The sequence below is a fragment of the Lichenibacterium dinghuense genome (genome assembly GCF_021730615.1).
Classification (GTDB): Bacteria; Pseudomonadota; Alphaproteobacteria; order Rhizobiales; family Beijerinckiaceae; genus Lichenihabitans; species Lichenihabitans dinghuensis.
In genome coordinates this window covers 112125-224951 of sequence record NZ_JAJLMN010000001.1, presented here as the reverse complement: position 1 = coordinate 224951, position 112827 = coordinate 112125, and the positions used below count along the sequence as shown (strand labels likewise).

The window sequence follows — 112827 nt, the reverse complement described above, 5'->3', positions numbered from 1 at the left end:
TTCATCGGCGCACGAGCTCCAGGGCCTGGCTCGTGTAGAAGCCGGAGGCGATCCGCTCGCTCCAACCCGCCTCCCAGTTCGACAGCGCCGGGGCGGCGGCGAGGCGGCGGCGCAGGCCGGCCTCGGCCACCGGCACCAGCGAGGGCGAGCGCTCCCCGCGCGGGAACAGCCGGCCGACAGCGTGCATGGCGGCGAGCAGCGTCGTGCGCGGCGCGAAGGTGAAGAGCAGCGTCTCGTCCGCCACCGCGCTCAGCCGCTCCGCCATGCGGACGATGTCGGCGAGGTCGTAGTGGATCAGCGAATCCATGGCGACGACGTGGTCGAAGCGGCCGTGCCGCCCCGCCAGCATGTCGCCGGCCTCGAAGCGGACCGAGCCGGCGAGGCCGGCCGGGACCCGCTCGCGGGCGAAGCCGATCAGCGTCGGCGAGATGTCGACCGCCACGACCTCGGCGCCGCGCCGCGCCGCCTCGATGGCCAGCGCGCCGGTGCCGCAGCCGGCGTCGAAGACGCGGCGGCCGTGGAGGTCGGCGGGCAGGCGCGACAGAAGGGTCGCGCGCATGCGGTCGCGTCCGGCCCGCACGGTGGCGCGGATGCCGGACACCGGCGCGTCTGAGGTCAGGCGCCGCCAGGTCTCGGCCGCGGTGCGGTCGAAATAGGTCTCGATCTGCGAGCGGCGCGCCTCGTAGCTGCGGGTTTCCAAGGTCATGGACATCAGTCGAACCCCAGGAAGTCGAAGATGTCGCGGTCGCGCATGGCGCGGCCCTCGCAGGGGACGGTGCCGGCCCACAGCGTCGCGGCGAGGCGCAGGTACTCGTCCTTGACGGCGTCGAGCTCGGGCGAGGGCGGCATCTCGAACAGCGTCGACTTCTTCAGCCGCGAGCGGCGGATGGCGTCGAGGTCGGGGAAGTGGGCGAGGCGGGTGAGGCCCGTCGCCGCGTTGAAGCGGTCGATCTCGTCCGTGCCGGCCGAGCGGTTGGCGATGACGCCGGCGAGGCGAACGTCGTAGTTCTTCGCCTTGGCGCCGATCGCCGCGACGATGCGGTTCATGGCGAAGATGGAGTCGAAGTCGTTGGCCGTGACCACGACGGCGCGCTCGGCGTGCTGGAGCGGCGCCGCGAAGCCGCCGCACACGACGTCGCCGAGCACGTCGAAGATCACGACGTCGGTGTCCTCCAGGAGGTGGTGCTCCTTGAGGAGCTTCACGGTCTGGCCGACCACGTAGCCCCCGCAGCCCGTGCCGGCCGGTGGACCGCCGGCCTCGACGCACATGACGCCGTTGTAGCCCTCGACCACGAAATCCTCGGGGCGCAGCTCCTCGGCGTGGAACTCCACCGATTCCAGCACGTCGATGACGGTGGGGATCAGGCTCTTGGTGAGCGTGAAGGTGGAGTCGTGCTTCGGGTCGCAGCCGATCTGCAGCACCCGCTTGCCGAGCTTGGAGAAGGCCACCGACAGGTTGGACGAGGTGGTGGACTTGCCGATGCCGCCCTTGCCGTAGACGGCGAAGACCTTGGCGCCCTCGATCTTGCCGTCCATGCGGACCTGCACGCTGCCGGCGCCGTCCGGCGGGGCGCGGCGCACCGCCGGGGCCTTCACGCCGGCGCGGGCCGTGATGTCGACCCGCGAGGCGGCGGCGGAGGCCAGCGCCGTCCTGTCGTGAACGGTCATGCGGCGACTCCCTGGGGTTGGCGCGAGGGCGCGATGCCTTCCAGCCGGTCCTCGAGCTCGTCGCCCGCGGCGCGCAGCGCGTCGAGCTCGGCCTCGGTCGGCGTCCAATAGCTGCGCTCCTGCGCCTCGATCAGCCGGTTGGCGACGCGGGCGGAGGCGACGGGGTTGAGCGAGGCCAGGCGCTCGCGCATGGCGTCGTCGAGCACGAAGGTTTCCGCGAGGCGGCGGTACACCCACGGGTCGACCTGGCCGGTGGTGGCCGACCAGCCCATGGTGTTGGTCACTTGGCTCTCGATCTGGCGCACGCCCTCCGAGCCGTGCTCCAGCATGGCCTCGTACCACTTCGGGTTCAGCGACCGCGACCGCGTCTCCAGCGCGACCTGCTCGGCGAGCGAGCGGACCTTGGCGGCCCCGCGCGTCGCGTCGGCGATGTAGACCGGGACGGGCGCGCCGCCCCGCGCCGAGGCGGCCGCGCGCGACACGCCGCCGAGCGAGTCGAAGTAGTGGTCGATCGTGGTGACGCCGAGCTCGACCGATTCGAGGTTCTGATAGGCGAGGTCGACGTCGGCCAGCGCGTGCTGGAGCAGCGCCGCCTGCTGGGTCGACCGGCCCTTGCGGTCGTAGGCGAAGCTCTTGCGCGCCGCGAAGGCGGCCCCGAGCTCGCCCTCGCCGACCCAGGCGCCCGAGTCGACCAGGAGGTTGACGTTGGAGCCGTAGGTGCCGTCGGCGTTGGAGAAGACGCGCAGCGCCGCCGTCTCCATGTCGCAGCCCACCTCGGCCTTGTAGCGGAGTGCGTGCTTGCGGACGAAGTTGCCATCCTCCGGCTCGTCGGCCGTGGCGGCCAGCCAGGCGGCCTCGGCGAGCAGCGTGGTCTGGAGCGGCAGCAGGTCGCGGAAGATGCCGGACAGCGTCATCAGCACGTCGATGCGCGGGCGCTGGAGCTCGCCGAGCGGGCGGAGCGCGGCGCCGCACAGGCGCCCGAAGCTGTCGAAGCGCGGCACGGCGCCGAGCAGCGCCAGCGCCTGGGCGATCGGGCCGCCCTCGCTCTTCAGGTTGTCGGTGCCCCACAGCACCAGCGCCACGGTTTCGGGCACGCGCCGGCTTTCGGCGAGGTAGCGCGCCAGCACCTGCTCGGCCTGACGCCGGCCCTGGTCGACCGCGAAGGCCGAGGGGATGCGGAACGGGTCGAAGCCGTGGAGGTTGCGCCCCGTCGGCAGCACGGCGGGGTTGCGCACGAGGTCGCCGCCCGGCGCGGGCCGGATGAAGCGGCCGCCGAGCGCGCGCATCAGCGCCGGCAGCTCGTGGTCGACCCGCAGCAGCCGGTCGACGCGGGCGAGCTCGCGGATCGGGGCCGGGGCGTCGGCGGCGGGCAGGTCGTCCGCGCGCGCGATGGCTTCGATGGTGGCGCGGTCCGGCGCGTCGCCGCCCGCCATCTCGGCCATCACGGCGAGCGTGTCGGCGCGCTCGGCGGCCGAGGGCGGCTCGCCGACGGCGTGGAGCCCGTGCGGGATCAGCGTCAGCTCCAGCTCCTCGACGGCGCGGCGCAGAGCCTCCACCTCGTCGACCGCAGCGCCGGTCCACGCCGGCGCCTCGGGTGCGAGGTCGAGCGCGGCCGCGGCGGCCTGGATGGCGGGGGCGAGATCGTCGCGCTCCCCCGCCGCCGCGGCGTCGAGGCCGCGCCAGCGCTCGATCATGCTCTTCAGGTCGACGAGCCCGCGGTAGAGCCCGGCCTGGGTGACGGGCGGGGTGAGATAGCTCACCAGCGTCGCCGCCGAGCGCCGCTTGGCGATGGCCCCCTCGGACGGGTTGTTGGAGGCGTAGAGGTAGAGGTTCGGCAGGTCGCCGATCAGCCGCTCGGGCCAACAGGCGTCGGAGAGCCCGACCTGCTTGCCGGGCATGAACTCCAGCGCGCCGTGGGTGCCGAAATGCAGCACGGCATGGGCCGCGAAATCCTCGCGGATGTAGCGGTAGAAGGCCGAGAAGGCGTGGGTGGGGGCGAAGCCGCGCTCGAACAGGAGCCGCATCGGGTCGCCCTCGTAGCCGAAGGCGGGCTGCAGCCCGACGAAGACGTTGCCGAGCTGCGCGCCGAGCACGAAGATGCCGCGCCCGTCCACCTGGGCGCGGCCCGGCGCCGGGCCCCACTGGGCCTCGATCTCGGCGAGGTGGGGCTCGCGGCGGACGTGGTCCTCGGCGGTGATGCGGGCCGCGACGTTCCCTGGCTGGCCGAAGCGGGCGGCGTCGCCCTCCAGCACGCGGACCCGCAGCGCCTCGACGCTGTCCGGCACGTCGACCGCGTAGCCCTCCGCCCGCATGGCGCGCAGCGTGTTGAGCAGCGAGCGCCACACGGACAGGAAGGCCGCCGTGCCGGCCGCGCCGGCGTTGGGCGGGAAGTTGAACAGCACGATCGCGACGCGCCGCTCCGCGACGGTCGAGCGGCGGAGCGCCACCTGCTTGGCCACGCGCCGCGCCAGGGCGGCGCAGCGCTCGGGGTCGGCCCGCATCGGGCTCGCGACGCCGGGCGCGGAGGCCCGGCCGCGGCCGCCGAAGACGGTGGGCGCGGTCGAGCCGTCGATCTCGGGGATGGCCACCATCATGGTGGCCTCGACCGGCGACAGGCCGGTGTCGGAGGCGCGCCAGTCCTCGACGGTCTGGAACTCGACCGCCTGGGCCTGGATGCAAGGCACGTCGATTTCGGCCAGCATCGCCTCGGCCGCGGCGGCGTCGTTGTAGGCCGGGCCGCCGACGAGCGAGAAGCCCGTGAGGCAGACGAGGGCGTCCACCGTCGCCCGGCCGTCGGCCATGAAGAAGGCCCGCACCGCGGCGCGGCTGTCGAGCCCGCTGGCGAAGGCCGGCACGACCGCGAGGCCGTGCGCTTCGAGGGCCGCGATGACGCCGTCGTAGTGGCCGGTGTCGCCGCTGAGCACGTAGGAGCGCATGACGAGAAGGCCGACCCGTCCGCCGGCTCCCGTCGCCGGAAGGGCGTCGAGGCGGGTGGCGATGCGGCCCGGCAGGGCCGGGTGGTAGAGGCCGGTGTCGGGGTACTCGACCGGCGCGGGCGCGCCCAGCCGGCCGGCGAGATGCGCGCGCGGGCCGGCGGCGTAGCGGCCGACGAGCAGCCGCACCATGCCGGCGAAGTTCTCCTCCGAGCCGGCGAGCCAGAACTGCATGGCGAGGAAGTAGGCGCGCACGTCCTGCGCGGTGCCGGGCACGAAGCGCAGGATCTTCGGCAGGCGGCGCAGCATCGCCATCTGCTTGGCGCCCGCGTCCGCGTTTCCCGGCCCGCCGCCCTTGCCGGACTTGCCGCGCAGGCGCTTCAGGAACGACAGCATCCCCGAGCTGTTCGTGCCGTCCATCGAGAACCGGCCGACGCGGGTGAGGCGCACGACCTCCCCGGCCGACATGAAGCACACCATGGCGTCGCAGTGGGGGCGCCGCGCCTGGAGGGCCGGCAGCACGGCCTGGATGTGCGGCTCCAGGAACATCATGTTGACGACCACGACGTCGCCCGCCTCGATGTCGGCGAGGCAACGGTCGAGCGAGGCGGGATCGCGGTCCCAGTCGGTGGCGGCGTGGAAGGCGAGGCTGAGGCCGGGGACCTCGGGCCGGAGGCGGCTCTCCGCGGCGGCGACCGCGCCCGCGACGTTGCCGTTCAGCGACAGGATGACGACGCGGACGGGGACCATCTCAGCGGCCTCCGAAATGCGCTTTGGCGTCATACAGCGTCTCCAGCGTGATCTCGGCGAGGCCGCCGAGTTCGGCGAAGGCTTCGGTGTTGCGGCGCGCCTTGCCGCGCACGAAGAAGGGGATCTTCTTCAGCTCGCGCTCGGCGTCGGGGGTCCAGAGGATCTGAGCGGGTTCGCCCTTCTCCCCAACGGGGAGAAGGTGGCCCGACGAAGTCGGGACGAATGAGGGGTTTGAAGCACGCGCGGCGCTTTCCCCCTCATCCTTCCGCTGCGCGGACACCCGGGTCCCATCCCGGCTCGCCGGGATGGGTGCCCGATTCCCCCCAGTGGGGAGGAGGACGGACCCGGCCGCGTGCGAGGCGCCCAGGTGCGAGGCCCCCGCGCCGTCGTGGAACTCGCGGTCCTCGCGGAACATGCCGAGGAGGTGCTCCTCCAGCCCCATCATCAGCGGGTGGACCCAGGTGTCCCAGAGCACGTTGGCGCCCTCGAACCCCATCTGCGGCGAGTGGCGGGCCGGGAAGTCCTGCACGTGGACGGGCGACGAGATCACCGCACAGGCGACGCGCAGGCGCTTCGCCACGTGGCGCTCCATCTGGGTGCCGAGCACCAGCTCCGGCGCCGCCGCCACGATCGCGGCCTCGACCTCAAGCGAGTCGTCGGTGATCAGCGCGTCGAGGCCGAACTCGGCCGCGGCGGCGCGCACCTCGCGGGCCTGCTCGCGCGAATAGGTGCCGAGGCCCACGACCGCGAAGCCGAACTCGTCGCGCGCCACGCGGGCCGCCGCCACCGCGTGGGTGGCGTCGCCGAACACGAAGACGCGCTTGCCGGTGAGGTAGTTGGAGTCGACCGAGCGCGAGTACCACGGCAGCCGCGACCCCGCGGCGAGGGCCGGCGCGGGGTCGACCCCGGCGAGGGCCGCGACCTCGGCGATGAATCGCTCCGTGGCCTTGACGCCGATCGGCACGGTCTCGACTATCGGCTGACCGAAGGTCTTCTTCAGCCAGCGCGCCGCCGTGCCGGCGATCTCGGGGTAGAGCACGACGTTGAAGTCGGCATCGCCGAGCCGCGCCACGTCGGCCGGCGAGGCGCCGAGCGGCGCCACCACGTTCACCGCGACACCCATGCTCTTGAGGAGACGGCGCACCTCCACCACGTCGTCGCGGTGGCGGAAGCCGAGCGCCGTGGGGCCGAGGACGTTGCAGCTCGGGCGGGCGTCGGCGCGCGGCGCGCCGCTCTTCCCCGCCAGCGCGCGGACGAGCGCGTAGAAGGTTTCCGCCGCGCCCCAGTTCTCCTTGCGCTGGTAGGAGTGGAGCTCCAGCGGGATGACCGGCACCGGCAGGTCGAGCGCGCGGGCGAGGCCGCCGGGGTCGTCCTGGATCAGCTCGGCCGTGCAGGACGAGCCGACCAGCAGGGCCTGCGGCGAGAACCGCGCGTAGGCGTCGGCGAGCGTCGTCTGGAACAGCTCGGCCGTGTCGCCGCCGAGGTCGCGGGCCTGGAACGTCGTGTAGGTGACCGGCGGGCGCGCGTCCCGCCGCTCGATCATGGTGAAGAGCAGGTCGGCGTAGGTGTCGCCCTGCGGGGCGTGCAGCACGAAGTGGACGCCCGACATGGCGGTCGCGACCCGCATCGCGCCGACGTGGGGCGGGCCTTCGTAGGTCCAGACGGAGAGCTGCATGGCGCTACACCCTCAGCGCCGCGCGCCGGCGCAGCGGCCGGGCGAAGAGTTCGGCGAGGTCGCCGGCCTGCTCGAAGCCCTGGATGGGCGTGAACAGCAGCTCGATCGACCACTTGGTAGCGAAGCCCTCCGCTTCGAGCGGGTTGGCGAGGCCGAGGCCGCAGACGACGAGGTCCGGCGCGGCATCGCGGCAGCGGTCGAGCTGCCGGTCGACGTCCTGGCCCTCGCTGAGGGGCGTGCCGGCCGGCAGCAGGGCGAGGTCGGCGGCGAGGTGCTGGCGGTGGAGGAAGGGCGTGCCGACCTCGACGGGCCGCATGCCGAGCTCGCGCGACAGGGTGCGGGCGAGCGGGACTTCGAGCTGCGAATCGGGGAAGAAGAAGATCGAGCGACCTTCGAGCCGCTCGCGATGGGGTGCCAGCGCCCGCGCGGCCCGCTCGCGCGGCGCGGCCGTGACGGCGTCGACGACGTCCTGCGGGACGCCGAACCGCGCCGCCGCGGCGGACAGCCACAGCGTCGTGCCCTCGGCGCCGAGCGGCATGGGGGCGTGGAGGCGGGTTGCGCCGCGCTCCTCCAGCCGGCGCGCCGTCTCGGCGAGGAAGGGCTGGGCCAGCAGCATCGCGGTGTTGGGCCTGACGGCCGGCAGCGCGCCGGCCCGGCGCGGCGGCAGGAAGTCGACGCGATCGATGCCCATGGCCGCGAACAGCCGGCGGAACTGGTCCTCGACCACGTCGGCCAGCGTGCCGACGACGAGCAGGCTCGGTGCGGCGTCCATCCCGGCCGCCGGCATCTCGGGAACCAGGGAGGCGAGGCATGCGTCCTCGCCCTCGGTGAAGGTGGTCTCGATGCCGGAGCCGGAATAGTTCAGCACGCGCAGGTCGGGCCCGAAGGCGCGGTTCAGCCGCAGCGCGGCGCGCGACAGGTCGAGCTTGATGACCTCGGACGGGCAGGAGCCGACGAGGAACAGGAGCTTGATGTCGGGCCGGCGCTCCAGGAGCCGCGCGACCACGCGGTCGAGTTCCTCGTTGGCGTCGGCGAGGCCGGCGAGGTCGCGCTCCTCCAGGATCGCGGTGGCGAAGCGCGGCTCGGCGAAGATCATCACCCCGGCGGCCGACTGCATCAGGTGCGCGCATGTGCGCGAGCCGACGACGAGGAAGAAGGCGTCCTGGATCTTGCGGTGCAGCCACACGATGCCGGTGAGGCCGCAGAAGACCTCGCGCTGCCCGCGCTCGCGCAGCACCGGCGCGTCGACGCAGCCGAGCGCGGCCGGGGGGACGGGCGCGTTCATCAGGCGAGGCCCCCGGCGGGCGCGATGCGGGCCGCGGCTTCCACCGGAGTTTCGGGCGGGAGCGATCCGGCCTGGGCGACGTGCGGCCGCGGGGACTCGCGCCGCGCCGCGCGCAGCTTCAGCAGGAACTGCGCGGCGTTGACCGCGTAGGCGGCGTAGCCCAGGAGCGCGACCGTGAACTGGGCGGCGGGGCTGCCGAGGTGGAGCAGCAACATCGCGACCGAAGCGGTGTGGAGTGCGATCACCACCATGCTGACCGCGTCCTCCCAGAAGAAGGCCGGGGCGAACAGGTAGCGGCCGAACACCGCCTTCTCCCAGATCGAGCCGGTGACCATGATGGCGTAGAGCGCCGCGGTCTTGGCGATGACGGAGGCGGTCGCGGCCCACAGCCCCTGGCCCGTGGCGAGGTATCGGCCCACCAGGGCGAGGCTCACCAGCAGCACGCCGAACTGAAGCGGGGCCAGAACGCCCTGCACCAGCGTCCACGGCGTGGCATCCCGGCGGCGGCGCTCGTCCGCGGTGTAGAGGGGCTTCGCCGTGCCGCCGCGCCGCATCCCGCTCCCCTCCCACTCCGCCCGGCTTCGCTGGCCGGAGATTGAGCGTGGGCTCAGCACCTGTCAAGCTGGCTTGACACTTCGGCGGCCGCGGCGCGCGGGCATCCGCTTGACATGAGAGGCCGGCATCGGATCTCTTCGCAGGACGCCGAAGCCCAAAAGTTCCGGCAGATCTCCACGTCGCGGCAGTTTATTCCTCGCTGGTTTCTCCCTTCAGGCTCGATGCCGCGGCCGAGGCCGTGGCGGTCAACCCCGTCCCGAACGAAGGTCCGCTCATGGAGCAGCAGGGCTACAGGAGGCGTCTCGTCTCCCAGGATCGTCCGTTCGCGGGTCGGGAGCACGAGCTGCCCGCCGTGGATCACGCCGACTGGCGGCGCGACCTGCGCCGGACCATCCTGAGCCGGGTGGTGCCGCGCCTGTCCGAGAGCGTCCGGGATGTCGGCGGTGCCGCGACGGCGGACGATGTGGCGCCGCCGCAGGTAGCCGCCTTCTCCGACATGGTGCTGGCCGTGGCCGTGCCGGGCCTCCTCGCGCACGTCGACGCCCTGCGGGCCGGGGGCCTGACGGTCGATGCCGTGGTGCTGAACCTCCTGTCGCCCGCGGCGCGCCGGCTCGGCGACCTGTGGCTCGACGACAAGCTGAGCTTTCTCGACGTCACGGCCGGCCTCGGCCGCCTGCAGGGCGTGATGCGGGCGCTCGGCCCCGACTTCGGCGCCCGCGCGCCCGACAGGTCGGGGGCCAGGCGGATTCTGCTGGCCCCCGTGCCGGGCGAGCAGCACGTCTTCGGCCTGTCCGTGGTGGCCGCCTTCTTCCGCCGCGCCGGCTGGAGCGTCACCTTCGAGCCGCGCATCGCCTTCGACGACCTCCTCACCCTGGTCCGGTGCGAGCGCTTCACCGCGGTCGGCCTGTCGGTCGCCGGCGACAGGTTCCTGGCCGCGCTGCCCGCCCAGGTCGAGGCGCTGCGCCGCGCCTCGCTCGCGCGGGACGTGGCGCTGCTGGCCGGCGGCCCGGCCTTCCTGCTCGATCCCGACCTGCACCGGCGCACGGGCTTCGACGCCGTCGCGCGCGACGCCGCCGATGCCGTGCAGAAGGCGGAGGCGCTTTCGGGGCAGACTGACGCGGATGGGGCAGCGGTCCGGCCGGTTTGACCAAAACGAGGGCTTCGCATTCGCGGCGAGGCCACTTATCTTAATTCGAGGCTCAAGCAGCCCATCGGAGCGGGTGTCGCCTGACCTCCGCGTGAAGGCGAAACTCTTGATCGGCACCTCCGCCCCTCGACATGCGAGCGACGGGTTCCAATCGTCCGACGCCCTGTTGGACGAGCTCGGGACCGAAACTTTCTCGCAGCTCGTCACCGCGAGCAGCGACGTCGCGCTCGTGCTGGACGCGGGCGGGGTGGTGCGCGACGTGTCGGTGGGAGACCCCGACCTCGGAGCCCGCATCGGCCGGAGCTGGGTGGGCCGGCCGCTGATCGACACCGTGACGGTCGAGAGCCGGGGCAAGGCGTCGGCGCTCCTGGCTACCGCGGCCGGCGACGGCCTCGCGTGGCACGAGATCAACCACGGCTTCGAAGGAGGCGATGACCTGCCCGTGCGCTACGTGGCCGTGCGCCTGCCCAAGGACGGCCAGCTCGTCGTGCTCGGGCGCGACCTGCGCGGGCTCGCCCGGCTGCAGCAGCAGCTCGTCGACATCAACCTCACGGTCGAGCGCGACTACGCGCTCTACCGCAGCGCCGAAACCCAGTTCCGGCTGATGTTCCAGACCTCCACCGAGGCCATGCTGATCGCCGACGCCGGGAGCCGCCGGATCGCGGAGGTCAACCCGGCCGGCGAGGACATGCTCCACCGCGTGGCGCGCCGCATCGTGGGCTCGACCCTGGACGAGCTGTTCCACGACGAGAACGCCAACGCCGTGGCGGACTGCGCCGCGGCGGCGCGCGCCCTGGGCCAGTCGTCCTGCGCGAACCTCCGGCTGCGGCTGACCTCGGCCGAGGTGTCGATGGCGGCTTGGCTGCTGCGCGGCGGCGGCCCCTCGCAGCTTCTGCTGCGCCTCTCCCCCGGCGGGGCGGCCCAGGACGGCACCTCCGCGCTCGGCGACGCCTGGGGGGCGCTCAGCCACCTGCCGGAAGCCATGGTGACCGCCACCGGCGACCTCGACATCATCGAGGCAAACGAGGCCTTCCTCGACCTCGTCGACGTCGCCACCGCCAACCAGATCCGCTCCGAGTCGCTGGCGCGCTTCGTCGGGCGCCACGGCGTCGACATGAACGTGCTGACGTCGCGGCTTCAGGACCACGGCGCCATCCGCCGCTACGCGACGGTGCTGCGCGGCCAGTACGGGGCCGTGCGCGACGTCGAGCTCACCGCGGCCGTCTCGGACCGCGACGAGAAGCGCGTCTACGCCTTTCTGTTCCGGCCCGTGGTGGCGGAACGCCCCGTGCTGGGCGACGCACGCCGGCCGCTGCGGCCCGTGAGCGAGATGACGGACCTCGTCGGCCGGGTGCCGCTGCGCGACATCGTGCGCGAGGCCACCGACATCATCGAGGAGCTGTGCATCGAGGCCGCCCTCGCCGTGACGCAGGACAACCGCGCTTCCGCGGCCGAGATGCTGGGGCTGAGCCGCCAGAGCCTGTATTCCAAGCTCCGCCGCTACGGCCTCGGGGACCTGCCGTCGGACACCACGAACGGCACGTGAGGCGTGACCGGCTGCGCCGGGCCCCCTCGCTCGCGATCCGCTTCGCACTGCACCAACACGCTATCGTGATCCGGCGCCGAGGCCTCATCCGGATTGTCGGGGCTCCGACCGGCGCACCCCGGAGTGTCAAGGCAAGTTGACAACATTCCGGGGCTGCACCAGCATGCCGCCATGCGAGACCACTCCGTCCTGGCCCCCGCCGCCGTCGACCGTCCGACCCCGGCGGCAGTGCTGGAACTGCTGAAGCCGATCACTTGGTTTCCGCCGATGTGGGCCTTCGGCTGCGGCCTCGTCTCGGGCGGCCTCACCCTGCCGTCGCAGATCGGGCTGATGTTGGGCGGCGTGGTGCTGGCGGGCCCGCTGCTCTGCGGCGCCAGCCAGGCCGTCAACGACTGGTTCGACCGGCACGTCGACGCCGTCAACGAGCCGAACCGCCCCATCCCCTCGGGCCGCGTGCCCGGCCACTGGGGTCTCGCCATCGCGGTGGTCGCCTCGGCGCTGTCGCTGGCGGTCGCCGCCGCCTTCGGCCGCTGGGTGCTCGTGCCGGCGGCCCTCGGCACGGCCCTGTCCTGGGCCTACAGCGCCCCGCCGCTGCGGCTCAAGGCCAATGGGTGGCTCGGCAACGCCGCCGTGGCTCTGTCCTACGAGGGGCTGGCCTGGTTGGCGGGCGCCGCCGTCGTGGCCGGCACGGCCCCGGACGGCCGGGTGCTCGCGCTGGCGCTGCTCTACAGCCTCGGCGCCCACGGCATCATGACGCTGAACGACTTCAAGTCCGTCGAGGGCGACCGCCGCATGGGTGTGCGGTCGCTGCCCGTGCAGCTCGGCGTCCGGAACGCCGCGCGCGTCGCCTGCGCCGCCATGGCGCTGCCGCAGGTCGCGGTCGCGCTGCTGTTGCTCGAATGGGGCCGCGCGCCCTACGCCCTGGCGATCGCGGCCCTCACCGCCGCGCAGCTCGCCCTGATGCCGCGCTTCCTGCGTGACCCGCGCGGCGAGGCTCCCCGCTACAACGCGTCCGGCACCGGCTTGTCCGTGCTCGGCATGCTGGTCGCCGCCTTCGCGGTGCGCGGCCTGGTGATCGGATGAGCGCCGCCCGCCACCTCGGCTGGTTCGGCGTCGCCCGGCTCGGGCTGGTGCAGGCCTCGCTCGGCGCGGTCGTGGTGATGACCACCACGACGCTGAACCGCGTCATGGTGGTCGAGCTCGCCCTGCCGGCCGTGGTGCCCGGCGCGCTCGTGGCCGCGCACTACGCCGTGCAGGCGCTGCGGCCCCGCTGGGGGCACGGCTCCGACGGCACCGGCCGCCGCACGCCCTGGATCCTCGGCGGCATGGCGGCGCTGTCGGCCGGCGGTGCGGGGGCCGCGGCCGGCGTGGCGCTGATCCCGGCCGCGCCCGCGCTCGGTCTCCTCGCCGCGGCGCTGGGCTATCTTCTGGTCGGGCTCGGCGTCGGCAGCGCCGGCACCGCGCTGCTGACCCTGGCGGCCACGCGGGTCGCGCCGGAGCGCCGCGCCGCTGCGGCCGCGGTGATCTGGATCATGATGATCGCCGGCTTCGCGGTCACGGCCGGCACGGCCGGCGCCTTCCTCGAACCCTTCTCGATGGTGCGCCTCGTGCGGGTCGTGGGGACCGTCTGCGCGCTCGTGCTGCCGCTGAGCGCCCTGGCGCTGCTCGGCCTCGAAGGCCGGGGCGTCCCGATGCCGCGCGGGCCCGCGCCGGCGCGCGTCGCCTTCCGGCCCGCGCTGCGGCAGGTCTGGGCCGAGGCGCCCGTGCGGCGCTTCACGCTCTTCGTCTTCGCGTCCATGCTGGCCTACGGCTCGCAGGACCTCGTGCTCGACCCCTTCGCGGGCCGGGTGCTCGGCCTGACGCCGGGCGAAACCACGAAGCTGTCCGGCCTCCAGCACGGGGGCGCCCTCGCCGGCATGCTGGCCGTGGCGGCGCTCGGCGCGCTCTGGGGCCGGCGTCGCCCCGGGTTCCTGCGCGGCTGCGCGGTGGCGGGCTGCGCGATCTCGGCCGCCGTTCTGTGCGGGCTCGCGGCGGCCGGCGCGATCCCCGGCTTCCCGTTGCGCCCCGCCCTGGGACTGCTCGGCTTCGGCAACGGCACCTTCGCGGTGGCGGCCGTGGGGTCCATGATGACCCTCGCGGGCCGCGGCGCGCCCGATCGCGCCGGCCTGCGCATGGGCGTGTGGGGCGCCGCGCAGGCGCTGGCCTTCGGCGCGGGTGCCGTGCTCGGGCCCGGCCTCGTCGAGGGCGGCACGGCGCTGACAGGCGCGCCGGCGCCCGCCTACGCGGCCGTGTTCCTCGTCCAGGCCCTCCTGTTCCTCCTGTCCGCGCGCCTCGTCGCGTCGGCGGCGCCGGCCGGCGCCGGCGCTGACGCGGGCGAAGCGGCGCTCGTCCCGGTGTCGGCATGACAGCACAGAGCGAGATCTTCGACTGCGTGGTGGTGGGCGGCGGCCCTTCGGGCGCCACCGCGGCCGACGACCTCGCGCGGGCCGGCCGCACTGTCGCGCTGCTTGACCGCGCGGGCCGCATCAAGCCCTGCGGGGGCGCCATCCCGCCCCGCTGCATCGCCGATTTCGCGATCCCGCCCGACCTCCTGGTCGCGCGCATCCGCTCGGCCCGCATGGTGTCGCCCAAGCGCCGCGACGTCGACATGCCGATCGACGGCGGCTTCGTCGGCATGGTCGACCGCGAGCACTTTGACGAGTGGCTGCGCGAGCGCGCCGCGCGCTCCGGCGCCAGCCGCCTCGCCGGCACCTTCGAGGACCTCGCCCGCGACCCCGACGGGACCGCCGTGATCCGCTACCGGCCGAAGGGCGCACCCTCCGGCACGGTCGCGGAAGTCCGCGCCCGCTCGGTCATCGGCGCCGACGGGGCCCGCTCGGCCCTGGCCAAGGCGGAGGTGAAGGGCGGCGACAGCGTCAAATGCGTCTTCGCCTACCACGAGATCGTGCGCTCGCCGGCGCCCGCGGCGGACGACAGCTTCGACCCCGCGCGCTGCGACGTGCACTATCGCGGCGTGGTGTCGCCGGACTTCTACGGCTGGATCTTCCCGCACGGCGACACGACCAGCGTCGGCACCGGCAGCGCCCGCAAGGGCTTCGCGTTGCGCGACGCCGTGGGGCGCCTGCGCGCCGACGTGGGCCTCGGCGGGGCCGAGACGCTGCGGCGCGAGGGCGCCCCCATCCCGATGAAGCCGCTCAAGCGCTGGGACAACGGGCGCGACCTCGTGCTGGCGGGGGACGCCGCGGGCGTGGTGGCGCCGGCCTCGGGCGAGGGCATCTACTACGCCATGCTGGGCGGCCGCCTCGCCGCCGACGCCGTGGCCGAGTTCCTGGAGACCGGCCGCTCCAAGGCCCTGGCGGGCGCCCGCCGCAGGTTCATGAAGGAGCACGGCCAGGTCTTCTTCATCCTCGGCCTCATGCAGGCCGTCTGGTACCGCAGCGACGGCATGCGCGAGCGCTTCGTCAAGCTGTGCCGCGACCCGGACGTGCAGCGCCTGACCTGGGACAGCTACATGAACAAGCGCATCAAGCGCTCCGACCCGATGGCCCACCTGCGCGTGTTCTTCAAGGACATGGCCCACCTGCTCAGGCTCGCGACGCCCTGAGTCGGATCCGGGACCGTCGGACGAGGCTGTCGGGGGCGAGGGACCGTCCACGCCTCGTTCTCCCTCGCTGGGCCCGGGCCTGAAGCTCGATACCGGCCTCCGGCGTGCGGCATCGCTAGTCCGACCCGGACGCGCCGCGCGCTGGCCGCCGGCGCCCGGACCGACCCATGGCCGGCACCTCCTGGGCACGGTCCGGCGCGCCCGTCGGTGATCGTCGAGGCCGCCTTTCGCCTGCGTCGATCCGTCCAAGGTCTCGTCCGGCGAAGCTCAAGACGACAGGCCGGATCTATCGTCGCTGCGATGCAGAACGATCGCCGACACCAACATGGATCAATGTATAGCGCGCGCTGTCGTTTGATTTCAGGGGAACCCGTTCAGTCCCGCGATTGTCTTGACTGCAGCATGGCGCCGATCGGGTGCTGTTGCATTTGCCTGACATCGAGGGAACGATCATGAGCAAGGCATCGATCTTCACGGCCGTCGCGGCGGCCTGTTTCTTCACCGCGGGCGCCGCCATGGCGCAGAGCGCCGGCGGCGGAGCCGGGGGCGCGGGTGGCGGCAGCGGGGGCATGGGCACCGCCACGGGCACCGGCCAGGGCGGCGCGATGACCGGCAGCGGCACCGGCTCTGGCGCGATGATGCAGCAGAACGGCGGAGCCGCCGGCACCGGCACGGGCAACAGCGGCTCCGGCATGAGCGGTGGCAACGCCGGCTCGGGCATGAACGGCGGCGCCGGCATGAACGGCACCGGAACGGGCACCGGCACCGGCAAGTAGCGCGCGGGCTGGCGGGCGACCGGCGCGAGACGGACGCGCCTGTCGCCGCCGGCGCCCGACCTCGTCGCCCCGGCGGGGCGTCGCCCGTCGCCGGCGATCCGCTGTCGCGTGGAGCGCGGCGGGCCTGTAGGATGTCCTCCGACGGGCCGCGAGGCCCGGCCGAGGGCGCCGACCAGGGCCCGCCGCGAGACCCACCCCATGTTCGAAGCCCGGTTCCAGTCCTTCGACGAGAGCGCCGACCCGAGCCAGGGCCCGGCGCGGCTCGCCGCCCTGCGGGCCGAGCTGAAGCGCCGCGGCCTCGACGGCTTCGTGGTGCCGCGCGCCGACGAACACCAGAACGAATACGTGCCGCCCGCCGCCGAGCGCCTCGCCTGGCTCACCGGCTTCACCGGCTCGGCCGGCATCGCCGCCGTGCTGATGGACGAGGCCGCGGTCTTCGTCGACGGGCGCTACACCGTGCAGGTGCGCGGGCAGGTCGACACGGGCGCCTTCGCGCCCGAGCCCTGGCTCGACCACCCGCCCGAGGCCTGGCTCGGCGAGCGGCTGCAAGTGGGGCAGTCGATCGGCTTCGATCCGTGGCTCCACACGCCGGCGCAGGTCGAGCGCCTGAGGCGCGCCGTGGAGGGCGCCGGCGCGACCCTCGTGCCGGTGGACGGCAACCCGGTCGACGCCGTCTGGCCAGACCGTCCCGCCATGCCGCGGGGCGCCGTGACGCTCCACCCGGAGCACCTCGCGGGCCGGGACCGCGCCGCCAAGGTCGCGGCCGTGGCGGGCGAGCTCGGCGAGGGCGAGACGCTGCTGGTCAGCGATCCACACGCAGTCGCCTGGCTGTTCAACATGCGCGGCGCCGACGTGAACCACACGCCGCTGCCGATGAGCTACGCGCTGGTGCCGAAGGCGGGGCGGCCGATCCTCTGGCTCGACGGCGCCAAGCTGTCCAACAGCGTGCGCGACGCGCTGGAGGAGGTCGCAGAAGTCGCGGACCCGACCGGCCTCGTCGCCGCCCTGGAACTGCTCGGGCGGGAAGGGCGGAGCCTGCGTTTCGACGCCGCCACCGTGCCGCACCGCCTCGTCGAGGCGCTGAAGGCGGCGGGGGGGCGGGCGGAGGTCGGCGCCGACCCGATCGCGCTGATGAAGGCGACGAAGAGCGAGGCCGAGCGCCAGGGCTCGCGCGACGCGCACCGCCGCGACGCCGCCGCCTTCGCGCGCTTCCTGCACTGGTTCGAGCGGGAGGCGCCGAAGGGCGGCCTCACCGAGATCTCCTGCGCCGAGGCGCTGGAAAGCTTCCGCCGCGACACCGGCGCGCTGAAGGACGTGTCCTTCCCCTCCATCGCGGGCTTCGGCCCGCACGCCGCCATCCCGCACTACCGGGTCACGCGGTCGTCGAACCTCGCCGTCGGGCCCGGCGTGTTCCTGATCGACAGCGGCGGGCAGTACGAGGACGGCACCACCGACATCACCCGCACGCTCTGCGTGGGCGAGCCCGAGCCCGCCTTCGTGGACGGCTTCACCCGCGTGCTCAAGGGTCACATCGCCATCGCGCGGGCGGTCTTCCCGCCCGGCACCACGGGCGCGCAGCTCGACCCCTTCGCCCGCGCCGCGCTCTGGCGCGCGGGCCTCGACTTCGACCACGGCACCGGGCACGGCGTGGGCTCGTACCTGTCGGTCCACGAGGGGCCGCAGCGCATCGCCAAGACGGGCACGACCCCGCTGGCCGAGGGCATGATCCTGTCGAACGAGCCGGGGCTCTACCGCGCGGGCCAGTGGGGCATCCGCATCGAGAACCTCATCCTGGTCGAGCGCCGCCCGATCCCCGGCGGCGAGCGCCCCATGCTGGGCTTCGAAACCCTGACCTTCGCGCCGATCCAGCGGAACCTGATCGCGCTCGACCTGCTCGACCGCGACGAGGAGGCCTGGATCGACGACTATCACGCGCGGGTGCGGGACGTGGTGGGACCGGCGGTCGACCCCGAGGTCCATGCCTGGCTCGACGCGGCGACGCGGCCGTTGCGGGAAGGGTGAGCCGCGGCGCCCGTGTCCCCTTCTCCCCTCGCGGGAGAAGGTGGCCCGGCGGAGCCGGGTCGGATGAGGGGGCGCAGCGCCGCGCTCGACGATGATTTCTCTGAGCGGATGGCGCCGCGCCAGACCCCCTCATCCGTCAGGCTTCGCCTGACACCTTCTCCCGCCAGGGGAGAAGGCGCCAACCTTGACGTTTCGGGATGTGTGCAATCGTAGTGTTGGAGTGGGAGGACCCGCTCGGGTCCGGCTGCCTCAATACCCCAGCGCGATCCCGTCCTTGCGGTGGTCCGAGCCACCGAACAGCGCGCCGCGGGCCTCGTCGATCATCACGGATTGGCAGCCGCCGATCGGCGTCGTCTGCACCGCGATGACGTGGCCGCGGGCGCGCAGGTTCTCGACGACCTCGGGGCGCAGCGTCGGCTCCACCTGCAGCACGCCCTCGGTCGCGAAGGTGCGCGGCGTGTCGCTGGCGTCCTGCGGGTCGAGGCCGCGGCCGTAGACGTTGCTGAGGAAGTCGACGTGGCCGGTCGCCTGGTACTGGCCGCCCATCACGCCGAAGGGCATCACCGCGCGGCCGTTTCGGCACACCAGGCCGGGGATGATCGTGTGCAGCGGCCGCTTGCCCGGCGCGATCGAGTTGGCGTGGCCGGGCGAGAAGCGGAACGACAGGCCGCGGTTGTGCAGCAGCACCCCGCTCGCCGGCACGTAGATGCCGCTGCCGAAGCTGTTGAAGATCGAGTTGATGAAGGACACGCAGTTGCGGTCGCGGTCCACCACGGACAGGCACACCGTGTCGCGGTGCGGCACCTCGTCGGAGAAGACCGGCGCCGCCGCGCGCTCGCGGTCGATGCGCGGGGCCATGCTGTCGACCCAGGCGTCGGACAGCAGCGCCTCGACCGGCACCGCCACTTGGCGCGGGTCGGCGAGGTAGGTGTCGCGGGCGAGGTAGGCCGCCTTGGTGATCTCGGCGAGGAGGTGGATGCGGTCCGCCTCGGCCTGGGACGCGAGGTCGAGCCGCTCCGCCAGGCGCAGCATCATCAGCGCGATCAGCCCCTGGCCGTTCGGGGGGCACTCGAAGACGTCGTGGCCGCGGAAGCTGGTCGAGATCGGCTCGACGAACTCCGCACGCTGCGCGTCGAAGTCCTCCGCCGCGTGAAGCCCGCCGAGGCTCCTGAGCTTGGCGACGATCCCCTCCGCGACCGCGCCCTCGTAGAAGCCGGCGCGGCCCTCCCGCGCGATGCCGCGCAGCGTCTCGGCCAGCGCCGGCATGCGGAACAGGTCGCCCTCGACCGGCACGCGCCCGCCCGCGAGATAGTGGTCGCGGGCGTCGGGGTCGGCTTCGAGCCGGGCCGTGTTGTTGGCCCAGTCGAAGGCGACGCGCGGCGTCACCCGGAAACCCTCGTCCGCGATGGCGATGGCGGGGCGCAGCAGCTCCTCCAGCGGCTTCGTGCCGTGGTCGGCGTTGAGCCTGACCCAGGCGTCGACGCAGCCCGGCACCGTCACGGCGTGGGGCGAAGTCGGCGCGGGTGCGGTCAGGCCGCGCTCGGCGAAAAACTCGGCCGTCGCGGCGGCCGGCGCGCGGCCCGAGCCGTTCAGCGCCACGGGCAGGCCGCCGCGCGGCGCGTAGAGCGCGAAGCAGTCGCCGCCGAGCCCCGTCATGGCGGGCTCGACCACGCACTGGACCGCCACGGCCGCGATGGCGGCGTCCATGGCGTTGCCGCCGGCCTTGAGGGTCTCGACCGCCGTGAGGGTCGCGAGCGGGTGCGAGGTCGCCGCCATGCCGTTGGAGCCGACGGCGAGGGAGCGGTCGATCGGGTTGAAGGCGCGCATCGGCGAGGGCTTTCCGGGGCGGACAGGGACCGCCGAGGACTGTAGCCGCGGCGGCCGGCCTGTCCAGGCGAGATTGCATGCACATCGGTGCGGGCTCGACGGTGGGCGACGGCGCTCGGCCGCTGTATCCTGCGCTCGCCGGTGGATCGCGCCCGCGGGTCGCCGCCGAATCAGGAGCCGTCCATGAGCCTCGACTCCGTGCGGGCCTTCTTCGCCGCGGCGGCGCCGGACATCCCCGTGCTGGTCACGGAGGCCAGCAGCGCCACGGTGGACCTCGCCGCGGCCGCGCACGGCGTCGAGCCCGCCCGCATCGCGAAGACACTGTCGCTGCGGACCGGCGAGGGCGTCGTCCTGCTCGTCGCGCGCGGCGACGCCCGCCTCGACAACCGCAAGGCCAAGGCCGCCTTCGGCGGCAAGGTCAGCATGGTGCCGGCCGACGAGGTCGAGGCCGTCACGGGCCATCCGGTCGGCGGCGTCTGCCCCTTCGGCCTGGCCAACCCGCTGCCGGTCTTCTGCGACGCGTCGCTGCGTGCCTTCGACGAGGTGGTGCCGGCCGCGGGCGCCGCCAACGCGGCCGTCCGCATCGCGCCGCAGCGCATGGCCGAACTCGTCGGCGCGCGCTGGGTCGACGTGTGCCGCCCGCCCTCCGACGCCTCCGGGGAGACCGTTCCATGACCAGCCTCGCCGACCGCCGCGCGGCCTTCCGCGCCCTTCACCGCGGAGGCTGCTTCGTCCTCCCCAACCCGTGGGACGGCCGCAGCGCGGCCGCGATGGCGAAGGCGGGCTTCCCGGCCCTCGCGTCCACCAGCGCCGGCGCCGCCTGGGCGCTCGGCGTCGAGGACGGTGCGATGAGCGTGGACCAGGTGCTGGCCCACCTCCGCTTCCTGTGCGGCGTCATCGAACTCCCCGTGAACGCGGATTTCGAGGCGGGCTTCGCCGACACGCCGGAGGGCGTCGGCGCCAACGTGGCCCGCTGCGTCGAGACGGGCGTCGCCGGCCTGTCGATCGAGGACCGCGACGGGCAGACCCTCTTCCCGCTGGAGGCCGCCGTGGCGCGGCTCCGGGCCGCCCGCGCCGTCATCGACGCGTCCGGCACCGGCGTTGTGCTGGTCGGCCGCTGCGAGGCCTACCTGATGGCCTCGCTCGACATGGGCGAGGTCCTGCGCCGCCTCCGGGCCTACGCCGAGGCCGGCGCCGACTGCCTCTACGCGCCGGGGCTCCGCACCCTCGACGCGGTGGCCGAGGTGGTCCGCTCCGTCGACAGACTCGTCAACGCCAACCTGACCGCGACGGGCCTGTCGGTCGCCGACATGGCGGGCGTCGGCGTGCGGCGCGTCAGCGTCGGGGCCGCGCTGGCGCAGGCCACCTACGGCGCGCTCGACGGCTACGTGGCGCGGCTCGCCTCGGACGGCCGCCTGCCCTGAGGTCGCGGAACCGCGGGCGACAGGCCGCTTCACGCTGTCGTGAGACGGGTGTGCCGTCGAGGGACGGGACGAGGCTTGGGGTTCATCTCGCGGGCCCGACCTGTTATCTCGGGCGCCGACCCGTCCGCCGCGCCGAGGCCGCGATGATCAGACTGTCCAACGGCCACGTGCTCGACCACGTCGTGTCGAGCGGCTCGCTCGCCTTCGACGGCGGCGGCTGGCCGTGGCAGCGCGCCATGGTTCGCTCCGGCCTGATCCGCCCCGACCTGTTCACCGTCGTGCTCAAGACGCTGACCCGCCAGCCGCGCGAGGGCAACCTCAAGCTCTACAAGCCCTGGACCTGCGTGCGCCTCGTGCCCGGCGGCTCGGTCAACAAGGTGGGCCTCACCAATCCCGGCTTCGACTGGTGGCTCCAGACCGTCGGGACGAGGCTCGACTACGAGCGCGTGAAGACGGCCGTGTCGATCTTCGGCGACGACGACGAGCTCCGCGAGATGGCCGACCGGCTGAACCGCTTCCCGCTGGCGGCGCTGGAGGTCAACCCGTCCTGCCCCAACACCGGCCACGCGCTCGGCAACGCCGGGCAGGTGGTGGCGGGCGTCGAGGCCGTGAAGCGCGTGTCGCGCCACCCCGTCATCGTCAAGGTGTCGACCAGCCAGGACTACGTCGCCATCGCGCGCGGCCTTAAGGGCCTCGCCGAGGCGGTGGCGCTGAACTCCGTCCCCTGGGAACAGGTGTACCCGGACGGGCGCAGCCCCCTGTGGCGGCTGGAGGAGCGCGTCGGCGGGGGCGGGGGCGGCGTGTCCGGCCGGCCCGCGCAGGCGCTGAACTGGCGCGCCGTGCGCGAGATCGCCGACGACGGCGCGCTGCCCGTCATCGCGCCCTCCGTGATGGGCTACGACGACCTCGCCCGCGTGCGCGCGCTCGGCGCCCGCGCGGTCGGCTACGGCGCCATCCACTTCCGCGCACCCTGGCTGCCCACCCGCATCGTCAAGCGCGACCTCGCCGAGCGCGCGGCCGCCCCCAGCACCGAAAGACAGGCCGCTTGAGCACAGAACCCCGCACGATCCGGCTCCGCGCGCCCGACAACTGGCACGCCCACTTCCGCGACGGCCCGATGCTCGACTTTCTCGTGCCGGTGTTCCTCGACAGCGGCTGGCGCCGCCGCATCGTGGCCATGCCCAACATCACGCCTCCCGTGCTGACCGGCGAGCGGGCGGTCTGGTACCGCGACGCGCTGCTCGCCCGCGCGCGCGCGCATGACCCGGCGACGACCTTCGAGCCGGTGATGACGATCCAGATCACGGAATCCACCACGGGCGACACCGTGAGCGAGGCCCGCGCGCTCGGCGTCGGCCTCGGCAAGGTCTACCCCTTCATGGTGACCACGCATTCCGGCAACGGCGTGCAGGACTACGACCGGATCTATCCGGCGCTGGAGGCCGCCGAAGAGGTGGGGCTCGTCGTCCAGTTCCACGGCGAGCACCCGAGCGACGACATCGAGGGGCTCAACAAGGAGGCGGGCTTCACGGCCATCCTCGACCGCATTCGCGCGCGCTTCCCGAAGCTGAGGCTGACGATGGAGCACATCACAAGCCGCGCCGCGGTGGACTGGGTGAAGGCGCAGGACGAGAACGTCGGCGCCTCCATCACGGTGCACCACCTGTTCACCACGGTCGACGACGTGCTCGGCTATTCGAAGGCCAGCGGCGGGCTGATGCGCGTCCACTGCGGCTGCAAGCCCCAGCCGAAGTGGCGCGACGACCGCGCGGCGCTGAACGAGATCGCCCTGTCCGGGCACCCGCGCTTCTTCTACGGCGGCGACGACGCCGCCCATCTGCGACGGCGCAAGGAGAATGAAGGCTCGGCCTGCGGCGTGTGGAACACCATGGCGGCGCTGCCGCTGCTGGTCGACCTGTTCGACCGCGAGAACAAGCTCGACCGGCTCGACCCGTTCCTGTCGGAGTTCGGGGCGCGCTTCTACGGCTACGACGTCAGCGCCGAGAGCCTGACCCTGGTCGAGGAGCCCTGGCGCGTCCCGGCCGAGGTCGAGGCGCCCGGCATGGGCGACACGGTGGTGCCGATGTGCGCCGGCGAGACGCTGAAGTGGCGGGTGCAGGCGTGACGCCCGCGGACCACGCGGCGCGGCGGACCTTCCGCGCGCTGCTCGAGGCGCGCTGGGACGCCGGGCTCTTCGTCTCGGTCGGGCTCGACCCCGACTGGGAGCGGCTGCCCGAGCACCTGCGCGCCGCGGCCGGCCCCGCACCGGACGACGCCGCGAAGGCCGCCGCGGTGGGGCGGTTCTGCGCGGCGATCGTCGACGCCACGGCCGACCTCGCCTGCGCGTTCAAGCCCAACGCGGCCTTCTTCGAGCGCTTCGGCGCGCCGGGCGTGGCGGCGCTGGGCTCGCTCATGCGCCACGTCCGGGCCGCCGCGCCCGCCGTGCCGGTGATCTACGACGCCAAGCGCGGCGACATCGGCTCGACCAACGCCGGCTACGTCGAGGACAGCTTCGACCGGCTCGGCGCCGACGCCATCACGGTCCACCCCTACCTCGGCGCGGAATCGCTCGCCCCGTTCTTGGCGCGGGCCGACCGCGGCACGATCGTCCTGGTGCGCACCTCGAACCCCGGCGGCGGCGAGTTCCAGGATCTCCGGGTCGGCGGCGAGCCGCTCTACCGCGCCGTGGCGCGGCGCGTCGCCGAGAACTGGAACGGGAACGACAACTGCGCCGTCGTCGTCGGCGCCACCTACCCGGCCGAACTCGCGGCCGTGCGGGCGGTCGTCGGCGACATGCCGATCCTGATCCCCGGCGTCGGCGCCCAGGGCGGCGACGTGCGCCTCACCGTCGTGGCGGGCCGCGACGCGCGGGGGCGCGGCATGGTCATCAACTCGTCGCGCGGGATCATCTACGCGTCCGGCGGCGAAGACTTCGCCGCGGCGGCCCGCGCCGAGACGCTCCGCCTCACCCGCGAGATCCAGAGCCACAACCGATGACCGACGCCGACCCGCTCGATCTCCTGCGCGACGCCGGCGCCTTCTACGAGGCGCCGCGCGACCCGGACGGCCGCCGCGCCGGGCCGCTCGTCGGCTACGCCGGCAAGGACGCGGCCGGCCGGCAGTACGTCGGCGACGTCTACGTCAACTTCGCCCGCGCCGAGCGTCGGCCGGCGCTGCTGCAGGTTTTCGCGCGCCGTCTGCTCGCCCTCGCGGCCGAACGGGGCGTCGACGTCGCGAACGCCTCGGGCTTCATCGGCGCGCCCGAGGGCGGCAAGGCCTTCGCCTACCAGCTCGCGCTGGAGGCGGGCCGCGGCTACATCTACCCCGAGAAGAAGGTCACGGCGGCGGCCTCTGCCACGGCGCGGGAAAGCTCCGAGCTGGCCTTCTCGCGCCACGAGCCGGAGGCGGGCGAGCGCTGGTTCATCGTCGAGGACGTGTGCAACAACTTCTCGACCACGGCCAAGCTCGTCGCGCAGATCGAGGGCTACGGGGCGACGGTCGCGGGCATCCTGTGCTTCCTCAACCGGTCCGAGACGGTGGGCGAGGTCTACGAGCCGCGGCCCGGCCGGAGCCTCCCCGTCGTGGCCGTGGTGCGCAAGCCCTTCGGGCAGTTCGCGCAGGACGACCCCGCGGTGGCGGGAGACGTCGCGGCGCTGAACGTCGTGTGGAGCCCGAAGAAGGACTGGCCGCGGCTGGCCACCGCCATGGCGGCGGCCCGGGCCTGAGGGCTGTGCCTCCGCTCAGGCGTGCGCGACGATCAGCGCCACCGCGCCCACGGCGATCGACAGCAGCGTCAGCAGCATGCCGCCGCCCCGGCAGGCGAACATCGGCACGGTGTTGGGCCGGGCGAAGAGGCCCACGGGGTGCAGCAGGCGGCCGATCAGCAGCGCCCACAGCAGCGCCAGCACCAGGCCGTGGCTGCCGCCGCCACCCTCGTAGAGGCCGATGACGATCAGGGCGAGCGGCACGTATTCGCCGAAGTTGCCGTGCGCGCGCACGCGCTTCTGCAGCTCCGGGTCGCCGCCGTCGCCCTCCAGCGTGTGCTTGGTGGTGCGCCCCGCCATGACCCAGCCGGCCAGGACCACGTAGACCAGCGCCAGAACGGCGGCGAAGATGGATGTCGTGACGGGAAACAGCACGCGATTCGTCTTTCGTTTCAGAGGCTCAGCCGCGGGGGCTGCGGCTCCGCTCCAATGCGCGAGCGCGCCGGAAGGTGCACCGCCGCCGGCGTCGGTTGACGCCCCGCAAACCCTTTCCATCCGGCGATGGTGTCCTTTTCCGCGCCAGCGTGGCACAGGGGCGGGCAGTGCCGCCGCGGGACCACGCCATGTCGCTCAAGGGACGATCCATCCTCGACGCCGGGATCTTCACGCCCGACGTCTTCGCCGAACTGGCGGAGCGCACGACGAGGCTCCTCGATGCCCGGCCCGAGCCGATCTTCCGCGACGAGGCCGTGGTGATGCTGTTCTATCAGCCCTCCACCCGCACCCGCATGTCCTTCCAGCTCGCCGCCGTCCGCCTCGGCGCCCAGGTGATCTACACGGAGGACGCCGGCAAGTTCTCCTCCGCGGCTAAGGGCGAGATCCTGGAGGACACCACGCGCATCGTCGGCGGCTACCGGCCGAAGGCGCTGGTGCTGCGCCACCAGGACGAGGACGCCCCCTACGTGGTGGCCCGCAACTTCGAGCGGCTCGGGCTCGACGTGCCCCTGTTCAACGCCGGTTCCGGCGCGGGCCAGCACCCGACGCAGGCGGTGCTCGACCTCTATACCATCCAGCGCGAGCTCGGCCGGACCTCGGACGTGGAGATCGCCTTCGTGGGCGACTGCCGCTACTCGCGCACCGTGCGCTCGCTCGTGACGCTGCTGGCCCAGTGTCCGGGCGCGCGGGTCCACTTCGTGTCGGTGCCGGAGCTCCGCGTCGGCTCCGACGTGCGCGACGCGCTCGACCGCGCGGGCGTGCCCTATTCCGAGACCGACGACTGGTCCGACCTCGTGTCCCGCGTCGACGTGCTCTACATGACGCGTCCCCAGAAGGAATGGTTCACCGACGAGGCGATGTTCCAGACCGTGAAGGACCGCTTCGTGCTCGACCGCGCCATCGCCGAGCGCATGCGGCCCGAGGCGCGCATCCTCCATCCGCTGCCGCGCAACGAGGAGATCGCGCTCGACGTCGACCCGCTGCCGCAGGCGGCCTATTTCCGGCAGGCCGACTACGGGCCGCCGCTGCGCACCGCGCTGTTTCAGATGGTGTGCGGCTGACCGCACCGGAAACGAAACGCGGCGCCGCCCGTTCCATTGTCAAAAGCTACACACCACCCGCGAGGGAACCGCCAGGATGCCGCCCAGCCCCGACGCCAAGGTCGCGACCGACCCCAAGAACCTGCCCCGCGTCGTGGTGATCGGCGCCGGCTTCGGCGGCCTGTCGGTCGCCCGCGGCCTGAACCTCGCGCCGGCCTTCGTCACCGTGATCGACAAGACCAACCACAACCTGTTCCAGCCGCTGCTGTACCAAGTGGCGACGGCGGCGCTCGCGCCGTCCGACATCGCCGTGCCGGTGCGCGGCCTGTTCACCGACATGCCGCGCGTCGGCACGCTGATGGGCGAGGTCGAGGGCGTCGACACCGAGAACAAGCTGGTGCGCGTCAAGGGCGTTCCCGAGATCCCCTACGACTACCTCGTGCTGGCGACGGGCTCGGTCTATTCCTGGTTCGGCCACGACGAATGGGCAGAGCACGCCCACGTGCTGAAGACGCTCGACCAGGCGCTGGCGCTGCGCTCGTCGCTGCTGGCCGCCTTCGAATGGGCCGAGAGCCGCACCGATCCGAACGAGATCCGCAAGCTCCTGACCTTCGTCGTGGTGGGCGGCGGGCCGACCGGCGTCGAGATGGCGGGCGCCATCGCCGAACTCGCCCATTCCACTCTCGCGCGCGACTTCCGCCGCATCCAGCCCACCTGGGCCCGCATCGTCCTCTGCGAGGGCGGCCCCGGCCTGCTGGCGGGCTTCCCGCAGCACCTGTCGGACTACGCGCGCCGGCACCTCGAGGACCTCGGCGTCGAGGTCAAGACCGGCTGTCAGGTCGACACGGTCGATCGCGACGGCGTGATCGCGGGCGGCGAGCGCATCCTGTCGGCCAACGTGCTCTGGGCTGCCGGCACGGCCGCCACGCCCGTCGCCGACTGGGTCGGCGGCCAGAAGGGCCGCGGCAACGCCGTGATGATCGACGAGCATTGCGCCGTGATCGGCCAGAAGGACGTCTACGCGGTCGGCGACTGCACCTACATGGAGCACGACGGCCGGCGCCTGCCGGGCGTCGCCCCCGTGGCCAAGCAGCAGGGCGAGCACGTCGCCAAGGTGCTGATGCGCCGCCTGATCGGCGAGCCGCTGCCGCCGCCCTTCAAATATGACGACCAGGGCCAACTGGCCATGGTCGGGCGTTCCGCCGCCATCGCCGACCTCGGCAAGGTGAAGATGACCGGGGTGATCGGCTGGCTCCTGTGGAGCGTCGTCCACCTGTTCTTCCTGATCGGCGCGCGCAACCGGCTCACCGTCTACCTGAACTGGGTCTGGGCCTGGATCACCTACGGCCGGGGGGCCCGCCTCATCACCTCCATCCGTCCGGAAACCCGGCAGGAGTTCGGCTACCTCGACGGCATCGCCGACCACCGGGCCATGCTGAAGGTGGACTGACGCTCCGCGCTTCAGTGGAAGCCGGCCTGCACGGCCGGCGCGCTGCCCGGGATGACGGCCGACAGGGAGGCCGTCCGGGTCGGCTTCGCCGCAGCAGCGACGCTCGGCTGCGCGGCCGGCTTCGGGGCCGCCGCCGCGGCGACGGGCCGCGGCGCGCGCGGGCGGGGCTCGGGCGCCCGCTCCGACGCGGCGATGGCCTTCGGGGCCGGAGCGGTCCTGGCCGGCGTGGGCGCTTTCGGCGCGGCGGGGGCCGCGACGGCGGCTTCGTGTTTCTCCGCCCTGGCGACCCGCGGCGGAGCGACCGGCTCGGCCCGCTGCGCCGCCTCGCGCCGCGGCGCCGCGGGGATCGGCGCGGACGCGCGGGGCGCGGGATAGCTCGCGGGCGGCGGGGCGGTCGGCGCCGCCGCGACGGCGACCGGCTTCGCCGGTGCGGCCTTGTGGGCCGCCGCCGCGCGCGGATGTCGGACCTTGGCGGGCGCCCGCGCGGGCGCCTCCTCGGCGGGCTGGGCCGCCATGTGGTCCGTGGACAGGTATCCCTTGAGCCGGCACAGCATGTCGCAGTCGCCGGCCTCCTGGGCCAGCGCCGGGCCGGCGAGCGACAGAGCCAGGGCCGCGATGGCGGAAAGCTGGAAGAGCCTCATGGCGTGTCGGTCCGTCCGTCCTGGTTCGCGATCCGACCGACTTGACCGTCGAACTGGTTAAGACGGCCTCAAGCCGCTCTGCGGCCCGTCGTCTTTCTGTCCCCCCATGGTGCGGACGCGCTCGTCCAGCGTTTCCAGGGCGCGTTCGAGGAGGGCCGTGGCGGCCGCGCTCCGCGTCCGCGCCGCCATGGCGATGGTGGCCGCGATGATCTCGCCCAGAGCGTCGAACTCGGCGCGGCTCGCGAGGGGGCGCTCGGCCCCGGTGCCGTTCGATCGCCCGTCGACCATGGCGCTGCCCTCCCAGGTTGTGAGCGCTATGTAGGTTCGATGGCGCGGAGCGGCAACGGACGTCGTGCCCATCCACCCGCATCCATCGGAGGTCGGTCCGACGCCGGTGTTCACCATCGAGACGTCCGGGCTCGAAACTTGAACGTCGCCGTTGCGTTGTGGATGTGCATCGAACGTTCGGAGCACAACCCATGAAGATCATCGCCACTCTCGCCGCAGCGACCATCCTCGGTCTCGGATTCGCCGGCGCCGCCGAAGCCATGCCCGTGGGCCCGGCCGGCATCGCGCAGGCCCCCGTGATCGACGCCGCCGTCGTGGTCACGAAGACCGTGCGCCGGGGGCCGTTCGGCGGTCGCACCGTCGTCAAGAAGGTCATGCGCGGCGGGCCCATGGGCCGCACCGTCACGACGACGCGCACCGTCCGCTGACCTCGGTCGGGGCGCGCGCCTTTTCGGCGGCCCCGATCGAAATCGTCTTTTCCCCCGTTTGTCTGGGGGCACCGGCAGACGCCGGTGCCCCTTTCGCGCATGCCGAGGGCCGCGACCATGACGACCATCGAAACGCCCCTGCGCCGGGATGCCTTGGCGGGTGAGGGCGACGGCTCGGTGCCGGCCCAGCGCCAGCGCAACGCGCGGCTGATCCTGTCCGCGGTGCTGATCGGGCTCGGCGCCTGGACCATCCACGACTTCCTGCCCGCGCTCGCCTGGGCGGCGGTGCTGTCGATCGCCTTCTGGCCGCTCTACGAGAAGGCGCTGCGGCGCTTTCCGCCCGGCAAGCACAACGTCCTGCTGCCGGGGCTCTTCACGCTCGGGGTCGGCCTGCTGTTCGGCCTGCCGCTGGCCGTCGTGCTGTTCGAGGCCGTGCGCGAGGCGCATTCGGTTCTTGACCTGTACCGGCAGGCGACCACATCCGGCATCCCGGTACCCGAGTTCGTCTCGCACCTGCCCTTCGGCGCCGACGCGGTGACGCATTGGTGGCAGGACAACCTCGCCGGCGGATTGCAGACCCATGGCCTGGCGGAGCGGGTCAACAAGGCCAAGGCCGCCGAGATCGGCCGCACGGTCGGCGGCCAGGTCGTGCACCGCACCGTGCTGTTCTTCTTCGCCCTGATGACGCTGTTCTTCCTGTTCAAGGAGGGCGACGACGTGGTGCGGCAGTGCCTCGACGCGAGCAACAAGGCCTTCGGCGCCAAGGGCGAGCGCGTCGCCCGCCAGATGGTGGCCTCCATCCACGGCACGGTGGACGGCCTCGTGCTGGTCGGCCTCGGCGAGGGCTTCATCATGGGCATCGCCTACGCCTTCGCGGGCGTGCCCCACCCCATCCTGTTCGGCGCGCTCACCGCCGTCGGCGCCATGGTGCCCTTTGCGGTCACGGTGGTGTTCCTGATCGTCGGCGCGGTGCTGGTGGCGAGCGGCTCGGTGGTGGCCGCCATCCTGATCGTGGTTGGGGGCAGCGTGCTGGCCTTCCTGGCCGACCACCTGATCCGCCCCGTGCTGATCGGCGGCACGACGCGCCTGCCGTTCCTGTGGGTGCTGTTCGGCATCCTCGGCGGTGTCGAGACGTGGGGCCTCGTCGGGCTCTTCGTCGGCCCGGCCCTGATGGCCGCCATCGTGCTGCTGTGGCGCGAATACACCGAGGGGCGCCGGCCCTACGGCAAGGGGCCCGAGGCGAGGCCGGAGTCCCGCCCGGCGGCAGCCCCCAGCCTGGCCCGCCAGAACTGACGGTGGCCTATGCGGCGCCCTCGACGATGACGACCTCCCCGATGCCGGCCGGCTTCCGCACCGCGACGGCGGCCTGGTACTCGGGGGAGTGATAATAGGCGAGCGCCGCCTCGTAGGACTCCGCCTCCAGCACCACGTTGCGGGGCCGGCCCTCGCCCTCGACGGCGACGCTGCGGCCGCCGCGGGCGAGCGGCACGATGCCGTATTTCCGCATCGCCTCGCTCGCCATCGCGGCGTACCTGCCGTAGGCGTCCGGGTCCGTCACGGTCATGCGGACGATGATGTAGGCTTTCGGCATGGATGCGGCGTCTCCCCGCCCCGGCGGGTCAGCGGGGCGGGTCGAGCTTAGGCCGTCGCCGCGCGGGGCGGAAGCCGCTCACATCACGACGACGCGCGTGCCGACCCGGACCCGGTCGTAGAGGTCGGTGACGTCCTCGTTGCGTAGCCGGATGCAGCCGGACGACACGTTGGTGCCGATCGTGTCCGGCTCGTTGGTGCCGTGGATGCGGTAGAGCGTCGAGCCGAGATACATCGCGCGCGCGCCGAGGGGATTCGCGATGCCGCCGTCCATGTGGTGCGGCAGGTCCGGCCGGCGGCCGAGCATCTCCGCGGGCGGCGTCCAGTCCGGCCACTCGGCCTTGCGCGTGATCGTGTGGGCCCCCGACCACAGGAAGCCCGGCTTCGCGACGCCGATGCCGTAGCGCAGCGCGTGGCCCGCGCCTTCGACGAGGTAGAGGAACTTGGCGCTCGTGTCGATCACCACGGTGCCGGGGGCCTGCCCGCCCGCGTAGGCGACCTCCTGCCGGCGATAGATGGGGTCGATCTCGGCCCGCGGGGGCTCGACCGAAGCGTAGGCGGCCGGCGCGTAACCCGCGGGAGGGTACGCCGCGGGGGCGGCGCGGCGCCCGTAGCCGTAGGACTGCGGCCCCGCCGCGCCGAACCCGACGCTGTCGTAGCCGCGCGGGGCGCGGGCGCGATAGGCCGGGGCGGCGTAACCGGCGCCGTATCCCGCGGTCTCGGGCGGCCGGGCGTGGGTCGCGAGCGCGCTGCGGCCGTCGGGGCCGTCCACCGGGGCGACGCGCGCCGGGAAGTAGGGCGGAGGGATGCGCGGATGTGCGACGGGGCGGCTCTCGTTGCCGGTGATCATGTATTGCAGCGTGCCGCCGCCGTAGTCGCCCTGCGGGGGCGGGGGCTCGGTGCCCTGCGACCAGGCGATCGGCGTCTGCTCGTCGGGGTTGGGGATGTAGACGTCGACGCCGGTGCCCGGCCCGATGCCGGGGATGCCCACGGCGTGGGGCACGTATTGGCCCGCGCGGGCCGGGCCGGGCGCGGCGGCCGACAGCGCCGTCAGGCCCAGCAAAACCCAGCCGCTCGAAACAGCGAAACGCTTCATCGTGGATCGTCCGGAGTGAAGGGGAGATCTTCCAGATCCAGACAATACACCTCGAATGCCGCGCAGTATTAACTATCCCGGACCATGGTTACGGAGCCGATAAACTGAATCGAAGGCTAAGCGACGTGGTCAACGCCGGGTAAAGCGACGGGGCGGCGCCAGCGCGCCGGCAGGTGGTCGAGCGCGAGGCTGCGCAGCCCCGCGAGGTCGAAGGCGCCCGCGACCGCGCCGTAGACCAGCGCGCCGGTCGAGACCTCGACGAGGAGGGTCAGCAGGCCCGGCGCCATGCCCCGCAGCGGCAGCACGGCGCCCGCCATGGCGAGCGAGCCGAGCAGGGTGACGGCGAGGTCGCGCGGCGCGGGCCAGGAGGCGCCGACCAGCGAGGCGGCGCCGATCAGCGCCAGCAGGCCCGAGCCCAGCGCCGCCGACAGGGCCACCGCGTAGCCGATAGCGCCGGCGCCCGCCGGCATGGCGAAGCTGAGGCCCACGTTGGCCAGCGCCGCCACGCTGGCGGTGGCGATGAGGGGCCGCGTGCGCTTGCGGATCTGGAACACCGGGTGCACCGCGTAGTGGATCAGCGGGTAGCAGAAGAAGCCTGGCAGCAGGTAGGTGAAGAAGTCGGCGAAGGGGCCGCGGAACTCCGGGGGCACCACGAGCTGCTGGAACGACGGCAGCACCAGGTAGGCGCCCACGCAGGTGGGCGCCAGGATCGCCACCACCACGCCCATGTTGCGGCCGATCTGGCGCGCCGAATGGGCGGGCCCGTGCGTCTCGTCGCACCGCACGGCGATCTGGAACAGCAGCACGTCGAGCGTCGAGCCGATCGCCAGCACGACGCGGATGCCGAGGTCGTAGGCGAGCGAGAACTGCCCCGACTCCGCGAAGCCGAAGCGCTGCGCGATCAGCGCCCGGTCGATCAGCGGGATCACCTGGTAGAGCATGTTGGCCATGACGATCGGCAGGGCGTAGCGCAGCGCCTGCGAGGCCAGGCCGCGTTCCGCCGCGCGCGGGCCCAGTCCGCCGTCGGTCAGCGCGTGCCGCGACAGGAGCAGCGAGCCCGTCATCGACAGGCATAGCCCGACCAGGGCCATCACGGCCGAGCCGGACCACCACGCGCCCCCCACCGTGAGCACGAGCGAGAGCAGGTTCTTGCCCATGATGATGCGGGCGTAGAGCCCGTCCATGAAGCGGGCGCGCACCAGGGCGGTGTTGTAGTCGAACAGCCCGTTCGCCACCGCGGCGCCGATCGCCAGCGCCACCAGCGGGCGGGTCAGGGGCACCTCGATCCCGCTCAGCAGGAACAGGATCGTGACGGCGCTCAGCGCCAGGATCAGCACGGCGAAGCTCGTGTCGAGCGTCGCGCGCAGTTCGGGGCGCTCCAGCCGCACCCGCTCGGAATAGAAGCGCGTGGCGGCGAGCCGCAGCCAGTCGAACATCAGCGTCTGGACCACCTGGCCGACCGCCAGCGCGAGCGCCATCCGGCCGTATTCGGCGGGCCCGAGGAAGCGGGCCAGCAGCAGGCCGATGACGAAGTTCATCAGCGTGTTGCTGATGAAGGGCAGGATGATCTTCATGAGGCCGTCACGGACGCGCGGAACGCGCTCCGCCGCGCCCAGCGTGGACCGCGGCGGTCAACAAAGCGTGTCAGGGCGCGGGATGCGGCTCGATCGCGCCGTTCAAGCTCAACCTGTCGACGAGGCCGGGCAGAACATGCGCCAGCAGGCCGGACAGCTGGTCCGGCTGCACGCCGTAGCTCTGCGCCATCTCGCCGAGCCGGCCGTGGCCGATCGCCTGCGCGATCCCGTCCGCCGTGATGGGCTGGTTGGGACCGGCGCCGAGCCAGGACTGCACTTGGTCCCCGTAGCCCGCGCCCTGCAGCTTCGCCACGATGCCCTGCAGGCCGCCGGCCTGCTGCAGCGCCTGCTGGGCCATGGCCTCCGCGCCGCCGTGCTGCTCGACGAAGTCGCCCAGCATGTTGCCGAGATTGCCGAAGATGCCCATGGCCCGCCACCCGCTTCGCCCCGTGCGGAGGTTCTAGGGCCGAAGCGGACGGCGCGCAAACGCGCGTGCGGCGCCTCCGTCATCCCTGCGCCAGCGCGGCCAGCACCTTGTCGCGCGTCAGGGGCAGGTCGCGCAGCCGCACCCCGATCGCGTCCGCGACCGCGTTGGCGATCGCCGCGCCGGTCGGGCCCTGGCCGCATTCGCCGCAGCCCAGGAAGGGTTCCCCGGGCCGGTCCATCAGGTGCACCTCGACGCTGTCCGGCACGGCGTCGAAGCGCAGGATCGGGTAGGTGGCCCAGTCGACCGAGCCGATCCCGGAGGCGTCGAAGGCCACCTCCTCGAACAGCGTCCAGCTCATCGACTGCAGGACGGCGCCCTCGATCTGGTTGCGCAGCCCGTCCGGGTTGACGACCTGCCCGCCGTCGACCGCCGCCACGGCTCGGGCGAGGCGCACGCGGCCGGTGTCCGGGTCGACCTCGCACTCCACCGCCAGCGCGCAATAGGCGGCGAGGTTCTTGTAGCGCGCGAAGGCGAAGCCGCGGCCCGTGCCGGGGGGCTTCGGCCGCGCCGCCCAGCCGGACGCGTCGCGCGCCTTCTCGACCACAGCCACCGCGCGGGGGTCGGCGAGGTGGCGCAGCCGGAAGGCGATCGAGTCCTGGCCCGAGCCGCGCGCCAGCTCGTCCATGAAGCTCTCGATCGAGAACACGTTGGCGTAGGCGCCGAGCGCCCGCATGGCGGACACGCGGAGCGGCATCTCGGGCACGAAATGATGCACCACGCGGGCGTTCGGCAGCGCGTAGATCGGCAGCGCGTTGCGGTCGCCGCCGCCCTCGGGCTGCGGGATCGGCTTCGGCTCGGGCGGTGCGAAGGGCTCCGCGAGGAGTTGGGCGCAGAGCAGCGCGCCGGCGCCGCCGGGCCGCATGTTGTGGGTGTTGCTCCACACCGCGTAGGACCAGTCGGCGATGCGCCCGTCGGCGCCCAGCGCCGCCTCGGCCCGCGTCGCCATGGCGGGGCCGAAGGGCTCCCACGCCGCCTCCTGCTCGCGCATCAGCTGCAGCCTCACGGGGCGGCCCGGCAGGGCGCGGGCGACCAGCGCCGCGTCGCCGGCCGCGTCGTCGGCGCCGTTGTGGCCGTAGCAGCCCGAGCCCTGCGCGTGTACGCAGCGCACGCGCGCCGGATCCATGCGCAGCATCTCCGCGATGGCGGCGCGGTCCGGGAAGACGCCCTGGGTGTGGGTCCACACCGTCAGCCCCTCGCCGTCGAGGCGCGCCACCGCGCAGGACGGGCCGACCGAGCCGTGCGCCTGGTAGGGCCGCGAATATTCGGCCGCGAAGCGGCGCAGCCCATCGCGGGGCGGCGGCGCGCCGCGGTCGAGGATCACCGTGTCGCGCGACGGCAGGGCCTTGATGGCCGCCGCGGCGGGCTGCTCGACGGGGATGGGCGGCGCGTCGGACCAGCGCGCCGCGGCGGCGAGCCGGCGCATCGCCTCGACGGCGCCCCACTCGGTCTCGGCCGCGACGGCCAGGAAGGAGCCGTCCCGCACCACGGCGACGACGCCCGGCGTCTCCCGCACGGCGCCGTCGTCGAGGTCGAGCAGCGTCGCGCCATAGGCCGGAGGGCGCACCACGCGGGCGTGGAGGAGCCCCGGCGGGCGCAGGTCCTGCACGTAGATGGCGCCGCCCGTGACCTTGGCCGGGATGTCGAGCCGCTGCACCGGCCGGTCCACGACCTCGTAGGCGGCTGGCGCCTTTAGGGGCGGATGCGGCGTCGCCTCGACGTGGATCAGCGTCGCCGACACGAGGTCCCCGTAGCCGAGCCGCCGCCCGTCCGGCGTAACGACGGCGCCGCCGGCCGTGCCGAGCCCGTCCGCGGGCAGGCCCCAGCGCGCCGCGGCCTCGCCGACCAGGATGCGGCGCACCTCCGCGGCCGCGGCCCGGATAGCGCTGCCGCTGTCCTGCATGGAGTGGCTGCCGGCCGTGTAGCCCTCGTCCGGCGTGACGCCGGTGTCGGCCGTCCGGATCGACACGCGGTCCAGCGGCAGGTCGAGCTCCTCGGCGGCGAGCTGGGTCAGGGCGGTCGCGATGCCCTGGCCGAGTTCGGCCTTGCCGGTGAACACCAGGGTGCGGCCGTCGGGCTCGACCCTGATCCAGCTGTCGAGAAGCGGCGTCTTCTTGAGGCTGCCGGGCAGGTCGCGCACGCCGGTCGCGCCGCCGTTCTCGCCCTCCGGCTCCGTGGCGCCGGCGGGGCTCAGCGCGAAGCCGAGCACCAGCGCGCCGGTGCCGGCGAGAACGGCACGGCGGGTGAGGCGCGGGCTCATCGCGCGTCCCCGACCCGGACCGGCGCCGCGCCCCGCATCTCGTCGGCGGCGCGGCGCACGGCGCGCAGGATGCGCATGTGGGTGCCGCAGCGGCACAGGTTGGTCTGCAGCGCGGCGCGGATCTCGGCGTCGGAGGCGTCGGGCTGCCGGTCGAGCAGGGCCTGCGCCTTCATCATCATTCCGGGGATGCAGTAGCCGCACTGGGCGGCCTGCTCGGCGATGAAGGCGCGCTGCATCGGCCCCGGCGCCGCGGCGGTGCCGAGCCCCTCCAGCGTCGTCACCCGCTTGCCGTCGAGGGCCCCGACCGGGACGACGCAGGACATCACGGCCCGGCCCTCGACGATCACCGTGCAGGAGCCGCACTGGCCGAGCCCGCAGCCGTATTTGGCGCCGTCGAGCGCGAGGTCGCCGCGCAGCCAATAGAGCAGGGGCGTCGCCGGGTCGGCCGCGACGGCGTGCGGCGTGCCGTTCACCGTGATGGTGGTCATCGGGCGATCCTCACCTCCGCGTCGGGCGGGGCCGGGCCGGCGCCGTCGCTGGCCACCAGAGTGGCGCCCCGCGCCCGCGCGCGCCGCACCGCGGCGTCGAGGTCGGGCCAGGGTTCGGCACGGGCGACGTCGGCCCGCAGGTAGCGGAGTAGGGCGACGAGGTCGGCGTCGTCGAGCGCGCCGTCGAAGCCGGGCATGATCGAGCCCGGCGCGCCGGGCGGCGCCGCGAGGCCGTGCAGCGTGACGGTGACGACGTTGGACGGGTCCGGCGCGCGCAGCGCCGAACTCAGCGCGAGATCCAGGCCGCCGTAGGGCAGGGGCCTACCCGAGGCGTGGCAGGACGCGCAGGCGCCGGCGTAGAGGGCCGCGCCGCGGCCTCCCGCGGCGTCCGACACCGCGACCTGGCCGCCGGCGCTCGCGGGCGGCAGTGGCGCCGCGGCCTGCGGAGCGTCGGCTGGCCGCGACTCGGGGCGACCCATCAGCGACACGAGGTAGACCGCCATGGCGCGCGCCTCCGCGTCGGAAACGGTGCCGAGCTCGGCCGTCACCAGCGCCATCGGCCCGCGCGCCGCGCCGTGCTCGGCCTGCCAGCCGTGGTGGAGGTAGAAGGCGAGGCTGTCGACCGTCCAGGGTAGGGGCGCCGGCGAGGCCGCGTTCAGCGCGTAGGCGTTCCAGCCCTCCGCCATCCCGCCGCCGAGGTGGTGGCCCGCCTTCTCCTCGCCCAGCACGCCGTGCGGCGTGTGGCAGGCGCCGCAGTGGCCGAGCCCCTCGACCAGGTAGGCGCCGCGGTTCCACTCCGGGCTGCGCGCGGGGTCGGGCGCGAAGGCGCCGGCGCGGAAGAACAGGAGGTTCCAGCCCGCCATCACCGGGCGCAGGTTCAGCGGGAAGGGCAGGGCGGGCGGGCGCACCGCCGCGGCCGACGGGCGGCGCGTCATCAGGTAGGCGTAGAGCGCCGCGTCGTCGTCGTCCGTGACCCGCGTGTAGTGGTTGTACGGGAAGGCCGGATAGAGGTTTCGGCCTTCGCGGTCGACGCCGTCCCGCATGGCGCGGCGGAAGGCGGCCTCGCTCCAGCGGCCGATGCCGGCCTCCGGGTCCGGCGTGATGTTGCTGGCGTAGATCGCCCCGAAGGGCGTCTCGACCGGCAGGCCCCCGCCGAACGCCGGGCGGCCCGGCGCGCTGTGGCAGCCGGCGCAGTTGCCGAGCGCCGCCAGCGCGGCGCCGCGCTTCACCGCCGCGGGGTCGAAGCTCGACGCCGCGGGCCGCTCGACCGGCGGGATCGCCGGATGCCAGGCCAGCGCCGCGAAGGCGGCACCGCCGGCCGCCACGGCGACGCCGAAGGCGATGAGGATGCGGGACGCGACCATATCACCCGTTCCCGACCGCGGGCCACCGGTCGGCCGGCAATCGTCGGACTAACGATCGCCGCGCGCCGTGGCGGAAAGCGGGCGAACCGCCCTCCGCATCGTTTCCGCGGGGCGACCCCGCGCCGCGGCGGCCGATCCCGCTCAGCCCTCGCCGGCGGCGGCCCGCTTGTGGGCCAGCAGCGCCATGAGGCGGCGGTCGCGCCACAATTGCCGTTCGGCGAGGCCGGCGCGGGGCAGGCGGGCGGCGCGGTCCGCCTCGACCCCGTCCATCACGGGGCCGGCCCAGTCGACGCGGCGCTGCATCGAGGGGAACATGCGCTCGTACATGCCCCCGTAGCGCTCGGCATAGTCGCGCACGCCGCCCGGCGCGTTGAGGTCGATCGTCTCGAACGGCCCCATGAAGCTCCAGCGTAGGGCCAGCCCGTCGCGGAGGCCGGCGTCGACGTCCTCGGCCGAGGCGATGCCGTCGGCGACGAGACGGAAGCACTCCTCCAGCAGGGCGCCCTGCAGGCGGTTCATGATGAAGCCGTCGACCTCGCGCTTCATCACCAGCGGGCTCTGCCCGCAGCCGCGCATGAAGGCCGCCGCGCGCTCCATCGTTTCGGGCGCGGTCCAGCGCGAGGGCACGACTTCGACGGCCGGCACGAGGTAGGGCGGGTTGATCGGGTGGCACACGAGGCAGCGCGCGCGGCCCGCCACGTGTTCCTGGAAGGCCGAGGGGAGCAGCGCCGAGGTCGAGGAGGCGAGCGTCGCCGCGGCGGGCGCCAGCCGGTCGAGCTCGGAGAACAGCGCGCGCTTGACCTCGACGCGCTCGGGCGCCGACTCCTGCGCGTGCTCGACGCCGTCCAGCGCCTCGGCGAGGTCCGCGTGCGCGGTGAGCCGCGCGCGGACCGCGGCCGGCTCGGCGCCGCCGAGCAGGCCGTGCGCGGCGAGGTCGGGCAGCACGCCCTCCGCGAAGGCGAGGGCCGCGGGCACGGCGGCGGGGTCGCGGTCCCACAGGCGGACCTCGTGGCCCGCGCGCGCGAAGCTGATGGCCCAGGCGCGGCCGACCAGCCCCGCCCCGATGATCGCCGTCCGCATGCCGCGCCCCTCCGCCCGCGCCGGGTCTGCCGCCCGGCCGCGCCCCGAGGAGACGCGGGCCGGTGGGCGCGGTCAACCGCCGTTTACCTCCCGTTGACCATCGGCTGTTTAGGTTCTGTTCTCATCAGGACGGCGAAGGGAGCCAAGGTCATGGGCGATACGGTCGGCATCGCGGGGGAGCGGATCCGCTCCTTCATCGAGCGCGTCGAGCAGATCGAGGAGGAGCTCAAGGCCCTCAACGAGGGCAAGAAGGAGGTCTTCTCCGAGGCTAAGGGCGAGGGCTTCGACGTCAAGGTGCTGAAGGAGATCCTCAAGATCCGCAAGCAGGACAAGGACCAGCGCGACGAGCAGGAATCGCTGCTCGACCTCTACATGCGCGCCATGGAGGAGGGCGAGGAGCCGATGAAGAAGGCGGCCTGAAGCGGCGCCGCCACGGGCGTGGGGCCCTGCCCCGCGCCCCGCGAAGGGCGAGCGGCCTTTCGAAACCGAACTTTCGCGTTTCCCCATGACGGGCGGATCGGCTACCAGCACCGCATGCAGCCGATCCTGTCGATCTCGAATCTGACCAAGTCCTACGCGACCGGCTTCCAGGCCCTGAAGGGGATCGACCTCGACGTGCGCGAGGGCGAGATCTTCGCGTTGCTCGGCCCCAACGGCGCCGGCAAGACGACGCTGATCTCCATCGCCTGCGGCCTCGTGCGCGCCACCTCGGGCCGCGTGATGGTGGGCGGGCACGACATCGCGGGCGCCTATCGCGCCGCACGCGGCATGGTCGGCCTCGTGCCGCAGGAGCTCACCACGGACGCCTTCGAGACCGTGTGGGACACCGTCACTTTCAGCCGCGGGCTGTTCGGCCGGCGGCGCGACCCGGCCCGCATCGAGAAGATCCTGCGCGACCTGTCGCTGTGGGACAAGAAGGACAGTCAGCTCCGCCGCCTGTCCGGCGGCATGAAGCGACGCGTGCTGATCGCCAAGGCGCTGTCGCACGAGCCGCGCCTCCTGTTCCTCGACGAGCCCACGGCGGGCGTCGACGTGGAGCTGCGCCGCGACATGTGGCGGCTCGTCGACGGGCTGCGCCGCGACGGCGTCACCATCGTGCTGACCACGCACTACATCGAGGAGGCCGAGGAGATGGCCGACCGCGTCGGCGTGATCCGTGGCGGCGAGCTGATCCTCGTCGAGGAGAAGGCCCGGCTCATGCAGAAGCTCGGCCGCAAGCGCCTCCTGCTCGACCTCGCGTCCCCGCTCGCCGCCGTGCCGCCCGCCCTCGCGCGCCACCGCCTGAGGACCTCGGAGGACGGCGGCCGGCTCACCTACACCTACGAGCCGGGCAGCGAGCCCGTCGACCTCCGCATCCTGCTCGACGACCTCGCCGGCGCCGGCGTCGCGGTGCGCGACGTCACGACCTCGCAGAACACCCTGGAGGAGATCTTCGTGGACCTCGTGAAAGTTCGCGCATGAACCTGCCGGCCGTCCGGGCGATCTACGGTTTCGAGATGGCGCGCACGCTGCGCACCGTCACGCAGAGCATCGTGTCGCCGGTGCTCTCGACCGCGCTCTACTTCGTCGTCTTCGGCGCCGCGCTGGGCTCGCGCATCCAGTCGGTCGACGGGGTGAGCTACGGCTCCTTCATCGTGCCCGGCCTCGTCATGCTGTCCCTGCTCACGCAGAGCATCGCCAACGCCTCCTTCGGCATCTACTTCCCGCGCTTCACCGGCACGATCTACGAGATCCTGTCGGCGCCGATCTCCGCCTTCGAGATCGTGGCGGGCTACGTGGGCGCGGCCGCGACCAAGTCGATCGTGCTCGGCCTCATCATCATCGCCACCTCGGCGCTGTTCGTGCCGCTGCACGTCGAGCACCCGGTCTGGATGGTCGCGGCGCTGGTGCTGACCTCCGTCACATTCTCGGCCTTCGGCTTCGTCATCGGCATCTGGGCGGATGGCTTCGAGAAGCTGCAGCTCGTGCCGCTGCTGATCGTGACGCCGCTCACCTTCCTCGGCGGCAGCTTCTACTCGATCGACACGCTGCCCTCGCCCTGGCGCGAGGTGGCCTACCTCAATCCCGTGGTGTACCTCGTCAACGGCTTCCGCTGGAGCTTCCTCGGCCACGCCGACGTGCCGCCGGAGGTGAGCTTCGGCATGACGCTGGCGATCCTCGCGGGCTGCGCCGCGCTGATCGCCTGGATCTTCAGGACCGGCTATAGGCTCAAGACGTGAGCTCGGCTTTTCAACCCACACGGCGTGTGGAAGGATGCGGGGAGGCCAGGGAGCGCCGGTGATGTCGACCCACGAACTGCAAGCGCTGCGGCACCCGCACATCGTGGCGTTCCACAAGTTCTTCTCGGAATACCACATCTTCTTCGACCTCGCGGCCGAGCGGTTCCGCGTGTCCATCCGCGTCTACGAGACCGACGACGCGCGCTACTTCTTCGAGCAGAGCCACTACATCCGCACGCCGGTACAGGACGGCGCCAACGTGATGACCCTGGAGAAGCACGACGGCCCGCACGGCGCCCTGTCGCGTGCCGTCGAATCGATCACGACCTATTACGAGGACGCGGTCGGGCGGGGGCATGAACCCTGCGCGGACTGGTTCGTGCGCAACGACGTCTACTGAATGCGTTCACCGCGATCGCGGTCGGACGGGAACTGACTGTCTCGGCAGGGTGTTCAAGCGCCGCCAACCCCGTCGGAGTGAGCCTTTGTCCCGTCCCATCACCACCGCGCTGATCGCCGCCCTGGCCCTCGGCGCCGCCGCCCTCGCGGCCGAGCCCGCCGCCGCCACCCCGATGGCCGGCGCCGCCGCGATCGAGCAGGCCGCCCCCGCCGCGTCGGTCGACGCCGAGCAGGTCTACTATCGCCGCGGGTTCTACCATCGCCGCCCGTTCTTCCGCCGCGGCTTCGGCTACCGCCGCCCGTTCGGCTACCGCCGCTACGGCTACGGCTACCGCCGCGGACTCCCGGGTCACCCGATCCGCCGCATCCTGCGCGCGCTCTGATGCGCTACCCCGCCTGACCCTCGGCGGGCAGGCGGTCCCGCAATCGGAGGAGCGCGATGCGCTCCACCTCGGCGAGGGCGCGGTCGAACTCCGCGTCCTCGCCGTTCCTGAGCCTCTGCTCGAAGGCGGCCAGCACCTCGTCCCGGCTGCGGCCCTTCACGGCCATGATGAAGGGGAAGCCGAAGCGCTCGCGGTAGCGCGCGTTGAGGTCCGTGAAGCGCGCGAGCTCGTCGGCCGTCAGCCGGTCGAGCCCCGCGCCGGCCTGCTCGCTCGTCGAGTCGGCGGTCAGGCCTTTTGCCAGCGCGAGCCGGCCCGCGAGGTCCGGATGCGCGTCGATCAGCGCGCGTCGCGCCGAACGGGGCAGGGCCCGCATGGCGCGCACCATCGCGGCGTGCAGCCCGTCGGCCGCGTCCTCCGCAGGACCGAGACCGGCGCGATGCGCGGCCCGCGCAATCTCCGGCGTGTGCTCGAAGGTGTCGCCGAACACCGCGACGAACAGCACCTCGCCCATGCGGCTCGGGCGGTACCCGCCGGCCGGCGGATGGGTCCGGACCCAGTGGCGGGCGATGTCGATCCGCCGCGCCACCCAGACGCGGTCGTGCGAGGCCACGTAGTCGAGGAAGCGCGCCAGCGCGGCGGCGCGGCCGGGCCGCCCGACGAGGCGGCAGTGCAGCCCCACCGACATCATCTTCGGCGCCGTCAGCCCTTCCGCGTAGAGCGTGTCGAAGCTGTCCTTGAGGTAGGCGAAGAACTGGTCGCCGCTGTTGAACCCCTGCGGGGTCGCGAAGCGCATGTCGTTGGCGTCGAGCGTGTAAGGCACGACCAACTGCGGCCCCCGCGCGCCCTCGATCCAGTAGGGCAGCTCGTCCGCGTAGGAATCCGCGAGATACAGGAAGCCGCCCTCCTCGCATCCGAGGCTCAGCGTGTTGATCGAGGAGCGGCCCTGGTAGAGGCCGAGCGGCCGCTCGCCGGTGAGTTCGGTCTGGATCCGGACGGCGGCGTCGATGTCGGCGCGCTCGGCCTCGGGCGCGTGGTCGCGGTAGTCGATCCACTTCAGGCCGTGGGTGGCGACCTCCCAGCCGGCGCGCTGCATGGAGGCGACGATGCCGGGATAGCGTCCGAGCGCCGAGGCGACCGCGTAGACCGTGACCGGCATGCCGCGCTCGGTGAACAGGCGGTGCAGCCGCCAGTATCCGGCGCGCGAGCCGTATTCGTAGATCGACTCCATGTTGGCGTGCCGCATGCCGGGCCAGGGCTGGGCGCCGACGATCTCCGACAGGAAGGCTTCCGACGCCGCGTCGCCGTGGAGGACGTTGTTCTCGCCGCCCTCCTCGTAGTTGATGACGAACTGCACCGCGATCCGGGCGTCGCCGGGCCAGCGCGGGTGGGGCGGATGCTCGCCGTAGCCGACGAGGTCGCGCGGATAGGCCTCGGTCATCAGGAGCCCCGGTAGGTCGAGTAGCTCCAGGGCGAGACCAGGAGCGGGACGTGGTAGTGGCCGTCCGGATCCGACACGGTGAAGCGGAGCGGGACGACGTCGAGGAAGGGGGCGCCCGGCGCGAGGTCGGCGAAATAGGACCCCACCGCGAAGACCAGCTCGTAGGTGCCGGCCGCGAAGGCGTCGCCCGCGAGCAGCGGGGCGTCGGTCCGGCCGTCGGCGTTGGTGACGGCGACCGCCACGCGGCTGCGGGCGCCGTCGGCCGCGATCCTGTCGAGCGTCACGGGAACGCCCGCCGCCGGGCGGCCGCGCGCCGTATCGAGCACATGCGTCGACAATCGTCCCATCGTCTGAGCGCCCTCCGCGGCGAGGATGGAGGCCGGGGCGGCGGCCGGCGAGCCGCTTCGCCCCGGCCCGACCGTCAGGGCTCCTTGAACCCGTAGTCCGGCACGCCGTCCTCGTTGCCGTAATATTTATAGGGCAGGAACTTGCCCGACATGCCGAGCTTCACCCGGTCGCCCTTGTTGTTGGGCTCGCGCTCCATCGTCATGTTGAAGTCGATCGCCGACATGATGCCGTCGCCGAACTCCTCCTGGATCAGCTCCTTGAAGGTCGTGCCGTAGACCATCACCAGCTCGTAGAGGCGGTAGATCAGCGGGTCGGTCGGCGGCATGGACGGGATCGAGCCGCGGTAGGGCGGCTCGTTCAGCATGCGCTCCTCGGACTGGCTGAGGCCGAACAGCTCGGCGGCCTTGCGGGCCTGCGCCTTGGGCAGCTTCATCTGGCCCATGCAGGCCGCGGTGATCAGGATGGGCGACAGCCCGCCGATCTCGTCCTGGATGTGCTTCCAGGTCCAACCCTTCTCACGCTTGATGTCGAGCAGCTTCTCGGTCAGGTCTTCGCGCTTCACAGGTGTCTCCCCTTCGCGGCGGCACCGGCCTCCGGCGGTGGCCCGGAGCGGCCGCGTCGTCGCGGCGAGCGAAACTCATGCCACGCACCGGGGCGGCGCGTCAGCGGCCGCGCGGGGTCACCGCCCCGCCGTCCACAGCCCGTGCGGGGCCGACCGGTCAGCCGGTCTGGTCGGCGAGGAAGTGCTCCAGCCAGTGGATGTCGTAGGCGCCGTTCTGGATGTCGGTGTTGCGCACCAGTGTGCGGAAGAGGGGCAGGGTGGTGTCGATGCCGTCCACGATGAACTCGTCGAGCGAGCGCCGCAGGCGCATCAGCGCCTCGGTGCGGGTGCGGCCGTGCACGATCAGCTTGCCGACGAGCGAATCGTAGTTCGGCGGGATCGTGTAGCCCTGATAGGCGGCCGAATCGACCCGCACCCCGAGCCCGCCCGGCGGGTGGTAGTAGCTGATGCGCCCCGGCGAGGGCCGGAAGGTCTGGGCGTGCTCGGCGTTGACCCGGCACTCGATGGCGTGGCCGTCGAGCTTCACGTCGGCCTGGCTCAGCGTCAGCGGCGAGCCGGCGGCGATGCGGATCTGCTCGTTCACGAGGTCGATCCCGGTGATCATCTCGGTCACGGGATGTTCGACCTGGATGCGGGTGTTCATCTCGATGAAGTAGAACTGCCCGTCCTCGTACAGGAACTCGATCGTGCCGACGCCGCGGTAGCCGAGCTTGCGCATCGCCGCCGCGCAGGTCTCGCCGATGGCGGCGCGCTGCTCGGCGTTGAGCGCCGGGGAGGGACCCTCCTCCCACACCTTCTGGTGCCGGCGCTGGAGCGAGCAGTCGCGCTCGCCGAGGTGGATGGCGTTGCCCCGGCCGTCGCCGAGCACCTGGATCTCGATGTGGCGCGGCTTCTCGAGGTATTTCTCGATGTAGACCGCGTCGTCGCCGAAGGCCGCCTTGGCCTCCGAGCGCGCGGTTCCGAGCGCGTCGGACAGGTCGGCCTCGGTGCGGGCCACCTTCATGCCGCGCCCGCCGCCGCCCGCCGCCGCTTTGATGATGACCGGGAAGCCGATCTCGGCCGCGACGCGGGCCGCCTCGCCGTCGTCGGTGATGCCGCCCTCCGAGCCGGGCACGCAGGGGATGCCGAGCGCGCGCGCCGTGCGCTTCGCCTCGATCTTGTCGCCCATGGTGCGGATGTGCTCGGCCTTGGGGCCGATGAAGGCGATGTCGTGGTCTTCCAGGATCTCGGCGAAGCGGGCGTTCTCGCTGAGGAAGCCGTAGCCGGGATGGATGGCGTCGGCGCCGGTGATCTCGCAGGCGGACAGCAGCGCCGGGATGTTGAGATAGCTGTCGCGCGCCGGCGGCGGCCCGATGCACACGCTCTCGTCGGCGAGGCGCACGTGCATGGCATCGGCGTCGGCCGTGGAATGGACCGCCACGGTGGCGATGCCGAGCTCTTTCGCGGCGCGCAGCACGCGGAGCGCGATCTCGCCGCGGTTGGCGATGAGGATCTTGTCGAACATGGGCCGCGTCACTCGATCACGAGCAGCGGCTGCCCGTATTCGACAGGTTGGCCGTCCTCGACCAGCACGGACGAGACGGTGCCGGCGCGGGGCGCCACGATCTCGTTGAAGGTCTTCATGGCCTCGACGAGCAGGATCTTCTCGCCGGCCTTCACCGTGCTGCCGACCTCCACGAAGGGCTTCGCCTCCGGGCTGGCGCGGCGGTACACGGTGCCGACCATCGGCGACTTCACCGCGCCGGGGTGGTCCGCGGGAGCGTCGGCGGCGGCCGGGGCCTGGTATGCGGCGGCGGGCGCGGCCGACGGCGCGGAGACCACCACGGGCGCGGCCATGGCGGGCGCCGGGAGGGGCGCGTAGGAGACGGCGGTGTGGCGCACGAGCTTGATGCGCAGGTCGCCCTTCTCGATCTCCATCTCGGCGAGGTCGCTCTCCGACAAGAGGGTCGCCAGCGTGCGGACGAGGTCGGAGTCGATGGCGGTCGGGCCGGTGCCGGCGGGCGTCGGTTTGGTCCCCTTGGGGCGCGTCCGCAGGCCGTTTCGGATCATGGGCATCGAGGTCTTCTGATGGGGGCCGGCCGGCCGCCGGCGGGGGCGGTCGAGGCCGACGATGGGGGAGGGAGGGCGCCGCACGGCGCGCGCGTCACGCCCTCATAGAGAATGATCCGCTTCAACGCCAATCCATGCGGAGCGGTCGGCGTCAGGAGCAGGCGGCCTTGCCGCATTTCAGCACGTTGTCGACGTGGCCCTTCAGCTCGTCGAAGCCGACCGCGCCCACGACGACGTCGTGGCCGACCACGAAGGACGGCGTGCCCGTGAGCGCCAGGGCGTCGGCGAGCTGCATCGTGCCCTGGATGGACGCCTTGATCTCGGGGCTGGCCGCGTCCCTCTGGAGCTGGTCCATGTTGGCGCCCATGTCCTTGGCGACCGCGAGCGCCTGGGCCTTGCCGACGGGGCCGTGCTGGCCGCCGAGCAGCTTCTGGTGGTACTGCCAGAACTGCTCGCCCTTGAACTGGTTGCGCACCGCGGCGGCCACGTAGGCGGCCTCGACCGAACCCGGCCCGAGCACGGGGAAGTCCTTCAGCACGAGCTTCATGTCCGGCTCGGCCTTCATCAGCCTGGCGATGTCGTCGAGCGAGCGCTTGCAGTAGCCGCAGTTGTAGTCGAAGAACTCGACGAGCGTGACGCGCCCCTTCGGGTTGCCGAGCACGGCGTCCCCGGCGCTGTTGAACAGCGGCCCGGCGTTGCGGTCGACCACTTCGGACCGCTTGGCCTCCTCCTGCACCTTCTGGCGGCGCTCGAGCTCCGCCATGGCGTCCTGCAGCACCTCGGGGTTCTGCAGGAGGTAGTCGCGGATCACGCCGCCCATCTCGGACTTCTGGGCCGCGGTGAACTCGGCGGCCGTCGCCGGCGTCGGCTGCGTCCCGCAGAGGCCAGCGGCCAGCAGCCCCAGCCCGGCCAATGCGGAGCGGATCGCCGGGATGGACCGGCCTCGACCTTGATTCATCGTGGTCCCTTCACGTGCCGCGCGGGCCCGCGGCCCGGAAGCGTCGCGGTGTTCATGCGGCGCCGATGCGGCCATTCCAAGGCTCGCGGGGCCGCGAGCCGCTGCGACGGGCCGTCCGCGCGGGGGATGCCCTCCCCGCGCGGACGCCGGCGTCACGAGCCGAACGACGTCTTGGCGCGCTGCCACCAGCCGGAGCGCTTCGGGCGCTCGGGCTGCGGCTCGGCGGCGACAGCCGGCGCTTCGGCGGGCTCCGCAGCCGTGTCGGCCGTCGGTTCTGCCGCGGCGGACGGGGCAGCCCCGGCCGCCGGGGGCGTCACCGCCTCGACCACCGCGCCGCGATCGGCTCCGGCCGGCTCCGGCTCGCTCGACGCGTCAGCGGCGGGCGCCGCCTCGACCGCGTCGGCCGTTCCGGTCTCGGCGGCGCGGGCGCGGGCGGGGCGGCGGCGTCGCTTCGGCGCCTCGTCGGACGGGGCGTCGGCCGCATCGCCGTCGGCGGCCGGGGCCGCCTCGTCGTCGGCGCGGACGGCGGTCCGGCGGGAGCGACGGCGCTTCGGAGCCTCTTCGGCGGCCGGCTCGGCGTCCGCCGGCGCGCCGACGTCCTCGATCGGTGCCGAAGCGGTGACGGGAGCTGCGACGGCGGCCTCCACCGGCTCGTCCGCGGGCGCCGCGCCAGCCTCCGCCCCGTCGAACGACGTCTCGACCGGCTCGGCCGCGTCGATGTCCGCGGCCGCGACCGCGTCCGTGCCGACCTCGTCCGCCCCGCTGGGCTCGGCCGAGAAGCCGATCACGGGCAGCGGTTCCACCGTCGCGTCGCCGCCGAACTCCGCCGCGCCGTCCTGGGCCTCGTCGGTGGATGCGGGAGCGTCGGCCGAGGTCTCGCCCGCGCCGTCCCGGTCGCGCCCGCGGCGCCGGCGGCGGCGCTTGCGGCGGCGCTCGCCACCCTCGCCGGTCTCACCGCCGGTGGCCTCGACGGCCTCGTCCGCGCCCTCCGCCTCGCCCTCGTCGGCCGCCTCGGCGACCTCCTCGATCTCGGGCTCGAACACCGGCGCGATCGAATCGACGCGCACGAGGTCCTGCCGGGGCATCGGCGCCTCGGCCGGGGTGGCGAGGTCGCCGCGCTCGATGGCGTGGTAGACGGTGCCGGTCAGCGACGGGTCGCCCTCGACCGAGATCGTGACGCCGAAGCGCTGCTCCAGCTCGACGAGCTTGGCGCGCTTCTGATTGAGCATGTAGAGCGCCACCTCGCCGCGGCTGCGCACCACGAGGTCATAGGCGGCGTCCTTGATGAGCGCGTCCTCGACGAGGCGCAGGACGTGCAGCGCGATCGACGCGGTGGAGCGGACCGTGCCTGTGCCGGCGCAGTGCGGGCACACCACGGTGGAGCCTTCCAGCACGCCGGTGCGGATGCGCTGGCGCGACATCTCCAGGAGGCCGAAATGCGAGATGCGGCCGATCTGGATGCGGGCGCGGTCGTTCTTCAGCGCCTCCTTGATGCGGCGCTCCACCGCCCGGTTGTTGCGGCCCTCCTCCATGTCGATGAAGTCGACGACGATCAGGCCGGCGAGGTCGCGCAGGCGGAGCTGACGAGCCACCTCGTCGGCGGCTTCCATGTTGGTGCGGAGCGCCGTGTCCTCGATGTTGTGCTCGCGCGTCGAGCGGCCCGAGTTCACGTCGATGGCGACCAGCGCCTCGGTCTGGTTGATGACGAGGTAGCCGCCCGACTTCAGCGTGACGTGGGACGAGAACATCGCGTCGAGCTGCGCTTCCACGCCCGACTTGGCGAAGATCGGCGACGGGTCGCGGTACTCCAGCACGCTCTTGACGTTGCCGGGCATCAGCATCCGCATGAAGTCGCGCGCTTCGGTGAAGCCCGCCTCGCCCGACACCACGATCTCCTCGACGTCCTTCGAGTAGAGGTCGCGGATGGAGCGCTTGATGAGCGAGCCTTCCTCGTAGACCAGCGTCGGCGCCGACGACTTCAGCGTCAGCTCGCGCACGGACTCCCACATGCGCAGCAGGTATTCGAAGTCGCGCTTGACCTCGATCGGCGAGCGCGACGCGCCCGCCGTGCGCAGGATCACGCCCATGCCCTCCGGCACGTCGAGCTCGTTCGCGATGGCCTTGAGGCGCTTGCGGTCCTCGCCGTCGGTGATCTTGCGCGAGATGCCGCCGCCCTTGGCGGTGTTGGGCATCAGCACCGAGTAGCGGCCGGCCAGCGACAGGTAGGTGGTGAGGGCGGCGCCCTTGTTGCCGCGCTCCTCCTTGACGACCTGGATCAGCAGGATCTGGCGGCGCTTGATGACCTCCTGGATCTTGTAGTGGCGGCGCAGCCGCACGGGGCGGGGCGCGACGTCGGACAGCGCGTCGCCGCCGATCTGCTCGACGTGCTCCTCCTCGTGCTCGGCCGTGTCGGCCTCGGCGGCGTGTTCGGCGCCGGCGGGCTCGTCCTCGACGGCCGGGACGTCGCGCGCCTCCGTCGCGGCGGACTCGGCGGCGGCCTGCGCCGATGCTGCCCCTTCACCGTGGGCATCGTCTCCATGCTGGACGACCTCGAGGGCGTCGTCGGCGTGCGACGCGAGGACGGAGCTCTGCTCGGCCGCAGCCGTCACCTCGGCCTGCTGGGCGTCGGCCGACGCCGGCTCGCCCTGCGCGGGCTCGACAGCGGCTGCCTCGACGGCCGCCTCATGCGGCTGAACCGCCTCGACGGCCGCGGTCGGCTCGCCCTGGGCGGCCTCGACAGCGTCGTCGCCGGTCGTGGTCTCGGACGCGGCGGCGTCCGAGACCGGGGCCGCATCGCCCGCGGCCTGCGCGCCCATGTCCTGCGAGGCAGCCTCCGCGACCGTGCCGACGGTCTCGTCCGATCCGGTCGCCTCGGCGCCGACGGAACCCTCGGTCACGCCGCCTTCGGCGGCCTCGACCGCCACCGCGGCGGCGGCATCGACCTCGACCGCGGTGAGGACGTCCTCGACCTCGAAGGCCGGCTCCGAGATGCTCTCGTCGACGGCGTCGCGGCGCTCGAGCGCCGTGGCGGGGGCGTTGTCGCGGCGATGGCGGCGGCTGCGGCGCTGGCCGCGCTCGCCCCGCCCGTCGCGGCCGCCCCGCCCGTCGCGGCCTTCGCCGCGGGCGTTGCGCTCCGACCGGCCTTCGCCGCCGTTGCTGTCCCGGTCGGTGCGGTTCTCGCCGCGCCCGCCGCCGTTAGAGCGGCCGTCGCCGCCGCGCCGGCCGCCGCGGTCGACCCGGCCCTCGCCGCCGCGGGCTTCGCGCGGCTCGTCGTCCTCGTCGCGATGGGCGCGCGCCTCCTCCTCCAGCAGGGCCTGACGGTCCGCGAAGGGGATCTGGTAATAGTCGGGATGGATCTCGGAGAAGGCCAGGAAGCCGTGGCGGTTGCCGCCGTATTCCACGAAGGCCGCCTGCAGCGAGGGTTCGACGCGGGTGACCTTGGCGAGATAGATGTTGCCGCGCAGCTGCTTCTTGCTGGCGGACTCGAAATCGAACTCTTCGACGCGGTTACCTTTGAGCACCACGACCCGGGTTTCCTCCGGATGTGCGGCGTCGATGAGCATCTTGCTGTTGGACATGGGGAACTCTGTTCGCCTGGAGGCGCACGCGCGGGCACGACGGGTCGACCGCAGGCGACATGCCGGGGAGTCGAGGGGCGTGGGGCGGGATGCGCCGCATGGGGTGAGGGTGGCCCGCCGCTGCGTCGCAGAGGGCCGAGGGGGGGATCGAGAGCCGGGACGGCTTTCGGCGTGACGATGCGCCCGAGGTCGCCGGAGCCGCTTCGGGCCGGGCGATGCCGGCGCGCGGCCCGCGGCCGCCCCGGCGCTCGTCGGCGCGGGGAGCGGAGGATGCGGCAGCGTGACGACCCCGGAGCGGGCGGACCATGGATGGCGACTCTCTCGGCGCGGCCGATGAACGCGGCCGCGTTGCCAAGGAAGTCCGACGCGAGCCCGAAGGTTCGATCTGCCGCCCGATCGAGCCCGGACCGATAATCGCCTCTGGCGAATGCCCCTGCACGACACGCCGGGCCATCGGTGTCCGAACCGGTCCTGGAAGGCGAGCCGCCGCGAGGCGTGCCCGAGTCGGGACCTTGACACGCGAAACATAGCCTCGGGCGCTGCACTTTGGCAAGTTCGTGGTCCTGCGTTGCCGCGGAGCAACAGCGGGCGACGATCCGCGGCGGGCGCGAAGGACATCCTTAACCATCCGCGAGGCAGCCCGTAACGTGGCGGGGCGCGATCCCGTCGGGCGGCGGGATGCGGCGGACGGGGCGTGCCATGGACTCGAGACTCGCTCGGCGCGCCGCCCGCATCCCGGTCGCCCTGGCGCTCGCATTCGCCTCCGCCGCGGCCGCCCCGGCCCGGCATCCGGCCCCGCTCCCCGGCGCCGCGCGCCCCGGCCCCGGCGCGCCGGTGGCGGTCGACGCCCGCGTGTCGGTCGCGGGCGACGAGACCCGGCTCGTCGTCGACCTCAGCGCCGGAGTCGCGGTCGAGGCCAGCCTGACGGAGGAGCCCGACCGGCTGGTGCTCGACCTGCCCGAGGTGAACTTCCAGGTGGATCCCGCGGCTGGCCGGCTCGGCGCGGGCGGCGTCGGGCTGGTCCGCGGCTTCCGGTTCGGGCTCTTCGCGCCGGGACGCTCGCGCGTCGTCGTCGACCTCGACGGGCCGGCCGCGCTGCGGCGCGCCGAGGTCGCCAGCATCGCGGGCGGCAGCGCGTCGCGTCTGACCGTCGCGCTGGCGCCGACCGATCGGGCCGCCTTCCACGCCGCCGTCCGCCGCCCCGCGCCGGAGCCGGCCGCCGCGGCACCGCCTCCGACCTCCGACCCGCGCCCCGTGGTGGTGATCGACCCCGGGCACGGCGGCGTCGACCCCGGCGCGGGCGGGCTCGGCGGGGCCGTCGAGAAGGAGGTGGTGCTGCAGTTCGCCCTGGCGCTGTCGGACCGGCTGTCGGCGGGCGGCCGCTACCGCGTGGTGATGACCCGGCACGACGACCGCTTCGTGTCGCTCGGCGATCGCGTCAGGGTCGCGCGCGACGCCGGAGCCGCGCTGCTCATCTCCGTCCACGCCGACACCTTGAAGGATGCGGCCGTCGCGGGCGCGACCGTCTACACGGCCGCGGACCGGGCCAGCGACCCCGAGGCGGCGCGCGTCGCCGCGGCCGAGAACCAGAGCGACGCGGCCGCCGGGATCGACGACGCGCCGCGCGCCGCGGCCGACGTGTCCGACATCCTCGACGACCTGACGCGGCGCGAGACCCGCGCCGACTCGCACCGCTTCCAGAGGACGCTGACGGGTTACTGGGCCAAGATCGCGCGGCTGAACCACAATCCCGAACGCTCGGCCGGCTTCAAGGTGCTGCAGGCGCCGGACGTGCCGTCGGTGCTGCTGGAGCTCGGCTACCTGTCGAGCGGCCAGGACGCCCGCTCGCTCGCGTCGCCGGACTGGCGCGCCAAGGCGGCCGCGGGCGTGGCGGCGTCGGTGGACGCCTTTTTCGCGGCCCCCGTCGCCGCCGCCCCTCCCGCGCCCTCGGCCATGCGCTGAGGCCGGACCCACGCGGTCCGCGGCCCGATTGTGGCAAGGGTGCCACAGGGCCTCGGAGAAGCTCGACGCGCACGCCCGCGGCGTCCCCCTCGGGCGCCGCCGGTCGTATTGGGACCACAAAACAGCCGCAGCCTCCCCGCATCCGATCGGGTATTCCACCGCCGTGGCGACGGCCGAGCCCGGCCGCCGCAACTTTGATTCAGAGCTTTCGCTCGCGAGGCGTTCACCGATGCGGCATGTCGCCAGGTTCTTCGGCTTTCTGTTCGCCACCGGCGCGCTGGTCTTCGTCGTGCTCGCCTGCGTGGCCGCCGGAACGGTGTGGAAGTTCGAGAAGGACCTGCCCGACTACACCCAGCTCAAGAACTACGAGCCCGCCGTGATGACGCGCGTGCAGGCGGGGGACGGCAGCCTGCTCGCCGAATTCGCCCACGAGCGCCGCCTGTACCTCCCCTCGGCCGCGATCCCGCCGCTGGTGAAGGAGGCCTTCATCTCGGCCGAGGACAAGAACTTCTACACGCACAACGGCGTCGACCCCGAGGGCATCCTGCGCGCGCTCGGCGTCCTGGTGCAGGGCAACAAACGCGCCCAGGGCGCCTCCACCATCACCCAGCAGGTCGCCAAGAACTTCTTCCTCACCAACGAGCGCAGCTTCAGCCGCAAGATCCGCGAGGCGCTGCTCGCTCTGCGCATCGAGCAGACCTACTCGAAGGAGAAGATCCTCGAGCTCTACCTCAACGAGATCTACCTCGGCCTCGGCAACTACGGGATCGCCGCGGCGGCGCTGAACTACTTCGACAAATCGGTGAACGAGCTGTCGATCGCCGAGCTCGCCTATCTGGCTGGCCTGCCCAAGGGCCCCAACAACTACCAGCCCTTCCTGCACCGCGAGGCGGCGGTCGACCGCCGCAACTACGTGCTCTCGCGCATGGCCGAGAACGGCTACATCACCAAGGCCGAAGCCGAGAAGGCCAAGGCGGAGCCGCTCGGCATCAACCCGCGCGTGCTGACACCCAACACCTACGCGGCCGGCTACTTCGCCGAGGAGGTTCGTCGTGAGCTGCTGGAGCGCTACGGCGACAAGAAGCTCTACGAGGGCGGCCTGTCGGTCCGCACCACGCTCGACCCCAAGATGCAGATCATGGCCCGGAAGGCGCTGGTCGACGGGCTCGTCCACTACGACGAGACGCACGGCTTCCGCGGCGCCGTCCGCCACATCGACCTGACGGGCGACTGGGGCCCGTCGCTGGCCGCGATCCCGGCCCTCAGCGACGTGCAGCCCTGGCGCCTGGCCGTCGTGCTCGACGGCAGCGACAACGCCGTCCGCATCGGGCTGCAGCCCGGCAAGGACAAGGGCGGCGAGGTCGTGATGGACCGCGACACCGGCACGCTGACGCTCGACGGCATCAAGTGGACCGGCAAGCGCTCGATCCGCTCGATCCTGTCGCCGGGCGACGTGGTCTACGTCGCCCCCGCGGAGGGCAAGCCCGGCCAGTGGCGCCTGCAGCAGGTGCCGGAGATCTCCGGCGCGCTGGTCGCCATGGACCCCTACACGGGCCGCGTTTTCGCCATGGTGGGCGGCTTCTCCTTCGACCAGTCCGAGTTCAACCGCGCCACGCAGGCGCAGCGCCAGCCCGGCTCGTCGTTCAAGCCCTTCGTCTACGCGACGGCGCTCGACAACGGCTACACGCCGTCGTCGTCCGTGCTCGACGCGCCGATCGAGCTGCCCGGCGGCCCCGGCCAGGAGCCCTGGCGCCCGCAGAACGACGACGACGCGCCCGCCGGCCCGCACACGCTGCGCTACGGCGTCGAGCATTCGCGCAACCTGATGACGATCCGCCTCGCCAAGGACATCGGCATGCCGCTGATCGTCGAATACGCCAAGCGCTTCGGCATCTACGACGAGCTGCCGCCCTACCTGCCCATGTCGCTCGGCGCCGGCGAAACCACCGTGCTGCGCATGGTGACGGCCTATTCGATGCTGGCCAACGGCGGAAAGCGCATCAAGCCGACCCTCGTCGACCGCATCCAGGACCGCTGGGGCGACACGATCTACCGCCACGACGAGCGCACCTGCGAGGGCTGCGACGCCCAGACCTTCAACGACCAGGCCGAGCCGAAGCTGATCGACAAGCGCGAGCAGGTCATCGACCCGATGACGGCCTACCAGGTCACCTCCATCCTGCAGGGCGTCATCACGCGCGGCACGGGCTCGGCCATCAAGGTGCTGAACCGCAACCTCGCGGGCAAGACCGGCACCACCAACGACGCCAAGGACGTGTGGTTCGTCGGCTACTCGTCCGACCTGACCGTGGGCCTCTATCTCGGCTACGACCAGCCGCGGTCGCTCGGCGCCACCGCCTTCGCGGCGGAATATGCCGCGCCCGTGTTCCGCGACTTCATGGCGGCGGCCCTCAAGGACAAGCCCGACGTGCCGTTCCGCGCGCCGCTGAACATCAAGCTGATCCAGGTGGACTATCGGACCGGCATGCGCTCCAGCGGCAAGGACGCCATCATCGAGGCCTTCAAGCCCGGCACGGCGCCGCCCGACAGCTATTCCGTGATCGACGGCAGCGCGGGCCGCGCGGCGCCGCGCGGCGAGACGGCCTCGGCTCCCTCGGCGCCGGCCGAGCGCGCGGCCAGCGACGGGACCGGCGGCCTCTACTGACCCTCGGCCCCGCGGCTTCCGCCGCGGGGCGCCGTCCCGCATCGCGCGGAGGGCCGATGGCCTCCGATCCTGGTCAGCCCCCGTGCGCTTCGCCGCCGAGCGCGCGGCGCAGGCGGCCCTCGTCGAAGTCGAACTCCTCCTCCAGCGACTGCAGCAGCTCGCCGTCGATCGTCCCCGCGCGGTCGAGCACGGCGCGCCGCGCCGCATGCGCGGCCGACAGCTCCAGCTGCAGCCGCGCTTCGCGCCGCTTGGCCGCGAGGCCGTGGCCGGCGATCATGGCCTCGGTGTTGTCCCGCTGCTGCCGGTACTGGCGCAGCATGTCGGCGTCCGGCAGGCCGAGCACCCGCCCGTTGTAGAGGCGGTTCTCGATCGTGCTGAGGGCCGCCAGCGCGGCCTCGTGGCGCACGCGGGCTTCGGGGCTGACGCCCGGCTCGGCCGGGGCCTCGACGACGCCGAGCCGCCGGATCACCCAGCCGAGGGTGGTGCCCTGCAGCACCAGCGTCACCAGGATGGCGCAGAAGGCAAGGAAGATGATGAGGTCGCGGCCCGGAAACTCGACCGGCAGCGCCAGCGCGGCGGCGAGGCTGACCACGCCGCGCATCCCCGCCCAGGAGATCACCGCGAGGTGGCTCGGCCGGAGCGTGGCCCGCTTGAAGCCGAGCGCCCGCGGGATGCCGGAGGTGCCGTAGACCCACACGAACCGGCTGGCGATGAGGGCCGCCGAGGTCGCGAGCGCCAGCCCCGCGAGGTCGCCGAAGCCGAAGGCGCCGAGCCGCCCCACCACGTCGCGGAGCTGCAGCCCGATCAGGATGAACACGAGGCTGGTCAGCACGAACTCGATGAAGTCCCACACGGCGGTGGCGGCCACGCGGGTGCGGGCCGACAGGACCTCGTGCTGCCTGACGCCGATCACGAGCCCGCAGGCGACCGCGGCCAGCACGCCCGACAGGCCGAAGGCTTCGGCGCCGAAGTAGCCCGCGAAGCCCGCGAGCACGCCGGCCGAGATCTCCAGGAGCGTGTCCTCCAGCGCCACCGTGGCCATGATGGCGAGGCGCCCGACCGCGTAGCCGATGGCCGTGCCGCCGAGGGCCGACAGCACGAAGGACGAGCCCGCGTCGCCGAGCGACACCGAGCCCGCAGCCGTGGCCGCGATGGCGGCGCGGTACAGGATCAGCGACGACGCGTCGTTGAGCAGGCTCTCGCCTTCGAGGATGGTGACGAGGCGGCGGGGGATGCGGGTCGTCTTCAGCACCGCCGAGGCCGCCACCGCGTCGGGCGGCGCCACGATGGCGCCGAGCGCCACGCAGGCCGCCCAGGGCAGCTCGGGCGCGAGCCACTTGGTCACCGCCGCCACCGCCGCGGCGGTGAACACCACGGCGCCGAGCGCCAGGAGCAGGATGGGCCGCAGCGCGGAGCGGAAGGCCGCCCAGTCGGTGCGGTAGGCGCTGACCTGGAGCAGGGGCGGCAGGAAAAATGCGAGCGCGATGTGGGGATCGAGTTCGACCCGGGGCACGTTGGGCACGAAGGCCAGAGCCATACCGCCCAGCACCAGGGCGACGGCCGACGGCATCCGGGCGTGGCGGGCCGCGTAGGCCAGGGCCACGCTGGCGGCCAGGAGACCGATGAGCACCTCGACGAATTCCATGCCGCCTTCCCGCGAACTGACACGAAGCCCCAACGCCGAGCTGCACCCCGATGACCGACCGCCGCCGACTTATTTCCGCCCCGGTGCAAATCAGCACCGCGGAACGGCGCCGCGCGGCGTGACGCGATCCTGCTCGGCGCCGTCCCGCCTCCCGCTCGCGCCGAGGTGGGCGCCGTGAGCCACGATCAGATCGCCGTCCTGGCCGTCTGCGCGGCGGCCGCGCTGCTTTTCGCCTGGGGGCGCTGGCGCTTCGACCTCGTCGGCCTCCTGGCCCTCGTGGCGGCCGTGCTGCTCGGGGCCGTGCCGGCCGACGCGGCCTTCTCGGGCTTCGCCGATCCGGCCGTGGCGGCGATCGCGGCCGTGCTGGTGATCAGCGCCGCGGTCCGCGACTCCGGGCTCCTCGACGCGCCGCGGCCGCTCTTCGCGCTGCTGCCGCGCTGGACGGGGCTGGAGGTCGGCGTCATCGGCGGCGTCACGGCCGCCCTGTCCGCGGTGATGAACAACGTCGACGCCTACACGGCCATGCTGCCCGCGGCGCGCGCCACGGTGCGCCGGAGCCGGCGCTCGCCGGCGCCCATCGTGGCGGCGCTCGGGGCCGCGTCCCTGCTCGGCGGGCTCGTGACCGCGATCGGCACGCCGCCCAACCTGCTCGTGTCGAGCCTCCGGCGAGAGATCGTCGGCGCGCCCTTCGGCGTGTTCGCCTTCGCGCCCGTGGGGGCCGCGGTCGCGGGCGCGGGCGTGCTGTTCCTCGCCGTCGCGTGGCGCCTGCTGCCGCGCGAGCAGCGCCGCGAGCGCGTGGAGGAGACGGCGCTCGCGGGCGACAGCTACACCAGCGAGGTTGCGGTCCCGGCGGGCTCGCCGCTCGTCGGGCAGACGGTGGCGTCCTTCCGCGCCCGTGCCGAGCGCAACGTCGCGGTCGCGGCCATCATCCGCGAGGACTACCGCCGCATCGCGGCGCGACGCGACACCGAGATCGAAGCCGGCGACGTGCTGGTGCTCAACTGCGAGCCCGACGCCCTGCAGGCCCTGATGGAGCGGGCGGGGTCGCTCATCGTCGGCGGCGGCACGGCGGGGCTCGAAGCGGACCGCATCGGCGTCGTGGAGGCCGTGGTCACGCCCACCTCGGAGCTGGTCGGCCTGTCGCCCGGCGAAGCGCGCCTCGACGAGCGCCACCGCGTCGGCCTGCTCGCCATCGGGCGGCGCGGCGCCGCCATCGCGGCGCGGCTGCGACGCACCAAGCTGCGCGCCGGCGACGTGCTGGTGCTCCAGGGCGAGCTCGACGCCATGGTGCCGACGCTGTCGGCGCTGGGGTGCCTCACGCTGGCCGAGCGCCGCCTGCGCCTCGGCCGGCGCCGCCGCATCGCCGTCCCCGCGGCGCTGCTCGCGGGCGCCCTGGCCCTGGCCGCCGCCGGCGCCCTGCCGCTCGCCGTGGCGCTGTTCTGCGCCGTCGCGGCCCTGGTCGGGCTCCGCGCCTTCACCATGACCGAGGTCTACAACAGCGTGGCCTGGCCGCTCGTCGTGCTGTTCGGCACGCTGCTGCCTGTCAGCGCGGCGCTCCGGCACTCTGGCGCGGCCGACCTGCTCGCCGGCCATCTCGCGGCGCTGGCCCACGGCGTGCCGGGCGGCTGGACCGTGGCGCTGACCCTGCTCGCCGCGCTCGTCGTCTCGCCCCTCGTCAACGGCGCCGCGACCGTGCTGCTGCTCGGGCCCGTCGCGGCCGGGCTGGCGGCGCGGCTCGGCTTCGCCGCGGACCCCTACCTGATGGCCGTCGCGGTCGGCGCCTCCTGCGACTTCCTGAGCCCCGTAGGATCGCGCAACAACATCCTGGCGCTCGGCGGCGAGCGCAACGCGGCCCGGCCCCCGTGGCGCCTGGGCCTCGCCCTGATGCTGGTGGTCGCGGCCGTCGGCACGGCGGCGATCCTGTTCGTGTGGCCGGTCCGATGAGCGCGCTGAACGATGTTCTGGCCGCCGTGGCGCGCCGCCTCGGCCTCGGCGCCGACCGCTCTTCCGGCGACGTCGAGCCCGCCGCCGAGCCCGGACTCGGCGACGCGCCGCTCGACGTGCTGGCGTCGAAGCTGGCCTACAGCCATCTGCGCAACCGCCAGCAGCTGCTCGGCCCTCCGCCGACCACGCTGGGCCACCTCGACCAGAACCAGGCGGAGCTGCTGATCCGCGCCGCGGTCGCGGCCGCCATGGCGGACGGGCACCTCGACGACAACGAGGAGCGCATGCTGCGCTCCGCCCTGTCGACGCTGGAGTCGCAGGCCGGCGAGCCGGGCTTCATCACGGCGGCCATCAAGCGGCCGCTGCCGCTCGAGGTGCTGCTGCGCGACGTGCGCGACCCGCATCTGGCGTCGCTGGTCTACGCCGCGTCGCTGCTGGCCATCGACAAGCACGGCGACATCAACCGCGCCTACATGCACTACCTCGCGACGCGGCTGCGCCTGCCCCCCGCGGTGTTGGAGCGCCTGCACAGCCAGTACGGCTACGCGCCCGCGTCGGTGCCCTGAGGGGCGTCGACGCCGCGGCGCCGCGAGGTTCTACCCCGCGGCGCCCGACATCTCGGCCACGGCGCGCTGCACCACGCCGCTGTCGAGCAGCATGCGGCGCGACAGGTCGGACAGCGTCACGAGGCCGATGGTGCGGCCGTTGAGGTCGAGCACGGGCAGGCGGCGCAGGTTGCGGGCGCCCATCAGGTTCAGCGCCGTCGTCACCGCGTCCTCCTGGCGGCAGGAGAAGATCGTGGTGGTCATCACCTCGCCCACCGTCACGGTCTTGTTGCTCAGCCCCTTGGCGACCACGCGGAACAGGATGTCGCGGTCCGTGATGATGCCCTGGAGGTCGTCCGCCGTCCCGACCGGCAGGGCGCCCACGCCGAGGTCGCCCATCGCCACGGCCGCCTCGGCCACGGTGGTCGAGGCTTCCACGAACTCCACGTCACGCGTCATCACGTCGGCGACTTGCACGGCCCGGCTCTCCCTCGCTTCGCCCCGTCCTAGCATGGATCGCCTCGGCGGCGGCCAGTTCCTCCGGGGTGTTGAGGTTGATGAAGGGGTCGAAGGGGTCGGTCGGCCAGTCCACGGCGGCGGGGGCGAGGCGGTCCAGGAACACGCCGACGCGCCGCAGCCCCTCGTCCTGGAGCGCCGCCCGCAGGGCGTGGCGCGCCGCGACGGGCCACAGCGCCGCGACCGGATGACGGCGCCCGCCGGAGGACGCCGCGACGGCGCCCGGGCCGGCGGCCATCAGGCGTGCGACGAAGTCTTCCGGCAGGAAGGGCGTGTCGACCGCGACCGTCACGGCCCGCGCGGCGCCGGGGTCCGCGGCGGCGGCCCAGTCGAGCCCGGCCAGCAGGCCGCCCAGCGGCCCGAGGCGGTGATCCCCGCCGTCGGCGATCACGGGCAGGCCGAGGTATAGTCCTGGGAGGTGTCCGTCGTGGCGGCTGACGGCGAGGAGGCCGCACTGCGGCGCCAGCCGCTCGATCGTCCGGGCGACGAGGGGGCGCTCGGCGAGGGGCGCCAGGGCCTTGTCGGTGCCCATGCGGCGGGATTCGCCGCCGGCCAGCACGATGCCGGGCGGACGCCTCACCGCTCCGCCGCGACGCCGCCGAGGGGCAGTGCCACTGCGGGGAAGCCGCCCTGGCCGCCGGTCAGCACCAGCGGCCCCGCCCAGAAGCCGCGGAGGTCGAGCGGCATGGTCGGGCTGTCGCGCAGCGGCGCGCCCGCGGCATCGGCCTCGGCCGCGACGGCGTGAAGGTCGACGCGGCCGTCCGGCAGCCCGGTCGCGGCGTCGAAGGTCAGGGCCAAGCCGGGGGCCGTCAGCTTCCCCTTCGGGATCCGCACGGTCCCGTCGCGGATCGACACATCCCACTGCGCCCTGTCGAACACGGTGGCGGGCCAGCGGCGGCTCACGTCGAGCGGCGAGCGACGGTCGCCGCGATGGAGGGCGCTGGCGAGCGACAGATTGGCCACGCGCGCGCCCTCGACCCCGACCTGCCCGTCGCCGGCGAGGTCGGCGACGACGTCGCGCAGGGTCGCGCCCTGACCGTCCAGCGCGGCGCGGGCCGTGATGGTGCCGTTGAGGCGCGCGCGGCCGCTCAGCCCGTCGGACAGCAGCCCGAGGTCGACGCGCTTGGCCGACACGTCCGCGTGTGCGCCGATGCCGTCCGCCCCGACGGTCAGCACCGCGCGCGCCTTCACCAGGCCGCCGTAGGCGCGCGCCTCGTCGAGCGTCACCTCGAGCCGCTCGCCGCGCACCAGGGCCGCGAAGGCGGCGTCCTCCAGGGTGACGCGGCCGAGGCGCGCCGTCGCGGCGGAGATCCTCAGGTCGACGTCGGTCGCGAAGGGCGACGCGGTGAGGGCCTTCCGGTACAGGTCGCGGATGTCGGGCGCGTCGGGGTCGCCGAGGGACCTGACGTCGAGCGAGTCGGTCGCGAGCGTGCCGGCGACGAGGCCGCGCCCGGCCTCCTGGCGCCACGCGAGGCTGCCTTCGAGGCGCGTCTGGTCCAGCCGGATCTGGGCGTCGGACAGCGACAGGTCGTGGAGCTTGGCGACGAGCAGGCCGCCGATCTGGACGCGCCGCGAGGCGAGCGACGCCGGCGCGTCGTCCCAGGCGTGGAGGAAGCGGGGCAGGGACGGCGTCGCGAACGAGGCCCGGCCCGCGAACTGGACCTGCGGGACGATCGACAGCACGCCTTTGGCCGAGAAGTCGAAGAGCGGCGACTCGACCTGCAGCGAGGCGAGCGATCCCGCCGGTTCCGGCCCCGATCCCCTGTCGCGAAGCGTGCCGGTGAACTGGGCCGTGGTGCCGCGCAGCGTGGCCGTGCCGGACACCACGAGGCCTTCGCCCCGTCCGTCCCAGGCCGCGGAGGCGTCGATGCCGGTCACCAGCAGGTCCGCGAAGCCCGACGCGGAGCGCGTCTTCAGAAGGCCAGACCGCAGCCGCAGCATGACGGGCGCGCCGTGCGACGGCGCGTGGGCCGCGGCGCTGCCTTCCGCGAGCCGGTCGACATCCACCGTCAGGGTGGGCTCGACGAGGGTCGCCGAGCTCATCCGCCAGACGCCGCGCAGCAGCGACGGGATGTCGAGGTCGGCCTTCAGCAGGGGAGCGTCGAGCAGCACGGCGCCGTCCTCGGCCGAGGCCGACAGGCCGGTCGCCTGCAGCCGGGGGCGCGGGAGCAGCTTGAACGTGACGCCGCCCGCCGCGACGGCGTGCAGTCCGGCGTCCGGCCCCCATCCGTCGGCGAAGGCCTTCGCGGCCGCGGTGCGCGAAACGCGCCAGGGCGCCGCGGCGGCCGCCAGGGCAGCGGCCACCAGGATCACGGCCGTCAGCTTGGCGAGTCGCGTCATCCTTCTCCGCCGCAGCGATCCCCCGTCCGTCCCGACGCCGCGCATCGGCCGCGGCGCGTGCCGAACACAGCGGCGGTTAGTGGCCAATCGTGGCGCAAATGTCACGGCTTAACATCGTGTCAACCGTAGCCGTCCGAATGAGCTTCCTGAAAGCTCGGGACAAGCAAGGCGCCATAAAAAGAGCGGATTGGAACGGCGATTTGGGGGGCGAAAACGTCGATCGGCCGTCGGTTCAACCCCGACGGAGGGACTGATCGACGCGGGTGAATTGGGTGCGGCGCCCCTGCCTTCCGCGCGACCCCGAGGGCTTTGAACCATGCTGCTGAGCGATGACGACCGACGCTTCCGCGCGCCGAGGGCGTTGACCGGCCGTGTAGCGGCGCTGCTGCTGTCCACGGTCGCTGTCGCGTCCTTCGCCGTCCCGGCCGTGGCGCAGGAGGACGACGCCGGCAGCGGGCAGGCCGAATGGGCCCAGCGCTACGACTCGGACGCGCGCCAGCAGGTGAAGAAGGAGTCCACCCCGACCCTGTCGCCCGCCACCGTCGCGGCCACCGAGGCGGCCGTGACCCAGTACCAGGGCATCGTGGCGCAGGGCGGCTGGGGCACCGTGCCCAACGTCGTCAACATGCACGTCGGCTCCAAGGGCCAGGCCGTCGCGGCGCTGCGCCATCGCCTGCAGGTGACCGGCGACCTCGACCAAGCGGCCGGCATGTCGCCGGTGTTCGACGCCTACGTCGAGGCGGCGGTGAAGCGTTTCCAGGCCCGCCACGGCCTCGGCCAGACCGGCATCGTGTCCAAGGAGACCGTGACGGCGCTCAACATCCCGGCCGACCTGCGCCTGAAGCAGCTCGAAACCAACCTCATCCGCCTGCGCTCCTTCTCGGGCGACCTCGGGCAGCGCTTCGTGATGGCCAACATTCCGGCCGCCTCGGTCGAGACGGTCGAGAACGGCGTGGTGTTCAGCCACCACGTCGCCGGCGTCGGCAAGGTCGACCGCCAGTCGCCCGTGATGCAGACCAAGGCGACCGACATCAACTTCAACCCCTACTGGACCGTGCCGGCCTCGATCATCCGCAAGGATTTGATCCCCAAGATGCAGGCCGACCCGAACTACCTGTCCGACAACCACATCCGCATCTTCAACAAGGACAACCAGGAGGTCCCGTCGAGCTCCATCAACTGGCACTCGATGGACGCGACCAACTACAAGTACCGCGAGGATCCGGGCATCAACAACTCGCTCGGCGTGGTGCGGATCAACATCGGCAACCCCTACGGCGTGTACATGCACGACACGCCGACCAAGGGCGTGTTCGGCGACGACTTCCGCTTCGTGTCGTCGGGCTGCATCCGCGTGCAGAACGTGCGCGACTACGTGGCCTGGCTCTTGAAGGACAACCCGGGCTGGGACCGCGACAAGATCGACGAGGCCATCCGCTCCGGCGAGCGGATCGACGTCAAGCTCGCCGCCAACGTCCCGGTCTACTGGGTCTACATCACCGCCTGGGCGACGCCGGACGGCGTGGTGCAGTTCCGCGACGACATCTACAACCGCGACGGCCTCGGCGCGCCCGGCACGGTGGCCTCCGCGGCCGACCAGGGCGACGACAACTCGGCCGTCGAGCCCGCGCTGCAGCAGGACTGATCGGCCGCCCCGCCGGGCGACCGGCCCCGCCGAGACGGGGGTTTCGTGGAAAAAGGCGCCCCGGCCACCCGGCCGGCGGCGCCTTTTTCGTGGCGCCCCGTGACGGGGGAGTGGCGACGCGCTATGGGAGGCCCGATATGGATCAGGGCATCGCGACCCCGTCCGTCCCCGCTTCCCCGCGGCTGCCCGGAGCCGCCGCCCCGCCCGAGAGCCCCATGAGCGCCGTCCCGACCTTCAACGCCACCCGCGCGAACCCGGCCCTGTCCAACAGCTTCTTCGGCGCCAGCCTCGTCGAGGCCGATCCCGAGATCGCCCGCGCGGTCGAGCTGGAGCTCGGCCGCCAGCGCGACGAGATCGAGCTCATCGCGTCGGAGAACATCGTGTCGCGCGCCGTCCTGGAAGCCCAGGGCTCGGTCATGACCAACAAATACGCGGAAGGCTACCCGGGCAAGCGCTACTACGGCGGCTGCCAGTTCGTCGACATCGCCGAGGACCTCGCGATCAGGCGCGCGACCGAGCTGTTCGGCTGCTGCTTCGCCAACGTCCAGCCGAACTCCGGCAGCCAGGCCAACCAGGCGGTGTTCCTGGCGCTGATGCAGCCCGGCGACACCTTCATGGGGCTCGACCTCGCGGCCGGCGGCCACCTCACCCACGGCGCGCCCGTCAACATGTCGGGCCGCTGGTTCAAGGTGGAGCCCTACGGGGTCGATCGCGACACGCACCTCATCGACATGGAGGCCGTGGAGCGCCGCGCCCGCGAGGTGCGCCCGAAGATCATCATCGCCGGCGGCTCGGCCTATTCGCGCCACTGGGACTACGCCCGCTTCCGCGCCATCGCGGACGAGGTCGGCGCGTATTTCATGGTCGACATGGCGCATTTCTCCGGCCTCGTCGCCGGCGGCGCCCATCCCTCGCCCTTCCCGCACGCCCACGTGGTGACGTCGACCACGCACAAGACGCTGCGCGGACCCCGCGGCGGCATCATCCTCACCGACGACGAGGCGCTGGCGAAGAAGCTCAACTCGGCCATCTTCCCCGGCCTCCAGGGCGGCCCGCTGATGCACGTCATCGCCGGCAAGGCCGTGGCGTTCCACGAGGCGCTGCAGCCCGCCTTCAGGGATTACGCGCGCCAGGTCGTCGCCAACGCCAAGGCGTTGTCGGACAGCCTGCAGCGCCACGGCTTCGACATCGTGTCGGGCGGAACCGAGAACCACCTGATGCTGGTCGACCTCCGGCCGAAGCGCCTCACCGGCAAGGCCGCCGAGGCGGCGCTCGGGCGCGCCCACATCACCTGCAACAAGAACGGCATCCCGTTCGACCCGGAGAAGCCGTTCGTCACATCGGGCATCCGCGTCGGCACGCCGGCCGCGACCTCGCGCGGCTTCGGCACGGCCGAGTTCGAGCAGGTCGGCTCCCTCATCGCCCGCACGCTCGACGGCTTGGCCGAGGCCGGCGAGGCCGGCAACGCCGCCGCCGAGGCCAGCGTGCGCGACGAGGTGAAGGCCATCGTGGCCCGCTTCCCGATCTACTGAGGCGCAGGATGTTCACGGGTTTGATCAGCGACGTCGGCGAGGTGGTGTCGAGCGAGGCGCGCGGCAGCGTGCGGCGCCTGCGCATCGCCTGCTCGTACCCGGCGGAGGGCATCGCCCTCGGCGCCTCCATCGCCTGCTCGGGCCCCTGCCTCACGGCCGTCGAGGTCGGCGCCTCGGGAAAACGGACCTGGTTCGACATCGACGCCGGGGCCGAGACGCTGGAGCGCACCACGCTCGGCGCCTGGGCCCCCGGCAAGCGCATCAACCTCGAACGCTCGCTGAAGCTCGGCGACGAGCTCGGCGGCCACCTCGTGTCGGGCCACGTCGACGGCATGGCGCGGGTGACCGCCGTCACCCGCATCGGAGAGACCACGCGCTTCGACGTCGAGGCGCCGGAGCGGCTCGCGCGCTTCATCGCGGAGAAGGGCTCGGTCGCGCTCGACGGCACGTCGCTCACCGTCAACTCGGTCGCGGGCCGCAGCTTCTCCGTGCTGCTGATCCCGCACACGCTGGCCGTGACCACCTGGGGCGAGGTGCGCGAGGGCGACAGGCTCAACATCGAGATCGACACGATGGCGCGCTACGCGGCGCGGCTCGCCGAATTCCCGGCCGCCGGGACGGCCGAGGCCGGCGCCGACGAGGGGCTCGCGTCGTGAACGACCGGTCCTCCGTCCTGGCGCGCTACAACGCCTGGGCCAACCACAAGCTCTACGACGCGGTCGAGGCCCTGCCGGACGCGGACCGGCGCGCCGACCGCGGCGCCTTCTTCCGCAGCCTCCTCGGCACGCTGAACCACGTCCTCGTCGCCGATCGCATGTGGATGGCGCGCTTCACCGGTGCGCCCGTGCCCGCGCTCCGGCTCGACGCGGTGCTGCACGACGACTTCGACGCCCTGCGCGCCGCCCGCGGCGAGGAAGACACGCGGATCATCACCTTCGTCGACGGGCTCGACGACCAGGCGCTCTCGTCGAGCTTCACCTACAGCCCCGTCTCGATGCCGGGGCGCTTCGTGGCGCAGCTCGGGCCGGCGCTCGACCACCTGTTCAATCACCAGACCCATCATCGCGGGCAGTGCCACGCCATCCTGACCGGCCTCGGCAGGGCGGCGCCGTCGCTCGACCTGATGGTGTTCTACGGCGAGGTCGGCCACGGCGGGCTGATCCGCCTGTCCTGAACGCTTGCCGGACGGAGCCGGCCGCACTATTCACCCCGGCTCCCCGCCGACCATCCATCCACGAGTTGCTTCCATGGCCGAACCTCAGCGCCGCACCGACGCCGAGCCGCATGTCGCGGCCGACGACCACTTCCTGATCGTCGAAGGGCGCTTCTACGACGAGATCGGGGACCACCTGCTGGCGGGCGCCAAGGCGGCGCTCGACGCCGCGGGCGCCACTTACGACGTCGTCACCATGCCGGGCGCGCTGGAGGTGCCGACCGCCATCGCGATCGCGGCGGAGGCCGCCGAGGCGGGCGGGCGGCGCTACGGCGGGGCCGTGGCGCTCGGCTGCATCCTGCGGGGCGAGACCTACCACTTCGAGGTCGTCGCCAACGAGAGTTCGCGCGGCCTCATGGACCTCGCGCTCCAGCGCCGCATGCCGATCGGCAACGGCATCCTCACGGTGGAGGACACCGACCAGGCGATGGTCCGCGCCGAGCCGTCGCGCGGCGACAAGGGTGGCGAGGCGGCCCGCGCCATGCTGGCGCTGTGGCGCCTGAAGGCGCGCCCCGCGGCGGCCGGGGCCGCGCGATGAGTCGCCAGGAACGCCGGGCCGCCGCGCGCCTCGCCGCCGTGCAGGCGCTCTACCAGATGGATGTCGCCAAGAGCGGCATCAACGACGTCCTGGCCGAGTTCGAGTCGCATTGGATCGGCCAGGAGGTCGAGGGCGAGCAGTACAATAAGGCCGAGAACGCCTTCTTCCGCGACGTCCTCGAGGGCGTGCTGGCCGGGCAGGGCGAGATCGACGTGCTCGTCGACCGCTCGCTCCAGGAAGGCTGGCCGCTGCGCCGCGTCGAAGCCGTGCTGCGCGCCATCCTGCGCGCCGGGGCCTACGAGATGCTGAGCCGCAAGGACGTGCCGGCGCGCGTCGTCATCACCGAATACACCGACATCGGCGGCGCCTTCTTCGAGGGCGACGAGGTCGGCATGATCAACGGCGTGCTGGACGCGCTCGGGCGCCGCCTCCGCCCGGACGAGCTGATGGGCACGGCCCGCAACGCGCGCTGAACCCATGTCCATCGGCCGCGTTCGCCTCGGGGACGCGGGTTGGAGAATGCCATGCAGGTTCGGTCGTTCGGTCACGCCGACGGGGTCGAGATCCGGGAGGTGAGCCTGCGCAACGCCGCGGGTGCCACGGCCTCGGTGATCACGTGGGGCGCCGTGCTGCGCGACCTCGTGGTGCCGTCCCCGGCCGGGCCGCAGCGCGTCGTGCTGGGCCTGAACTCCATCGAGGACTACCGGGCCCATTCGCCCTATTTCGGCGCCACGCCGGGCCGCTTCGCCAATCGCATCGCCGGGGCGCAGTTCACGCTCGACGGCCGCCGTCACACGCTGCCCGCCAACGAGCGGTCCGGCGCCACCCTGCACGGCGGCCCGAAGGGCTTCGGCGCGGTGCCGTGGCGGATCGAGGCCGTCGCGGAGGACTCGGTCACGCTCGTGCTCGACTCGCCGGACGGCGACGAGGGGTTTCCGGGCGCGGTGCGCGCCCTGTGCACCTACACGCTGGCCGAGCCGGGCACGCTGGTGGTCGTGTTCGAAGCCACCACGGACGCGCCGACGGTGCTGAGCCTCGCGCATCATTCCTACTTCAACCTCGACGGCGGGCCGGACGTGCTCGACCACGAGGTGCTGCTGAACTGCCCCTTCATGACGCCGACCGACGCCAACCTGATCCCGACCGGCGAGATCCGCAGCGTCGCGGGCACGCCCTTCGACTTCACCACGGCGCGGCCGATCCGCAACGAGGCCGAACAGAACTACGACATGAACTTCGTGGTCGCCTCGGCGCCCGACCCCGCGACGGGGCTGGCCCATGCCGCGACGGTCCGGTCGCCCAAGAACGGGCTGACGCTGGAACTCCACACGGACCAGCCCGGCGTGCAGTTCTACGACGCCGCCAAGCTCCACTGCCCGGTGCCGGGCCTCGACGGGAAGCTCTACGGCACGCACGGCGGCTTCGCGCTGGAGTGCCAGGTGTTCCCCGACGCGCCGAACCGGCGCCACTTCCCCTCGCCGGTGCTGCGGCCGGGACAGACCTACCGGCAGCGTTCGGAATACCGCTTCGCCTGATCGGGGTGGGTGCCGCCCCCGCCTTCGACGGGGGCCGACCGGCTTCGAGCGCGGGCTCGCCGCTTCGCGCCCTCGGCCGTCGTCTCGGCCTCGATCCGGGATCCAGCGGTGCGTCCGAACGGAACTTCGGCCTGAAGCGCCCGATCGGATCGACCGTCTCCCGGGTCTTCGCTCTGCCCGGGGCCACACCTCGCAGCATGGTGCCTGGACGAAAAAGAGCGGCGGATTTCCCCGCCGCCCCCTCGGATCCCCGCGCGGGGCGCCGCCGGTCAGCGGCTGATGTCGCCCTCGAAGTCCGCGAGGGCGGCGCCGACCTCGAGGCCCAGCTCGTCCATCGAGGTCTCCTCGCGGGTCAGCACCTCCTCGCCCTTGGCCTGGCGCTCGGCCTCCTCGGGCGAGCGGGCGACGTTGATGGTCACCTTGGCGTCGACCTCGGGGTGGAGCTCCACCGGCACCTCGTGCAGGCCGATGCCCTTGATGGGCGTGCGCAGGGCGACCTGGCCACGGCTGACCGAGAAGCCGCCGGCCGTGATGGCCTCGGCGATGTCGCGCGTCGACACCGAGCCGTAAAGCTGGCCGCTCTCGCCCGCCTGGCGGATCATGACAAAGCTCTGGCCGTCGAGGCCCTCGGCGACCTTCTGCGCCTCGCCCTTGAGCTCCAGGTTGCGGGCTTCGAGCTGCACGCGCTGCGTTTCGAACCGCTTGGCATTGGCCTCGGTGGCGCGCAGGGCCTTGCCGCGCGGCAGCAGGAAGTTGCGGGCGAAGCCGTCCTTGACCTTCACCCGCTCGCCCATCTGGCCGAGCTTGGCGACGCGCTCCAGAAGAATGACGTCCATTTCACTGTCTCCGGTTTGGAAGTTTGGTGATCTTGATCGCCGCGCCGCGCCGCACCTGCGGCACGAGGCAATCGATGCAGCCCGCCAGGACCAGGGCCAGGAGCGGCCAGGGTTCGACGGCGAGGATAGCGAGGTAGACGCCGGCCAGCAGCGCCGCCCGCGCCGGCAGGCGGCGGGTGAGCACGTGGACGGCGGCGAGGCCCTCGAAGGCGAAGGCCATGCCGAGCGCGCCCGCCGCGACGGCGGCGGCGAGCCCGAACGGGTCCGGCAGCAGCACGGCGACGCCGACGACCACGAAGGCGCCGACGGCCGCGCGCGGCAGGCGGAGGCCGTCGGGCAGGTTCGGCCAGGGCCGCGCGAGCCAGCCCGACAGCTGGGTCGAGCGGGCCGCGAGCCACAGGTTGATCCCGAGCACGAGCACGCCCGTGACGGCCATCGCGACGGGCGCGATCTGCACGACGGTGTCGACCGCGATGTCGCCGGGGAGCGGCGTGCCGTCCAGGACCTTGGACACTGCCCGCGACGCGCGGGCGAGCGCATGACCGTAGCCGCCGAAGCGCCAGATCAGGGCCGCCCCGGCGAGCAGCACCGGCACGCAGCTCGCGGCCACGAGCGCGAGCGCGAGCGTCGAGACCGGCGTCCACGAGGTCTCGGGCACGCCCGCGGGAGCACTGCCCGGCGCACCGGCCGCCGGCGCCGACATGCGGGGACAGACGGCGAGGCGGGCGAGCAGCCAAGCCGGCAGCGTCGAGAAGACGAGGAACAGGAGTCCGGACAGCGGCCCCGACGACAGCGCGATCGCGCCAGCGCCGATCAGCGCCGCGGCGGCACCGACGGGAGGCGGGAAGCTCAGCCCAACGATCATGATGGGGAGCGGCGCGAGCTGGGCCAGCACGAGGCCGGCCAGCGTGTGCGTCGTCGCGACGGCGATGAGCACCGCCGACGTGACACCCGCGCCGAGCGCGGTGCCGTAGGGTTTCAACATCGTCGAGCTGTCCCGCCGCGGTTCACGGGGTTAGGGACCGGCACAGCCGTCCCAACCATCCCGGCGTGCCTCTAAGGGACGCCGGCCGACGCCGGAGCCCGCGCGAGCGGGCCCCTGCAGGTGTGGACGCCGGGCTTCAGGGCCCGGCGCGATCGATCCTCAGCGGATCACGTAGGGCAGCAGGCCCAGGAAGCGGGCGCGCTTGATCGCGGTGGCGAGCTCGCGCTGCTTCTTGGCCGACACCGCCGTGATGCGGGACGGCACGATCTTGCCGCGCTCGGAGATGTAGCGCGACAGCAGGCGCGTGTCCTTGTGGTCGATCTTCGGCGCGTTGGGGCCGGAGAACGGGCAGGTCTTCCGACGGCGGAAGAAGGGGCGGCGCGGGGCGGTGGACATCAGGCTTCTCCGGCGGGCTGGGTGGCGGCCGCGGGCGCGCGGCCCGAGAAGCGGCCGCCGCGGTCACCGCCGCCGCCGCGCTCACGGTCGAAGCGGCCGGAGCCGCCCCGGCGCTCGCCGCGCTCGCCGCGGTCGTCGCGGTCGCTGTCCTCGCGCTTGCGGAGCATGGCCGAGGGGCCTTCCTCGTGCTCGTCGACGCGGATCGTCAGGAGGCGGATCACGTCCTCGTTGATGCGCATCTGGCGCTCCATCTCGGCCACGGCCGCGGCCGGGGCGTCGATGTTGAGCAGCGTGAAGTGGGCGCGCCGGTTCTTCTTGACCCGGTAGGCGAGGGACTTGATGCCCCAGTATTCCGACTTGGCGATCTTGCCGCCGCCGGCCGTGATGATGGACTTCAGTTGCTCGGTGAGCGTCTCGACCTGCTGGGCCGTGACGTCCTGGCGAGCAAGGAACACGTGCTCGTAGAGAGCCATGAGCTTTGCCTTTCCTGTTTCCTCGACGGCGCCCGGCGCGAAGCCCTTCGAGCCTCGGGAAGGCTCGAGTGGAACCGAAGGCGGGAACACGGGATGCGGCGCCGGAGCCCCTGTCCGCCGGTCCGGCCGCCGTGGCGGAGGGCATGCGGATATCCGTTCAGCTCCCGGCCAGGTCGCTGTCGAAGCCGGCTCGATACGGCCAGAAGCGCGTGAATGCAAACGGAAATGCGAGCGGTCGACCTCGGACCGCGAACCGATGCGTTCGCGGGCCTGCGGATCGTGCGATCCGCTTGACAGCCTTCCGGACCGCGTGTTCTCGGGCGGCTCATTCGGTCAGTCAGCATTGACTAACTTCGAGGCGACGCCCGGCTCATGACGACGGCCTTCATCTTCCCCGGACAGGGCTCCCAGGCGGTCGGAATGGGCCGCGCCCTCGCGGATGCCCATCCCGCCGCCGCCCGCGTCTTCGCCGAGGTCGACGACGCCCTCGGCCAGCCGCTGTCGCGGCTCATGTTCGACGGGCCCGAGGCCGAGCTGACGCTCACGTCGAACGCCCAGCCCGCCCTCATGGCGGTGAGCCTCGCGGCCCTGCGCGTGCTCGAAGCCGAGGCCGGGCTCGACCTGAGGTCCGGTGCGTCCTACCTCGCCGGCCACTCGCTCGGCGAATATTCGGCGCTGGCCGCCGCCGGCACCTTCTCGGTCGCCGAGGCCGCGCGCCTGCTGCGCTTGCGCGGCGACGCCATGCAGGCCGCGGTGCCGGTGGGGCAGGGCGCCATGGCGGCGCTGATCGGCGTCGAGCCCGAGGCCGCGGCCGCCATCGCGGCCGACGCGGCGGCCGGCGAAGTCTGCGACGTCGCCAACGACAACGGCGGCGGCCAGGTGGTGCTGTCGGGCTCCGCCGCGGCGGTCGACCGCGCGGTCGCGATCGCCAAGGCGCGCGGCGTCAAGCGCGCCGTGCTGCTCGCCGTGTCGGCGCCCTTCCATTGCGCGCTGATGCGCCCCGCGGCCGACGCCATGGCGGAGGCGCTCGACGCGGCCGAGGTGGCCGATTCCGCGCTGCCGGTCGTCGCCAACGTGCTGGCCCGCCCCGTCGACACCGCGGGCGAGATCGTCGGCTGCCTCGTCGGCCAGGTCTGCGGCACCGTGCGCTGGCGCGAATCGATCGCGTGGATGGCCGGCGCCGGGGTCACCCGCTTCGTCGAGGTGGGGTCCGGCAAGGTGCTGTCGGGCCTGGTCAAGCGCATCGCGCCCGCCGCCGCGACGCTGAACGTCGGCACGCCCGACGACGTCGCGCGATTCATCGAAGCCGCCGCATCCGGCGCCTGAGGAAACCAGCATGTTCGACCTCCAGGGCGCGACCGCCCTCGTCACCGGCGCCACGGGCGGCCTCGGCGGCGCCATCGCCCGCGCGCTCCGCGCCCAAGGGGCCCGCGTGGCCGTGTCCGGCACGCGCCGCGAGGCGCTCGACGCCCTCGCGGCCGAACTCGGCGGCGACTGTCCGGTGCTGCCCTGCGACCTCGGCGACCGCGCCGCCGTCGAGGGGCTCGCGCGGGACGCCGAGGCGGCGCTGGGCTCGCTCGACATCCTGGTCAACAACGCGGGCATCACCCGCGACGGTCTGGCCGTGCGCATGAAGGACGAGGACTGGGACACGGTGCTGTCCGTCGACCTCACCTCCGGCTTCGTCCTGGCCCGCGCGGCCCTGAAGGGGATGATGAAGCGCCGCCACGGGCGCATCATCGGCATCACCTCCGTGGTGGGCGTCACCGGCAACGCCGGCCAGAGCAACTACGCCGCCGCCAAGGCGGGCATGATCGGCATGTCGAAGGCGCTGGCCGCCGAGGTGGCGAGCCGCGGCATCACGGTCAACTGCATCGCGCCGGGCTTCATCGAGAGCCCCATGACGGACGCGCTGAACGAGAAGCAGCGCACCGCGATCCTCGGCACCGTGCCGGCCGGACGACTCGGCCTCGGCGCCGAGATCGCCGCCGCCGCGGTCTATCTGGCCAGCCGCGAGAGCGCCTACGTGACGGGGCAGACGCTCCACGTCAACGGCGGAATGGCAATGATCTGAACGCTTTACGGCGGTCGCCGCAGGGCCGCCACGGGTCGGGCACGCTCTCGCCATCCTGCGGGAAACGTGTTAACAGCCGAGATGTCGCGACGGTTGCGGCACCGTTTCGGACCGGACCGGTCGGGGACGTGGCGCCGCTTCCGCGCCGCGAGGCTGCCGATCCGTTCGGGCCGCGCGGCGGCAACCGCCGCCGGGTCGGACGCCGTCTCCGGGCGGGCGCGACCCGGCCGCGCGGATCGCGAAGGCTCGAATTTTCCAACCGAGGCAAGGAATATCCAAGATGAGCGATGTCGAAGAGCGCGTGAAGAAGATCGTCGTCGAGCACCTGGGCGTCGAGCCCGACAAGGTGGTCGACAACGCCAACTTCATCGATGACCTCGGGGCCGACTCGCTCGACACCGTCGAACTGGTCATGGCCTTCGAGGAAGAGTTCGGGGTGGAGATCCCGGACGACGCGGCCGAGACGATCGTGACGGTCGGCGACGCCGTGCGCTTCCTGGAGAAGAACAAGAAGGCCTGAGACGGGCCTGGAGGCCCGCCCCCTGGCGGGGCGGGTTTTCGGGAGAGGAGAGGGGGCGCTCCGGCGATCGATCAGGAGCCCCGACACGGGTTGAGGGTGGAAGAGTGAACGCAGCGCGACGCGTCGTCATCACCGGGATCGGTCTGGTGACGCCCCTCGGCGGTGACGCCGACACGACATGGCGGCGGCTCATCGCGGGCCACAGCGGCGCCGGCCCCATCACGCATTTCAAGGTCGACGACCTGCCGAGCCGCATCGCCTGCATGGTGCCGCGCGGCTCCTCCGCCGACGGCGCCTTCGACGCCGACGAGTGGATGGAGCCCAAGGAGCAGCGCAAGGTCGACGACTTCATCCTCTACGCCGTGGGCGCCGCCACGCAGGCGCTCAAGGACGCGGGCTGGGAGCCCAAGTCCGACCAGGACCAGATCGACACCGGCGTGATGATCGGCTCGGGCATCGGCGGCCTCGGCGGCATCCAGGACGGCTCGCTGCTCGTCGAGCAGAAGGGCCCGCGGCGCCTGTCGCCCTTCTTCATCCCCGGCCGCCTCATCAACCTCGCCGGCGGCTACGTGTCGATCCGGCACGGGCTGCGCGGCCCCAACAGCGCCGTCGTCACGGCCTGCTCGACGGGCGCCCACGCGATCGGCGACGCCGCCCGGATCATCATGTGGGGCGACGCCGAGGTGATGGTGGCGGGCGGCGCCGAGTCGGCCGTCAACCGCATCGGCTACGCCGGCTTCTGCGCCTGCCGCGCGCTGTCCACCGGCTTCAACGACGAGCCCACGCGCGCGTCCCGCCCCTACGACAAGGACCGCGACGGCTTCGTCATGGGCGAGGGCGCCGGCGTCGTGGTGCTGGAGAACTACGACCACGCGGTCGCGCGCGGCGCCAAGATCTACGCCGAAGTGGTCGGCTACGGCATGTCGGGCGACGCCTACCACATCACCGCGCCCTCCGAGTCGGGCGACGGCGCCTACCGCTGCATGGCGGCGGCGCTGAAGCGGGCCGGGGTCGAGGCCTCGCAGATCGACTACGTCAACGCGCACGGCACCTCGACGCCGCTCGGCGACGAGATCGAGCTCGGCGCGCTCCAGCGGCTGCTGGGCGACGCGGCGCCGGGCGTCGCCATGTCGTCGACCAAGTCGGCCATCGGCCACCTGCTCGGCGCGGCCGGCTCCGTCGAGGCGATCTTCTGCGCGCTCGCCATGCGGGACGGCATGCTGCCTCCCACCCTCAACCTCGACAACCCGTCGGTCGACACGCCCATCGACCTCGTGCCCCACACCGCCAAGCCGAAGACCGTGGACATCGCCCTGTCGAACTCCTTCGGCTTCGGTGGAACAAATGCGTCACTGGTGCTGCGGAAGGTGTGAGCGGGCGCACCCGGCCGCCGCGGGGCCGTGGTGCTCCCGCGGCGGATGAGGTAAGGTCGCCGCTCAGAGATGGCGCTCTGCCGGGGGCAGGGCCGCCATGGGCATCGCGCGGCGGACGGGCGCGCGTCGGACCGGCTCGGCCGCCCGCCGCGGATCCCTGACAGCGACGACGGACGAGCACATGGCCGAAGGTCCGAACTCCAGCGAAGGCCTCCCCTCCGAGCGCGACAACGCTCCGGCCGGCGCACGCCGGGCCCTGATGTCCCCCGGCGAGGCTCTCCAGCCCGACTCCATGCCGCCCCCGCCGCCGAGCCCGCGCCGCTCGCGGCCGATCCTGGCGACGGTGAGCGGGATCCTGTCGTTCCTGGGCATCGCCGCCGTGGCCGTGGTGATCCTCGTGTCGCTGGCGATCCAGCGCATCGGGGCGCCCGGCCCGCTGCCGGCTGACAAGGTCGTGATCATCGCCCCCGGCACCGACGTCGGCGACATCGTCGGCCAGCTCGAACAGGAGGGCGTGGTCGACAGCGCGGCCCTGATGTCGGCCACGCTCTACGCGGAAGGCGACCGCTCCAAGATCAAGGCCGGCGAGTACCTGTTCAAGCAGAACGCCAGCCTGCGCGACGTCATCGACACCCTGGTGTCCGGCCGCCAGATCCTCCACGCCATCACGGTCCCCGAGGGGCTGACGAGCGAGCAGATCTGCGACCGCCTCCGCGCCGACGACGTGCTGGTCGGCGACATCAAGGCCGTGCCGAAGGAAGGCACGCTGATGCCCGACACCTTCAAGTTCGCCCGCGGCACGACCCGCGACCAGCTGCTGCGCACCATGGCGCAGGAGCAGCGAAAGATCGTCGCCGACGTGTGGTCGCACCGCGCCGCGGACACCACGATCCGCTCGCCCTACGACATGGTCACGCTGGCCTCCATTGTCGAGAAGGAGACCGGCAAGGCCGACGAGCGCCCGCACGTCGCCGGCGTCTTCGTCAACCGTCTGACCAAGGGCATCCCGCTCCAGTCCGACCCGACCATCGTCTACGGCCTCGTGGGCGGCAGGGCGACGCTGGGCCGGGGCATCCTGAAGAGCGAGATCGAGCAGAAGACGCCCTACAACACCTACGCCATCGCGGGCCTGCCGCCCGGCCCCATCTGCAATCCCGGCCGCGCCGCCATGGAGGCGGTGGCCAACCCGTCGCGCACGAAGGACATCTACTTCGTCGCCGACGGCACCGGCGGTCACGCCTTCGCCGAAACGCTCGACCAGCACCGGCAGAACGTGCAGCGCTGGCGCGCGCTGGAGAAGGACGCCAAGGACAAGGCGGCCCCGGACCTCGGCGCCGCGCCGGCCGCCGGGCCCGGCCTTCCTGCCTCGACGCCGAAGCAGCGGGGCGACGCCGGTCCCGCGGTGCCGATCTACGGCGCCCTGTCGGGCCGCTTCGAGCCCGCGGCCGGCGGCCCCGCCCAACCGGCGAGCCTGATGGCCGGCGTGACGCAGCTGCCCGCCGAGCTGACGCCCGGCGGCGAGGCCTCCAACCGCTTCGCGGCGCCGAGCGCCGATCAGACGGCCTCGCTCGACCCTGACGGGCCGGGCGACCTCGCGCCCGCGCCCGGCGACTCCGCCTCCTTCTTCGGCGTGGCCTCGGCGGCGCCGTCCGGGCGTGATCCCGGCCTGAGCTTCCCCGTGTCGGCCGCCCAGCGGGCCGACGAGCGGGCCCGCGCGGCCCGCTACGGCGCGACGGCGGGTCCGGACACGCTGCCGCCGTCGGCCGAGGTGGTGAGCGCCGAGCAGGGCGCTCCCCTGGCCCCGAACCGTCCGTCGCCCGGCAAGGGCGTCATCACGGACGCTTCCGAGGGCACGGCGCTCGATCCGCTGCGCGACCACAGCTACGACCTGATGTCGGCCAAGACCGTTCCGGTCGCCATGTCGGCCGCCTACGCGCCGCGCCCGAACCCCTACGGGCCGCGCCCGGCGCTCGCGGCGGCCGCGAAGCCGAAGCCCGGCCGCGCCAAGGCGCCGCGCCCGTCTGCTTCGGCGGCGCCTGCGACCGCCGCGGCCGAAGCCGAGGCGCCCTCCGCGCCGGCGGCGCAGTGACGGGCCGGCGCTCAGGCGGCGGGGTGGATGGCGAGATGAGCGAGCGCCGCCGATGACGCTGTCGAGCATGACCGGCTTCGCCCGGAGCGGCGGGCAGGCCGGTTCCGCCACCTGGGCCTGGGAGGTCAAGTCCGTCAACGCGAAGGGTTTGGAACTCCGCATCCGCGTGCCGCCCGGCTTCGACGCGCTCGAGGCCGCGGCGCGGACCCGGCTCGCCGCGCGGCTGAAGCGCGGCACCGTGCATGCCGCGCTGAACCTGCAGCGACCCAAGCCGCGGCAGACGGCGCGCATCGACCGCGACAGGCTGGACGCGCTCATCGCCGCCGTGTCGGAGATCGTGCCGTCGCCGCGGGTGGCGCCCGCGACGCTCGACGGCCTCCTGGCTCTCCCCGGCGTGGTCGAGATCGTCGAGGTCGCCGAGCCCGGCACCGACCTCGATCCGGCCCTGCTCGAAGGCCTCGACGCGGCGCTGGAGGCCCTCTGCGCCATGCGGTCGGCCGAGGGCGCGGAACTCCGCCGCGTGCTCGGCGAGCGGTTGTCCGCCGTGTCGGCCCTCACCGCGCGCGCCCAGGCAGCGCCCGGGCGGACGCCCGAGGCCGTCCGCGCGCGGCTGGCCGCTCGCGTCGCCGAGATCGCCGCGGCGGCCGACACGCTCGACCCGGTGCGCCTGCACCAAGAGGCCGTGCTGATGGCCGCCAAGGCGGACGTGCGCGAGGAGCTCGACCGGCTCGCCATGCACGCCGCCGCGGCCTCGGCCCTGCTCGACGAGGGCGGTGCCGTGGGGCGGCGCCTCGACTTCCTCGCCCAGGAGCTCGGCCGCGAAGCCGGCACGCTCTGCGCCAAGTCGGGCGACGCCGAGCTGACGGCCGCCGGGCTTGCGCTGCGGACCGAGATCGAACAATTCCGAGAGCAGGTTCAGAACCTGGAATGATCGCGACCATGCCCCTCGACGGGACGACTCAGACGATACCCCCGCGGCGCGGCCTCATGCTGATCCTCTCGTCGCCGTCCGGCGCCGGCAAGACGACGCTGACCCGCATGCTGCTGCAGAAGGAGGCGATCGACCTGACGCTGTCCGTGTCGGTGACGACGCGGCCGCGGCGGCCGAGCGAGGTCGACGGCGTGCACTACCACTTCGTGACGCCCGACCGCTTCCGCGAGCTGCGCGACGCCGGCGAGCTGCTCGAATGGGCCGAGGTGCACGGCAACAGCTACGGCACGCCGCGGGGCCCCGTCGACGCGCTGCTCGGCCGCGGCCGCGATGTGCTGTTCGACATCGACTATCAGGGCACGCAGCAGATCCGCTCGCGGGCGCGCGAGGACGTCGCCACGGTCTTCATCCTGCCGCCGTCGATGCGCGAGCTCCGGGCGCGGCTGGAGCGGCGCGCCGAGGACAAGCCCGAGGTGATCGCCCGCCGCCTCGACGCGGCCCGCAACGAGATCGCCCGCTGGAGGCTCTACGACTACGTGCTGGTCAACGACGACCTCCAGCGCACGCTGGCCGACGTCACCGCGATCCTCGCGGCCGAGCGGCTGAAGCGCGTGCGCAGCGAGGCCGCCGTGGCGGGGTTCGTGGAGACCCTGGCGGCAGAGGGCTAGGCCCCTCCGCGCCGACCGGTCAAGCTTCGCTCAGGCGTGCCAGGGTCACGAATTCGGCGACCGTGAGCGTCTCCGCCCGGGCCGTTCCGTCGAGCCCGGCGCGCTCCAGCAGGGACGCGACGTCGACCGGGCCGCGCGGCGTCGCCAGCCCCTTCAGCGATTGGCGCAGCATCTTGCGGCGCTGGCCGAAGGCCGCCGCCGTGACGCGCGACAGGCTCGCCGCACCGCAGGGCAGCGGCGACGGGTTCGGCACGAGCTCGACGATGCTCGACATCACCTTGGGCGGCGGCACGAAATTGGACGGCGCCACGTCGAACAGGATGCGGGCCCGCGTGCGCCAGCCGCACAGCACGCCGAGCCTGCCGTAGTCGGCCCGCTCGGCCGGGGTCGCGACGATGCGCTCGGCCACCTCGCGTTGGAACATAAGCACCATGCGGTCGTACCAGGGCGGCCAAGCTTCCGCCTCGATCCAGCCGGTCAGCAGGGGGGTCGCCACGTTGTAGGGCAGGTTGGCGACGATGCGCCAGGGCCTGCCGTCGGCGCGCGCCGGCAGGCGGGCGGGCACGACCTCGAGCGCGTCGCCCTCGATCACGGTGAGCCGGCCGGGGTAACGGTCCGCGATGGCCCGGAGCGCCGGCAGGCAGCGCCTGTCCCGCTCCACCGCGACCACCTCGGCGCCCTCGGCGAGCAGCGCCCGCGTCAGCCCGCCCGGGCCGGGGCCGACCTCCACGACAGGCACGCCGGCGAGCGGCCCGGCCACCCGGGCGATGCGGCCGGTGAGGTTGAGGTCGAACAGGAAGTTCTGGCCCAGCGCGCGGCTGGGCTCGATCCCGCAGCTCTCGACGACGTCGCGCAGCGGGGGCAGTCCATCGTCGATCAAGGCGCGTCCGGGTTCGGGGTGGTGCGCCGGTGCGGGCTCAGTCCTTGCTGACCACCGCCGTCTTGCGCAGGTCCTTGTACATCTGCGCCGACACGCCGGCCAGCTTGCTGGCGATGATGTCCTTCTGCACCTGGTCGTGCAGCGTGCTGCTGTCGCCGTCGTTCTTGTCGCAGATGGCGAGCATCTCGATGCCGTTGGTGGTCCTGTCCGGCATGGTGAGCATACCCTTCTGGGTCTCGGCCAGCACCTTGCGCAGCGCCGGGCCGAACGAGTCCGAGTTGCGCGTCATCGGCTCCTTCACGGCGACGTCGGGGAGCTGGCGGGCGAGCTGCAGGCCATTGCCGCAGCCGTCGAAGCGGTTGCGAAGCGCCTTGGCGGCGTCCATGCGCGCCTGCAGCACGGCCGGCGACGGGTTGACGGGCACGACGAAGACGATCTGCTGGAGGCGGTAGCTCGTCACCTTGTCGGACCCGCCCTTGGCGATGGCGGCGTTGATCTCCTCCTCGGTCGCGCCGACGCCCTTGTTGCGGGCGCGCACGAGGTTGTCCCAGGCGGCGATCGAGCGGAGATGCGCCCGGATGGTGTCGATGTCGATCTTGGCCTTGGCGGACGCCTGGGTGAAGGTCGACACGTCCATCTTCACCGAGGCGGCCACCTTCTGCAGCTGCTGGCTGAGGTCGGAATCGCTGGAGTCGATGCCCCAGTGGCGCGCCTCGTCGTAGCGGAGGCGATCGCCCACCACGGCCTCAAGCGCGTCGGCCGACGAGGCGGGCTTGCGCTCGAGCCGCAGGATCTTCTCGTATTCGGCGACGTCGAAGCTGGTGATCGGGTCGCCGTTGACCGCCGTCACGACCGATTGGGCGGACGCCGGCACGGATGCCGAGAGGGCGCCCGCCGCGGTCAGCGCGACGACGGCGACGCGGGCCGCCCGGGAGTCGAGGAGGGAGCGAAGCTTCACGAGGCGGTCCAGGAGGAGGTGGGGGTGATCCGGTCTTCCGTTCCGTTCATAACAAAAAGCGTGGCGATTATTTGAACACGCCGTCCTGCACCGTGGAGGTCGCGCCGAGGCCCTGGTTCAGCTTGATGTCCGCGAGGGTGCGGAGGTTCAGCGAGACCAGCACCGTCTGGTTGACATTCTGGTTGTTGTTCCCGCCCGCGATGGAGTCGGTGTACGAGCGGGAGTAGTTCACGCTCAGGGTCGTGCAGTCGTCCATGTAGCCGAAGCCCGCGCCGAGCACAGCGAATTGCGGATGCCCGGTCTTGAGGTCGTACTGCAGCGTCGCCGTGTCGAACTTGTAGGGGTTCAGCTCCAGCGTAGCGGACCCGTTCACGTAGTAGTGATCCAGGAAGTCGAAGCGCTCGTTGAGCAGGATGCCGGAGCGGTCGTGCACGTAGCCGATCAGCGGCTGGGCCGCGTAGTTGGCGTATTGCACGTTGGTGGTGGTGCCCAGGAACCTCGCCGTCGCGATGAGGTCGATGGCCTTCGGGTCGAAGGTCTTCGAATCGAACCGCCCCTTGGCCTCCACGGAGAAGTTGGAGGTGGGCGCGACGAGCAGCCGGCTCACGTAGTCCGAGCGGTCCGTCTCCAGCCCCGACTGCAGGCCGACGTTGGAGATGTCGGCCATGGAATAGGAATTCTGGCCTGCCAGCGCGTAGGACTGGCCGAACAGCGCGCTGACGTAGCCGCCGGTCGGGAAGGTCGCCGTGTATTGCACGCCCGCGTTGGCGCGCGTGCCGCCCTCGACGCGGTCGTAGCCGGAGTACTTGTTCCACTCGAACAGCGTCGTGTCGTCGAAGACGAGGCTCTGCGCGTCCTCGTTGGGCGTCTTCCCCACGCGGGCCACGTCGGGCCGGACGATGATCTGGCCGATGGGCTCGATGACCTGGTTGGCGATGCTGGACGCGAACAGGAAGGGGTAGCGATATTCGAGCCCGACGCCCGGCACGACGTCGCCGCTCAGCTCCTCGTTGTGGGCGCCGAAGAAGTTGGCCTGGTCGGCGTTGGAGATGGTCGACTGGCCCGAGGCGCTGGTGAACGTGTAGGCGTTCGACTCGTTGAGGTTCAGCCACTTGCCGTCGGCCCGCACGAAGGCGAAGGGCTTCCACACCTCGCCGATCGGGTCGATGTACTTGTTCTGGTAGCTGACCTGGGCCGTCTCGCGCGAGTAATCGCCCGCGATCCCGCGCAGGAAGCAGCTCGGCGGCTTGAAGCCCGGCGCCAGCGTGTTGCCGGTCGTGCTGGGGCACACGTCGTAGAGCGAGAAGGCGGAGTCGAGCAGCCGCGTGCCGGCCGCCTGGTAGGCTGCGGCGCTGCGCGACAGGCTGGTGAGGTTGGAGTCGACCTTCACCTCGCCGCCGATGCCGGCCGTGAGGGCCGGGTCGAGCGCGAACGTGCGGTTGTAGTCCACCGTCGGCAGCACGAGCGGCTGCTGCTTGTTGAAGTCGAACTGCGACAGGCCGACGATGCGGTAGCCCTGCAGGTTGAAGTAGCTGCGATCGCCCTGGCCGGTCAGGTAGGCGGTCGAGATCGACTCCTTGATGTAGTCCGTGCCCAGGCTGGACGAGCGGATGTTATAGTCCTGGACGTAGTATTTGTCCGAGAACGCCGCGATGTCCCAGCCGTACTTCCAGCTCGGGTTGATGAAGAACTTGCCGGTCGACTCGATCGAGCCGCGGAAGTCGCGGTCGCCCGTGCCGAAGGGGGGCTTGTTGAACTTGCCAGGGTCGAGCTGGTCGATGCCCGTGGCGAGCACCGAATACGACCCCGAGTCGAGGCGATGCCGCCATTCCACCTCGCCGAAGAAGCCCTGCTCGGACAGCACGGTCGGCGTGAGGGTGAGGTCGTAGTTCGGCGCGAGGTTCCAGAAGAACGGCTGCGCCACGCCCACCCCGAGGTTGGTCTGGGTGACGTAGTGCGGCGTCAGGAAGCCGGTCTTGCGCGTGACGGTCGGGTCGGGCGTCGAGAAATAGGGGACGTAGGCGATCGGCACGCCGTAGAGTTCGAGGGTCGCGTCCTCGAAGTAGATCATCTGCTCGTCGGTCTTGTGGACGATCTTCATCGCCTTGACCTGCCAGAGCGGCGGCCGCTCGGGATGGGCCGCGCAGGGCGCGCAGGCCGTGTAGGTGCCCTTCTCGAAGGTCGTGGTCTCGCCCTCGGTGCGCTCGGCGCGCGGCGAGGTGAAGAAGGTCTTGTCCTTGGTGATCGTCGACAGGCTGTCGACGAAGCCCGACTTGAAGTCGTCGGTCAGCTCGAACTTGTCGCTGTAGGTCGAGGTGCCGTCGGCCTCCGTGAGCTTGGCGTGGCCGGTCGCGAAGACGCGGTTGGCGTTGCGGTCGTAGATGACCTTGTCGGCCTCCAGCACGCGGCCCTGGTAGTAGAGCTGCACGTTGCCGTCCGCCGACACCACGTTGGTGTCGCGGTTGTAGACAAGCTGCTTCGCCTCGACGAGAAGCCGGTCCTTCTTGGCCTCGGGGGCCGCCGCGGGCGCGGCGGCCGGCACGGCCGGCTTGGTCTGCGCCGCGGCGGATCCGGCCGAGAAGGCGCTCAGCGCCAGGAGCACGCAGGCACAGGCCCGCGCCGCGCCGCGGTGGCGCGCGGTCGCGATGTGGTTGTCGGTCGACGCGGTCCGGGACGAGACGGCTTCACACACGTCGGGGCCAGTACGCCGCCCCATCAGCCATCCTCCTGATACAACAGAGCGAGCGAGCCCAGCATGCTGCCCACGACGGCGGGGGACCACGCCGCCACGGGAGCACTCAACAGGCCCGCACCGCCGAGATCGCCGACGAGCTTCGTCGCGACGTAGAGCACGAAGCCCGCCGCCACTCCACCCGCCACCATGCGGGCGATCCCACCAAAGCGGAAGAATCTTAAGGAAAACGCAGCGGCCACGAGGATCATCGCCATGAACAACAGCGGGCGCGCCAGCAGCTTCTGGTATTGCAACTCGTAGCCGGTGGCGTTCAGCCCGGCCTTCTCGGTGGCGTCGCGGATCTCCGGCAGGCGCCAGAACGGCACCGAATCGGGCGCCGTGAACTTCTGCTGCACCTGTTCGGGCGTGATGTTGGTGGCGATGAGTTCGGTCGCCACCTCGCGCGGGGCCTCGCCCGGCGCCAGCACGCGGGCGTCGTCGAGCGCCCAATAGCCCTCGTGCAACTCGCCGTGCTCGGCCTCGACGCGCTCCATGAAGGAGCCGTCCCGGTCGTAGACGAAGGCCGTGATGCCGCTGAGGACGGAGCCGCCGTCGCTGGCCCGGTCGGCGCGCAGGATGGTCTGCCCGTCGATGCCGTCCTGCTGGAGCCAGAAGGCCGTGTCGACCTGTTCCGAGCCGGTCTTGCCGAACATGCGGGTCTCGAGCCGCTCGGCCCGCTGCTTCGAGACCGCGGCGACGGGGTTGTAGACCGTCGTGGTGACGACCCCGAGCAGCAGCGCCACGCCGAGCGGCGGCAGGATGAACTGCCACACCGACAGGCCGGCGGCGCGCGCCACCACGAGCTCCAGCTTCCGCGTGAGGTTGAGGAAGGCGAACATGGCGCCGAACAGCACCGAGAAGGGGAAGATCTGCTCGGTGATGGTGGGCACGCGCAGCAGCGACAGGAAGGCCACGCCGGGCGTGGTGGCGCCCTTGGCGTCGCCCGAGCGGCGCAGCAGTTCGACGAAGTCCGACAGGTAGATGATGGCGAACAGCAGCCCGAAGACCATCAGGATGGACTTGGCGAAGTTCCGCGCGAGGTAGAAGGCGAAGGTGCGGCCGACCACGGCGCCCTCACGCGGCCTGGGGCACGGGCATGCGCAGCGGCTCGCGCCGCCGCGGCAGCCCGATGCGCGGCGCGAAGATGTAGAGCAGCGCCCCGAGGAGGCCGACCGCCGGCACCGCGTAGTCGGCCGGCACCCAGGCGGCGGATTTCGCCACGAAGCCCGAGGCCGCGAAGCCGGCCCCGCGCACGGCCGCCACCGCCACCACGGCGCCCACCATGGCGCGCCAGTTGCCGGAGCGCGTGGTGCGGGGCTGCGACAGCGCCGCGAAGGCGATGAGGCCGAAAGCCAGCGCGTAGAGCGGACCCGAGAAGCGATCGTGCAGCTCCGACCGGTAGCGGCCCTCCTGGAACTTCACCGTCGGATCCTTCATGTCCGGGTGCAGCAGCTCGCGCGTGGAGCGCTCGCGCGGCCGCAGCGGGGCGCCCTCGCCCTCGGAGCCGAACTGCGCGAGGTCGAGCGCGTAGCGCTGGAAGGCCACGATGGCGGCGTCGCGGCTGCCCGGCTGGTGGCGCTGGATCGAGCCGTCGTTCAGCACGAGGTAGTTGTTGTCGTCGTTGGACCAGGTCTGGCCGCTGTCCGCGACGTAGGACGAGATGTGGTTCGGGTCGCGGCGGTCCTCCATGAGGATGCCGTGCAGCGAGCCGTCCCGCCCGCGCTCGCGGTAGTGGAAGATGAAGCCCTGGTCGAGCGTCGTGAAGGTGCCCTCGCGCACCACGTGGGTGATGAAGTCCGCGCGGATCTTCATCACGAGGTCGCGCAGCTCGCGGAAGCTCCACGGCATGAGGTAGAGCGACATCGCGCCCACCATCAGCGTCACCAGCACGGTGAGCAGGACGAAGGGCCTCAGCAGCCGCACCGGCGACAGGCCGGCGGCGCTCATCACGATGAGCTCGCTGTCGCCGTTGAGCTTGTTCAAGGTGTAGAGCACCGCGATGAACAGCGCGATGGGCGCGATCACGGTGATCAGCGCCGGGATGCCCAGCGCGGTCACGCCCAGGAACACCAGCAGCGACTGGCCCTTGGTGGTGAGCAGGTCGAATTCCTTCAGCGCCTGCGTGATCCAGATCACGGCCGTCAGCACACCGAGCGCCACGAGGAAGGACGATCGCACGATGCGGAAGATGTAGGCCTCGACGAGCGACATGCTGCTCCGGTCATGCTCGGACTCGGGATGAGCCCGCTCGGGAACGGTCCCCCGACGCTCCACCGTCAGGGGTAGAAGGGGGGCGCCGGCGGCGCAAGCCGCGCCGCGGGCCGCGGCGGCGGACCCGCCGATTTGGCCCAGGGCCGTTGCGGCGAGATCACTCCTAACGGGTCGGAGCGGTCATTTTGGGGCGAAAATCGGGGGCGAAACGGGGGAGCGCCGAAGCCGCACCCCTTGGTTCGACAGGGGGAACCGGTATGTATCGGGGACACGCCAGACCGGCTCCCCGACCCGACGAGCTCCCGATGTCCGACTTCGCAGAGATCGCTTTCACCCCGCTCCACGGCGCCCGGGCGGGTGCGGACGGATCCGACACGCTCGTCGTCTTCGTCGGCGGCGATCTCCGTCCGGGCGCCGCCGCCTCCGACGTCCTCGGGGCCGCCGCCGGGCTGATCGCGCCGGCCGCCGCGGCGGCGAAGTTCAAGGGCAAGGCCAGGACCGCGCTCGACCTCTACGCCCCCGCGGGGCTCGGCGTCGGCCGGCTGCTCGTCGTCGGCACGGAGGCGAAGACGCCCCCGGCCGGCCCGGAGCTCGTGACGCTCGGCGGCTTCGTGATGGGCAAGCTGCGGGACGGCGCGCGGGCGACCGTGCTCCTCGACCTGCCGGGCCGCGAGGCCGACGCCCGCGCGGCCGCCGAGTTCGCGCAGGGGCTCCAGCTCCGCGCCTACCGCTTCGACCGCTACAAGACCAAGCGCAAGGACGACGAGGAGAAGCGCGAGCCCGTGGCCGTCACGGTCGCGGTCGCCGACGTGGCCGCGTCGGAGGCCGCCGCGGCCCGCGCGGCCGGCGTCGCCGACGGCGTGGAACTCGCCCGCACGCTGGTCAACGAGCCGCCGAACGTGCTGCATCCGATCGAATTCGCGCGACGCGCCTCCGAGCTGTCGCGGCTCGGCGTCGAGGTCGAGATCCTCGATGTCCCGGCGCTGGAGCGGCTGAAGATGGGCGCGCTGCTCGGCGTGGGTCAGGGCTCCGCGCACGAGTCGCGCGTCGCCGTGATGCGCTGGAACGGCGCCGGCGGCGCGACGCAGCCGGTGGCCTTCGTGGGCAAGGGCGTCACCTTCGACACGGGCGGCATCTCCATCAAGGGCGCGGCCGGCATGGAGGACATGAAGGGCGACATGGCGGGCGCGGCCTGCGTCGTGGGCCTGATGCACGCGCTGGCGGCCCGCGAGGCCAAGGTCGACGCGGTGGGGGTGATCGGCCTCGTCGAGAACATGCCGGACGGGCGGGCTCAGCGGCCGGGCGACATCGTCACCTCCATGTCGGGCCAGACGATCGAGATCATCAACACGGACGCCGAAGGGCGGCTCGTGCTGGCCGACGCGCTCTGGTACGTCCAGGAGCGCTTCAAGCCGCGCTTCATGGTCGACCTCGCGACCCTGACGGGCGCGATCCTGGTGGCGCTGGCGAGCGAGCACGCGGGCCTGTTCTCCAACGACGACGAGCTCGCCGAGCGGCTTCGCGTGGCGGGGCTCGCAACGGGCGAGAAGGTGTGGCGCCTTCCGCTCACCCCGGCCTACGACAAGCTGATCGACTCCAAGTTCGCCGACATGAAGAACACCGGCGGCCGTCACGCGGGCTCGATCACGGCGGCGCAGTTCCTGCAGCGCTTCACCAACGACACCCCCTGGGCCCACCTCGACATCGCCGGCACCGGCATGGGCGCGCCCACCGACGACGTGAACCAGAGCTGGGGCACGGGCTGGGGCGTGCGCCTGCTCGACCGACTGGTGGCGGACCACTACGAGGGCTGAGGGCGCCGTGACCGAGGTGTGGTTCTACCACCTCGACCGCTGGCCGCTGCAGCGCGCGCTCCCGTCGCTGCTGGAGAAGGCTCTTCAGCGCGGGTGGCGCGCCGTGGTGCAGGCGGCGACCCCCGAGCGGGTCGACGCCCTCGACGCCGCGCTGTGGACCTACGACGAGGCGAGCTTCCTGCCCCACGGCACAGCGCGCGATGGCGACGCGGAGCTGCAGCCGGTGGTGCTCACCACCGACACCGACAACCCCAACGGCGCCACGGTCCGCTTCATGGTCGACGGCACGGAGGTGCTGCCGGCCCTGGCCGAGGGCTCCTACGAGCGCGTCCTGCTGCTGTTCGACGGCAACGACGCCGAGGAGCGCGCCGGCGCGCGCCGCCAATGGGCCGACTTGAAAAAGGCCGGGCACGGCGTAGCCTACTGGCAGCAGAACGAGGACGGGCGGTGGGACAAGCGCGGCTGATTCGGCACCTCGCCACCGCCGGGGCGGTCGCGCTCCTGTGCGGCGCGCTCCCCTCCGGCGGCGTGCGTGCGGCCGGGGCTAGCCGCTTCGCCTCCTACGACACGGAGGCGAACTGCGTCGCGTCGCACACATTCGCGCCCGCGGCCTGCCGCACCGCCTTCGCCAACGCCCGTTCCGAATATGAAGCGAAGACGCCGTCCTTCGCCAGCGAGGCGCTGTGCACGCGGCGCTACGCGACCTGCATGGCGTGGCCGCCGGGCGCCGCCGGCCGGCCCGCGGGCTATCGCCCGAGCTGGGACGGCGTCGACATCGTCGACACGCCGACCGAGCACAGCGTCACGCCCTCGCCCGGCAGCACCGGTCGAACGGTGCGCTTCGCCGCTCGCTCGCTCGACGCGGAGCCGGCGCGGCTGACGATCCGCGGCGCCTCGATCCCGGCGCCGCCGCTGCGCCAGCCCGCCGCCGCGCCGGTGATCGCCGGGCATCCGGGGCGCCCGAGCGCCGCGCCGGCCTTCGCGGGCGGGGCCGATAAGCCGCTCCCGCCGAGCCCGGCCCCGCCGCCCGGCTCGGGCTTCAGGCTCGAGGACGGCGTGCTGACCTACCCGGCGCCGGCGCGGTTCCAGCCCAGGAACCTGCCGAAGCAGCCGTGAAACGGAGATCGGCCGGAATGCTGGCCTGACGCCGGCCCGGACTGCCCAGATCCCAGCCGACGGGCGAAGCACGCGCGAGGCGCGAGGGGCGCCCCGCGCGCTCGCTACTCCGCCGCCTCGCGGTGCGGCACGGGGCGTTCGTGGGGCAGGAGGTCCGGCTCGCCGGCCGCGACCTTGTCGTTGTGTAGTCCGCCGCCCCCCAGCCACTCCGAGACGCGGTCGAGGTAGATGTAGATCACCGGCGTGGTGAACAGCGTCAGCACCTGGCTGACGATGAGGCCGCCCACCATGGCGTAGCCGAGCGGCTGGCGGATCTCCGAGCCCGTGCCGGTACCGAGCATCAGCGGAATGCCGCCGAGCAGCGCCGCCATGGTGGTCATCAGGATCGGGCGGAAGCGCAGCAGGGCGGCCTTGCGGATCGCCGCCTCGGCGGACAGCCCCTCGTCGCGCTCGGCCACGATGGCGAAGTCGACCAGCATGATGCCGTTCTTCTTCACGATGCCGATCAGCAGGATCACGCCGATCAGCGCGATCAGGCTGAACTCGTAGCCGAACCACATCAGGATCGCGAGCGCGCCGACGCCCGCCGACGGCAGCGTCGACAGGATGGTCAGCGGGTGGATGAAGCTCTCGTAGAGGATGCCGAGGATGATGTAGACCACCACCAGCGCCGCGACGATCAGCAGCGGCACCGTGCTCAGCGACTGCTGGAACGCCTGGGCGGTGCCCTGGAACGTGGTCTGGATGGTGGCGGGCAGGTTCAGCTCGCCCTGCGCCTTGGTGATGGCCGCCGTGGCCTGGCTCAGCGCCGCGCCGGGCGCGAGGTTGAAGGAGATCGTCACCGCGGGGAACTGCCCCTGGTGGCTGATCGCCAGCGGCTGCGTGGGGTCCGTGGTCCAGTGCGCCAGGGCGGACAGCGGCACGTCGCCGCCCGTGATCGGGGAATGCAGGTAGAGCTTGTTCAGCGAGTCCACCTGGCCCTGCAGCTCGGGCAGGATCTCCAGGACGACGTGGTAGCTGTTCACCTGCGTGAAGTACTGCGCCACCTGCCGCTGGCCGAAGGCGTCGTAGAGCGTGTCGTCGATCAGCTGCGCCGTGATGCCGTAGCGCGCCGCCTGGTCGCGGTCGATCGTCAGCGTCAGCGTGGTCCCGGCGGATTGCTGGTCGGTGGCGACGTCGCGCAGCTCGGGCAGGGTCTTCAGCTTGTCGAGCAGCTTCGGCGACCAGACGTTCAGCTCGTCGAAGTTCGGGTCCTGCAGCGTGTACTGGAACTCGGTGCGGGACGAGCGCCCGCCGACGCGGATGTCCTGGGCGGCCTGCATGAACAGCGCCGCGCCCTCGATCTGGGCGATCTTCGGGCGGAGCCGCGCGATGATCTGCTGTGCGGTGGCCTCGCGCTCGTCGCGCGGCTTCAGCGTGATGTAGACGCGCGCGTTGTTGGTGGCGCCGGAGCCGCCGGTGGCGATGGCGGTCGAGTAGACGGCCGGGTCCTTCACCACGACGGCGGAGATCTGCTCCAGCTTGCGCGACATGTCGGCGAAGGAGATGTCCTGCGACCCCTCCGCCTGGCCGATGATCAGGCCCGTGTCCTGGCTCGGGAAGAAGCCCTTGGGGATGATGGTGAACAGGTAGCCGGTGAGCGCCACCGTGGCGAAGAACACCAGCAGCGTGGCGAAGCGCCAGCGCAGGCAGGCGTCGAGGCCGATCTCGTAGGCGCGCAGGATGGCGTCGAACATCCGCTCGCTCGCCATGTAGAGGCGGCCGTGCTCGGCGTGGCCGTGCTCCTTCAGGAACCGCGACGCCATCATGGGCGTGAGCGTGAGCGACACGAAGGCCGACACCAGGATGGTCATGGCCAGCGTGATCGAGAACTCGCGGAACAGCCGGCCGACGATGCCGCTCATCAGCAGCAGGGGGATCAGCACGGCGATCAGCGAGATCGAGATCGACAGGATGGTGAAGCCGATCTCGCCCGCGCCCTTCATGGCGGCCTCATAGGGGCTCAGGCCCTCCTCGAGGTGGCGCTCGATGTTCTCCAGCATGACGATGGCGTCGTCGACCACGAAGCCGACCGAGATGGTCAGCGCCATCAGCGACAGGTTGTCGAGGCTGTAGCCCGCGACCCACATCAGCGCGATGGCGCCGAGCAGCGCCAGGGGCACGGTGATGGACGGGATGATCGTCGCCCACAGGCTGCGCAGGAAGACGAAGATCACCATCACGACGAGGCCGATGGTCAGCACCAGCGTGAACTGCACGTCGTCGACCGAGGCGCGGATGGTCTGCGTGCGGTCCGACATGATGTCGAGCTTGATGCCGGCCGGGATCGAGGCCTGGAGGCGGGGCAGCTCGCGCTTGATGTGGTCGACGATGTCGATGACGTTGGCGCCGGGCTGCTTGAAGATGACGAGGAACACGCCGCGCTTGCCGTTGGCCCAGGCGGCTTCCTTCATGTTCTCGGCCGCCGGCACGGCGGTGCCGATGTCGCTGACGCGGACCGGGCCGCCGTTGCGGTAGGCGATGATCGTGTTGTCCCAGCCCTTGGGGTCGAGCAGCTGGTCGTTGGCGTAGATGGTGAAGGACTGCCGCTCGCCGTCGATGTTGCCCTTGGCGGCGTTCACCGTCGTGTTGGACAGGACGGTGCGGACGTCCTCGAGCGACAGGCCCTTGGTGACGAGCTTGGCGGGGTCGATCTGGACGCGGATGGAGGGCTTCTGCTCGCCGCCGATGACCACCTGCGACACGCCGGTGATCTGGCTGATCTGCTGGGCGATCTTGGTGTCGGCGTTGTCGTCCACCACCGTCAGGGGCAGGATGTCGGAGGTCGCCGACAGCAGCATGATGGGCGAGTCGGCCGGGTTGACCTTGCGCCAGGTCGGCGGGCTCGGCAGGTTCTTCGGCAGCTGGCCGTTGGCGGCGTTGATGGCCGCCTGCACGTCGTTGGCGGCGCCGTCGATGTTGCGGTCGAGGTCGAACTGGATCGTGATGGAGCTCGACCCCAGCGTCGAGGTCGAGGTCAGCTGAGCCACGCCGGGGATCTGCGCGAACTGGCGTTCGAGCGGCTGCGCCACCGAAGACGCCATCGTGTCGGGGCTGCCGCCCGGCAGGTTCGCCGACACCACGATGGTGGGGAAGTCGACCTGGGGCAGGGGCGCCACGGGCAGCAGCGGGAAGGCCACGAGGCCTACGCAGAACACCGCCAGCATCAGCAGCGTGGTGGCGATAGGATGCTTGATGAAGGGGGCCGAGATGCCGCCCGAGATGGCGGCGGTGTGGCTCTGCTTGTGCCCGCTCATGCTCAGGAGTCCCCCTGCGCGGTCTTGACGCCGCTGTCGGGCACGATCCGCACGGGCGTGTGGGCCTGGAGCCGGTACTGCCCCGCCGTGACGACGCGCTCGCCGGCCTTGACGCCGTCCGACACCACGGCCTCGTCGTCGTCGGAGAAGGACACCTTGATGGGCCGCACGTCGACCTTGTCGTCGCCACCGATCACGAAGGCGTAGAGCCCGCTCGGCCCGTGCTGCACGGCCGAGAAGGGGATCAGCACGACGTCCTGGAGGGTCCTGACCTTGAGCTTGGTCGACACCGACAGGCCGGGCCACAGCTTGTGGTCGGTGTTGGCGAAGGTGCCCTTGAGGCGGATGGTGCCGCTCGAGGTGTCGATCTCGTTGTTGAAGGTTTCGAGCGTGCCGCTCGCCAGCGGCTGCGACCCGTCCGACGACAGCGCCTCGACCGACAGCGGACCCGCCTTGCGGCCGGCGGTGATGCCGGCCAGCGTGTTCTCGGGCTCGGTGAAGACGACCGATATGGGCTCGATCTGGGCGATGGACACGATGCCGGTGGCGCTCGACGCGTTGACGATGTTGCCCTGGTCGACGAGGCGGAAGCCGACGCGGCCGGTGATCGGCGCCTTGATGGTGGCGTAGCTGAGCTGCGTCGTGGCGTTCTCGATCATGGCGTCGTCGGCCGCGACCTGGGCCGTGAGCTGCGCCACGGACGAGGTCTGCGTGTCGAGCGTCTGCCGCGTCACGTAGTTGTTGTTGATCAGCGACTGCGAGCGGGCGAGGTCGCGCTTGGTGTTGTCGAGGTTGGCCTGATCCTGCTGCCGCTTCGCCTTGGCTTGGTCGAGCGCCGCCTGATAGGGCCGGGGATCGATCTGCACGAGCAGGTCGCCCTGATGGACGATCTGCCCCTCGTCGAAGTTGATGGTGACGACCTGTCCGTCGACGCGGCTGCGCACCAGAACGGTGTTGTAGGGCTGCACGGTGCCGAGGCTCGACAGGATCACGGGAAAGGCCCCCGTCTTGGCCTCGGCGGCGCTCACCGGGACGGCAGGCACCTCCTTCGACGCGGCCTTCGCGGCGTCGTGCTTGGGGTGGACGCGGTCGAGGCCCGCCTGCACGACCGGGCCGACGCGGTTCCAGTCGTAGTAGCAGTATCCCGCCCCGGCGCAGAGCAGCGCGATGGTGAAGAGGCGCAGGCTGGTGCGCCGCGGGCGATCGGACATCGTCGTTCCTCGACACGGGGGGAAGACCGGCCGGCGAGGCCCGCGGATCGGACCCGCCGGTGGAACCAGCGCGCGGCGATCCGTCCGGCATCGGCGGATGTGGTGACGCCCCGCGTGCGACCTCCGCGGTGGGGCGGGACGTCGGCGCGGGGATGGTCCACAGCCGACGACCTTGCGGCCGCCGATCCTTCTGACGTCCTACAAATAAGGCCGGGGCGGCCGAGCTTCGACTAAAAACTTCTTCATCGACAACGCCCTGCGCATCGATCGGTGCCACGCCGCATGCTGCGTCGGGTCAGCGCGCGGCCCCGGCGTCCGGCACGCGCAGCGTCTGGCCGCCCTGCCCGGAGGGGGGCGCCGGGGACGGCGCGGGCGACATCCGGCGCGGGCGCACGACGCGCACGCCGTTCTCGATCTCGACGTCCTGGTCGTCGCGCGGCGGCGGCAGGCCCGCCGGGGGAGGGGCGACAGAGGCCGGGGGGGAAGCCCGGGGCGGCGCGGGCGGCGCCTCGACGAGGGGCGCCGGCGCCGCGGGGGCCGGCGGCAGGCGCTCGATGGGCCCGACCGCCACGGGCATGCCGCGGTCGCCGGTGTCGCGCCACCAGGACACGACGAGCAGCAGCGCCAGCGCCGCGAGCATCACGCACAGGACGACGGCGGGCGCCGATGGCCGCGGCGTGCGGCGGGCGGGCTCGGCGCGGCCCGTCCCGAGGGGGTCGAAGAGTCCGCCGGTCATCGGAGATCCTGCCCAAAACGGGAGCGGCCCGGCAGGGGCCGGGCCGCGGAGCGCATCTCGGGAACGCCGAGCCGCCGCGCCTCAGGGAGCCTTGGAGGTGTCCGGCTTGGCGGGGTCGGGCTTCAGCGTGTCGACCTTGGGGGTGTCGCCCTTCGGCGCGTCCGCCTTGGCGGCCTCGGTCTTGGTGGAGTCGGCCTTGGTCATCTCGGCCGCCTTGGTGGTGTCGCTGGCCGTCCTCGACTTGATGTCGACGCCGTGCAGCAGGTCGATTGCGGCGATGAGCTGCTTGTCGTTCTTGCTGTCCGGCGGCACGTAGGCCTGCGAGCCCTGCTTCTCGTCGGTGGCGGCGCCGTTCATCAGGTGGCCCTTCAGCGAGGCCTCGCCCTTGGTGTCGTCCTTGCCCTTCAGGTCGTCCGGCACGTCCTCGAGCACCACGTCCTCGGGCTCGATGCCCTTGGCCTGAATCGAGCGGCCCGACGGCGTGTAGTAGCGCGCCGTGGTGAGGCGCAGGGCGCCGTTGCTGCCGAGCGGGATGATGGTCTGCACCGACCCCTTGCCGAAGGACCGCGTGCCGATGATCGTCGCCCGCTTGTGGTCCTGGAGCGCGCCGGCGACGATCTCGGAGGCCGAGGCCGAGCCGCCGTTGATCAGCACGACCAGCGGCTTGCCGTGGCTGAGGTCGTAGCCCGGACGGGCGTTGTAGCGCTGCGTCTCGTCGGCGTTGCGGCCGCGGGTCGACACGATCTCGCCGTGGTCGATGAAGGCGTTGGACACCTCGATCGACTGGTCGAGCAGGCCGCCCGGGTTGTTGCGCAGGTCGACGATGTAGCCCTTGAACTTGTCGTTCGGAATGTCGGCCGCGAACTTCGCCATGGCCTGCTTCAGGCCGTCGAAGGTCTGCTCGTTAAACTGCGAGATGCGGACGTATCCGATGTCGCCCTTCTCCTCGAACTTCACCGACTTGATGGTGATGTTGGCGCGGTTGAGCTTGTAGTCCGTGCCGTCCTTGTCCTTGCCGCGGACGATCTTCAGCGTCACGGGCGTGCCCACCACGCCGCGCATCTTGTCGACCGCCTGGTTCAGCGTCATGCCTGAGACGGGGTCGCCGTCGATGGCCGTGATGAGGTCGCCGGACTGGATGCCGGCCTTGGAGGCCGGGGTGTCGTCGATGGGGGTGACGACCTTGATCACGCCGTCGTCCTGGCTGACCTCGATGCCGAGCCCGCCGAACTCGCCGCGGGTCTGCACCTGCATGTCGCGGTAGGCTTTCGCGTCCATGTAGCTCGAATGAGGGTCGAGCGAGGTCAGCATGCCGTTGATGGCCGCCTCGACGAGCTTCGCCTCGTCGGGCTTCTCGACGTAGTCGGTGCGGATCTTTTCGAACACGTCGCCGAACAGGTTGAGGTTGCGGTAGGTGTCGGAGTTGGCCGCGAAAGCGGGGCTCCCCGACAGAACGCTCGTCTGGAGGGCGACCGTGGCGGCGGTCGCGCCGAGCGCCGCGCCGGCCACGACCAGGGATACCTTGCGCATCATCCGCGGACCTTTTGTGATTCGGCTTTCGCCCACCAGGGGGCGGGGTCGATCGCCGCCCCGTCTTTCCGGAACTCAACATAAAGAACGGGGTCACCCGCGCCAAGGGCGATCGCGGAGGCGGCCCGGACCGAGCCGTCGCCCATCGCCCCGAGCGGTTCCCCCGCCAGCACGAACTGGCCCGGCGCCACGTCGATGCGCGCGAGGCCGGCCAGCACGACGTAGTAGCCGTCCCCCATCGTCATGATGAGCAACTGGCCGTAGGAGCGGTAGGGTCCCGAGAACGAGATCCAACCGTCGGCGGGTGCCGTCACGACCGCGCCCGGCCGCGCCGCCACGGACTGCCCCCGCGACTGGCCGCCGTAGTCGTCGGCCGCGCCGAAGGCCTTCACGATGCGCCCGACCACGGGGAGCGTCAATCGGCCCCTGGTGTCGCCGAAGGGCGTTGCGGGCGTGAGGCGCGCCGGATCGCGCCCGCCCGCCGCCGCGGCCTTGGCGGCGACGCCGGCCGCGTCCGCCTCGGCGGCCCGGCGCCGCGCTTCGTCGGCGCGCTGCGCCGCGGCGGCGTCGCTTTCGAGGCGCGCCACGAGGTCCTTCAGCCCCGTCGCGTCGGCCGCCAGGGCGGCGGCGCGCCGGCGCTCGCCGTCGAGCGCGCCTTCCGCCGCGGCCTGAGCGGCCTGCCGGGCCGCGACGAGGTCGTCGAGCCGCGCCCGCTCGGCGCCGAGCGACGCCGTCTCGACCCCGAGCGCGTCGCGCTCGCCGGCCGCGAGGGAGCGGAGCCGGCCGAGCTCCGCCAGGTCGGACGCGAGGTCGCGGGCGGCCGACCGAAGCTCGGGCACCACGGCGCCGAGCAGGGTGGCGGACCGGACGGCGTCCATCACGTCGTCGGGGCGCGCCAGCAGCGCGGGCAGGGGGTGGAGGCCGAGGCGCTGGAGCGCCGCCAGCACGCGCGCGGTGTCGCCGCGCCGCGCCGCCAGCGAGCGCCGGAGCGCGTCCTCGCGGCCGGCGATGAGGTCGAGCCGGGCTTCGACGGCGGTGGACCGCGCTTCCATCTCGCGCACGCGCGCCGTGGTCCCGACCAGGGCCGCCGAAAGCCGGGCGCGGTCGGCCTTGATGGCGTCGAGGTCGCCCTCGGTGCGGCGCCGGTCGGCCTCCGCGGCCGCGGCGGCGCTGAGCGCGTCCTGCAGGCGCCGCTTTCGGTCCGCGAGCGCGTCGGGCGCGGCCTGCCCGGCGGGCGCGGGCTCGGCCGCGCGGAGCGGGCCGGGCGCGACGGGCGCCGCCAGCGCGATCAGACCGAGGAGGGGGGCCCAGCGCATGGTTCGGACGGGCTCTCGGCGGGACGGTCCCGACGAGACGCGAGGTTAGCCGGCGTCGGCGTCGCGATTGTGGCGCCGCGTCGGGCGCCGGAGCGGCGTCAGTCGAGCCAGGCCGGCACGCGGTCGAGGCCGATCAGCTCCTCGTAGGAGGTGCGCGGCCGGATCACGGCGTGGCGGTCCCCGTCCACCATCACCTCGGGCACCAGCAGCCGCGTGTTGTAGGTGCCGGCCTGCACGGCCCCGTAGGCCCCGGCCGACATCACCGCCACGAGGTCGCCGGCCGCGACGGCCGGGAAGGGCCGCGCGCGGGCGAGGTAGTCGCCCGTCTCGCAGACCGGGCCGACGATGTCGGCGGGGTCGAGCAGCGCGCCCGCGGCGGGCTCGGCCACGGTCATCATCTCGTGGTGGGCCTCGTAGAGGGTCGGGCGGATGAGGTCGTTCATGGCGGCGTCCACCACCACGAAGCGCTTGTCGCCGCCGCGCTTGACGAGGACCACCGAGGCCACGAGCGCCCCCGCGTTGCCGACGAGGTAGCGCCCCGGCTCCAGCACGAGGGTGACGCCCGCCTGCCCGAAGTGCCGCTTCGCCAGCTCGGCGTAGCGCTCCGGCCCGAAGGCGGCCGGGTCCTGATCGGCATGGTAGGGGATGCCGAGGCCGCCGCCGAGGTCGACGTGGTCGATCGCGTGGCCCTCCGCCCGCAGCATCGCCAGCGTGTCGGCCATGGCCGCGAAGGTGCGGTCGAACGGGCCGAGGTCCGTGATCTGCGAGCCGATGTGCATGTCGATGCCGGTCACGGCGATCCCCGGCAGGCGCGCCGCCTCGGCGTAGACGTCGCGCGCGCGCTCGATCGGGATGCCGAACTTGTTCTCGGCCTTGCCGGTCGAGATCTTGGCGTGGGTGCCGGCGTCGATGTCGGGGTTCAGCCGGAGGGCGATCCGCGCGGTCGCGCCCTTCGAGGCCGCGATCTCGGAGAGGGTCAGGAGCTCGGGCTCGGACTCCACGTTGAAGCAGTGGATGTCCTCGTCGAGCGCCAGCGCCAGCTCGGCCCGCGTCTTGCCGACGCCCGAGAAGGTGACGCGGCGTCCGGGCACGCCGGCCGCGCGGGCGCGCCGCAGCTCGCCGCCCGACACCACGTCCATGCCGGCGCCGAGGCCGGCGAAGAGGCGCAGCACGGCCTGGTTGGAATTCGCCTTCATGGCGTAGCAGACGAGCGCCGGCAGCGGCGCGAAGCTGTCCGCGAAGGCGCGGAACTGCGCCGCCATGGCGGCGCGCGAGTAGCAGTAGAAGGGCGTGCCCACCTCGGCCGCGATCGCGGCGAGGTCGGCGGATTCGGCGCGGAGCGCGCCGTCCTCGTAGTGGAAAGGCGTCACGGCGGCGGTCACAGGATCGGGTCGAGCACGAAGGGCTGCTGGGGCGGGCGGATCGGCGGGTTCGGCGCGCGCTTGTGGATGCCGGACTTCGACTCCTTGGCCTTCTCGGCGGCGGCGATCGATTCCGGCGTCGGCGGCGGCTCCAGCCGGCCGCGGCGGCCGCATGCGCCCAGGCCCAGGGCGACGATCAGCACCAGGACCGCGGCGCGGACGGCCGAGGGTGAGGGGGGACGCGCCAAGGGGATCTCCGGACGGGTGCGGGTCTTCCCGGCAAGCTGTAGCGGCCTTCGCCGCAGAAAGCTTTAAGCTTCCGCCGAATCTCCGCGACCGCGCCGAGGATGTCACGCCCGCATGCCCGCCCTCGGCTCCCCCTCGCTCGACCAGCTCCGCACCTTCGTGGCCGTGGCGGAAGCGGGCAGCTTCTCGGCGGCCGCGCGGGCGCTGAACCGCCAGCAGTCCGTGATCAGCTACGCCATCGCCACCCTGGAGGAGCAGCTCGGCGGGCTGAAGCTGTTCGACCGCGCGACGCGCCGCCCGACGCTGACCGAGGCCGGCGCCGTGCTGCTCGCCGAGGCGCGCCGGGTGACGATGGGCGTCGACGGGCTGCGGGCGCGGGCGACCGGGCTGCTGGCGGGGCTCGAAGCCGAGCTCGCCGTGGTGGTGGACGTGATGCTGCCGACCGCGACCCTGGTGGAAGCGCTGTCGGCCTTCCGCGCGGCCTTCCCGAGCGTGACGCTGCGGCTGTCCGTCGAGGCGCTGGGCGCCGTGGCGCGGCTCGTGCTCGACGGCACCTGCGCGGTCGGAGTCTGCGGGCCGCTCGCACGCACCACCCCCGGGCTGGAGCACCGGCCGATCGGCGGGGTGCGCCTGCTGCAGGTGGCCTCGCCGGACCACCCCCTCGCGGCGCTGCGCGGCCCCATCCCGCGCGCCGCGCTGCGCGACCACGTGCAGCTCGTGCTGACCGACCGCTCCGACCTCACGCGCGGGCAGGACTTCGGCGTGCTGTCGCCCGAAACCTGGCGGCTCGGCGACCTCGGGGCCAAGCGCGCGCTGCTGCTCGCCGGCCTCGGCTGGGGCGGCATGCCGGATGCGATGGTGGCAGGCGACGTCGCGCGCGGGCGCCTCGTCGTGCTCCACATCGACGGCTGGGAGCCGGTGGAATACCGCATCTTCGCTGTGCACCGCCCCGAGGCGCCGCCGGGCCCGGCCGGGCGCTGGCTCGTCGAGCGGCTGGCGGCGTCGGAGTTTTGAACGAGACGCGGGATCGAAGCGCCGAGGCCCTTCGGAGACCAGGCTACTTCAGCTTCGCCAGCCAGGCTTCGGCCTGCGCCCGCACGTTGGCGGGCGCGGTGCCGCCGTAGCTGGTGCGGCTCGCCACCGACCGGTCGGCCCCGAGCACGTCGAACACCGCCGCGGTGATGCGCGGCTCGACCGCCTGCATGGCGCCGAGCGGCAGGGCTTCGAGCGTGGAGCCGCGCTCGGCTGCCAGCGCCACGATGCGTCCCGTGACATGGTGGGCCTGGCGGAACGGCATGTCGAGCTTCTGCACCAGCCAGTCGGCGAGGTCGGTGGCGGTGGAGAAGCCCGAGCCCGCCGCGGCATTCATGCGGTCGAGGTCCGGCGTCATGTCGCGCACCATGCCGGCCATGGCGGGGATCGTGAGGGCGAGGGCGTCGAGCGCGTCGAACGTGCCCTCCTTGTCCTCCTGCATGTCCTTGGAATAGGCGAGCGGCAGCCCCTTCATCACCACGAGCAGCCCGATCAGGTCGCCGATCACCCGGCCCGACTTGCCGCGCACGAGCTCGGCCGCGTCAGGGTTGCGCTTCTGCGGCATGATGGAGGAGCCGGTGGAGAACCTGTCCGACAGCGCCGCGAAGCCGAACTGCGGCGTCGCCCAGAGCACGATCTCTTCGGCGAAGCGCGACAGGTGCACGGCGCAGATCGCCGCCGCCGACAGGGCTTCGAGAGCGAAGTCGCGGTCCGACACGCTGTCGAGCGAATTGGCGGTCGGCCGGTCGAAGCCGAGCGCCTCGGCGACCGCGTGCCGGTCGATGGGGTAGGAGGTGCCGGCCAGCGCGGCCGATCCCAGCGGCGACTCGTTCATGCGCCGCCGCGCGTCCGAGAAGCGCCCCCGGTCGCGCGCGATCATCTCGACGTAGGCCATCAGGTGGTGGCCGAGCGTCACCGGCTGGGCGGACTGGAGGTGGGTGAAGCCCGGCATCACGCTGTCGGCGTGGGCGAGCGCCTTCTCGGCGAGCGCGAGCTGGAGGTCGTGCAGGGCGGCGTCGACGCCGTCGAGCGTCTCGCGGACCCACAGGCGGAAGTCGAGCGCCACCTGGTCGTTGCGCGAGCGCGCCGTGTGGAGCCGCCCCGCGGCGTCGCCGATCAGGCTGGCGAGCCGCGACTCCACGTTCATGTGAATGTCCTCCAGCGCCCGGGAGAACGTGAAGGTGCCGGCCTCGATTTCGCCCGCGATGCGGTCTAGGCCCGCGTGGATGGCGGCGACGTCGTCGGCCGACACGATGCCCTGCGCGGCCAGCATGGCGGCATGCGCCTTCGATCCGGCGATGTCCTGCGCGGCGAGGCGCTGGTCGAAGCCGATGGAGGCGTTGATCTCCTCCATGATGCTGTCGGGGCTCGACGTGAACCGGCCGCCCCACATCGCGTTGCTCATCGAAGCCTCGGATCGAATTCAAGAATGTCGGACGCGCCCCAGTCGCCCCAGCCCGCACCCGCCCGCCCCCGTCGGGCGCGCCGCATCGCTCTGGGGACGGTCGTGGCCGTCGGGGTCGCGGCGGTCGTATATGGCGTGACGGGCCCTAGCAAGGGCGGGGCCGCGGCCTGCCCGGCGGCGGCGGCCACCACGGCGCGGCTCGACCCGCTGATCCGCGGCGAGGTGGCGGCGCTGAGCCTCGCCCAGCCCGCCCGTGCCGAGCCCGAGATCGCGTTCCGCACCCCGGACGGCCAGCCCACGAGCCTCGCCGCCTTCAAGGGCAAGGCCCTCCTCGTGAACCTGTGGGCGACGTGGTGCGTGCCCTGCCGCAAGGAGATGCCGGCGCTCGACGCCCTCCAGCGGGAGCAGGGGGGGTCGGATTTCCAGGTCGTCGCCGTGAACGTCGACACGGCGCGGCTCGACCGCCCGGCCGAGTTCCTGAAGCAGAACGGCATCCAGGACCTCCCGCTCTATTCCGACCCCACGGCCGACGTGCTGCAGGCCCTGAAGCGCCAGGGCGGGCTGCTCGGCCTGCCGACGACGCTGCTCGTGGACAGGAACGGCTGCGAGATCGGCCGCATGGCGGGGCCGGCCGAATGGGCTTCGCCCGACGGGCAGGCGGTGATTCGCGCGCTGAAGGGCTGAGGGACGCTCAGTCCGGGTCGATGACCGCGCGGAAGCGGGCGAGGGCGGGGCCGATGCCGTCGAGGAAGACGCCGGCTTTGGAGGCGGCGACCGCGGCCCGGTCGTCGTCGAACCGGTCGTAGGCGTGGGCCGCGACGTGCCGGAAGCCGCGCAGGGCGTCGATCGCGATCACCAGCCGTTCGTCGTCCAGGACGGCCGGGCGCTGTCCCGCGAGCGGCGCCGCGAGCCTCTCGATCAGGGCCCTGTGCCAGTCGTGGCCCGCGGGCAGCGGCTCCTCGAGCAGGCCCGTCAGATCCTTCATCGCGTTCTCGAAGGACGTGTAGCCGGCCAGCATGGCGTGCATGAAGGACCCGCGCCGGAAGTACCGTTGCTTGTCGCTCGTGGCGCCCTTGACCTCCTCGAAGGCCTCGATCGCCATGGCGAAGTGGAGCCGCGAATTCGCGAGGCTGCGCTCGATGTCCGCCCATCGCGCGGCCATCATGCGATCACGACGCCCCGGCGCTCGGCCTCGGCCTTGAAGGTCGAGGACAGGTAGGCTCCGGCCTGCGCGTCCGGCGTCATCCCGTTCGCATGGCAGAGGTCTTCGGCGAAGCCGGCCGCCAGCAGGCTGCCCTCGCCGGGGAAGTCGGCGACGATATCGACGTCGCTGTGATCGCGCATGCGCCCCTCGGCGGTCGAGCCGAACCGGATGAAGCGGCCGCCGTGCTCGCGCGCGTAGGCGAGCAGCGCGGCGTCGATCGCGACGATCGCCGCCTCCATGCGCTCCATCTTGCGGCGGTGCCGCTCCTTCAGGGTGACGATCCCATCGGCCATGGCGGCCTCCGCGAAACCTCCGCTACAGTACCACGATCCCCTGGTGCTTGCGCTTGTCCTCGGGCTCGACGTGGATCGTCACCGCCGCGTCCGGCACAGCCTGCTTGAGCACGCGCTCCAGCCGGTCGCAGATGTCGTGCGCCGCCGTCACGGTGGCGTCGCCCGCCACAACGAGGTGGAACTCGACGAAGGTCAGCTTGCCGGCGCAGCGCGTCTTCACGTCGTGCGCCTCGATGGCGCCCTCGGCGTTGGCGGCGATCAGGGCCTTGAGGGCCGTCAGCTCCTCCTCGGGCAGGCCCTCGTCGAGCAGGCCGTTGACGCTCTCCTTCATCAGGCCCCAGCCCGTCCACAGCACGTTGAGCGCGACCAGCGCCGCGATGGCGGGGTCGAGCACGAGCTTGCCGGTGAGCACCACCAGCGACACGCCGACCAGCACGCCGACCGAGGTGACGACGTCGGTCTCGAGGTGGCGTCCGTCGGCGACCAGCGCCGGGGAGCGGTGGCGGCGCCCCTGGCGGCGCAGCACCATGGCCCAGCCGGCGTTGAGCACCGACCCGACTGCGCCGATCCCGAGGCCGAGCCAGGGCGTGTCCAGCGGCTGCGGCGCCAGGTAGGCGAGGTAGGCCTCGCGCAGGATCGCCAGCGCGGCGCAGAGCACCAGCACGCCTTCCAGCACGGCCGACAGGTACTCGGCCTTGGTATGGCCGTAGGGGTGGCGGGCGTCGGCGGGCTGCAGCGACACGTGCAGGGCCCAGACGGCGGCCAGGGCCGTCGCGACGTTGATGATGGATTCGAGGGCGTCGGACAGAAGGGCGACGCTGCCCGTCACCTGCCAGGCATAGAACTTCACCCCGAGCACCGCGAGCGAAACCGCGACGCTGCCCAGGGCGAGCTTCTGCGTTATGATCATCCCGAGTCTTCCGTGCCGATGCCGTCCATCGAAGGGGTGACGCGGCGCGCGGGTGCGAGGCTGGTGCTGGCGCACCGCCCGCGCGGACGAGACCGATAGAGCAGATCGCGGCCGGGGGGAAACTGCCGATCGCGCGAAGCGCAGGACGCCCACAGCCGGCCGGAGGTCCCATGCCGCGCAAGATCATCATCGACACCGACCCCGGCCAGGACGACGCCGTGGCGATCCTCCTCGCGCTGGCCTCGCCCGACGACCTCGACGTGCTCGGCATCGTGGCGGTGGCGGGCAACGTGCCGCTCGCGCTGACCGAGCGCAACGCCCGCCGCATCGTCGAGCTCGCCGGCCGGCCGGAGCTGCCCGTCCACGCCGGCGCGGTGCGGCCCCTGGTGCGCCCGCTCGTCACCGCCGAGCACGTCCACGGCCGCACGGGCCTCGACGGGGCCGACCTGCCGGAGCCCGAGGTCCCGCTCCACCCGCAGCACGGCGTGGACTTCATCGTCGACACGCTGCTGGCGGCCGAGCCCGGCGAGGTGACGCTGTGCACGCTGGGCCCGCTGACCGACGTGGCCCTGGCGCTCAACCGCGCGCCGGAGATCGCGCCGCGCATCCGCGAGATCGTGATGATGGGCGGCGCCTACTTCGAGGTCGGCAACATCACGCCGACGGCCGAGTTCAACGTCTACGTCGACCCCGAGGCCGCGGACGTCGTCATGCGCTCGGGCGTGCCGGTCACCATGCTGCCGCTCGACGTCACCCACCGCGCCCTCGCCACGCCGGCGCGGCTCGACGCCTTCCGCGCGCTCGGCAACCGCGCGGGCGCCACGGTGGCGGGGATGCTCGGCTTCTCGGAGCGCTTCGACAAGGAGAAGTACGCCGGCGCCGGCGCGCCCATCCACGATCCCAACGTCATCGCCTGGCTGCTGCGCCCCGACCTCTACGGCGGACGGCGGGTCAACGTCACGGTGGAATGCGCGAGCCCGCTGACCCTCGGCATGACGGTGGCGGACTATTGGCGCGTGACGAAGCGCGAGCCGAACGCCCTGTTCCTGCGCGAGGTCGACGATGCGGGCTTCTTCGCGCTCCTGACCGAGCGGCTCGCGCGCCTGCCCTGACGCCGCCCGTCCGCGGGCGGCCTCTGTCAACCGGCCCGGCGGATGCTACCTTTCGGCGTCGACGCCAACGTGAAGACGCGGGGACCATGGCTCTCAGGATCGAAGACTACGCGCTGATCGGCAACTGCGAGAGCGCGGCGCTGGTCGGGCTCGACGGCTCCATCGACTGGATGGCCCTGCCGCGCTTCGATTCCCAGGCCTCCTTCGCGGCGCTGCTCGGCACCGCCGAGAACGGCCGCTGGCAGATCGCGCCCGCGGTCCCGGTCGACAGGGTCACGCGGCGCTACCGCGACGGCACGCTGGTGCTGGAAACCACCTTCGAGACCGCGCGGGGCGCCGTGGTGGTGATCGACGCCATGGGGCGGCGCGAGGGCCACGGCGACGTCGTCCGCCTCGTGCGCGGCCTGTCCGGCTCCGTGCCGATGCGGATGGAGGGCGTGCTGCGCCCCGGCTACGGCACGGTGGTGCCCTGGGTCAGCCGGCTCGGCGACGGCCGCATCTCCGCCGTGGCCGGGCCGGACCGCTTCGTGCTGGACACGCCGGTCGAACTGCACGGCGAGGGGTTCCGCACTGTGGGCACCTTCACGGCCGAGGAGGGCAGCGAGACGCCCTTCACGCTGACATGGTCGCCGTCCTACCATCCCGTGCCGAAGCCGGTCGACGCCGCCCAGCTCATCGAGCTCGTCACCGAGGACTGGAACGACTGGACGAAGTCGCACCGCACCGAGACGGCGGGCGACTGGGTGCCCCTCGTGCAGCGCTCGCTCATCACGCTGAAGGCGCTGACCCACTACGAGACCGGCGGCATCGTGGCGGCGCCCACGACCTCGCTGCCGGAGCAGCTCGGCGGCCCGCGCAACTGGGACTACCGCTACTGCTGGCTGCGCGACGCCACGCTGACCCTCTACGCGCTGCTGACCTCCGGCTTCCTCGAGGAGGCGAGCGCCTGGCGCGACTGGCTGATCCGCGCCATCGCGGGCTCGCCCGACCAGATGCAGATCATGTACGGCATCGCGGGCGAGCGCCGCCTCGACGAATACGAGCTGCCCTGGCTCGCGGGCTACGAGGGGTCGACCCCGGTGCGCGTCGGCAACGCCGCGGCCGGCCAGCTCCAGCTCGACGTCTACGGCGAGGTGCTCGACGCCATGTACCAGGCCCGGCGCCTCGGGCTCGCCCCGGACGACAACGGCTGGCACCTCGAACGCGCGCTGGTGGAGCACCTGGAGACGATCTGGCAGGAGCCCGACGAGGGCATCTGGGAGGTGCGCGGCGGCCGCAAGCACTTCACGGCCTCCAAGGTCATGGTCTGGGCCGCCTTCGACCGCGCGATCCGCTCCGTCGAGGAATTCGAGCTCGAGGGGCCGGTCGACCGCTGGCGCGAGGTCCGCGACCGCGTCCACGCCGAGGTCTGCGACATGGGCTACGACGCCGAGCGCGGCCACTTCACCCAGTATTACGGCGGCACCGCGCTCGACGCGAGTCTGCTGATGATGGCCATGGTGGGCTTCCTGCCGGCCGACGACCCGCGCGTGGCCGGCACCGTCAAGGCCATCGAGGAGCACCTGATGGAGGACGGCTTCGTCAAGCGCTACGACGAGACCGGAAACGTCGACGGCCTCGCTGGCGGGCACGAGGGTGCCTTTCTGCCCTGCTCCTTCTGGCTCGCCGACAACTACGTCCTGGCGGGCCGCCTCGACGAGGCCCGGGCGCTGTTCGAGCGGCTGGTCGGCCTCTGCAACGACGTCGGCCTCCTGGCCGAGGAGTATGACGCGCCCGCCCGCCGGCAGGTCGGCAATTTCCCTCAGGCCTTCACTCACGTCGCCCTGGTCAACACGGCCCACAACCTCAGCCGCGAGTTCGGCCCCGCGCAGCACCGCGCCGAGAGCCGCGAGACGGGGGCCGCCGTGGCGTGACGCCGGTCCCGGCCTGCGCGGAGCAGGGGTGGGGCGCCCGCTCCGGGCCGGCCACAGATCACAGCGACAAGTGGAGGAACCGGCTGAACCTGTTCTGCTCGTAGGCGGCGTAGGGGCCGCCGTCCACGAAACCCCTCCGGCGGTAGAGGGCCAGCGCCGGCTCGAAGGCCGGGCCGCTGCCCGTCTCCAGGCTGAGCCGCCGGAGGCCGCGCGACCGGGCGCGCGCGATGATGTGGTCGAGGAGGCGTGCGCCGACGCCCCGGCGGAGGTGGTCGGGATGGGTCCGCATCGACTTGATCTCCCCGGCGCCGTCGCCGAGCGCCTTCAGGGCGCCGATGCCCGCGAGTCGATCGCCGTCCCAGGCGGAGAAGACCGTCACCGCCGGATCGCGAAGGCCCGACAGGTCCAGCGCGAAGACGCCGCCGGGCGGCGAGGAGTCGCGCATGCCGCGAAGATGCAGCGCCAGCAGGTCCTGGACGGCGGCGTGGGTGAGATCGTCCTCTCGGACCGTGATGCTCAAGTGATACGCTTTCCGTTTGATCAGCTCGGGGGGTGATTTTTAGGCCACCAGGCGAAGCTGGTGCGTGAGCTGATGTCGGCCTGGCGGGTGGTGAGGTGTCGGCATCGCTCGCTGACGATGTTTTCGAGCGCGTCCAGGCCGGGGATGAACCTGTCGACGGCGGGTTCGTCAACCAGCGTCCAGAGCGTTTCGGCGGGCTGCGGTTCGGGGCTGTAGGGCGGCAGGTAGACGAGCCTGAGACCGTCCGGGACGGTGAGGCCCGGGCGGGTGTGAAAGCCGGCGTTGTCGAGCAGCAGCACGACGCGCTTGGTGGAACCGGCACCCACCTCCTTGGCGAAGGCGTCGAGCAGACCGGCAAACAGCGGTTTCGACACGCCGTTGGACAGGTACCAAACCCGTTCGCCCGTGGCCGGGCCCACAAAGGCCGTCACATCGAGCCACTGGAAGCGGTGGTGGCCTTCGGCGATCGACGCTCGCCCTTAGGGCCCACACCGAGCGCAGGACCGGCTTCAGGCCGAGGCGGTGCTCGTCGGCGCGGAAGACCTCGATCAACATGCCGGGCTGGGCCGCGGCTTCGGCAGTGACGGCGCCCGCCAGCTTCTTTTGATTGCCTCAGCCGTCTCAGCGGTGGCGAACTTCGGGTTCTTCGGCCGCGGCCGCTGCAGCGAGTAGCTTAGCGCCTGCAACGCGTCCCAGCCGCGCTGAGGCCGTACGCGCTCCAGCCCGAGATGAGCCGCGATGACGTCGGCCACCTTGCGGCTCGACCACAGCCCGCCGTCGGGCGGCGGCTCGGCCAGGCGCAGCCGAACCACCTCCAGCACCTCGGGCGTGAGCAGGCGCGGCTCAGGGCCGTTATGCCGATGTCCGTCGCCCAGAGCGTCGGGCCCGGACGCGTTGTAGCGCTCCAGCGATTGCTCGATCCAGCGCGGCCCGAAGGACGTGACCTTGCTCGTCGCCCCCACCGTGTGGCCCTGCGCCAGAAGCCAGATCACCTGCAGGTGGCGCGCCTCGATCGGCTCGGGACAGCTCCGAAACCGCTGCTCCAGATCCGCAACGCTCAGGTGTTCCGCAACGCGCGCCATGGCTCAGACCTCCTGCCAGACACACAGGCTACGCCGATCGCAACGCAAGCGGAATCCGATCCAGGCCGAGTCGGTCCGCCGGAAGGCGTGTGACAGCTCGCTCGCGACGTCACAGGTATCGCAGCCTGCGATGCCGGACGGCATCGGGCGACAGCGGCTCGGGCACGTCGACTTCGCCGATGTGCCAACCCCAGGCGAGGGCCGCCAAGCCGATCACGCGCTCCACCGCGTGGGCATAGGAGCCGTCCTGGCCGATCGGCTCGGGTTCGAAACGCGTCGGGTCGAGGCGCGGCAGCAGGGCCGACAGGTAGGCGCCGCGGATCCAGAACATCGAGCCCGCCACGAAGGCGAGGTCCTCGTCGTGCGTCTCGGCTCCCGTGAGGGTGCACATCAGCGCCGCCACATTGTCCCTGTTGCGGCCCCAGTAGACCGGGTGGCCGAGGACGGAGCCGGGCGCTCCGAGCAGCGCGAGCCGGGGGTCGGCGGCGAAGCGAGCGAGGATGCGACGCACGGCGAAGGGGCCGGGGAGCAGGGAGCGCAAGGTGTCGCGCCGCCACCAGGAGCCCGCCGCCGTATAGGCGCTCCGCTTGCCGTGCACCTTCAGCACGACCGCGTCCGGGGCGAGGTCGAGGCTCCGCGCGACCGTGATGAAGGGCAGGAGGTCGCGTCCGCGGTTCTCCGTCGGATGGAAGCGGATCGGCGCGCGCGCTCCGCGCCAGCGGCGCTCCCACGCCGAGAACACCGCCGGATCGGCCGACGAGACGTGGACGGCGGCACCGCGCGGCAGCGCCCGCAGGAGCCGGGCCAGTTCCGGCACGAGGTCGGGATAGTGGCAGTGGCAGAGCACCACGACGGAGCCGGGGGCGACGGCGGGCTGGAGCGGGCCGGCGAGCGCCGCGAAGGCGCGCCGCCCCGCGGCGCCGAGCGGCCCGCGGACGCGCCGCGGCAGGAGGTCGCGCATCCTCATCCGCGTCGGCCCGCGGCGCGGAGCCGGTCCAAGCCGCGGTGCAGGAACGCCAGCGCCGCGCGCGTGCCGGGGACGTGGCGGCCGAGCCAGAGCAGGGCACCGTGCACGAGGCGGCCGGACAATCCCGCCAATCGGTCGAGTTCGTCCGCATCGACGTCGTCGTCGAAGGCCCGCGCCCGCATGAAGGCCATGCGGCCGCGCAGCAGGTCGATGCGGCGCACGAGGCGGGCCCGGTCGACGCCCCGGACTGCGGCGTCGAGGGCCGCGCGGAGGTCGTCGGCGGCGTCGTCCCAGTTGCGCGCCGGCGCGGCCGAATCCGCCTCGATCCAGGCGGGCGGATCGGCGAGGCGGCGGATGAGGTCGGCATCGTCGCTGTAGCGGTGGATGTTGGCCCGTTGCGCCAGACCGGCGGAGAGCTCGTCGTAGGGCGGCAGGTCGCGCACCAGGATGGGGCGGCGGTGCGCCAGGGCGTCGAGGATCGGGAAGCCGAACCCCTCGTAGACGGACGGGTAGACCACGACGCGGGCCGCGGCGTAGAGCGCCGCCACGCGCTCCGGGGCCAGGCCGCCGGAGGCGATCCCTTCGACGCCCGGCACGGCGCCGGGTGCGAGGCCGAGCGCCACGACACCGCGCTCGAGCCCGGCCGCGACGAGCGCGGCCGCCGTCTCGCGCAGGCGCTTGTGCGGCATGGCGTTGCCGATCATCAGCACCGTGCCGTCGGCCCGGCCCTCGGTCGGCGCACCGAGGCGGTAGTCGGCGAGGTCGAGCGAGTGGAGCGAAGTCCAGGACGGGCGAGCGGGCGGCCCGAAGCGGCGGACATATTGCCGGGCCGTGAAGGCGCTGTTGAACAGCAGCCCGTCCGCCTCCGCGAGGCAGAACCTCCACAGCGCGTCGAGTTCGTCCGGTGCGTCGTGGGCGCAGTCGAGCCCGATCGTGTCGAGCATGAAGAGCACCAGCGCGGGCGCGCGGCGCACGGCCGCGTCGATCTCCCCCCACAGGAACGGCTGCCCGAACCGCACCAGCGCGGCGAAGGTCGCGCGCTCCGACGGGTCGACGCGCGTGACGGCCCCGCCGAGGCCGCCGAAGTGGAACGCGAAGGCCGGGGCGCTCGCGATCACATGGAGCGACAGGTCGTGCCAGCGCGCGGCCGCGCGGTCGATGAGCGCGCGGGCCAGCAGCGTCGTGCCCGAATGGCTCGGGCCGGCGTGGCTGAGGTCGAAGGCGATCCGCAGTCGACCGTCCGGCCCGGCCGCCAGCCCCTCCAGCAGCGCCTCGGCGACGGCCGGCGCGGAGGTCGCGCGCCGCTTCAGCGCCGGGCGCCAGTCCGCCGGCATCGCCACCGGGCTGGCCGGGACGGCGCCGTCCGGGTGGATCACCTCGGCACCGCCCGCCACGGCGACCCGGAAGCCGACGCGGGCCAGCGCCAGGAGCGGCCCGGCGAGGTCGTCGCCCTCCGCCGTGAAGACGCCGTCGCCGAGCGCCGCCAGGGCGGATGCCTTGACGTAGACGCAGCGCCGGTCGGGCCGCAGCCCGTAGTCGAGCTGCGGGACGGCGGGCGGACAGGCCGAGGGCTGCGCGGCGAAGCGCGGCAGCGTGGCGACGATCATGGGGTCGACGTCGGCGGCCCGGCGCAGCGCCATCACCGTGGCGGGATCGATCGCCGTGCGGGGGTCGAGGACGAGGGCGTCCACGCCAGTGGCGGCGGAGCGGTGCAGGAAGGACCGCAGCCCGCCGGCCGGCACGGCACGCGCTTCCGCGAGCGGCAGCCCAGCGGCGCCGAAGGCCGCGCCGAGCCGCGACGCGGCCGCGGCCGCGCCGAGGTCGCCGACCTCCGCCGTCACGCAGAGGCGCAGGTCGTCCGAGCAGCGCCAGGGGCCATCGGCGGTCTCGTCCACTCGGGTCAAGCGGCGGCTGCTCGGCCGAGCATGCGGATGCGCGCCGCCGCGGCGTCGAGCAGGGCCGGCCAATTCAGGTCGCCGCCGTGGCGCAGCACCTCGACGCTGCGATACCACGGGCCTTCGGCGCCCGCCGTGCCCCAGCGCCAGCAGCTGTCCGGCCGCGACAGGAGCAGCGTCGGGACGCCTCCGGCGCCGGCGAGATGGACCACGGCCGTGTCGACCGACACGACGAGGTCGCAGGAGGCCACCAGCGCGGCGAGGTCGACGAAGTCGCTGATCGGCGGAGCCTCGACGTTGGGCTCGCGGGCGATGCTCGCCTCCTCCTCGGGGGTGAGCCGGTTCAGCAGGACGGCGAAGTCGACGTCGCGCGCCGCGAAGAGGGTCGAGAAGAGGCCGATGGGGATCGAGCGCGTGAACTCGTACTGGCGGGGGTGTCCGCGCCAGCAGACCCCCACGCGAGGCCGCGCCGAGCCGCGCGCGAGGGGTGCGCCGAGGTCGAGGTAGCGCGTCCGCGGTTCGAGATCCGGCGCGTCGAGCACGCCGGCGAGGTGCATCGAGGGCGCGAAGAGGTCGTAGTCCGGCTCCCGCGCGTCCTCGGCGACCAAGCGGACGGTTCGGAACTGCCGCGCGAACAGGCCGAGCAGGGGCGCCGGGACGCGCGCCATGACCGAAGCCGCGGGCTCCCGGGCGATGAGGCGCGGCAGGAAGCGCGCCATCTGGATCATGTCGCCGAGCCCGTGCTCGAACAGCACCATGAGGCGTCTCGTCCCGAGCGGCTCGCCGGTCCACTGCGGCCGGTCGCGGCGCAGCGGATAGTTGCCCGCCAGCAGGTCGGCGGCCATCCAGCTCGCGAGCCCGTCGCGCACGCGACCCGCCTTCATCAGGTGGAAGCCGTAGACTTCGCGCACGTAGGCGTCCGATCCGTCCCGCCGGATCGCGGCCTCATAGGCGGTGCGGGCCGCGTCCATGCGGCCCAGCGCGTCGCAGACGTCGCCTTGCAGCGCCAGGGCGCCGCGGTCGTCGCCCGTCACCTCGAGGCCGGTCGCCGCCTCTTCGAGCCGCCCTAGCCGCAGCAAGGCGCGGCGCGCCGCCTGCGCGATCCGCAACGCGTAGGGCGTGCCGGCCGCGGCGCGCGTCCAGCCCGGCGCGGACGCGACGATGCCCGGGAAGTCCCAGACCGCGAGGAAGCTGTCGGCCGCCATGGCGGCCTCGACCGGCCGGAGCGACGAGGCCAGCTCCGCGGCGGCGGCGGCCGCCGCGCTGTAGCGGAAGCGGAGATAGGGTTCGAGCACGTCGCCGCGCAGCCCTGCGAGGTCCGCCGCTTCGACCGGAACCGACGACAGGCCGCCCCAACGGTTGAGGTTGAGGGCGAGCATTCTGGCGCGGCGCGCCGGGTCGGCCGGAAGGTGACGGCGGGTGCGGTACAGCTCCGCCGCGCGGAGGCGGGCCAGATCGGCCGTGTCGGACAGGCCCCGATCCCGGAACACGCGCGCAGCCGACCGGAACTTACGCAGGATGGGCATGCGCGT

General features: G+C 72.7%; 103 protein-coding genes (2 of these 103 running past the window's edge). 47 read left to right on the top strand and 56 right to left on the bottom strand.

Going from position 1 to position 112827, the window contains the following annotated elements; all coding sequences use genetic code 11:
* The 7 genes from L7N97_RS01065 to bchF all read right to left on the bottom strand — a co-directional run.
* Positions 1-5 carry the start of a BCD family MFS transporter gene (locus L7N97_RS01065; protein ID WP_237476536.1) on the bottom strand. Its footprint begins 1450 nt before the window's first position, so only the first 5 of its 1455 coding nucleotides appear in the window; it begins with the start codon at positions 3-5; its stop codon lies off the left edge, out of view.
* A complete protein-coding gene (gene bchM / locus L7N97_RS01060) occupies positions 2-700 on the bottom strand; it encodes a magnesium protoporphyrin IX methyltransferase (protein WP_237481980.1) in 699 nt (232 codons plus the stop codon). The genes L7N97_RS01065 and bchM overlap by 4 nt, the downstream gene beginning before the upstream one ends.
* Positions 701-711: 11 nt before the next feature.
* On the bottom strand, positions 712-1536 hold the full coding sequence (gene bchL / locus L7N97_RS01055) for a ferredoxin:protochlorophyllide reductase (ATP-dependent) iron-sulfur ATP-binding protein (protein ID WP_237481978.1): 825 nt from the start codon (positions 1534-1536) through the stop codon (positions 712-714).
* Positions 1537-1664: 128 nt separating this feature from the next.
* Positions 1665-5384, bottom strand: a complete 3720-nt coding sequence (locus L7N97_RS01050; protein WP_237476535.1) for a magnesium chelatase subunit H — start codon at positions 5382-5384, stop codon at positions 1665-1667.
* Positions 5353-7026, bottom strand: a complete 1674-nt coding sequence (gene bchB, locus L7N97_RS01045) for a ferredoxin:protochlorophyllide reductase (ATP-dependent) subunit B (protein WP_237476534.1) — start codon at positions 7024-7026, stop codon at positions 5353-5355. Before bchB ends, L7N97_RS01050 begins: the two co-directional genes overlap by 32 nt.
* A gap of 4 nt (positions 7027-7030) precedes the next feature.
* Positions 7031-8311, bottom strand: a complete 1281-nt coding sequence (locus L7N97_RS01040) for a ferredoxin:protochlorophyllide reductase (ATP-dependent) subunit N (protein ID WP_237476533.1) — start codon at positions 8309-8311, stop codon at positions 7031-7033.
* The gene (bchF, locus tag L7N97_RS01035) at positions 8311-8865 is read right to left on the bottom strand and encodes a 2-vinyl bacteriochlorophyllide hydratase (RefSeq protein WP_237476532.1); all 555 of its coding nucleotides are present in this window, start codon (positions 8863-8865) and stop codon (positions 8311-8313) included. Before bchF ends, L7N97_RS01040 begins: the two co-directional genes overlap by 1 nt.
* A 353-nt stretch (positions 8866-9218) precedes the next feature.
* On the opposite strand from bchF, the gene L7N97_RS30100 reads away from it, so the two are divergent.
* The 7 genes from L7N97_RS30100 to L7N97_RS01000 all read left to right on the top strand — a co-directional run bounded on the left by L7N97_RS30100 (position 9219) and on the right by L7N97_RS01000 (position 17961).
* Positions 9219-10013, top strand: a complete 795-nt coding sequence (locus L7N97_RS30100) for a cobalamin B12-binding domain-containing protein (RefSeq protein WP_237476531.1) — start codon at positions 9219-9221, stop codon at positions 10011-10013.
* Positions 10014-10179: 166 nt separating this feature from the next.
* A complete protein-coding gene (ppsR, locus tag L7N97_RS01025; RefSeq protein WP_237476530.1) occupies positions 10180-11559 on the top strand; it encodes a transcriptional regulator PpsR in 1380 nt (459 codons plus the stop codon).
* Positions 11560-11730: 171 nt separating this feature from the next.
* Positions 11731-12642, top strand: a complete 912-nt coding sequence (gene chlG, locus L7N97_RS01020; RefSeq protein WP_237476529.1) for a chlorophyll synthase ChlG — start codon at positions 11731-11733, stop codon at positions 12640-12642.
* Entirely contained in the window at positions 12639-13964 is a 1326-nt protein-coding gene (locus tag L7N97_RS01015) for a BCD family MFS transporter (RefSeq protein ID WP_237476528.1), read from the top strand. The genes chlG and L7N97_RS01015 overlap by 4 nt, the downstream gene beginning before the upstream one ends.
* Positions 13961-15163 carry a geranylgeranyl diphosphate reductase gene (locus tag L7N97_RS01010; protein ID WP_237476527.1) on the top strand — a complete coding sequence of 401 codons (1203 nt, stop codon included), beginning with the start codon at positions 13961-13963 and terminating at the stop codon, positions 15161-15163. The genes L7N97_RS01015 and L7N97_RS01010 overlap by 4 nt, the downstream gene beginning before the upstream one ends.
* 452 nt (positions 15164-15615) lie before the next feature.
* Entirely contained in the window at positions 15616-15939 is a 324-nt protein-coding gene (locus tag L7N97_RS01005; RefSeq protein ID WP_237476526.1) for a hypothetical protein, read from the top strand.
* 198 nt (positions 15940-16137) lie between these two features.
* Entirely contained in the window at positions 16138-17961 is a 1824-nt protein-coding gene (locus L7N97_RS01000; protein WP_237476525.1) for an aminopeptidase P family protein, read from the top strand.
* A gap of 249 nt (positions 17962-18210) precedes the next feature.
* Here the strand turns inward: L7N97_RS01000 and ggt are convergent, their stop codons facing one another.
* Complete coding sequence (gene ggt, locus L7N97_RS00995; RefSeq protein WP_237476524.1) at positions 18211-19788, bottom strand: gamma-glutamyltransferase; 1578 nt, start codon at positions 19786-19788, stop codon at positions 18211-18213.
* Positions 19789-19971: 183 nt separating this feature from the next.
* On the opposite strand from ggt, the gene L7N97_RS00990 reads away from it, so the two are divergent.
* The 6 genes from L7N97_RS00990 (at position 19972) to L7N97_RS00965 (ending at position 24937) form a co-directional block, all read left to right on the top strand.
* Complete coding sequence (locus L7N97_RS00990) at positions 19972-20463, top strand: YbaK/EbsC family protein (protein WP_237476523.1); 492 nt, start codon at positions 19972-19974, stop codon at positions 20461-20463.
* A complete protein-coding gene (locus tag L7N97_RS00985; protein WP_237476522.1) occupies positions 20460-21212 on the top strand; it encodes an isocitrate lyase/PEP mutase family protein in 753 nt (250 codons plus the stop codon). The genes L7N97_RS00990 and L7N97_RS00985 overlap by 4 nt, the downstream gene beginning before the upstream one ends.
* Positions 21213-21355: 143 nt before the next feature.
* Positions 21356-22261, top strand: a complete 906-nt coding sequence (locus L7N97_RS00980) for a beta/alpha barrel domain-containing protein (protein ID WP_237476521.1) — start codon at positions 21356-21358, stop codon at positions 22259-22261.
* Positions 22258-23337, top strand: a complete 1080-nt coding sequence (locus tag L7N97_RS00975) for an amidohydrolase family protein (protein WP_237476520.1) — start codon at positions 22258-22260, stop codon at positions 23335-23337. The genes L7N97_RS00980 and L7N97_RS00975 overlap by 4 nt, the downstream gene beginning before the upstream one ends.
* Positions 23319-24209, top strand: a complete 891-nt coding sequence (pyrF, locus tag L7N97_RS00970) for an orotidine-5'-phosphate decarboxylase (RefSeq protein ID WP_237476519.1) — start codon at positions 23319-23321, stop codon at positions 24207-24209. The genes L7N97_RS00975 and pyrF overlap by 19 nt, the downstream gene beginning before the upstream one ends.
* Positions 24206-24937, top strand: a complete 732-nt coding sequence (locus L7N97_RS00965) for a hypothetical protein (RefSeq protein ID WP_237476518.1) — start codon at positions 24206-24208, stop codon at positions 24935-24937. Before pyrF ends, L7N97_RS00965 begins: the two co-directional genes overlap by 4 nt.
* Positions 24938-24952: 15 nt before the next feature.
* Here L7N97_RS00965 and L7N97_RS00960 read toward each other — a convergent pair whose 3' ends face one another.
* Positions 24953-25351 (bottom strand): MAPEG family protein, encoded by a 399-nt coding sequence (locus tag L7N97_RS00960; RefSeq protein WP_237476517.1) that lies wholly within the window; start codon positions 25349-25351, stop codon positions 24953-24955.
* A gap of 188 nt (positions 25352-25539) precedes the next feature.
* On the opposite strand from L7N97_RS00960, the gene pyrB reads away from it, so the two are divergent.
* On the top strand, positions 25540-26472 hold the full coding sequence (gene pyrB, locus L7N97_RS00955; RefSeq protein WP_237476516.1) for an aspartate carbamoyltransferase: 933 nt from the start codon (positions 25540-25542) through the stop codon (positions 26470-26472).
* Positions 26473-26548: 76 nt separating this feature from the next.
* The gene (locus tag L7N97_RS00950) at positions 26549-27901 is read left to right on the top strand and encodes an NAD(P)/FAD-dependent oxidoreductase (RefSeq protein ID WP_237476515.1); all 1353 of its coding nucleotides are present in this window, start codon (positions 26549-26551) and stop codon (positions 27899-27901) included.
* Between the two features lie 11 nt (positions 27902-27912).
* On the opposite strand, the gene L7N97_RS00945 is transcribed toward L7N97_RS00950, so the two are convergent.
* A complete protein-coding gene (locus L7N97_RS00945) occupies positions 27913-28542 on the bottom strand; it encodes a hypothetical protein (RefSeq protein ID WP_237476514.1) in 630 nt (209 codons plus the stop codon).
* A gap of 57 nt (positions 28543-28599) precedes the next feature.
* Positions 28600-28830, bottom strand: a complete 231-nt coding sequence (locus L7N97_RS00940; protein ID WP_237476513.1) for a hypothetical protein — start codon at positions 28828-28830, stop codon at positions 28600-28602.
* 191 nt (positions 28831-29021) lie between these two features.
* Between L7N97_RS00940 and L7N97_RS00935 the strand changes: the two genes are divergently transcribed.
* Together L7N97_RS00935 and L7N97_RS00930 are read left to right on the top strand one after the other, a co-directional pair.
* Positions 29022-29258 carry a hypothetical protein gene (locus L7N97_RS00935; RefSeq protein WP_237476512.1) on the top strand — a complete coding sequence of 79 codons (237 nt, stop codon included), beginning with the start codon at positions 29022-29024 and terminating at the stop codon, positions 29256-29258.
* Between the two features lie 117 nt (positions 29259-29375).
* Complete coding sequence (locus tag L7N97_RS00930) at positions 29376-30551, top strand: AI-2E family transporter (RefSeq protein ID WP_237476511.1); 1176 nt, start codon at positions 29376-29378, stop codon at positions 30549-30551.
* 7 nt (positions 30552-30558) lie between these two features.
* On the opposite strand, the gene L7N97_RS00925 is transcribed toward L7N97_RS00930, so the two are convergent.
* The 8 genes from L7N97_RS00925 to L7N97_RS00890 all read right to left on the bottom strand — a co-directional run bounded on the left by L7N97_RS00925 (position 30559) and on the right by L7N97_RS00890 (position 39194).
* Positions 30559-30849, bottom strand: a complete 291-nt coding sequence (locus L7N97_RS00925) for a DUF1330 domain-containing protein (protein WP_237476510.1) — start codon at positions 30847-30849, stop codon at positions 30559-30561.
* 78 nt (positions 30850-30927) lie between these two features.
* Positions 30928-31698 (bottom strand): L,D-transpeptidase, encoded by a 771-nt coding sequence (locus L7N97_RS00920; RefSeq protein WP_237481976.1) that lies wholly within the window; start codon positions 31696-31698, stop codon positions 30928-30930.
* Positions 31699-32060: 362 nt separating this feature from the next.
* Positions 32061-33518, bottom strand: a complete 1458-nt coding sequence (locus L7N97_RS00915) for a lipopolysaccharide biosynthesis protein (RefSeq protein WP_237476509.1) — start codon at positions 33516-33518, stop codon at positions 32061-32063.
* Positions 33519-33588: 70 nt separating this feature from the next.
* Complete coding sequence (locus L7N97_RS00910; RefSeq protein ID WP_237476508.1) at positions 33589-33945, bottom strand: YidB family protein; 357 nt, start codon at positions 33943-33945, stop codon at positions 33589-33591.
* A 79-nt stretch (positions 33946-34024) separates the two neighbouring features.
* Positions 34025-36262, bottom strand: coding sequence for a xanthine dehydrogenase family protein molybdopterin-binding subunit (locus L7N97_RS00905; RefSeq protein WP_237476507.1), 2238 nt, complete (start codon positions 36260-36262; stop codon positions 34025-34027).
* Positions 36259-36750: a (2Fe-2S)-binding protein gene (locus tag L7N97_RS00900; protein ID WP_237476506.1), complete on the bottom strand. Its 492-nt coding sequence runs from the start codon at positions 36748-36750 to the stop codon at positions 36259-36261. The genes L7N97_RS00905 and L7N97_RS00900 overlap by 4 nt, the downstream gene beginning before the upstream one ends.
* Entirely contained in the window at positions 36747-38114 is a 1368-nt protein-coding gene (locus L7N97_RS00895) for a cytochrome c (RefSeq protein ID WP_237476505.1), read from the bottom strand. Before L7N97_RS00895 ends, L7N97_RS00900 begins: the two co-directional genes overlap by 4 nt.
* A 141-nt stretch (positions 38115-38255) precedes the next feature.
* Positions 38256-39194: a 3-hydroxyacyl-CoA dehydrogenase gene (locus tag L7N97_RS00890; protein ID WP_237476504.1), complete on the bottom strand. Its 939-nt coding sequence runs from the start codon at positions 39192-39194 to the stop codon at positions 38256-38258.
* A gap of 150 nt (positions 39195-39344) precedes the next feature.
* On the opposite strand from L7N97_RS00890, the gene L7N97_RS00885 reads away from it, so the two are divergent.
* From L7N97_RS00885 to L7N97_RS00865, 5 genes are all read left to right on the top strand, one after another.
* The gene (locus tag L7N97_RS00885; RefSeq protein WP_237476503.1) at positions 39345-39614 is read left to right on the top strand and encodes a DUF2312 domain-containing protein; all 270 of its coding nucleotides are present in this window, start codon (positions 39345-39347) and stop codon (positions 39612-39614) included.
* Positions 39615-39728: 114 nt separating this feature from the next.
* Positions 39729-40655: an ABC transporter ATP-binding protein gene (locus tag L7N97_RS00880; RefSeq protein WP_237476502.1), complete on the top strand. Its 927-nt coding sequence runs from the start codon at positions 39729-39731 to the stop codon at positions 40653-40655.
* Positions 40652-41413: an ABC transporter permease gene (locus tag L7N97_RS00875; RefSeq protein WP_237476501.1), complete on the top strand. Its 762-nt coding sequence runs from the start codon at positions 40652-40654 to the stop codon at positions 41411-41413. Before L7N97_RS00880 ends, L7N97_RS00875 begins: the two co-directional genes overlap by 4 nt.
* Before the next feature lie 61 nt (positions 41414-41474).
* Positions 41475-41813 (top strand): hypothetical protein, encoded by a 339-nt coding sequence (locus L7N97_RS00870; protein ID WP_237476500.1) that lies wholly within the window; start codon positions 41475-41477, stop codon positions 41811-41813.
* Positions 41814-41898: 85 nt separating this feature from the next.
* On the top strand, positions 41899-42195 hold the full coding sequence (locus tag L7N97_RS00865; RefSeq protein ID WP_237476499.1) for a hypothetical protein: 297 nt from the start codon (positions 41899-41901) through the stop codon (positions 42193-42195).
* A 4-nt stretch (positions 42196-42199) separates the two neighbouring features.
* On the opposite strand, the gene puuE is transcribed toward L7N97_RS00865, so the two are convergent.
* The 7 genes from puuE to L7N97_RS00830 form a co-directional block, all read right to left on the bottom strand.
* Positions 42200-43633: an allantoinase PuuE gene (puuE, locus tag L7N97_RS00860; RefSeq protein ID WP_237476498.1), complete on the bottom strand. Its 1434-nt coding sequence runs from the start codon at positions 43631-43633 to the stop codon at positions 42200-42202.
* A complete protein-coding gene (gene uraH, locus L7N97_RS00855; RefSeq protein WP_237476497.1) occupies positions 43633-43980 on the bottom strand; it encodes a hydroxyisourate hydrolase in 348 nt (115 codons plus the stop codon). Before uraH ends, puuE begins: the two co-directional genes overlap by 1 nt.
* 74 nt (positions 43981-44054) lie before the next feature.
* Entirely contained in the window at positions 44055-44543 is a 489-nt protein-coding gene (gene cynS / locus L7N97_RS00850) for a cyanase (protein WP_237476496.1), read from the bottom strand.
* Between the two features lie 157 nt (positions 44544-44700).
* Positions 44701-46047 (bottom strand): acetyl-CoA carboxylase biotin carboxylase subunit, encoded by a 1347-nt coding sequence (gene accC / locus L7N97_RS00845; protein ID WP_237476495.1) that lies wholly within the window; start codon positions 46045-46047, stop codon positions 44701-44703.
* An 8-nt stretch (positions 46048-46055) separates the two neighbouring features.
* Positions 46056-46592 carry an acetyl-CoA carboxylase biotin carboxyl carrier protein gene (accB, locus tag L7N97_RS00840; protein WP_428981041.1) on the bottom strand — a complete coding sequence of 179 codons (537 nt, stop codon included), beginning with the start codon at positions 46590-46592 and terminating at the stop codon, positions 46056-46058.
* Between the two features lie 151 nt (positions 46593-46743).
* On the bottom strand, positions 46744-47550 hold the full coding sequence (locus L7N97_RS00835) for a DsbA family protein (protein ID WP_237476493.1): 807 nt from the start codon (positions 47548-47550) through the stop codon (positions 46744-46746).
* 152 nt (positions 47551-47702) lie between these two features.
* The gene (locus L7N97_RS00830; protein ID WP_237476492.1) at positions 47703-51128 is read right to left on the bottom strand and encodes an Rne/Rng family ribonuclease; all 3426 of its coding nucleotides are present in this window, start codon (positions 51126-51128) and stop codon (positions 47703-47705) included.
* 699 nt (positions 51129-51827) lie between these two features.
* On the opposite strand from L7N97_RS00830, the gene L7N97_RS00825 reads away from it, so the two are divergent.
* The gene (locus L7N97_RS00825; protein WP_237476491.1) at positions 51828-53090 is read left to right on the top strand and encodes an N-acetylmuramoyl-L-alanine amidase; all 1263 of its coding nucleotides are present in this window, start codon (positions 51828-51830) and stop codon (positions 53088-53090) included.
* Between the two features lie 229 nt (positions 53091-53319).
* Positions 53320-55755: a penicillin-binding protein 1A gene (locus tag L7N97_RS00820; protein WP_237476490.1), complete on the top strand. Its 2436-nt coding sequence runs from the start codon at positions 53320-53322 to the stop codon at positions 55753-55755.
* A 73-nt stretch (positions 55756-55828) separates the two neighbouring features.
* Here L7N97_RS00820 and L7N97_RS00815 read toward each other — a convergent pair whose 3' ends face one another.
* Positions 55829-57400 (bottom strand): Na+/H+ antiporter, encoded by a 1572-nt coding sequence (locus tag L7N97_RS00815; RefSeq protein ID WP_237476489.1) that lies wholly within the window; start codon positions 57398-57400, stop codon positions 55829-55831.
* Between the two features lie 174 nt (positions 57401-57574).
* Here L7N97_RS00815 and L7N97_RS00810 point away from each other — a divergent pair, with 174 nt between their 5' ends.
* Both L7N97_RS00810 and L7N97_RS00805 read left to right on the top strand, forming a co-directional pair.
* Positions 57575-59344, top strand: a complete 1770-nt coding sequence (locus tag L7N97_RS00810) for an SLC13 family permease (protein WP_237476488.1) — start codon at positions 57575-57577, stop codon at positions 59342-59344.
* Positions 59341-59910, top strand: coding sequence for a DUF533 domain-containing protein (locus L7N97_RS00805; RefSeq protein ID WP_237476487.1), 570 nt, complete (start codon positions 59341-59343; stop codon positions 59908-59910). Before L7N97_RS00810 ends, L7N97_RS00805 begins: the two co-directional genes overlap by 4 nt.
* Before the next feature lie 30 nt (positions 59911-59940).
* On the opposite strand, the gene L7N97_RS00800 is transcribed toward L7N97_RS00805, so the two are convergent.
* From L7N97_RS00800 to L7N97_RS00790, 3 genes are read right to left on the bottom strand one after another with little or no spacing between them, the layout of a single operon-like run.
* Positions 59941-60366, bottom strand: a complete 426-nt coding sequence (locus L7N97_RS00800) for a CBS domain-containing protein (RefSeq protein ID WP_237476486.1) — start codon at positions 60364-60366, stop codon at positions 59941-59943.
* Positions 60338-60985: a molybdenum cofactor guanylyltransferase MobA gene (mobA, locus tag L7N97_RS00795; RefSeq protein WP_237476485.1), complete on the bottom strand. Its 648-nt coding sequence runs from the start codon at positions 60983-60985 to the stop codon at positions 60338-60340. The genes L7N97_RS00800 and mobA overlap by 29 nt, the downstream gene beginning before the upstream one ends.
* Positions 60982-62745, bottom strand: a complete 1764-nt coding sequence (locus L7N97_RS00790; protein ID WP_237476484.1) for an AsmA family protein — start codon at positions 62743-62745, stop codon at positions 60982-60984. Before L7N97_RS00790 ends, mobA begins: the two co-directional genes overlap by 4 nt.
* Positions 62746-63061: 316 nt before the next feature.
* On the opposite strand from L7N97_RS00790, the gene L7N97_RS00785 reads away from it, so the two are divergent.
* The 7 genes from L7N97_RS00785 (at position 63062) to L7N97_RS00755 (ending at position 69208) form a co-directional block, all read left to right on the top strand.
* Complete coding sequence (locus L7N97_RS00785; RefSeq protein WP_237476483.1) at positions 63062-64390, top strand: L,D-transpeptidase family protein; 1329 nt, start codon at positions 63062-63064, stop codon at positions 64388-64390.
* Between the two features lie 215 nt (positions 64391-64605).
* A complete protein-coding gene (glyA, locus tag L7N97_RS00780) occupies positions 64606-65922 on the top strand; it encodes a serine hydroxymethyltransferase (RefSeq protein WP_237476482.1) in 1317 nt (438 codons plus the stop codon).
* Positions 65923-65930: 8 nt separating this feature from the next.
* A complete protein-coding gene (locus L7N97_RS00775; RefSeq protein WP_237476481.1) occupies positions 65931-66578 on the top strand; it encodes a riboflavin synthase in 648 nt (215 codons plus the stop codon).
* Positions 66575-67096 (top strand): DinB family protein, encoded by a 522-nt coding sequence (locus L7N97_RS00770; protein ID WP_237476480.1) that lies wholly within the window; start codon positions 66575-66577, stop codon positions 67094-67096. The genes L7N97_RS00775 and L7N97_RS00770 overlap by 4 nt, the downstream gene beginning before the upstream one ends.
* Before the next feature lie 73 nt (positions 67097-67169).
* Positions 67170-67673, top strand: a complete 504-nt coding sequence (gene ribH, locus L7N97_RS00765; RefSeq protein ID WP_237476479.1) for a 6,7-dimethyl-8-ribityllumazine synthase — start codon at positions 67170-67172, stop codon at positions 67671-67673.
* Positions 67670-68146 carry a transcription antitermination factor NusB gene (gene nusB, locus L7N97_RS00760; protein WP_237476478.1) on the top strand — a complete coding sequence of 159 codons (477 nt, stop codon included), beginning with the start codon at positions 67670-67672 and terminating at the stop codon, positions 68144-68146. Before ribH ends, nusB begins: the two co-directional genes overlap by 4 nt.
* Positions 68147-68197: 51 nt before the next feature.
* Entirely contained in the window at positions 68198-69208 is a 1011-nt protein-coding gene (locus L7N97_RS00755) for an aldose epimerase family protein (protein ID WP_237476477.1), read from the top strand.
* 269 nt (positions 69209-69477) lie between these two features.
* Here the strand turns inward: L7N97_RS00755 and rplI are convergent, their stop codons facing one another.
* The 4 genes from rplI to rpsF form a co-directional block, all read right to left on the bottom strand.
* Positions 69478-70044 (bottom strand): 50S ribosomal protein L9, encoded by a 567-nt coding sequence (gene rplI / locus L7N97_RS00750; protein ID WP_237476476.1) that lies wholly within the window; start codon positions 70042-70044, stop codon positions 69478-69480.
* A gap of 1 nt (position 70045) precedes the next feature.
* Positions 70046-71029 carry a hypothetical protein gene (locus L7N97_RS00745; RefSeq protein ID WP_237476475.1) on the bottom strand — a complete coding sequence of 328 codons (984 nt, stop codon included), beginning with the start codon at positions 71027-71029 and terminating at the stop codon, positions 70046-70048.
* A gap of 159 nt (positions 71030-71188) precedes the next feature.
* The gene (gene rpsR / locus L7N97_RS00740) at positions 71189-71425 is read right to left on the bottom strand and encodes a 30S ribosomal protein S18 (RefSeq protein WP_129224523.1); all 237 of its coding nucleotides are present in this window, start codon (positions 71423-71425) and stop codon (positions 71189-71191) included.
* A complete protein-coding gene (rpsF, locus tag L7N97_RS00735) occupies positions 71425-71898 on the bottom strand; it encodes a 30S ribosomal protein S6 (RefSeq protein WP_237476474.1) in 474 nt (157 codons plus the stop codon). The genes rpsR and rpsF overlap by 1 nt, the downstream gene beginning before the upstream one ends.
* Positions 71899-72270: 372 nt before the next feature.
* Here rpsF and fabD point away from each other — a divergent pair, with 372 nt between their 5' ends.
* From fabD to gmk, 7 genes are all read left to right on the top strand, one after another.
* The gene (gene fabD / locus L7N97_RS00730) at positions 72271-73224 is read left to right on the top strand and encodes an ACP S-malonyltransferase (RefSeq protein WP_237476473.1); all 954 of its coding nucleotides are present in this window, start codon (positions 72271-72273) and stop codon (positions 73222-73224) included.
* A gap of 10 nt (positions 73225-73234) precedes the next feature.
* On the top strand, positions 73235-73972 hold the full coding sequence (gene fabG / locus L7N97_RS00725; RefSeq protein ID WP_237476472.1) for a 3-oxoacyl-[acyl-carrier-protein] reductase: 738 nt from the start codon (positions 73235-73237) through the stop codon (positions 73970-73972).
* Positions 73973-74252: 280 nt separating this feature from the next.
* Positions 74253-74492: an acyl carrier protein gene (locus L7N97_RS00720; protein WP_237476471.1), complete on the top strand. Its 240-nt coding sequence runs from the start codon at positions 74253-74255 to the stop codon at positions 74490-74492.
* Positions 74493-74596: 104 nt separating this feature from the next.
* Positions 74597-75865: a beta-ketoacyl-ACP synthase II gene (gene fabF, locus L7N97_RS00715; RefSeq protein WP_237476470.1), complete on the top strand. Its 1269-nt coding sequence runs from the start codon at positions 74597-74599 to the stop codon at positions 75863-75865.
* Between the two features lie 181 nt (positions 75866-76046).
* On the top strand, positions 76047-77954 hold the full coding sequence (mltG, locus tag L7N97_RS00710) for an endolytic transglycosylase MltG (RefSeq protein WP_237476469.1): 1908 nt from the start codon (positions 76047-76049) through the stop codon (positions 77952-77954).
* A gap of 52 nt (positions 77955-78006) precedes the next feature.
* A complete protein-coding gene (locus tag L7N97_RS00705) occupies positions 78007-78885 on the top strand; it encodes a YicC/YloC family endoribonuclease (protein WP_237476468.1) in 879 nt (292 codons plus the stop codon).
* 8 nt (positions 78886-78893) lie between these two features.
* Entirely contained in the window at positions 78894-79553 is a 660-nt protein-coding gene (gene gmk, locus L7N97_RS00700) for a guanylate kinase (RefSeq protein WP_237476467.1), read from the top strand.
* 19 nt (positions 79554-79572) lie between these two features.
* On the opposite strand, the gene rsmA is transcribed toward gmk, so the two are convergent.
* From rsmA to lptF, 5 genes are all read right to left on the bottom strand, one after another.
* Positions 79573-80433: a 16S rRNA (adenine(1518)-N(6)/adenine(1519)-N(6))-dimethyltransferase RsmA gene (rsmA, locus tag L7N97_RS00695; protein ID WP_237476466.1), complete on the bottom strand. Its 861-nt coding sequence runs from the start codon at positions 80431-80433 to the stop codon at positions 79573-79575.
* 37 nt (positions 80434-80470) lie between these two features.
* A complete protein-coding gene (locus L7N97_RS00690; RefSeq protein ID WP_237476465.1) occupies positions 80471-81391 on the bottom strand; it encodes a hypothetical protein in 921 nt (306 codons plus the stop codon).
* Between the two features lie 67 nt (positions 81392-81458).
* Positions 81459-84107 carry an LPS-assembly protein LptD gene (locus L7N97_RS00685; RefSeq protein WP_237476464.1) on the bottom strand — a complete coding sequence of 883 codons (2649 nt, stop codon included), beginning with the start codon at positions 84105-84107 and terminating at the stop codon, positions 81459-81461.
* The gene (gene lptG / locus L7N97_RS00680) at positions 84107-85192 is read right to left on the bottom strand and encodes an LPS export ABC transporter permease LptG (RefSeq protein WP_237476463.1); all 1086 of its coding nucleotides are present in this window, start codon (positions 85190-85192) and stop codon (positions 84107-84109) included. The genes L7N97_RS00685 and lptG overlap by 1 nt, the downstream gene beginning before the upstream one ends.
* A gap of 7 nt (positions 85193-85199) precedes the next feature.
* Positions 85200-86336 carry an LPS export ABC transporter permease LptF gene (lptF, locus tag L7N97_RS00675; RefSeq protein ID WP_237476462.1) on the bottom strand — a complete coding sequence of 379 codons (1137 nt, stop codon included), beginning with the start codon at positions 86334-86336 and terminating at the stop codon, positions 85200-85202.
* Positions 86337-86641: 305 nt separating this feature from the next.
* On the opposite strand from lptF, the gene L7N97_RS00670 reads away from it, so the two are divergent.
* From L7N97_RS00670 to L7N97_RS00660, 3 genes are read left to right on the top strand one after another with little or no spacing between them, the layout of a single operon-like run.
* Positions 86642-88150 (top strand): leucyl aminopeptidase, encoded by a 1509-nt coding sequence (locus L7N97_RS00670; protein ID WP_237476461.1) that lies wholly within the window; start codon positions 86642-86644, stop codon positions 88148-88150.
* 7 nt (positions 88151-88157) lie between these two features.
* A complete protein-coding gene (locus L7N97_RS00665; protein ID WP_237476460.1) occupies positions 88158-88616 on the top strand; it encodes a DNA polymerase III subunit chi in 459 nt (152 codons plus the stop codon).
* Complete coding sequence (locus L7N97_RS00660) at positions 88598-89266, top strand: DUF1190 domain-containing protein (protein ID WP_237476459.1); 669 nt, start codon at positions 88598-88600, stop codon at positions 89264-89266. The genes L7N97_RS00665 and L7N97_RS00660 overlap by 19 nt, the downstream gene beginning before the upstream one ends.
* Before the next feature lie 104 nt (positions 89267-89370).
* Here the strand turns inward: L7N97_RS00660 and L7N97_RS00655 are convergent, their stop codons facing one another.
* The 7 genes from L7N97_RS00655 to lptM form a co-directional block, all read right to left on the bottom strand.
* Entirely contained in the window at positions 89371-92562 is a 3192-nt protein-coding gene (locus L7N97_RS00655) for a multidrug efflux RND transporter permease subunit (protein WP_237476458.1), read from the bottom strand.
* Positions 92563-92564: 2 nt separating this feature from the next.
* The gene (locus L7N97_RS00650; protein WP_237476457.1) at positions 92565-93773 is read right to left on the bottom strand and encodes an efflux RND transporter periplasmic adaptor subunit; all 1209 of its coding nucleotides are present in this window, start codon (positions 93771-93773) and stop codon (positions 92565-92567) included.
* Between the two features lie 295 nt (positions 93774-94068).
* The gene (locus L7N97_RS00645; protein ID WP_237476456.1) at positions 94069-94509 is read right to left on the bottom strand and encodes a hypothetical protein; all 441 of its coding nucleotides are present in this window, start codon (positions 94507-94509) and stop codon (positions 94069-94071) included.
* Between the two features lie 81 nt (positions 94510-94590).
* On the bottom strand, positions 94591-96042 hold the full coding sequence (locus L7N97_RS00640; protein WP_237476455.1) for a S41 family peptidase: 1452 nt from the start codon (positions 96040-96042) through the stop codon (positions 94591-94593).
* Entirely contained in the window at positions 96039-97355 is a 1317-nt protein-coding gene (locus L7N97_RS00635; protein WP_237476454.1) for a murein hydrolase activator EnvC family protein, read from the bottom strand. The genes L7N97_RS00640 and L7N97_RS00635 overlap by 4 nt, the downstream gene beginning before the upstream one ends.
* A 98-nt stretch (positions 97356-97453) precedes the next feature.
* The gene (lysA, locus tag L7N97_RS00630) at positions 97454-98725 is read right to left on the bottom strand and encodes a diaminopimelate decarboxylase (RefSeq protein WP_237476453.1); all 1272 of its coding nucleotides are present in this window, start codon (positions 98723-98725) and stop codon (positions 97454-97456) included.
* An 8-nt stretch (positions 98726-98733) separates the two neighbouring features.
* On the bottom strand, positions 98734-98964 hold the full coding sequence (gene lptM / locus L7N97_RS00625) for an LPS translocon maturation chaperone LptM (protein WP_237476452.1): 231 nt from the start codon (positions 98962-98964) through the stop codon (positions 98734-98736).
* A 112-nt stretch (positions 98965-99076) separates the two neighbouring features.
* Here lptM and L7N97_RS00620 point away from each other — a divergent pair, with 112 nt between their 5' ends.
* Complete coding sequence (locus L7N97_RS00620; RefSeq protein ID WP_237476451.1) at positions 99077-99976, top strand: LysR family transcriptional regulator; 900 nt, start codon at positions 99077-99079, stop codon at positions 99974-99976.
* 43 nt (positions 99977-100019) lie between these two features.
* Here the strand turns inward: L7N97_RS00620 and argH are convergent, their stop codons facing one another.
* A complete protein-coding gene (gene argH / locus L7N97_RS00615; RefSeq protein WP_237476450.1) occupies positions 100020-101399 on the bottom strand; it encodes an argininosuccinate lyase in 1380 nt (459 codons plus the stop codon).
* A gap of 24 nt (positions 101400-101423) precedes the next feature.
* Here argH and tlpA point away from each other — a divergent pair, with 24 nt between their 5' ends.
* The gene (gene tlpA / locus L7N97_RS00610) at positions 101424-102083 is read left to right on the top strand and encodes a thiol:disulfide interchange protein TlpA (RefSeq protein ID WP_255721586.1); all 660 of its coding nucleotides are present in this window, start codon (positions 101424-101426) and stop codon (positions 102081-102083) included.
* A gap of 7 nt (positions 102084-102090) precedes the next feature.
* Here tlpA and L7N97_RS00605 read toward each other — a convergent pair whose 3' ends face one another.
* The 3 genes from L7N97_RS00605 to L7N97_RS00595 are packed head-to-tail and all read right to left on the bottom strand — an operon-like array spanning position 102091 to position 103806.
* Entirely contained in the window at positions 102091-102561 is a 471-nt protein-coding gene (locus tag L7N97_RS00605) for a ribonuclease toxin HepT-like protein (protein ID WP_237476448.1), read from the bottom strand.
* Positions 102561-102896: a nucleotidyltransferase domain-containing protein gene (locus tag L7N97_RS00600; RefSeq protein WP_237476447.1), complete on the bottom strand. Its 336-nt coding sequence runs from the start codon at positions 102894-102896 to the stop codon at positions 102561-102563. Before L7N97_RS00600 ends, L7N97_RS00605 begins: the two co-directional genes overlap by 1 nt.
* A 22-nt stretch (positions 102897-102918) precedes the next feature.
* A complete protein-coding gene (locus tag L7N97_RS00595; RefSeq protein WP_237476446.1) occupies positions 102919-103806 on the bottom strand; it encodes a cation diffusion facilitator family transporter in 888 nt (295 codons plus the stop codon).
* 170 nt (positions 103807-103976) lie between these two features.
* Here L7N97_RS00595 and L7N97_RS00590 point away from each other — a divergent pair, with 170 nt between their 5' ends.
* Entirely contained in the window at positions 103977-104918 is a 942-nt protein-coding gene (locus L7N97_RS00590; protein ID WP_237476445.1) for a nucleoside hydrolase, read from the top strand.
* Between the two features lie 86 nt (positions 104919-105004).
* A complete protein-coding gene (locus tag L7N97_RS00585; protein ID WP_237476444.1) occupies positions 105005-106831 on the top strand; it encodes a glycoside hydrolase family 15 protein in 1827 nt (608 codons plus the stop codon).
* A gap of 58 nt (positions 106832-106889) precedes the next feature.
* Here the strand turns inward: L7N97_RS00585 and L7N97_RS00580 are convergent, their stop codons facing one another.
* The 6 genes from L7N97_RS00580 to L7N97_RS30095 all read right to left on the bottom strand — a co-directional run.
* Positions 106890-107351 carry a GNAT family N-acetyltransferase gene (locus L7N97_RS00580; protein WP_237476443.1) on the bottom strand — a complete coding sequence of 154 codons (462 nt, stop codon included), beginning with the start codon at positions 107349-107351 and terminating at the stop codon, positions 106890-106892.
* 20 nt (positions 107352-107371) lie between these two features.
* A complete protein-coding gene (locus L7N97_RS00575) occupies positions 107372-107818 on the bottom strand; it encodes a transposase (protein ID WP_309242860.1) in 447 nt (148 codons plus the stop codon).
* A gap of 81 nt (positions 107819-107899) precedes the next feature.
* Positions 107900-108433, bottom strand: a complete 534-nt coding sequence (locus L7N97_RS00570; protein WP_237476441.1) for a helix-turn-helix domain-containing protein — start codon at positions 108431-108433, stop codon at positions 107900-107902.
* 109 nt (positions 108434-108542) lie between these two features.
* Complete coding sequence (locus L7N97_RS00565; RefSeq protein WP_237476440.1) at positions 108543-109394, bottom strand: rhamnan synthesis F family protein; 852 nt, start codon at positions 109392-109394, stop codon at positions 108543-108545.
* A gap of 2 nt (positions 109395-109396) precedes the next feature.
* The gene (locus tag L7N97_RS00560) at positions 109397-111295 is read right to left on the bottom strand and encodes a glycosyltransferase (RefSeq protein ID WP_237481974.1); all 1899 of its coding nucleotides are present in this window, start codon (positions 111293-111295) and stop codon (positions 109397-109399) included.
* A gap of 5 nt (positions 111296-111300) precedes the next feature.
* On the bottom strand, positions 111301-112827 hold the 3' portion of the coding sequence (locus L7N97_RS30095; protein WP_237476439.1) for a glycosyltransferase family 9 protein. It continues 24 nt past the right edge of the window; the window shows 1527 of its 1551 coding nt (coding positions 25-1551); its start codon lies off the right edge, out of view; the stop codon is at positions 111301-111303.

Excerpts from the sequence above, each read along its gene's own strand:
- bchL (WP_237481978.1), bottom strand. The coding sequence starts at position 1,536 with ATGGACGGCAAGATCGAGGGCGCCAAGGTCTTCGCCGTCTACGGCAAG.
- L7N97_RS01050 (WP_237476535.1), bottom strand. The coding sequence starts at position 5,384 with ATGACGCCAAAGCGCATTTCGGAGGCCGCTGAGATGGTCCCCGTCCGC.
- bchB (WP_237476534.1), bottom strand. The coding sequence starts at position 7,026 with ATGCAGCTCTCCGTCTGGACCTACGAAGGCCCGCCCCACGTCGGCGCG.
- L7N97_RS01040 (WP_237476533.1), bottom strand. The coding sequence starts at position 8,311 with ATGAACGCGCCCGTCCCCCCGGCCGCGCTCGGCTGCGTCGACGCGCCG.
- bchF (WP_237476532.1), bottom strand. The coding sequence starts at position 8,865 with ATGCGGCGCGGCGGCACGGCGAAGCCCCTCTACACCGCGGACGAGCGC.
- chlG (WP_237476529.1), top strand. The coding sequence starts at position 11,731 with ATGCGAGACCACTCCGTCCTGGCCCCCGCCGCCGTCGACCGTCCGACC.
- L7N97_RS01015 (WP_237476528.1), top strand. The coding sequence starts at position 12,639 with ATGAGCGCCGCCCGCCACCTCGGCTGGTTCGGCGTCGCCCGGCTCGGG.
- L7N97_RS01010 (WP_237476527.1), top strand. The coding sequence starts at position 13,961 with ATGACAGCACAGAGCGAGATCTTCGACTGCGTGGTGGTGGGCGGCGGC.
- L7N97_RS01005 (WP_237476526.1), top strand. The coding sequence starts at position 15,616 with ATGAGCAAGGCATCGATCTTCACGGCCGTCGCGGCGGCCTGTTTCTTC.
- L7N97_RS01000 (WP_237476525.1), top strand. The coding sequence starts at position 16,138 with ATGTTCGAAGCCCGGTTCCAGTCCTTCGACGAGAGCGCCGACCCGAGC.
- ggt (WP_237476524.1), bottom strand. The coding sequence starts at position 19,788 with ATGCGCGCCTTCAACCCGATCGACCGCTCCCTCGCCGTCGGCTCCAAC.
- L7N97_RS00990 (WP_237476523.1), top strand. The coding sequence starts at position 19,972 with ATGAGCCTCGACTCCGTGCGGGCCTTCTTCGCCGCGGCGGCGCCGGAC.
- L7N97_RS00985 (WP_237476522.1), top strand. The coding sequence starts at position 20,460 with ATGACCAGCCTCGCCGACCGCCGCGCGGCCTTCCGCGCCCTTCACCGC.
- L7N97_RS00980 (WP_237476521.1), top strand. The coding sequence starts at position 21,356 with ATGATCAGACTGTCCAACGGCCACGTGCTCGACCACGTCGTGTCGAGC.
- L7N97_RS00965 (WP_237476518.1), top strand. The coding sequence starts at position 24,206 with ATGACCGACGCCGACCCGCTCGATCTCCTGCGCGACGCCGGCGCCTTC.
- pyrB (WP_237476516.1), top strand. The coding sequence starts at position 25,540 with ATGTCGCTCAAGGGACGATCCATCCTCGACGCCGGGATCTTCACGCCC.
- L7N97_RS00950 (WP_237476515.1), top strand. The coding sequence starts at position 26,549 with ATGCCGCCCAGCCCCGACGCCAAGGTCGCGACCGACCCCAAGAACCTG.
- L7N97_RS00945 (WP_237476514.1), bottom strand. The coding sequence starts at position 28,542 with ATGAGGCTCTTCCAGCTTTCCGCCATCGCGGCCCTGGCTCTGTCGCTC.
- L7N97_RS00940 (WP_237476513.1), bottom strand. The coding sequence starts at position 28,830 with ATGGTCGACGGGCGATCGAACGGCACCGGGGCCGAGCGCCCCCTCGCG.
- L7N97_RS00935 (WP_237476512.1), top strand. The coding sequence starts at position 29,022 with ATGAAGATCATCGCCACTCTCGCCGCAGCGACCATCCTCGGTCTCGGA.
- L7N97_RS00930 (WP_237476511.1), top strand. The coding sequence starts at position 29,376 with ATGACGACCATCGAAACGCCCCTGCGCCGGGATGCCTTGGCGGGTGAG.
- L7N97_RS00925 (WP_237476510.1), bottom strand. The coding sequence starts at position 30,849 with ATGCCGAAAGCCTACATCATCGTCCGCATGACCGTGACGGACCCGGAC.
- L7N97_RS00920 (WP_237481976.1), bottom strand. The coding sequence starts at position 31,698 with ATGATCACCGGCAACGAGAGCCGCCCCGTCGCACATCCGCGCATCCCT.
- L7N97_RS00915 (WP_237476509.1), bottom strand. The coding sequence starts at position 33,518 with ATGAAGATCATCCTGCCCTTCATCAGCAACACGCTGATGAACTTCGTC.
- L7N97_RS00910 (WP_237476508.1), bottom strand. The coding sequence starts at position 33,945 with ATGGGCATCTTCGGCAATCTCGGCAACATGCTGGGCGACTTCGTCGAG.
- L7N97_RS00905 (WP_237476507.1), bottom strand. The coding sequence starts at position 36,262 with ATGAGCCCGCGCCTCACCCGCCGTGCCGTTCTCGCCGGCACCGGCGCG.
- L7N97_RS00900 (WP_237476506.1), bottom strand. The coding sequence starts at position 36,750 with ATGACCACCATCACGGTGAACGGCACGCCGCACGCCGTCGCGGCCGAC.
- L7N97_RS00895 (WP_237476505.1), bottom strand. The coding sequence starts at position 38,114 with ATGGTCGCGTCCCGCATCCTCATCGCCTTCGGCGTCGCCGTGGCGGCC.
- L7N97_RS00890 (WP_237476504.1), bottom strand. The coding sequence starts at position 39,194 with ATGCGGACGGCGATCATCGGGGCGGGGCTGGTCGGCCGCGCCTGGGCC.
- L7N97_RS00885 (WP_237476503.1), top strand. The coding sequence starts at position 39,345 with ATGGGCGATACGGTCGGCATCGCGGGGGAGCGGATCCGCTCCTTCATC.
- L7N97_RS00880 (WP_237476502.1), top strand. The coding sequence starts at position 39,729 with ATGCAGCCGATCCTGTCGATCTCGAATCTGACCAAGTCCTACGCGACC.
- L7N97_RS00875 (WP_237476501.1), top strand. The coding sequence starts at position 40,652 with ATGAACCTGCCGGCCGTCCGGGCGATCTACGGTTTCGAGATGGCGCGC.
- L7N97_RS00870 (WP_237476500.1), top strand. The coding sequence starts at position 41,475 with ATGTCGACCCACGAACTGCAAGCGCTGCGGCACCCGCACATCGTGGCG.
- puuE (WP_237476498.1), bottom strand. The coding sequence starts at position 43,633 with ATGACCGAGGCCTATCCGCGCGACCTCGTCGGCTACGGCGAGCATCCG.
- uraH (WP_237476497.1), bottom strand. The coding sequence starts at position 43,980 with ATGGGACGATTGTCGACGCATGTGCTCGATACGGCGCGCGGCCGCCCG.
- accC (WP_237476495.1), bottom strand. The coding sequence starts at position 46,047 with ATGTTCGACAAGATCCTCATCGCCAACCGCGGCGAGATCGCGCTCCGC.
- accB (WP_428981041.1), bottom strand. The coding sequence starts at position 46,592 with ATGATCCGAAACGGCCTGCGGACGCGCCCCAAGGGGACCAAACCGACG.
- L7N97_RS00835 (WP_237476493.1), bottom strand. The coding sequence starts at position 47,550 with ATGAATCAAGGTCGAGGCCGGTCCATCCCGGCGATCCGCTCCGCATTG.
- L7N97_RS00830 (WP_237476492.1), bottom strand. The coding sequence starts at position 51,128 with ATGTCCAACAGCAAGATGCTCATCGACGCCGCACATCCGGAGGAAACC.
- L7N97_RS00825 (WP_237476491.1), top strand. The coding sequence starts at position 51,828 with ATGGACTCGAGACTCGCTCGGCGCGCCGCCCGCATCCCGGTCGCCCTG.
- L7N97_RS00820 (WP_237476490.1), top strand. The coding sequence starts at position 53,320 with ATGCGGCATGTCGCCAGGTTCTTCGGCTTTCTGTTCGCCACCGGCGCG.
- L7N97_RS00815 (WP_237476489.1), bottom strand. The coding sequence starts at position 57,400 with ATGGAATTCGTCGAGGTGCTCATCGGTCTCCTGGCCGCCAGCGTGGCC.
- L7N97_RS00805 (WP_237476487.1), top strand. The coding sequence starts at position 59,341 with ATGAGCGCGCTGAACGATGTTCTGGCCGCCGTGGCGCGCCGCCTCGGC.
- L7N97_RS00790 (WP_237476484.1), bottom strand. The coding sequence starts at position 62,745 with ATGACGCGACTCGCCAAGCTGACGGCCGTGATCCTGGTGGCCGCTGCC.
- L7N97_RS00785 (WP_237476483.1), top strand. The coding sequence starts at position 63,062 with ATGCTGCTGAGCGATGACGACCGACGCTTCCGCGCGCCGAGGGCGTTG.
- glyA (WP_237476482.1), top strand. The coding sequence starts at position 64,606 with ATGAGCGCCGTCCCGACCTTCAACGCCACCCGCGCGAACCCGGCCCTG.
- L7N97_RS00775 (WP_237476481.1), top strand. The coding sequence starts at position 65,931 with ATGTTCACGGGTTTGATCAGCGACGTCGGCGAGGTGGTGTCGAGCGAG.
- ribH (WP_237476479.1), top strand. The coding sequence starts at position 67,170 with ATGGCCGAACCTCAGCGCCGCACCGACGCCGAGCCGCATGTCGCGGCC.
- nusB (WP_237476478.1), top strand. The coding sequence starts at position 67,670 with ATGAGTCGCCAGGAACGCCGGGCCGCCGCGCGCCTCGCCGCCGTGCAG.
- L7N97_RS00755 (WP_237476477.1), top strand. The coding sequence starts at position 68,198 with ATGCAGGTTCGGTCGTTCGGTCACGCCGACGGGGTCGAGATCCGGGAG.
- rplI (WP_237476476.1), bottom strand. The coding sequence starts at position 70,044 with ATGGACGTCATTCTTCTGGAGCGCGTCGCCAAGCTCGGCCAGATGGGC.
- L7N97_RS00745 (WP_237476475.1), bottom strand. The coding sequence starts at position 71,029 with ATGTTGAAACCCTACGGCACCGCGCTCGGCGCGGGTGTCACGTCGGCG.
- rpsR (WP_129224523.1), bottom strand. The coding sequence starts at position 71,425 with ATGTCCACCGCCCCGCGCCGCCCCTTCTTCCGCCGTCGGAAGACCTGC.
- rpsF (WP_237476474.1), bottom strand. The coding sequence starts at position 71,898 with ATGGCTCTCTACGAGCACGTGTTCCTTGCTCGCCAGGACGTCACGGCC.
- fabD (WP_237476473.1), top strand. The coding sequence starts at position 72,271 with ATGACGACGGCCTTCATCTTCCCCGGACAGGGCTCCCAGGCGGTCGGA.
- fabG (WP_237476472.1), top strand. The coding sequence starts at position 73,235 with ATGTTCGACCTCCAGGGCGCGACCGCCCTCGTCACCGGCGCCACGGGC.
- L7N97_RS00720 (WP_237476471.1), top strand. The coding sequence starts at position 74,253 with ATGAGCGATGTCGAAGAGCGCGTGAAGAAGATCGTCGTCGAGCACCTG.
- mltG (WP_237476469.1), top strand. The coding sequence starts at position 76,047 with ATGGCCGAAGGTCCGAACTCCAGCGAAGGCCTCCCCTCCGAGCGCGAC.
- L7N97_RS00705 (WP_237476468.1), top strand. The coding sequence starts at position 78,007 with ATGACGCTGTCGAGCATGACCGGCTTCGCCCGGAGCGGCGGGCAGGCC.
- gmk (WP_237476467.1), top strand. The coding sequence starts at position 78,894 with ATGCCCCTCGACGGGACGACTCAGACGATACCCCCGCGGCGCGGCCTC.
- L7N97_RS00685 (WP_237476464.1), bottom strand. The coding sequence starts at position 84,107 with ATGGGGCGGCGTACTGGCCCCGACGTGTGTGAAGCCGTCTCGTCCCGG.
- lptF (WP_237476462.1), bottom strand. The coding sequence starts at position 86,336 with ATGTCGCTCGTCGAGGCCTACATCTTCCGCATCGTGCGATCGTCCTTC.
- L7N97_RS00670 (WP_237476461.1), top strand. The coding sequence starts at position 86,642 with ATGTCCGACTTCGCAGAGATCGCTTTCACCCCGCTCCACGGCGCCCGG.
- L7N97_RS00655 (WP_237476458.1), bottom strand. The coding sequence starts at position 92,562 with ATGAGCGGGCACAAGCAGAGCCACACCGCCGCCATCTCGGGCGGCATC.
- L7N97_RS00650 (WP_237476457.1), bottom strand. The coding sequence starts at position 93,773 with ATGTCCGATCGCCCGCGGCGCACCAGCCTGCGCCTCTTCACCATCGCG.
- L7N97_RS00645 (WP_237476456.1), bottom strand. The coding sequence starts at position 94,509 with ATGACCGGCGGACTCTTCGACCCCCTCGGGACGGGCCGCGCCGAGCCC.
- L7N97_RS00640 (WP_237476455.1), bottom strand. The coding sequence starts at position 96,042 with ATGATGCGCAAGGTATCCCTGGTCGTGGCCGGCGCGGCGCTCGGCGCG.
- L7N97_RS00635 (WP_237476454.1), bottom strand. The coding sequence starts at position 97,355 with ATGCGCTGGGCCCCCCTCCTCGGTCTGATCGCGCTGGCGGCGCCCGTC.
- L7N97_RS00620 (WP_237476451.1), top strand. The coding sequence starts at position 99,077 with ATGCCCGCCCTCGGCTCCCCCTCGCTCGACCAGCTCCGCACCTTCGTG.
- argH (WP_237476450.1), bottom strand. The coding sequence starts at position 101,399 with ATGAGCAACGCGATGTGGGGCGGCCGGTTCACGTCGAGCCCCGACAGC.
- tlpA (WP_255721586.1), top strand. The coding sequence starts at position 101,424 with ATGTCGGACGCGCCCCAGTCGCCCCAGCCCGCACCCGCCCGCCCCCGT.
- L7N97_RS00605 (WP_237476448.1), bottom strand. The coding sequence starts at position 102,561 with ATGGCCGCGCGATGGGCGGACATCGAGCGCAGCCTCGCGAATTCGCGG.
- L7N97_RS00600 (WP_237476447.1), bottom strand. The coding sequence starts at position 102,896 with ATGGCCGATGGGATCGTCACCCTGAAGGAGCGGCACCGCCGCAAGATG.
- L7N97_RS00595 (WP_237476446.1), bottom strand. The coding sequence starts at position 103,806 with ATGATCATAACGCAGAAGCTCGCCCTGGGCAGCGTCGCGGTTTCGCTC.
- L7N97_RS00590 (WP_237476445.1), top strand. The coding sequence starts at position 103,977 with ATGCCGCGCAAGATCATCATCGACACCGACCCCGGCCAGGACGACGCC.
- L7N97_RS00585 (WP_237476444.1), top strand. The coding sequence starts at position 105,005 with ATGGCTCTCAGGATCGAAGACTACGCGCTGATCGGCAACTGCGAGAGC.
- L7N97_RS00570 (WP_237476441.1), bottom strand. The coding sequence starts at position 108,433 with ATGGCGCGCGTTGCGGAACACCTGAGCGTTGCGGATCTGGAGCAGCGG.
- L7N97_RS00565 (WP_237476440.1), bottom strand. The coding sequence starts at position 109,394 with ATGCGCGACCTCCTGCCGCGGCGCGTCCGCGGGCCGCTCGGCGCCGCG.